Origin of the sequence: Variovorax sp. WS11 (genome assembly GCF_010499245.1) — a bacterium.
Classification (GTDB): Bacteria; Pseudomonadota; Gammaproteobacteria; order Burkholderiales; family Burkholderiaceae_C; genus Variovorax.
In genome coordinates this window covers 1,128,597-1,241,958 of record NZ_JAAGOW010000005.1, presented here as the reverse complement: position 1 = coordinate 1,241,958, position 113,362 = coordinate 1,128,597, and the positions used below count along the sequence as shown (strand labels likewise).

Below are 113,362 nucleotides of genomic sequence, written 5' to 3'. Positions count from 1 at the left end.
CGCCTTCTGGATGTACGCGCGCTTGATACCTCCTGGAGGAAATCGGCGCGCGGACGAAGACAAGACAGGCGCCTGCAGCGCATACTGAAAGACTGCTCCCGGCACGAAAAGAGTTCTGTCGTGTTCACAACTGAAATTCATTTGCCCGAGCGCGCCTTGTTGGCCGGGACCCGCGGCGCCTTGGGGGCAGGCGTGGGCCTGCTGCTTTCCGACGGGCTCAGCGCAGAGCGACGCAAGAATATCGGGTGGACGCTGGTGGCCGTTGGCGTGCTGACCACCATCCAGCTCGCGGCCACGCTGCTGTTCGGTCGTCGCCGAAGGAGCGACGCCTGACTTGCAGAGCCTTCTTCTGCCCGGGCCGCCTTGGCGTCCAGGTGGCGTGCATACTCACGCTGAAGTTGATGAACCCAAGCACGCTGAAGATGAGCGTCAGGCCCAGGGTTGGCAGGGCCACGACCGTCCCCATCACCAACCCATTGGCCAAGTGCTGAACGATATCGGAGAACATCGCGCCAGAGGAAGGTGGAAGGAGAGCAAGGGTCGAAAACAATCGCGTGGTCGCATCGCCCAGGCGGCGGGCGAAAAACGGCCGAAGCGCCAAAGCGGCCAGGTCAGGATCACGGCGAAAAAGTCCACAACTTCTGATTCTTCGATCGGGGCCGCGATCTCAGAGAGGTTCGTACAAGGTCTTGAGCCCCAGCCAAGCTGCCGCGATCACCGCATTCACCGACACGCTCAAGGCACTCGGCACATAGAACAGCGCCGATACCGCCGGCGCGCCAATCAGGATTTCGACAATCCCCCCCAACCCGTACAACAGCACGGCGCACCACAGCCAGCGTCGCATGTAAATGGGAAGCCAGTGAGCTTGAAATTGATTGTGACGCCAGGCCGCTGAGCGCTCGATGAGGCTGCCTTGTGTGACGTCCAGAAAGAGCCACTCGAAGAAGAAGTAGCGGTACAGGAGAGTGTGGAAGGTCAGCTCATGCACGATCCATTTCCTTCTGATGGCGGTGGTTCGTCCCAGTCGTTTCTGATGGCGTATCGGGAAGACTGATGCCTCTTGCGGGCCGGCGACTTTGCCAAGATGGACATCATCGACTGCGGCGCTGACGCTTAGACAATCTATGCAATGCTGGGTTCCATGGCAGCGCCTTCGCACAGAACCATCAACGCGCATGTGTGGCCGAGACTCTCAAGAGGCACCGACCCGGACATCGGCCGAGTCGATCGTGGCCGACTTCGCTGGCTGTACGGGCCGCGTTGGTGCGCTCGTGATAGCGCAGCACCGCTTCGACCTTGTCGGCGTCGTGGATGTCGGCGCCGCCATTCCCATGGAGGTGTAGCGTACTTTCCTTCCTTGATCGTGACCGCGCCTCGATAAAGCATAGGCTAAAACAATGGCGAACGTTCCCAGACAGACTCCGACGCCGGGGCCGCTGTCCCTAACGCCTCGCAGTCCGCAACCCGCGGACTGCCGCGCCAACCGCCTTGCGCGCGAGACGAGTCCCTACCTGCTGCAGCACGCGCACAACCCGGTGGACTGGTTTCCATGGGGCGAGGAGGCGTTCGCCAAGGCGCGCGCCGAGGACAAGCCCATCTTGCTGTCAGTGGGCTACGCCACCTGCCACTGGTGCCATGTGATGGAGCGCGAGAGCTTCGAGGATGTCGGGCTGGCGCGCCAGTTGGCCGATGCCTTCGTCGCGATCAAGGTCGACCGCGAGGAACTGCCCGACGTCGACCACGTCTACACGAGCGCGCTGCAGGCGCTCACGGGCCGCGGCGGCTGGCCGATGAACATGTTCCTCACGCCGCAACTTCGCGCCTTCTTCGGCGGCACGTACTTCCCGCCGCGATCGCGCCAAGGAATCGCCAGCTTCTCCGAGGTGCTCGCCGCCGTGCGCGAGGCGTGGGTCCACCGGCGGGGTGACATCGAGCGGGAGGCCCAAACGCTGCTCGATCTCGTGCGCCGCGGCACGACCCTCTCTGCCCGTACGTCGGCCGATGACGTGCACCGGCGACCCGTGGCCCAGATCGCCCTGCGCTTCGACGAAACGCACGGCGGCTTCGGCAGCGCGCCCAAGTTCCCGCAGACTCCGCTGCTGCAGTATCTGCTGGCGCTGGCGGCCAGCGGCGACGGGAGCGCGCGCACGATGCTCATTGCGACGCTGCAACACATGGCCGCCGGCGGAATGTATGACCACGTCAGTGGCGGCTTCGCTCGCTACTCCACCGATGAGCGTTGGCACGTACCGCATTTCGAAAAGATGCTGTACGACAACGCCCAGCTCGCGCGCGTGTACGCCGGCGCGTTCAGGCTGACCGGCGAAGAGCGGCTGCGCCATGTCGCCGAGGGCACATTGACGTACCTGTTGCGCGAGATGCACCCAGCGGCTGCGCCGGCAGCCTTCGCTTGCGCGCAGGACGCCGACGCCGAGGGCGTCGAGGGCAAATTCCACGTCTGGACGCTGGCCGAGTTCCGCGCCGTGCTCGGCGCCGATGCACAGGCCGCGGCGCGTCTGCATGGCGTGTCGGAGCAAGGCAATTGGGAGCACGGCACGAACGTGCTCGAGCGCCGCGATCCGGAAGGCGTACGCGCCGAACTCGATCTGGAACCCGAGGCCTTCGCGTTCTGGGAGCGCTCGGTGCGCGAGCGCCTCTACGCAGCGCGTGCCCGGCGCGCCTGGCCGATTACCGACGACAAGGTGCTGGCCGACTGGAACGGCATGGCGCTGCGCGCATTCGCTGAAGGAGGGCGGCTGCTCGGGCGAGACGACTTCGTGCAGGCTGCGCGAGAGCTCGCGCGCTTCCTGCTGGCCGCCATGGCCCGGGACGGGCGGGTCCACCACGCCTGGCGCGACGGCACGCTGCGAGACGAGGGGTACCTGGCCGACCACGCGCAGCTCGGGCTCGGCCTCCTGGAACTGCATGCAGCCACCGGCGAGCTGGAGTGGCTGAACGCCGCGCTCGACCTGTGCGGCGGCATGGTCGAGCGCTTCCATGATGCGGTCGAAGGCTTCTTCGACAGCGCGTCAATCCAGCTGCCGATGCGGGCGCGGAACCTCTTCGACGGCGCAGTTCCCTCGGGCACTGCGGCGGCGTGCGAGCTGTTGCTGCGACTGGCAGGCCCCTTTGAACGGAACGACTGGGCCGACATCGCCCGCGCTGCGCTCGAGGGTCACGGCGCATTGATGGAGGAAGCGCCGATGGCCGCATCGGCGTTGCTGCATGCACAGCTGCTGGCGGAGCAGGGGGCTGAACTTGCGATCCCAGCGGGACCAGGCAGCGAACGCCTGTGGGCGGCGGCGCAGTCGGCGTTCGCGCCACTGGTCACACTCTTCCGTGGCTTGCCAGGATCGATGCCGCCGCTCGAAGGACGGATTGCGGGCGAGGCCTACCTGTGTCGGAATGGAAGCTGTGAGCTACCGGCGCGATCGGTCGAAGCGCTGCGAGAGCAACTGGCAAAGGGGTTCTCTGGCCCGGCCGGCAAGTTCGCAGCATCGGACGGCACCGCTTGAGGGTTGCGGCCGAGCCATCGGCTCAAGAGAAGGCCCGGCGATCGTTCCAACACGCGGAAATTGGCAGACGATGCCCTTGCGCCGACGGTTGCGCGCGGCTTCGACCCGCCGATGCCGTGCTGGAATGGAGCGCGGTGCCACGGCTCACGCCGGCTTGGCGCCCGTGGCCACCAGCATCGGCGCACCGCCAGTTGAGCGTTTCAAGCAAGCCCTCCGTATACTGCTTGGGCTTCAAGCCCGATTCAACCCGATTCAATGGAGGTCGCTATGGCAGTAGTGATGAACATGGAGTGGGACGGCGTCACGCGTGAGCAGTACGAGGCCGTCAGGAAGATCGTGAACTTCGAAGGCAATGCGCCAGCGGGTGGCTTGTTTCATGTCGCATCGTTCAGCGACACAGGGATTCGGGTCACCGACTTGTGGCAGTCGGCGGAGGACTTTCAGACGTTCGTCGAGAAACGGCTGATGCCAGGCACCAAGGAAGCCGGCATCCAGGGCGAGCCGCGAGTGCAGATCTATCCGGTCCACAACCTTTTCACGCCAGGCTTTCGCCCCCTTTGACGCAACTCAAGCTGTGTGCGCCCGGCGCGAAACGACGGGCGCCTCGCCCCGCCACCGTTGAGACCAGTTGCACACGAACCGCCGACTAGTAGCTGGGAGTCGGCGAAGACGAACTGCCCCGCGCTTTTGGCGCGGCGGTGTTCCTTGATGCTGCGCCGCCTGGCCTTCTCGTCAAGCCAGTACGACAGCGACAGGATCTTGCCGGGTGATGGCCGAACAGACCGAAGCATGAAGTGGCGCCCCCTGGCGCCTTGGTTGGAGAACGCCAGCGACAGGCAAAATCCGGCCAACACCAGTCGTTCAGGACCTCGGCCCAAACTTGGTCAGAAACGAGCCTCGCCTCCAATCCAATGCTCATCGACGAACTCTTCAGTCTGCTCCCGCGCCCCGCCCAGCCAAGGGAGCAAGGCACCGCGGCCAAATGGGGGACCGTGACGTCCAAGCTTGGCGGGCCGCTGCCCACCGACTACATGCAGTTCGTTGACCACTATGGCTCGGGGACCATCAACGGATTCCTGACCGTCTTCAATCCTTTCAGCTCGAACCCACACGTGAACTTGCTGGACCAAGTATTCGTCCAGCTATCGGCGCTGCGCGAACTTCGGACCAATTTCCCAAACGAGTTCGAGCTCCCGCTCTTTTTCGAGCCCGGCGGCCTTCTGCCCTGGGCAGCTTCCGATGATGGAGACGTGTTCTGCTGGAGCACCGTTGGCGAGAGCGGCGCATGGGAGGTTGTCACTGTGCCGCGCAGCGATTCGCCCGAACGGTTCAAACTGAGCATGTCGCAGTTTCTCGCGCGAGGACTGACCGGCCAGGTCAAGTCGTCGGCCTTATCTCCGTATTTTGCTTCGGGAACGGGCTCATTTGAGCCGCACCCGGCGTGAGGCAAACTTCGGCAGACGGCCAGAAGCAGTCCTTCGACCTTGCCCCGACTTGTTTTGTCTCCAAATAGGCCGAATTCGTGAAATAGTGCCAACAATACGAACCTTCAGTCGACTTGTGATTGACATCAATCGGAATACCGTGAGGGCTTGGTTTCTCCCTGGGTAGGCATCAAGGACCAACCCCTTAAGGCGAATGGCACTTACTTTGGCCTGCACGCGTGACCGTGTCGCTGCACATGTCGACGGGCCTGCTCGCGCGGCGTCTTCAGCCATGGGTACGGTTTGGGCCGTCGCTTTCGCATTCGCGGCTCGATGCGCCCTGGGCGGTGGCCGACTTTGGATTGAGCGATCAATGCGAACAGCCGCTGGTTGTCCTTCGCGGCGCATAGTCCGCGCGTGGTCCACTCCGTCCATAGTTGCACCGTGTGTTTGAAGCTCAGGCCGCGCGGATCGACGCCGGCCTTGCAAGCGGCCTGCGCCATCAGCAGCCGGATCACGTTGTAGGCCAGCAGGTGCACCCACATCTGTTTCTCGTTCATCTGCGGCGTCTGGCAGCTCAGCACCTCCATGCCCGTGGTGGTCTTGAGGTTTCGCAGGTCCAGCTCGACGTTCCAGCGGCGTGCGTAGAGCGCCGACAGATCACTCTTGCTCACCTCTCGAGGCTCCAGCAGCGTGGTGACCAGCACCTGGTGGCCCACCTTGGCTTCGCGCAGCATGATGTCCTCGGGCACGCGCGCGTACTGCTCGTGTGTCATCCACTCGGGACGCGCCGGCCTGGGCCAGCACACGATGTGATCGCGCGTGCCCAACTGCTGGCCGCGGCGGAAGTCCGTGATCCGCGCTCCGTGCTGCTCGAACACGACGTCCACGCCCTTGTCCAGCAGCGCGGCGATCAGGAAGTAGTTGCAGTACAGCGCGTCGGCGAGCATCACATCGCCCGCGCCAAAGCCTTCGAGCAGGCGGCGCACCAGCGCGAGTTCTCCGCTGCCCTTGCCGCTGTACGGGCCAATCGCCGCGTCCAGGGCTGCTCCAGTGGCCAGGCAGATCACCGCCACCAGCCGCGCCAGCGGGAAGCCCACGCCCGGTGCCTGCGTGCTGGGCTGCGGATACACCGCCTGGTTCTCGGGCGTGTCGGGCATCGACAGGCCCGTGCCGTCCACCAACTTGACCGCGCGGCCTCGCCACTTCCAGGGCGCCAACGCCTTTGCGCTCAGCTCGCGCCCCGTTTGCTGTGTGAGCGCCGTGACCATCTCCAAGGGCAAGCGCTGGCGAGCCTTGCAATACGCGCCCGTGCGAACGCTGCACGCGCTCAACCCGTCGGCCGCGCGCTGCGCCGCCCAGCCATTGACCGCCTTCTGGCATGAGCCATCGGCCTCCAGCGTCTGGCGCATGAACATCGACAGCGTCACCGTCGGCGGATACAGCCGCTCGCGATGCTCGGGCAGCAGCGCTTCGGTCGTCTCGAGCAACTGCGGGCTCGTCAGGATGTTGAAGAACTCCACCGCCTCGGTCGTGCGTGCCCGCCGTTGAATGCCTCTGCGGCGTTGATGCAAATCGCTTCGGGCTTTACGATCCATGCTGGCTGGCCTTTGGTGAGATGGTTTGGATGCTTCGTAACCAACCATCCTATCGATCCAGGGTCAGCCACCCTCCCTTTGCAATCAAGCACTTACGCCTCGCCGAAGGCTCAGCGGCCCAAAGTAAGTGCCATTCCCCTTAAGGCCCGTTTCGTACGGGCCTTCTTTTGTTTAATCGACAAGCGCTTGGCTCAGGCGCTCCGCCATGACGGGGGCAGCCAGAGGGGGACATCGCGGCAAGCTTGAGCCGAGGAACAAAATTGGAGGTCACGTTGAGATTCATCTTCTTTTCGGCGCTTGTTTTGATATGCCAAGTCGCCACGGCGGAAACCGTTCAAGTCAAGTATCACGGCGGCGTCGCACTTGACGCCTTCGCATGTGCAGACGTTAAGGAGAGCGGTGATATTTCGCGGATTTGCTACGACAAAGCAGAGCGGTACATGGTCATTCAGCTCAAGACGACCTACTACCATTACTGCGAAATCGACGCCGCGACAGTGCAAGGTCTCCAAACGGCCAGTTCGAAGCGGCAGTACTTCGAAACCCGCATTCGCGGTAGCGGCGCGGACGGACCATTCGACTGCCGAACGCACCCTATCCCGAAGAAGTATCGGCAGTAGTCGCCGGCTACCGGAGAGCATTTATCTGACGCCGTGCCGACGCTGATCGAGCGCGCTGGTGTTGCGGCGGCAGATAAACGTCGATGGACTGAACCGCCGCTCGGCGATGGCGTGCGGGGCTGTTGGGGAATGTAAGGTTCAGACGCGGTGACGGTAGTACGTGCGGGGTGTGGAGGGGTGAGCGTGGGTGCTCAGGCGGCGACTGGTGACGGCCGTTGGGCGGTCGAGGCGCAAGCGATGGGTCGTTCGCAGCATAGCGATGGTTCGGTCACACACGTCGGGACGATCCGCACCGCCGTCGCGATGTCGGTGGACAAGTTCTTGGACGGTGATGCGCCGGCCGGGTATCACGGCGGACCCCGGCATGCAACGGCTTGCGGTGCAGCGCAGCCGCGCTGTGGTGGCAACACCTGCACGGTACGCCAGTGCCCCAAGCGGCAGTGCGGGCAGCACGAGACTTCGATGCCCGTGACGCGCTGCAGGAACGTGGCGGCGTCCTCTCGAGCCTGGGCATTGGCCGCGGGCATCGACAGCGCCAAGCGGGCCTGCGCGAGCCGCTCGGCCTTGACGGCCGGGCTCAGCAACCCGTAGTGGCGGATGCGCTTGAACCCCGGCGGCAGCACATGCTGCAGGAAGCGAGCGATGAAGGTCGGCCCGTCGATGAGGACCGTTCGCTTGCCGCCATGATCGTCGGCGCGTACGCGCAGTCGCACCCCGTTGGCATCGATGCCGACGATGCGCTCGTTGGAGACTGCCACGCGGTGCGTGTAGCGCGACAGGTAGTCCAACACCGTCTCGGGGCCAGTGAGCGGCGTCTTGGCATACACCACCCAGTCGTGACGCTTGAGCTCGGCCAGCCGTGCCTGGCGCATCGCCGGCGTGTTGGCCGGATCGCGGGGCAACTCGCCGGCCTGACTCGCGCGGCGCAGCGCGTCGACGAACTTGCCTCTGAACACGCGTGACAGCGCATGCACCGGGAACAGGAACGTCGGGCTACGCTTGGGTGCACACCACAGGCCATCGCCGTCCAACCCACCGCAGGCCATCAGCGCGTGCACATGGATGTGGCGGCGCAGGTCCTGCGTCCAGGTATGCAGCACCAGGGTGAAGGCAGCTGTTGCACCGAGCCAGCGCGGGTTCGCGGCGAACTCGCTGAGCGTGGCCGCTGCGCATTGCATCAGCGTGCGGTACACCCAGCGCGCGTGGAACTGCGCCAGGGCGTTGAGGGCGTGCGGCAGCGTGAAGACCAGGTGGCAGTACGGTACCGGCAGCAACTCGGCAAGCTGGGCCTGGCGCCAGGCGTCGCGGGCGTCGTTCTGGCACTGCGGACAGTGCCGGTTGCGACACGAGTGGAACAGCCGCTGCTCCTGGCCGCACTGGTCACAGCGCTGCAACTGACCACCCAGCACCGGTGTGCGGCAAGCGACGATGGCGCGCCAGGCACGCGCCTGCGGCGTGCTCAGCGTGTGCTGGCGCAGATAGGCCGGCCCGAAGGTGTGCAGCACCTCGGCCAGGGTGGCGCTCATCGCGCAGCGGCTTCAGTGCAGCGGCGGTCGCGGTGGCGTCGGCGGTGACGACGGCGCCTCTGGCTCGACCTTGGGCAGATGGGCTAGCAGCGCCAGCGCGCTGTCGCCTGCGCTGTGGCCGGGGCGGGCCATGCGAAGGTAGCGGCTGGTGGTGCTGAGCTTGGCGTGGCCGAGCAACTGGCTGATGCTGTTGAGGTCCACGCCGGCTTCCAGCAGATGTGTGGCAAAGCAGTGGCGCAGCGTGTGGATGCCGCCGACCTTGGCGATGCCCGCAGCGTTGCGCGCGGCGTAGAAGTAGCGCCCGGCGCTACGGGTGTCCAGGTGCTGGGAGGGGTTCAGCCGCGCAGGGAACAACCAGTCCTCGGCCTGTGCAGTGCGTCTGCATTGCCGCCAGTACAGCCGCAACTGCTCGAGCAACTCCGGGCTGAGCAGGCTGTAGCGGTCGTGCCCTCCCTTGCCCGCGATGACGTGAATGCACATGCGGTCGGGCGAGGAGTCGATGTCGCAGCCGCGCAGTTGACACAGCTCGCTCACGCGCAGCCCGCTGGCGTAGGCCGTCATCAGAAGCGTGCGCGCCTTCATGGACATCGGCGCAGCCAGCACCGCTGCCACTTCGGCGCGAGACAACACGTCGGGCAGCCGCTGCGGGGTGTGACCCATGGGGATGCGCTGGCGTCGCTCGTTCTGGCCGAGCACCTCGCACACCAGAAACCGCACGGCGCTGGAAGCCTGATTGACGCTGCTGCGCGCCAGATGCCGCTCGCGCACCAGGTGCAGCAGATAGGCCTGGACCTCCTGGTCGGTGATCAGCTCCGGGGTTCGGCGGTAGTGACGGGCCATCTGCGCGACAGCCCTCAGGTAGGACTCTTGCGTGCGTGGCCTGAAGCCACGCAGCACCATCGCATCGATCATGCGTTGACGTAGTGGTGTCATCGTCGTCTCCGAGTTCCGGGGAACATTCCCCGCAACCAAGGTACAACTCACCTCCGCGCAACGCGATCTGCCCTCGTCGCACACATCCACCGCGTCAGCGGTTTAGTCCAACGGCCAACAGCAGACGTTGAGGAGCGTCCCCCAATGAGATTCCAGAAGCTGCAAAATGCCCTCGATTCGGGGTTCCTGAAGCCCGCGCTCTGCAGGTTTTCCGAGCCTCCCGCTGAGGCTGAAATCCTCGCGCTCAGCGCGCAAAGACCCTGGCCTCTAAGCGCTGCCCATGTTGACCTTCTCTCCCGCTGGGGAGGGTCAAGTCTCAATACTGTTCGGATAGAGATATTTGATGCATAATGACTGCCGTCCCAACGACGGAGTCGAGCATGGCGCGAACCAAGGCGGTCCTGGGAAGTGGAGCAAGGCTGGCCGACTTTCTGAGTGCCAGCCTGCTGGCGCGGGTCGTGCCGGCCGAGGTGGTGAATGCGGTGCTCGATGCTCACGGCTGCAATTCGCAGCGCGTGCGCAGCTTTCCGGCAGTAGCAGGGGCGTACTACTGCATGGCTCTGAGCCTGTACCCTGAGGCCGCGTACGAGGAAGTGTTCGCCGCCGTGTCGCAGGGCCTGGCCTGGGCCGCCGGGGCTGCCGAGCCACCCCGGGTGACCAAGTCCTCGATCAGCGGCTTGCGCAGCAAGATCGGCGCGGCGCCGATGCGTGAACTGGTCGAGCGCTGCTGTGTGCCCATGGCTGACGCTCAGGCTCATTCCCACGCGTTCTATGCCGGCCTGAGGCTGGTCGCCATTGACGGCAGCACCTTCGAGTTGCCTGACGAGGCCGAGAACGCGGCGCATTTCGGCTACCCGGGCAGCCGAATCGGCCATGCCGGCTACCCGCAGGCGCGATGCGCGGTGCTGGTTGAGTGCGCGACGCACGCGATCCTGGGCGCCAACCTGGGGCCCTACCGCAGCGGCGAGTGGGAGCTGTTCCAGCCGCTGTTGCCCCGGCTGGGGCCGGGCATGCTGTGCCTGGCCGACCGGGGGTTCAACGGCTTCGAGCACTGGCAGCAGGCGCAAGCCACCGGCGCGCAGTTGCTCTGGCGCTGCGTGGGCAACCGCCAGTTGCCGGTGCATCGCATGCTCGACGATGGTTCGTACCTCAGTGCCATCCATCCCACCGGTGTGAGCCGCAGCGAGGCGACGAGCCAAGCCATCGTGGTGCGCGTCATCGAGTACGCCTTGCCGGGACTGGCCGATGCAGAACCGCGCTACCGACTGCTGACCACGTTGCTGGACCCGCAGGTCGCCCCGGCGTTGGAACTGGCAGCGGTGTACCACCAGCGCTGGGAGATCGAGGGCGTGTTCGACGAGCTCAAGACGCACCTGCGACAGAGCCGCCGCGTGCTGCGCAGCAAGACCGCGGAGCTCGTGCGCCAGGAGTTCTATGGCTGGGTGCTGGCGCACTACTCGGTGCGCTGGCTGCTGCATCAGGGCGCCACACGGCATCGAATGGCACACGCCGAGCTGTCCTTCACAGGGCATGTGCAGCTGCTTCGCCGCGCACAGCCCCGCTCCGGGGCCTTTCCCCCCAGCGCGCCCGAGGCGTCGACGACGGTGGTTCAATGAACTGCTCGAAGCCTGCGCCCGGATCCGCGCCACCCGCACGCTGAACAAGCGCTCGCCGCGGATGGTCAAGCGGCGCCACTCGCCTTACGCATCATTCGACCACCACGCGCCGACGCGCGGTATCCGTCCGGCCATCACACTTGACGCCTCCCTTCCTGCCTGAGCCGGCTCAGAGGCGCTCGGACAGCCAGTCGCGGATAGCCCGGTTGGCCGAGTTGATGTCGAAGCTCTTCGGGTCGAACGGACCGCCGCACCAGCGCAACATTGCGTCGTGCTGCTCGTGGGACGGATCGCCGATGGCCTGCAGGAACTCCTCATAGCCACCGAGCCCGCCGACGTCCTCTGGCGGACAGGCGTTCGCGCCGGCCAAGCACATCGGCCAGCTGTTGCGCCCTTCGTCAGGGAGCTCGACCGCCTGCACCGTCACGTCGTGGTGCCAACCATCACCGAGGTCGTATTCGTGCAGGAAGCCTTTGACCGTCGTGCCCACCACCTCGTCGAGGGTGAACTCATCGTCGGGCAGTACGGGTTTGTCGTCGATCCACTCGTCATCAGGGAGGCCGTACAGGTTGCCGTCGATGGCGAACAGGTGCATGTGGCTGTTGGTCCAGCCCATCGCCGCCTGGATGATGCGGTCCAGATCGGCCAGCGTCATGTGGCCGGGCACGCTGATCAGCCGCCAGACGGTCGGCTCGCTGCCCTCGAGCTTCACCAGCAGTCGGTAAGCGTGCTTGGGCTTGGATTTCCTGCGTGCAGCGGTTTTGCGTGTGGCCATCGCCGCAGCGTAGCAGGCGGGGTTGGCGCCGCCGGCGCGTTCAGCCCTCAGGCGGCGTCCAGCGATGCGGCAGCAACTCGTCGATCCGACTGGCCGAGTGCGTTGGCAGTCGCTCGAGGACGTCCTTGAGGTACGCGTAGGGGTCGTGCCCGTTGATGCGTGCCGAGTGAAGCAGGCTCATGACCGCCGCGGCCCGCTTGCCCGCGCGCAGGCTGCCGGCGAACAACCAGTTCGCTCTGCCAAGGGCAATCGGCCGGATCTGGTTCTCGACCCAGTTGTTGGAGATCGGCACGTCGCCGTCCTCGACGAAGCGAGTGAGCTCCTTCCAGCGCTTGAGGCTGTAATCGATGGCCTTGACGGTGGCCGAGCCGGGCGGCACCAACTGCCGCTGCGCGAGCATGGGGCCGGCTTCGGCACGATGTTGCCGAGGCGGCCGGCATCGGGCGAATCTCGGCACCGGGGACCGTGTGTTCCTCCAGGGCAGCGCTGCCCGATCGGCTGCGCGCTAACCCGAAGTTCCCCGATGCAGTTGACGAGATCCCTTTGTGACTCAAGCACTTGCGTGAGTTGGCGGGGAAGTTTTCTGTCTACGGCTTGATGTTTTGCACGAGCGCGAGGGCGCGCAGGTGCAGTGGCTGGGCGTTGGTGAGGAGCTCGAAGGTGGGTGCCTCGGGACCGGCCTGTGGGGTGCGGCAGGTATTGCGCACGACGGTGGCGAGCACGGCCATGAGGGTCGAGAAGCTGTGCGCCGGCGTGCCGTCATCCAGCGTGTGGCGGGCTGCCTTGGTCAGTGCCGTCTTGGAACGCGTGGCCGGTGCCACGGGGTCGCGCGCGGCCTTGGCCTGCTGGTCGGTGTCGGCGAACATCAGCTCGCGCCAGGCCTCGCGCATGTGCCACTCGACGTAGTAGGCCAGCATGCACAGGAAGATGTGCGCGCGCACCCGATCGGCGGTGCGGTGGTGGATCGGACGCACCTTCAGGTCGATCGTCTTGAGTGAGCGGAACGCGCGCTCGACGTTGGCCAGCGACTTGTAGTTGCGCACGCAGTCGGCCGAGTCCATCTGCGCCGCGCTCACCGACGTGCGGATGATGTAGATGCCATCCAGCGCCGCCTCGGCGGCAATGGCGTCGCGCTTGCGCGTGAAGGTGAAGGTGATGTCGCCGATGGCCAGCTCGAAGTGCTTGGCCATCTTGTACTGGTTGACCACCTTGCCCACGCGCAGCGCGATCTCGTCCTGGCCGGCGAGCTTGCCGCCATCCACCCGGGCCTTGATCTTCTGGAGGTTGGCCTCGGTGGCCGCGAGCAGTTCCTCACGCTTGTGCGTGCGCAGCTTGGCAAGCTCCGGATTGCGGCACGCCACCAGGCGCTCGCCGGGATAGTCCGGCGAGCTGAGCTCGAGCAGGTTGCGCTCGTCGAACAAGCCCAACTGCAGGTGGCCCTGCTCGACCAGCGCGCGAATCGAGACGCTCTTCAATGCACTGATCCATCCCACGCCTTCGGTCTCGCGCAGCTCCTGGATCGCCTTGCTGGAGATCATGCCGCGGTCGCCCACCATCACCAGTTGCTCGACGCCGAAGTCCTCGCGCAGCCGCTGGACCTCGGGCAGCAAAGTCAGGCTGTCGGCGACATTGCCCTCGTGCACCGACACGGCTAGCGGGCAGCCGCGCGCATCGGTGAGCAGGCCGTAGTTGACCTGCAGCATGCCCTTCTTACCGTCGCGGCTGTAGCCGAGCTTGGCCAGCGGGCAGCAGCTGCCCTCGAAGTAGCTGGAGGACAGGTCGTACAGCACCAGGGCGCCAGCGCTCAGATGGCGCGAGGCGAGCTTCTTCTGGATGCGATCCTGGCGCTCGAGCAGCCAGTCCATCGCCGCATACAGGTCGTCCTCGTCGGCCTGTGCGATGCCGAAGTCCTCGGCCAGTGTCGTGGTGTGCCACCAGCGGGTGGTGGCGAGCTTCGTGTGCGGGGCGACGATGCGCGCGACCACCATCGCCAGCACCAGGTCGCGTTCGCGGCACGGCTTGGAGGCCAGCAGCGAGGCCATCTCCAGGCTGGCCATCGCGGCGCTTGCCGCCTGCACATGGCCGTGGGGGCGCGAGCGCGTGATCTGGAACGCCGAGGCCACGGGCACGAAGGTCTCGCCCTGCAGCGAACGCCGGATGATCTCGATGAGTTCATCGGGCAGGTGCGACAGGTTGCCCAGAGTTTCGTTCTTGACTTTGCCGTCCTCGCGGTAGCTGCGCCGCAGCAGATGGGTGCGATAGACCTGGTCCTTGTAGGTGCGCGTCGTAGTGACGACATGAGCGGTACCGGTGCGGGATGCCATGGAAATCAATCTAGTCCATTAACGTGACATTTGCAATGGTATTTAGTGACTACATGTATTGCCCAAAAAAATCCTCCATGGAGGAGGATTCATCAGCGGCGACAAGTACTTGCCGTCGATGGAGTGACTACAGAGGCGGGGAACTTCGGGCTAACCCACGTCCCGAATCACCAGCCCGGACGGATCGGTCTTGGCACGATGCTTGGCCAGGGCCGCTTCGTTGGCAACGTCCTCCGCGCACAGCACATCGCCCGGCTTGATGCGGACGGCCCCGATGGAAAGGGAGCACAAGGAAAAGAAGCGAATCACGCCATGGCGGTCTTCGACCTCGATCCCGCCTCGTCGTGCATCGCGGCGGCCTGCCGCGAGAACTCGTCGACGATGTGCCTGCAGCGGCCCTCCCAATCCTCGCTCTGGAACAGAACGATGAAATCGTCGCCGCCGATGTGCCCCACGAAGTCGTGGACCGGATCGGCGTTCTGGCTGAGCAGTTCGGCGGCGATGCGGATCAGGCCGTCGCCGCGCCAGTAGCCGTAGTGGTCGTTGAAGGCCTTGAAATTGTTCAGGTCGGCGTAACAGGCGACGAACTCGGTGCCGCTCACCAGAAGGCGCTCGATGTGCACGTTGATGGGCATGTTGCCCGGCAGCAGCGTGAGGGGGTTCGCATGACGAGCCGCCTTCCACCACCGCGAGGGCATGCAGGTCATCGCGCCCATGGAACATCTCCGAGACGCGCTCGTTAGTCCTTCCTGCGTCGATCGTCACCGCCTTCTGAAAAGTCAATCCGCGCAACACGGCCGTGTGGGCCGGACCCGGGATCGGCATGACGGCGATGCGATTGCCGTTGAGGACCGTGTCGGCAGCGGGTGGGATCCTCGCGATGGCAGCCTTCGCCGGTGCCCCGAGCATGAAGCCCTGGCCGAAGCCGATGTCGAGGTCGCGCAGGACGCGCAAGTCGTCGGCGTTGGCGATGCCTTCGGCGATCAATTGCGTGCCGAACGCATCGCTCATGCTTCGAATGGCTCGGACGACCGGCTGGAGGACAGCAAGTCGACCTGACGCGTGACGATCTGCGCCTGCATCCGCGCGAGCAGCGCCTTGGCATCGGCCAAGCGCAGCCCCAAAGTTTCGATGCTCGGCTGCGCATCAACCTCCAGCGTCAGCAGCGGCAACGCCTCCGACTCGGCAGTGCCGCCGGAAATGGCAAAACTGACTTTGATCTGCATGGCCAAGCTCCAAGGCGCGTCGGACGTCATTTTCCAGCCAGCGAACTCGACCGCAGGTTGACCACTCGCGATGGGAACTCGCAAGTTAGCGTCTGCACACCCCACCATTTGAATCGCTCTCGCTGTTGGCCGCATGAGTGGGACAAGGAGACTATGCCCGGCGCTGCCCCCGCGTGCTGCTCATTGGCGTGCTGCCGAGAATGCGCGCGAGTTCCTTCCTGAGCCATTCGCTCGCATCGTCCAGCGGCCGTTCGAACTGCGCGTGGTAGTCGGTTGCCGGGCCCATGAAGTCGGCAAGGCGCGGCAGTTCGGAAATCGAACTCCAGACAAAGGCTGGAAGCTCCGGAGGACTCTGCTGGCCCAGGTCTGCGCCGAACTTCTTCATCAGCACAGCGGCGCGTTCCTCGAAGCCGCGCTGCTGGTCCGACAGACGCTTGTAGTTGTCTCTAAACTCGCAGGTCAGCCCCTCGACGAAGTCGTCCATGCGGCGCACCAACCGCGTGACCTCCGAACGTGTCTCTTCGTCGATGCCGTCTGCCCTGCGCTCCAGCGCCCGTACCACGTTGCGAAGCTGCACGCGCGCCGTGATCAAGGCTCGCAACTCGTCACCGTACGTCGCGACCGACTGATGGGCAGGAATCAGGATTCTTGCCCGCGCCACCTGGTCGAACACGCCCTCAGGTCTGTCAGAACGTTGGTCACGAACGAGGCCGCGTCTTCGCGCTTGCGCTTGAACGCCGCGACTTCGTCAAGCTGCACCTTCAGCAGCCCCCCGAAAAGACCGGCGAACACGAGCGTGATCGCAGCCGTGTAGAGCACCTTGCCAAGTTCACGGTCGCCGATCGACAGGCCGATCCCAACCGCAAGCGCTGCGGGAATGCACACCAGCAGGCACGCTGCGATCAGCGTGCGCCTCTTGCCCGATGCCTCGAAGCTCTTCGCATCCATGCGTCATCTTGTGCACCGATTCGTGCGGCCGGTCATCCCCCATGTGGGAGAGCATCCAGAAGTTGGGGGTGTGCGGTGCAGCAGAAGTCGACCTCTTGGGCGGAAATCGGTGCGCCTCTGGGTAGAAAGTTCGGCCGCTGAAGATTTGCTGCAGCGCACACCACCAGGAAATGGAATGCTCTCCTTGCCGGCGTCCTTGCGTCGCAGCGCGAGGAAGGCCTCTGCGGATCTCATCGCGGCTGCGGGCATGTTTCGACAAGCCCACCGGCAAGGCCGAGCCACCGACTTCAGTTCAACGGCTGCTTTGCGCCACGACCCAGGAACTCGAGCGGCTCCTCATCGAGTGCGCGCAGCGCCTCGTTCAGGGCCTGCTGGTCCGTCTCGAAATGCTCATCCCATACATGCGACGTGTTCTCCCCGTCCACGATCTCCAGGATCCACCGGCCATTGGAGTCGCCGTAGATGTCCACCCGGACAGTCACCCCGTTGCGCGTCACCGTCTGGCTGAGCGGCGACTCGATGAAGTCGGGTTCCTCGTTGTCGCGTCCAGACAAGTCGCGCTCCTCACTATCACGATCCCCTGCGGACATGATCTTTCTCGACATGACCGTGGCCATGGTCTCCAGGCGCTGGCCGCGGGCCCGCTTGCACGACTGCACCGCCTTGTTGATCTGCTCGTCAGCGGCTATGGTCATCTGCTGCATGTTGCGCAGCAGCCCCTTGAGCTCCTGATCCGGAGCCGGCTTCGATTCGTCGGCCAGGAGCCCGGCCGCGCCAGCGAACATCGCGTGCAGTTCGGCCAGGGCCACTACGGCTTCATGGGCCTTCTGGGGCAGCAGCATCTCGTCGTCGGTGCCGAACAGCCCGTCGACAAAGCCCTTGAGCTCCTGTGCGCGCGTGCGGGCGAGATCGTGCAGGGCTTGGCGGGTGGGCGAGACCTCGAAGCGCGGCAGCCGGAACGGGTTGCGCGTACTCTGGTGCTCCGACAGTCGGTTCCACAGGCCCTGCACGATCACCTGCATCACCTCCTCGACCTCTTCGGCCGACGCGAACTCGGGAAGTTCGCCGCCCCAGGCCTGGGCCAACGGCGCCATCGGTGAGACATCCAAGCGCGGGCTGGCGATGTGCCCCAACAGGAGCGTGCGTAACCCATGCAGAGGGGTCGGACAACGAAGACGAACCAGCAAAGCCTGCACGTCCTTGTCGCAGGCGCCTGGGCGGGTAGGTGATTTCGGAGAGTTCATGGATCAGGAGCCTTGACCTGTGAAAGAGAAGGATGGCGTTGAATTCAGCCTCGTACCCCAAGGCGTCAGGATAGTGCTGCCCCCCCGCCGATCAGGGCCAAAAAAACCGTTCCGCCACGATGGGCGAATCCAGGGACCACAGGGGCGGCAGGTCGAACGGCTCCGGAAGCCCAAGTTCACATCCCCAAAGCATACTTTGCTGCACGGCACACCCTCAGGAAATGGGATGCACCTCGAACTGAGCCACGCCAATCACGGCACCCGTTGGGCCGCGTGCTTCACTCTCAAAATCTCGACGGTGCGGGCCTTGGCCAGCACGCGATAAAAAATGACGTAGTTCGGATGCACGACCAGTTCGCGCAGCCATTCAGGCAAGCCCGGCCGCCCTTTGCGGCCAAGCTCTGGATGCTGTGCAAGCGGCTTGGTCTTGTCGCGCAGCTCCTTGCCGAAGCTCTTGGCCCGCGTCGGGTTGTCCATGCCAATGTAGCGCACGATGGCGCGCAAGTCCTCGCGTGCCATCGGCCGCCATTCAATGCGATACGGCTTGGCCGTCATGCGCGCTTTTTCTTCGGCAAGGCGGCAATTTCGGCGTCCATCTCGGCCATGACTTCATCGTGAGGGATGTTCGGCCGGGGGTCGTCAATGGATGCCTGAATCTCGCCGGCCAGCCACTGGTTGTAGGCGGCGGCTTCGTGTGCGCCTCGCATGGCCACGGCGCGGCTCTGCCGGCTGCGGGTCATGTCCTTCTGGTCGGGGTTCCAATCGGTGGCGTCGACCTGCGCCACGGCAATGCCAACGTCACGCAAGACGATCAACGCGGAAGTGGGATTGCCAAAGCGGCGCGGCTCGGTGGTGCGGGCCTTCACCAAACAGGCGTCTTGGCCGCTGCGGGTGGCGATTTCGACGAAGAAGCCGCCGCCCTGGCCTTTGAGGGTTACACCGGTCACGCCGCCGGCGCTGGCCGTAGCGCGTAGCTGCTCCAAGGTCATGCTTTGCATGGCGAACTCCTTTATCAATCAATGTTGTTTTCTCGCCCCCATTGTGCATGGTTGATAGAACACCTGCAATCCCTTGCAAGAAGTGGCGCCGAATCTGCACAGGTCAACCCGTCAATGGCCGCTTCGCGACGTCACCCCTGGGCATGAGCTGTACGCAAGGCGAGAGATATCTTCGAGATCCTGCTTTCGCTGTTTGACACGCCTGTCGTAGCTGGCCTGGTTCTTGGTGCACACCAGGCTGTAAGGGCGACCCCGTCGATCGGTCACGCAGTCCACATCGCACCCATCGCGTTGTATCGACATCGATACATGCGAGCGATCGGATTCAGCCGCTTTGTAGATCCAGCTCTTCTGGCCGGCATCGAGCAGGAACCGGTGCAGTTCACTGCAGCGCCGACAGCGGCATCCGAGCACGCCTGCGCGAGCCCAATCGCCGGGCGGTTCCAGGGCCTGTGCCACACGCCCGTGAAGATGCTCCAGGCAGGCCGTGCGCAAGCGCTCGACGGCGCCATGCGTGTTCAATTGCTTGGACTCGGTGAGACGGCGCATGGCGGGCAGGACAAGTTCATCCAAGCCAAAGGTTTCGGGCCACACCAGGATGTGATCCACGGCGCGCAGCGCCAGGTCCGGGTCGATTCGTGCCAACGCCGCGACGAGGTCTGCGACGACGCCAGCATCCACGCGTTCGAGCTGCCATGCAACTTCGGGGCGAACGTCTTGCTTTGGATTGCCGGGCAGCGCCTGGACCAGCGCAAGACCGGCGCCCGCCAGCAGTCCCCTCAGATGGGCCGCGCGCGCGCCGCGAGCCAGCAAATCGGCGCAAGCACCCAGCCTTTTCGTCACGTTGGCGCCGATGATGCGCTCGATCCATGCGTCAGCGCAGCGTGGCGGCAGCAGGCGCAAGGCTCGCAGCAACGCCTCGTTGTCGCTCCTGCCATAAATGCCGGCCGCAACGACGTCGGCCAGGAAAGCCTCGATGCGCGCCGTGTCCCTGAGTTGAGCGAGCAGGGCGAGGAAGTTGGCGCGCTCGCCTTGTTCGGCCTGCTGGAAATGGCCGATGACCCTCGGCCAAGTGCGCAGCATGTGACCTGACAGTTCGTGTGCCTCGCGCCACAGTGGCGAGTCGTGACCCTCGCCACTGTGGGCCCAGCGCCCGGTCAGCTCGCTCAAACAGGGCAGGGTAACCGAAAGGCCAGCCTGATTGAAAACCGCAAGCCGCCGCAACTGCGGCCACAGCACAAGAGCCGCCCGCCTGTAGGTCCGCTCGAAGGACGCGCCTTCGTTGCCAGTCGCCTCTTGGAAATACTGCTCGTCCGGCTCCATGTCGTCCAAAGCGTCGCTGGGACAAAGTTCAGCATCGCCGAACGGAAAGACACCGAGCGCGGCCCGAGTGCCATCAGGCCGTCCCCAGTTGGACAGCGTCTGACTTCGATCGCAGACCTCACCGATTTCAAATTCTTCCTCATCCTCCTCGTCTGCTCGCCCCCTCCAGCGTGAGCCAGAATAGCCCGTGTACTCAGCGCAGCCACTCTCGTGGATCGTCAGCAGCGCGACATGCAGGTCGCACCCGGCGCGCTGTACCGCCTCGGCGAGCACCCCGGCTACCGCGGCATCCGGGCCCTTGAGCGCCAGGAACGAAAGCTCGGCTGGCGTATACGCGTGCTCGAGCGGGTAAACGAGCTTTTCCGGTGACGCGTCGTTGGCCAATGGCTTGCTGGCTGCCCAGCGCTGCAGAAGTGCAGCGACCCGTGCCTGCTCGGTCTCATAGGACGGAGGCTTTGGAAGCCGGCTTCGCCCGCTTCGCAGCAGGTTGTACACGAGCGCCAGTCGGCAGCCGGACGTCACGGGCAGCACTTCATGCACGCAGTCGGCATAAAAGGCCGCGAAAGCCGCCTCAGATGGGTCCTGGCAGCGCAGATCCAGCAACACTTCGCGCCCCTTGTGGCGTATCACGAGTTCTCCACCCGTGTGCACGGAGGGCAGCGCGATGATGAGCGTGGCAAACATGCCAGGCGCCTTTTCGGTGTCGCGGTGGCCGACGAAAAAGCTGCCCTGGTCGTAGACCAGGAGCTTGTAGAGAGCAGGCACCACTGCGTCGGTCACGCCAAGTCCGGTCGCGGCGCGTTCCACGATGGCGCTCAGGGTTCGTGCCCAGTTCTTCCCCTCGATCAGCACGCGCTCGGCGTTGATTTGCCAAGTGCGCCTGACTTCGGTATCAATCAAGGTCTCTTGCCCGCGTCCATAGGGTGCGCGCTCGGCGACCCCGATCAGCTGACCGGCCTGAACCGAAAGCAGTGGCAAAGCGATGGCACCGACGCCGGCCACCTCCAGGCGGGGCAGCGGTATGGCGCACGCGCCCGTCGCATAGTAGTCACCCGGGGTGCGAACCGTGCGCAGCAGCTTGGCAAACTCGTTCGTGATGGAAGAAGCCATGGTCGCTATTTCACCTGCTGACGCGCAACGTGCCCAGCCTCGCGGGCGCTACTTCGCCTTATTGGCCGTGGTACGACGAGCGCGGCCAGTTTTGGGGATGTCCGCGAGCGCGGTGGAAAGCAGCGCGCGCGTGCTCTCGTGCGATTTCTTTTCTTCGCCGAGCAAATCTTGCAGGTGGTCCAGTCGCTGTTGCATCGCCGAGCCTTCCGTTCGAGCCTGCGCCACGAGAGCGGCCTGCGCGGCGAGTTGATCGCGAAGCTCGCGCTCGAGTTGGTGGGCGGTCTGCTGGGTGTCCCGAAGCATTCGCCGACCGGCCTCCAGTGTATTGGCTGCAGCCTGCTCGCTCTGCAGGCGCTGCTGCTGCTCCCGGGCAAGGCCGGCCTCAAATAGCTTGGCCGACTGCCGTGCACGGTCCACGTCGGCCAGCATGCGCCGCGCCTGACCCGCATGTCGCTCTTCAGCCTGGCGCAGGTCCTGGTCCTTCGCCGCCACGAGTTCCGCGTGCTCCCGGCGCATGCGTTCCTGGGTTTCGCCCGCCTGAGAGAGCAGGGCGGTCAGCCGCTTGATGTCGTCGTCCAGGCCGATGCGCACCCGGTGTGCCTCGAGGGCGTGCTCCTTGAGCTGCAGCTCCAAGGTCTCGCGAGCCTGCTGCGAGGAGGCCAGCGCCGCGTCCAGGCTCGCCCGCGCGTGCGCGAAGGCTTCCTCGCGCTGCGCCAGCACCGTCTGCGCCTCGGCCAGCGCATCCTCGCGCACTTGAAGGTCCGAGCGCACCGACTCCATTTCGACACGCTGAACTTCCTCGGCCTCGCGCCGCGCCGTCTCCCAGAGCAGCTTCGCCGCATTGCGCACGCCCACCGGCATCCCGTCCGGATCGTTGCCGGCTGGACGTGCCGAAGCTGAACCTGCCGTCGATCCCACCAGCCGTTCACCAAGCGTCGCGAACCAGCGCTCGAGCATGGGGCTCACGGTATTCGGCGAGCCGCGCCCGATCTTCAGCCGCACGCGCTCGATGGTCGGCCGCTTGCCCTCGGCCAGCAGCGCATCCGCGGCCGCGAACACGTCGTCTTCCTGGATGCCACGGGAGAATGTTTGTCGAATTTCAGCCATTTGACCCTCCTAGTCTTGCAAAAACGACCGCCCTGCCCCGTCCAATATTTACCACCGATAAGAGAACGTTATCGGGACTTATCAATGTATGATGTAGCAAATCATACGTTATACATATGAAACTATGAAGCAAGCAGCTCCTCAAGAATCAGCGTTGGTGCCCGCGCCGGAGCGAAGTCTCGTGCTCGATCCCGCGCGGCTCACCGCCATGGCCGAGGACGCCGCGCGCGCCCTGATGCGCGAAGGCGAATCGGCCAACACCCGGGCGTCGTACGGCTCGGCCATGCGGTACTGGGCGGCCTGGTTCGCCGCGCGCTACGGTGATGCGTTGCGCATGCCGGTTCCGGTGCCGGTCGTTATCCAGTTCATCGTCGACCACGCCGCGCGCAAAGCGGATGCGGATACCAAGACCGGCCTGTTGACGGGATTGGTGACCGAGCTGCCGCCGGACATCGACCAGGCGCTGGTGGCCAACGGCTACAAGACGCGGCTCGGCGCGCCCGCGCTCAACACGCTCGTGCACCGCATCGCGGTGCTGTCCAAGGCGCACCAGCTGGCCAAGGCGCCGAATCCTTGCGCCGACCCGCTGGTGCGCGAGCTGCTGGCCCAGACGCGCCGCGCCTACGCCAAGCGCGGCACCCGGCCGCGCAAGCAGCGCGCGCTCACCAAGGACCCGCTGCAAGCGGTGCTGGCCACCTGCGACGACACCCTGCGGGGAAAACGCGATCGCGCCCTCCTCCTGTTCGCATGGGCGACCGGCGGACGACGGCGCTCCGAGGTCGCCTCGGCCACGCTCGAGAACCTTCAACGTGTCGATGCCGGCTCCCACCTCTACACGCTCGCGCACTCCAAGACCAACCAGGCCGGCGCCCAGCGGCCCGAGGACGTGAAACCCCTGGTGGGCAGCGCAGCGCAGGCCATGCAGGCGTGGCTCGCCGCCAGCGGCATCCAGGAAGGCGCCCTCTTCCGCCGCATTCGCAAGGGCGGTCATCTGGGGGAGCCGCTCGCGCCTGCGGCCGTGCGCGACATCGTGAAGGAGCGATGTGCGTTGGCGGGGGTGGAAGGGAGTTTTAGCGCGCACTCGCTCAGGGCCGGGTTCGTCACGGAAGCCGGCCGACAGAACATGTCGCTGCCCGAGACGATGGCCATGACCGGGCATCACAGCGTGGCGACCGTGATGGGGTACTTCCGCGCCGAAAGCGCGCTGGGCAGCAAGGTCAGCCGAATGCTCGACGAGGAGTGACCGAACGCCCCGAGTCGCGGTCTATCACCGACCGATCGCCGGGTTCCTGAACGCAGCGACCCGGCAAGCGCCTCTCAAGGACTTCTTAGCACACGTCGTCGGGTGCAGTCATCCACCAGCACGGCCAAATGGGTCGCGATGATGCGATTAAGGCCACAGGTCGGGCAGCCTGAGTCGAGCGGCAGCGGCAAGGCTTGGGGTGCGGCATCCCAGCTGCAGCTTGGACTCGCGCCCTGTTCGACAAGCATTCGCGTGGTGGCCATCACGTCCAGGCGCTTCCTGGCGGTGACACCCAGCGCACGGGCCATGCTGGCACGCAGATCGCCTGTCCCGTCAAATGCCGTGGCGTACGCCCCAAGCGAGTCGACTGGTGCGCGATGAAGAAGCCGACGTCCTCGGTGACGCAGGCTACCAGGAGGTCGTCAAGTGCAAGGAAACCCAGGGCATCAAGGCGCGCTGGCATGTGGCCATCCGCCTAGGCAAGCGACGGGCGCTGGATACGGTCAGCACGATGAGCCATTGCTTGACCGAATCGAGCATGTCTGGGGCGCGCATGCGAGCCAAGGTGGAACACCCGTTTCGGGTCATCAAGCTCTACGCACAGAAGCTCACAGACACAGCACCAAATTGACCAAAATCAGCAAGTACCCGATCACCTGCTTCCAATTCCAAGGGGACGGTGCAGGCACCGGTGGTCACGACTTGGTCGCCAATCAAGGTGATCCCGAGCGAGGACAGTTCATTGACGAGCCAAGCTAGCGCCTCAAGCGGATTGCCAAGTACCGCGGAGCCGCTGCCGGCACGGACATAGCTGCGCTTGGCCCCATGAACCTGCCCTCGGATCTCATGCTTGGAAAGGTTAGCGCTGCGCCAATTTTCCGAAGCGGGATCGCCGAGGACGAACTCGTTCGCGCAAGCGTTGTCGGCGATGAGCTGCGCTTCTCCCGCCAAAGTAAAGTCGTCAAAGCGCGAGTCGGGAATCTCGATCGCGGGATGCAAACTTGCAACTGCCGCCGTCACTTCGGCCACCGAATAGGGCTGACGCTTCGGAGGGAGATCGCGGCCCATGCGGAACGCGAACTCGGGCTCGGCCACGGCCATCCGGTTGCGCGCAAGTGACAACTCGGCACCAGAGCTAAACACCTGCTCGCGCAGCAGCCGTCCGGCGATCGGACCCTCGATCTGGATGTGTCTTTGGCCCGCGGGGCTTGTCGCCGCAATCTTCCAACCGAAGAGCGGGAATGCACTTCGCGACTCCAAGGTCGACTGAACTCGATACCCTTCCGCACGCGAAATTGGGCGGCATTCTTGCGGCAAGGACTCGATCACGGCACCTTTCTGCCATGCGCCCCACAGGATCTCTCCGGCTCGGGCCAGTGTCTGCACACGATCCATTCAAAGCTCCAGCACAAACTTGCCGAGATGCTCACCGTCTCGCAGCGTGTCCAGAGTCGCCTCATCGAAGGCGAAGCGACTCGCAATAGGCAGAACGGTGGCGGCGTCGACAAGCACCGAACGATCGGTCCGATTCACCCCAACGGTTCGCGAGCGGGCGAGAATCTCGGTCGGTTTTGGATCGGGACGTCGTCTGTCCACGATCAGAAGACCGTCTTGGCCGCGGGTGATCTGCATGATGTCTTCTTGTGTTTGGTGGAGGCTGCGAGCGCGCGGTGCGCGAGTCCGGCTGATTCCGTTCGTCCCTACGAAGAAGTACAGTTATCGTGAAGTGTCCGGCTTAAGGTTCCCGCTCGCCGTCCCCTTACAAGGGGACGCGGGGCAGCAGTATCGGAATCAGACTTTCGGCCGCAGAGTTGGCTGCGCACGCCCTGCGCACGCCCGGTCGTCGCCAAATCAGACCACGCACGTACACGCTCGGGTGCTCTCCGTGCCTGACGCCTCGACATTGATCAGGCATCTCGCGTGATGCCCCGGCAGGGGGGACTCCCGAACTGCCAGGGCGGCCCAAGGATTGCCGCACATTCCAGGGGCCGCATAAAGGCAATCCTGTATCACGACCCGCGATCGAGCACTTTTCGCGCGCACTCGTCTCAACACCCCCGGACCCCAGAACAGTCGGGAGCAGATGGATCGCAAGCGTGGTTTCTTAAATGCCTGGCTCAACGCTCGCGTGCAGCGTGGATGCATTCACTACAGCCGAGGACGCGGAAGCTTCCTGCTGGTGGCGCCACTCGAGGTGCGCCTTCGCAGTCTTGTACAGCTTCGCGCAGCAATGTTCGACGTCTTGTCTAGGGGGTGCGCAAAAGCGCAGGCGCGAAGCCGGCCACCCTTGGAGCTATTGATAGGCGCGGCCTACGGCTCTTGGAGCGTGTGTCCCCTCGGCAGGGGACCGCACCCAGTCGAAGTTGCATCTAGACTCCGCTGCTCAATGAAAGCCATCGCCATCTTCCGAAACGGGGGACCCGAAGTGCTTGAGGCAATCGAGCTGGAGTTGCCTCTGCCCGCCCCTCACGAGGTCCGAGTTCGCCATACGGCCATCGGCCTGAACTTCTCCGACATCAATGTCCGCAACGGCGGCTTCTACCTCACCCAAAAACCGCATTTCCCGCTGATCCTCGGCAATGAGGCTGCAGGGGTGGTCGAGAGCGTCGGATCCGCCGTGGAGGGCTTCGTCCAGGGCGACCGCGTGGCGTATGCCGGCAGCGGCAGCCTTTTTTTCCTCAACACCGGTGCCTACGCCGAAGAGCGCAACATCGACGCGAACTGCCTGGTCAAGCTGCCGGACGACATCAGCGACGAACAGGCTGCCGCGCTGCTGCTCAAGGGCTTGACCGCGGCAGTCGTGGTGCACCGCTGCTATACACCGCAGCCGGGCGATACGATCCTTGTGCACGCCGCCGCGAGTGGCGTGGGCAGCCTGCTGGCGCAGTGGTGCACCCACCTGGGAGCCACTGTGATTGGAACCGTGGGTTCTCAGGCCAAGGCAGACTTTGCTCGCGCGCACGGCTGCCACCAGACGATCCTCTACCGCAGCGAGGACTTCGTTTCTGCGGTCAGGTGCCTCGCACCTGAGGGCGTCGCCGCCGTGTTCGATGGCGTGGGCAAGGACACCTTTGTCCCCTCGTTCGATGTTCTTCGCCCTTTCGGCGCGGCAGTCAACTACGGCAACGCTTCCGGAAATGTCCCGCCCTTCAACCTCATGCTGCTTGCTCAGAAAGGCTGCCTTGCACTGCACCGGCCAGGCTTCGGCTTCTACGGCAATACCCGACAGACGCGCCAGCCTGCCTGCGACGAACTGTTTGATCTGGTGCGCCAGGGTGCCATCCGTGTCGATATCAGCCGGAAGGTGCCATTGCATGAAGCTGCCTTAGCGCATGCAGAAGTCGAACAGGGCAGGAGTACCGGCTCGGTTCTGCTGATCCCCTCGTCCACCCAATGACAAGCGGACGTGGCCAGCTTCGAGTTCTCATGAAGATCGCCGTGGTCGGAGCAACAGGCCGGATTGGCGAGCACGTTGTGCTGGAGACATCAGCTCGTGGCCTTGATATTGTCGGCATCTCAAGACCGGGGGCGCACGAAGCGAACGGCGCCGTGCCGACACGTCCGCTGGCCATCTTCAGCAGCACCGCGATCAGGCGCTCCTTGCGCAGCAACATGTCCCGACCAGCGCAAATCGCGCACCCGCATAAGACTGCAGTTACAAGTGGGTTTGGCAAGAATCCAATCCGCAGCAGCCGGTGTCCACCGCGATGGTCGCTGCGTGTTCATCGGTGCAGTTTCGAGCCTTGAGATCCCAGAACGCGTCAACCACCTCGAGCGCAAGGACTTTCCAGCCGAACCCAAAGCACGAGAATTGCGCACGAGCAGGCAGTTTATGCATCGCGCTCGTCCGTGGCATTCCAACTAGTGTAGTGCGCCACTCAGATATGTACTTATCTTTTGCTTCTTGCCAGCGCGGCCTTGGCGCGCGTGACCTTGGCCAGGATGTCGTTGGCGCTGGCGGTCCAGATGAACGGCTTGGGGTTGGCGTTGTGGTGCTCGACGTAGAGATCGATCGCCAACTCCAGTTCAGGCACGCTGGTGAAGCTGTCGCGTCGGATGCGGTTCTCGGAGATGTCGCGGAAGAAGCGCTCGACCATGTTGAGCCACGACGCGCTGGTGGGCGTGAAGTGCATGACGAAGCGCGGGTGCTTGGCCAGCCAGGCCTGCACGTCGGGGTGCGTGTGCGTGCCGTAGTTGTCCACGATCAGATGCAGCTGCAGGTGCTTGGGTGTGCGCCGCTGGATCAGGCGCAGGAACTGCAGCCACTTCTCTGCGTGCCGGTGCTGCGGCTGGCACAGCGTAATGACCGTGCCGTCCAGGGTGTTCAAAGCGGCGAACAGCGTGGTCGTGCCGTGGCGCTTGTAATCATGGGTGACGGTGCCGGCGCGGCCTTTCTTCATCGACAAGCCCGGCTGGGTGCGGTTGAGCGCCTGGATCTGGCTTTTCTCGTCGCAGCTCAGAACCAGGGCGCGCTCGGGTGGGTTGAGATACAGCCCCACGACGTCCAGCAGCTTGTCCTCGAAGCGCGGGTCCCGCGAGAGCTTGAAGCTGCTTTGCCGATGCGGCTTCAGGCCGTTGCGCTTCCACACGCGGCGAATCGTCGTCGGCCCCACCCCGAGCTGCGCGGCCAGCGTGCGCGTGCTCCAGTGCGTGGCGGCAATGGGCTTGTCGTGAAGCGTCTTGTCCACGATGCTCGACTCCACCTCGGCGGTCACGCTGGGGGTGCGCCCGGGGCGCGGTGCATCGTGCATGAGGGCCTCCACCCCGCCTTCCAGGAAGCGCTGGCGCCACAAGGCGACCTGGCGCCGATCCAGATCAACCTCGACGGCGATGTCCTTGTTCTGCCAGCCCTGGGCGGCGAGCAATACGACCTTGGCCCTTTGCTGCACACGCGCCTCGACGCGGCCTCGCCGCGCCAAGGCCGCCAACTCTCGTTGGGCAACGGCATCCAGTTCGATCCTTGGGGCAATGCGCATGGCTGCGACCTCCATCAAGGTCGGAGTGTGCCGCATCGAATAAGTTCAACTATTTCGAGCGCACTGCACTAGACAGTCATATCGCCTCCAGAGAGCATCGGCCCATCAGCGCCGCTGGGCAAGGAAGGCCGCTACAGATGGGGTGTTGGCGAACTGCTGAGCGATGCAAAGGGCGCCAACGCCATCTGCTTGGCGAATTCTGCGCGGGCGGACATCGACGACGCCGAGCTTGGCGACTCCATCCGCGTTGCCTGCTGCGTGCCTGAGGTCAACGGCCACCCAATCTCGCGTCCATCTCTCTTATGAGGTCGCGTGCTTCCGAGCCCTCTGGAATCGGCCGCCCGCTGTCGCGCCATTCGACGGCAGATTTGAACCCTTCCTGTTGCGCGTAGCGCCGGAACCATAGCCCTTCGGGGTTGTGGCGCGTGATGCCGTCGAAGATCGTCGCGAACATCTGGGTCTGCTCCAGCCCCATCGACAGCATCACCTGATTCACCAGCATCTTGTGCATTGCCAGATGGCTCCTGGGCACCCCGGCAATCCGCTCGGCAAGAAGCATCACCGTCGACTCCAGTTGGTCGCCCGGCACCGCGTCTGTTGCCAGCCCCCATTCGGCGGCCGTCTTGCCATCGATGACATCGCCCGTGAACATCATTCGCTTCGCTCGCATCGGCCCGAGCCGGTACGTCCACATCGCGGTTGTGGGGCATCCCCAAACACGCGTTGGCATATAGCCGATCCGCGCGTCGTCGGCCATCACGAGCAGGTCACAACAGAGTGCAATATCGCTGCCGCCAGCCACAGCCGCGCCGTGCACTTTGGCGATGGTCGGCTTGGCGCTGCGCCAAAGCGCCATGAAGTCTTCGGTGTACCTCTTCATCTGCGCGTAGTCAACCATCGGGTCCCACGGATGGTCTTCCTGCTGGCACGGGTGGTCGATGTGGTGCTCCGCGAAGGCAGTGAGGTCGTAGCCTCCGCAGAAACCCTTGCCGGAACCCTCCACGACGATCACGTGAACCTCATTGTTCCGATTGGCCCACTCGACCGCTTCACGGATTTCTGACGGCATGTCGCTGTTGATCGCATTGAGCCGTTCAGGGCGATTGAGCACCAGACGCGCGACACGCGGTGCCCGCTCCTCCTGCTCGATGTTCAACGTCGAAAAGGTTGGCATGGGAATTCCTCCTCCAGATAACGGGCTGCCACGGCGGCAGTCAGGCACAGTCTACGCGCTACCGTCAGTGCTGACTGGTCGCATTGGCGACTGACAGTCAATGCTGACGGTCTCAGACTTCCCCGCATGAATGCTGTTTCACGCAAAGTGTCGGGCCGGCGCCGCAGCTCGGGTCTGGCAAACGAGATCGCGAGTCGCAGCGTACGTGAGCGGATCCTTGCAGCAGCGGTTCAGTTGCTAATCGAAAAAGGAGTCGCAAGGACGACGACGCTGCAGGTGCAGCACGCGGCGGATGTAAGCCGGGGGGCGCTCCTGCATCACTTCCCGACGCATGCGCAGCTACTCTCGGCGACTGTGGAGGAACTGGTTCGACGCAACGAGCAGTCGGTTCACGAGAGCCTGGCGAGGCTGCAAGGTACCGAGGGCGTGGTTGAAAGGGCGATCCGCGCCCTTTCTGTCGCCGCGGCGCAGCCTGCCTACATGGCCGAGCTCGAGTTGTGGGCGATCGCACGTGCGGATTCCCAGCTAAGGGCCTCATTGCTGCAGGCCGAACGCAGGGCCCGCAAGGAACAGGAGCGGGTGCTCGGTCTCCTGTTCGCACCGATGGAGAAGCACCCCTCATTGCCCGCGGTGATCTCCACGACAACCGAGTTCATTCGTGGACTGGCGCTATCCGGCGTCCTGAGCAGTCCGGTGCGACGCCAAAAGGCCGTGTCCCACTGGATCGGAATTGTCAAGTCAATCTTGGAGCAAGCGAAGTGAAGAATGTGGATCGCGCACTGGAGCGCTCATACTGGCAGGCTGACAAGCGCGACGAACTCGTCGAGCTCACGGCGGGCGACATCCTGCGCCAGGCCGCACTCCGCCATCCCGATCGCGTGGCACTGATTGAGGTCGTGCCTGCGAACACAGAATCGCTGACCGGCGCTTTGGGTACGAACCGGCGGTGGTCTTACGCACAGCTTCTCGACGAATCATTGCAGTGCGCGAAGTGGCTCCTCAACCAGTTCCAGGTCGGTGACCGAATCTGCGTCTTCGCGCCCAACGTGCCCGAGTGGGTCGTTCTCCAGTACGGAGCGGCACTTGCCGGTCTGGTTCTGGTGACTGCGAACCCGGCCCTGCGGGCGCCTGAGCTTGCGTATGTGCTCAGTCAGTCCAAAGTTGCGGGAATTCTGTACGTTCGGTCGTTCCGAGGTGCCGACATGCACGCGATTGTGCGGGAGGCTGCCACGGCCTCGGTCAAGGCATTTTGCATGGATTCATGGGACGGCGTCGTGCGCGGGTTTGATGGTGATGCGTCTCTGCCGGTGGTAAGTCCAGATGATCCGGCCCAGATACAGTACACATCGGGCACCACCGGCCATCCCAAGGGGGCACTGCTCCACCACAAGGGTCTGGTCAACAACGCGAGGTTCGTCGCCGCACGCGCCGGCATCGACGGCTCGATCGTGCTGAGCCCCATGCCGCTGTTCCACACGGCGGGCGCAGTCCTCAGCTCACTTGGATGCATGGCCACGGGTTCGACCTTTGTGCTCCCTCTCATGTTCGAGCCGACCTTGATGATGACGACCATCCAGGACGAGAAGTGCGCGTTCTTCTTTGGCGTCCCCACCATGCAGATCGCGATGCTCGAACACCCGATGCGCAAAGAGTTCGAACTTTCGAGCCTGAAGGTCGCAATCTCAGGAGGTGCTCCGGTGCCCCCCGAGCTGCTGCGACGCATTGAAGAGGGCTTCGGTTGCGACCTGCTAACCGTCTATGGCCAGACCGAAACGAGTCCGATCATCTCGCAGACCTCGCGCGGGGACACGTTCGATGACAAGGCCCGCACTGCGGGGCGACCACTTCCACAGGTCGATGTCCGGATTGCCGATCCGGCAACTGGCCAACCGGTCGCGGTCGATGAAGAGGGTGAGATCGAGGCGCGCGGCTACCAGACCATGCTCGGATACTTCGACATGCCAGAGGCGACTCGCCACGCGATTCGGGCAGAAGGGTGGCTGCGAACCGGAGATCTAGGCCGCATGGATCACCGTGGCTACTTGCGGTTGACTGGACGGCTCAAAGACATGATCATCCGCGGCGGAGAGAACATCTATCCCGTGGAGATCGAGGCGAGGCTGATGCAGCATCCGAGCGTTGCGAACGTCGCTGTGTTCGGCAGGGACGACCCCGAATGGGGCGAGGTCGTCTGCGCTGCGGTGCAGATGCGAGAGGGAAGCGCAACTGCCTCGATCGAGGCGCTGAAGGCGCACTGCCGTTCACACTTGTCACCGCACAAGATCCCGGTCGAATGGTTCGAATGTTCAAGCTTTCCGCTCACCGGGTCCGGGAAGATCCAGAAGTTCCGCCTCAAGGAAATGGCGCGATCCGGCGTCCTTTCGCCGCTCGACATCAGGTAACGCGCACGCGGCGTCCTTGGCCGTCGGAACGCCGGAATCCCTGTTGTCCCCCTGGAGGGGGGCGGAAGTACTGAGGAAGGATTGTTAAGCTGAAGCTGTTCGGCCATCTCTCCGCAAGCAAGGACCGCGATGACCATTACCCGGCGCCGATTTACTCAGAGCGTTCTCGCGGCTGCAGCCGCCCCGACGGCGGCGCGCGCGCAGTCCTACCCCGCAAAGCCCATCAATATCGTTGTCGGCTTGCCGGACCGGCCGTGCAGGAAGTGATGGGCGGCCAAGTTTCGGTCATGCCTCTCGACACCATCGTCGCACTCCCGCTCCTGCGTGCGGGCAAGATCAAGGCGATAGCCGCGCTTACTCCGACACGGCTCGACTCCCTGCCGGATGTTCCTACGGCGGCCGAAACCGGTTCGCGCGACGTGGAGGTCTATCCTTGGCTCGGCTTGGTCGCCCCGCGCGCCGCGCGCCGCGCGCCACGCCAGCGTCACTTGTTGCCCGCCTGGGCGCAGAGGTGCGAGAAGTTGTCACTTCCCCGAGGTCGCAAAGCGGTTCACGAATCTCGGCATGGAGCCGCACCCATTGGGCCCCGAACAATTCGGCGCATTCATCCGCGGCGAAATCGCACATTGGCACCCGCTGATCAAACGCCTCGACATCAAACTGGACTGAAGCTATGCGTCCCCTTTCAACCTCCGCAGCCGATTCTGCGACTGGCCCTGTAACGGCTGCGAGCGAAAGCTTTGATCCGTTCGATCCTGTCTATCAGGACAACCCGTACCCCTTGCTCGCCTCCCTGCGCGCCCAGGAGCCGGTGTTCTTTTCGCCAACGCTCGGCACATGGGTTGTCACCCGATACGAGAGCGTCAAGAAGGTACTCCGAGACCCGCAACGCTTCTCGGCGCTGATTGCATCGGACCCTCTAAAGCCTCTGTGCCCGCACGCGCGCGCCATCGTCGCCAACTCCGAGTTCGACGTGCCGCCGATGCTTGTCAACAACGATCCGCCCTCGCACACCCGATACCGCACCCTGTTCTCCAAGCCCCTGGAGCGCGCACGGTTTGATGCACTTGAGCCGTTCACGCGCGAGACTGTCGATGCGTACATCGACCGCCTCGTTGCCGGCCCGCGACCTGCGGACCTGGTCGCCGGCTTGACTTGGGACGTGCCGGCTGTCGTACTGTTCCGGCTACTAGGGGTTCCGGACGAGGACGTGGCGCTCGTCAAGTCTTACGCCGACAGCCGCGTTGTCCTCACGTGGGGGCTCCCCACGGACGAGGAGCAGGTCCGCCTCGCCGGCGGTGCCGTCGAGTTCTATCGTTACGCAGCGAGGCTGGTAGCCCGCAAGGCAGAGGAGCCCGGCGACGACTACCTGAGCGACCTCATCCGGATTCGCAACGGCGATGACAGCGTCCTGACCCTGCGCGAGCTCACCGCGCTGGCGTTCAATCTGCTCTTCGCCGGCCATGAGACGACTTCCAGCGCCGCGGCTAACCTGTTCAAGGCAGTACTCCCCAACCGCTCTCTCTGGAACGATATCGTCAACGGCGGGCAGCCGCCCGGCCCGGTCGTGGAGGAGGCACTGCGGTTCGATCCGCCGGTGCAGGCCTGGCGACGCCAGGCGAAGGAAGATGTTGAGGTTGACGGGGTACTCATACCGGCAGAGAGCCGATTGCTTGTCGTTCTTGCAGCAGCCAACCGCGACCCCGACCAGTTTGCCGCGCCCGATCTTTTCGATCCGGCGCGTCGAAACGTGATGCAGCACACCACCTTTGGCGCGGGCACGCACTTTTGCCTTGGCGCGCCACTTGCCCGACAAGAAGTGCGAGTCATGCTTGAGCAGGCTGCACGCCGCTTGCCTGGCCTGCAGCTCGTACCCGATCAGAAGTGGAACTACACGCCCAACACTTCGTTTCGCGCGCTGGGTCAACTGATGGTTACGTGGTGAGTGGATAAGCACCTCCAGCCGTGGCAGCGTGCAAGCCCGTACCTGCGTGAAAGCTCTCGGAGAAGACAGGCCACCACACCGGAGGCGACCATGAGGCGCACCGGCTCAGAACAGGAGTTGGACACCGAGATCGATCCCCCGCCAGCGACCGCCTTGTGCTGACGCCGTACTTGCAGCCGGACCACGCCGGAAGGTGCTTCCGTCAGCAGGCTAACTGTCAGTCTCTCCGATTGAGAGCCCATGCTCCCCTTGCCCTGGGCCAGCGCCGCCTTGCCGATGAGCATAGCAGTGCCCCTGGGAGGGCAAATTCTCTGCGTATCATAGATCTTAGATTCACGAGTCTCCTGCAACTCTCTGAGGCCTATCCGAATAAACTGCCTCCCACATGGAGAAAACCGCGGTGCTCGGCCGTCCAGGTACACGGGACGCCCGATCTCCGGCGTCCATAGCGCGTAGCTGCGCCCTTGACTGGCTGCAGCGATGCGCTTGAATGGGTCATCCCAGTCAGGCGGCGAAATGGAAAAGCGGTAATAGTCCGACGAGTACCGTCGTTGCGGCTGGCTTCGCTGCCCGGCAGTATCTGATCTGATGAAGTGCGCACCCGCTTGATGGTGTGCACCAACGGAGATGGTGCACACCATGAAGGATCAAACAAGAGAGTCGACGCGAACCCGGCGACAGCATGAACGGGAGTTCAAGGACGAGTTGGTCGCACAGAGTTTGGTCCCCGGCGCGTCGGTCGCGGGGATTGCGATGAAGGGCGGCATCAATGCCAACCTTCTATTCAAGTGGCGACGTGAGCACGTCAAGGCGATGGCGGCGTCCGCACCGACCGCCGCGACGTTGCTGCCGGTGTGCGTGGTTCCTGAGGCCGCGTCGCCATCCACTGCGCAGCCAACCTCACCCGTAGGGCCTGCCATCAACCCAAGCTCGCGTCCAGGCGTCATCGAAGTCGAGATCGCCGGCGCCCAGTTGCGGCTTCGTGGTGCCGTGGACGAGGCGATGCTGGGAAGTGTCTTGCGCGCGCTGCGCCAGAGCGCATGATCGGTCCTCGCGCTGGGACCCGGATATGGCTTGCCGCTGGCGTGACGGACATGCGCTGCGGCATCGACTCGCTGGCAGCGAAGGTTCAGATGGCACTGAAGGAGGATCCGTTCAGCGGCCACGTCTTCGCATTCCGTGGTCGTCGAGGCGATCTGGTGAAGTTGCTTTGGAGCGACGGCGACGGCATGAGCATGTTGACGAAGCGGCTTGAACGAGGCCGCTTCATATGGCCACAGGCCGATACCGGGAGCGTGTCGCTGAGCACTGCGCAGCTCTCGATGCTGCTCGAAGGGATTGATTGGCGGCGCCCCGAACGCACGTGGCAACCGCGCATGGCGGTGTAGCCGAGCGAGCGCAAATGGTTGACGGGGCAAGCCCCGTTGCGAGGGGGAAGCATCGCTGGAAAAGTCATGGTCATGACGTTCGCGGAACTCGTGGCCAGCAATGCTGCATTGAGCGGCGAGGTTCGGCGCTCGCACGAGGCCTTGAAGTTCGCGCAGTTGACCATCGACAAGATGAAGGTCGAACTGGCGTACCTGCGGCGCATGAAATACGGCCGCTCCAGCGAGAAGCTCGAGCATGCACAACTCGAACTCGTGGGCGGCCAGGGCCAGGCCACAGCGCCGGTGGTTGAGCCGCCCGCTGATGGCGATTCGGATGACGGATTGAAGTCCAACGTGACGTCGCTCGACAAGGAGCGCAAGAAGCGGGAGCCCAAGACCAGGCCGGGGCTGCGCGAGTTGCCGGCGCACCTGCCGCGACGCACCGTCGTTCACACACCGCAAGGCGGATGTGGCTGCAAGGCCTGTGGCGCGGGCCTTCGGGAGATTGGTCAAGACGTCTCGGAGGTTCTGGATTACGAGCCGGGCACCTTCCATGTGGTGCGTCACGTGCGCCCGAAGCTGGCCTGCGCAGGGTGCAAGACGGTCACCCAGGCGCTGGCGCCGACCCGGCCGGTGGACCGGTGCATGGCCGGCGCAGGGCTGCTCACGCACATCGCGGTGAGCAAGTTCGCCGATCATGTTCCGCTGTACCGGCTGTGCCAGATCTACGGCCGTGACGGTGTCGAGATGAGCCGCTCGACCATCACCGACATGATCGGCAATTGCGCCCTGTTGTTGACGCCGCTGGCCGAAGCCATCGGGCGCCATGTACTGAAGGCCGATAAGGTCCACGGCGACGACACGCCGATCCGCGCGCTCGGGGGCAAGGGCGAGAAGGCGCACACGGGTCGGCTGTGGGTCTACGTTCGCGATGACCGCCCCAGCGGCGACAAGGCGCCGCCAGCGGTGTGGTTCCAATACTCGGCCGATCGCAAGGGTGAGCACCCAGCGCGGCACCTGAAGAACTTTAGCGGCATCCTGCAAGCCGATGCGTACTCCGGGTACAACGCGATCTACAAAGACGGTTGGATCCTTGAGGCTGGGTGTTGGAGCCACGCGCGTCGAAAGCTGTGGGACATCCACGTCAAACAGAAACGCTTGCCCGGGACGCTGGCGCACGAGGGCTTGGTGCGGATCGGCGAGGTGTTCAAGGTCGAAGCAGAAGTGAATGGCCGATCGGCGCTACGGCGAAGGCGAACGCGCCAGGCCCGCACGGCGCCGGTGCTGAAGGAATTGAAGTCCTGGATGAACGAGACCTTGGCACAGGTGTCGGCGAAGTCGCCGATGGCACTGGCGATCGGCTATTCCTTGAGCAACTGGACAGCGCTGACGAACTTCGTGGGTGACGGGCGCATCGACGCGCACAACAATACGGCTGAGCGCGCCCTGCGCGGCGTGGCGATTGGAAGAAAAAACTACTTGCACGTCGGATCGGACGCGGGCGGCCACACGGCGGCGGTGATGTACACACTTCTGGGCACGTGCAGGCTGAACCAGATCAACCCGCAGCGCTATCTGCGCCATGTCCTGGAGCGCATCGCGGACCACCCGATCAACCGCATCGACGAGTTGCTGCCGTGGGCGGTCGCCGCGAAGTGGGAGGACGACGCCGGCGCAAAGGACACACTGCTGGCCGCCTGAGCGCAAGCCCAGCGGGCATGGGCAAAATGTGCTCATGTGCATCAAACTGATCGAAGATCTGCCGATGGCGAGCAGCGCCGAGCTGTACCAGCTCAGCTGGGTCATCGAACAACTGTTGGCCGACCCGCGGCGCATCGTCCAGGTGCGTGCGCAGTTGCATACCGGCCAACAGGTGCAATACCTCAGCTGGGGAGACGGGAAGTTGCGCTCGGCACGAGTCGTCGGGATACACGGAGACCACGTGGCCATACTCGATGCCGCCTTCAACAAGGCCTTCAAAGTGCACTACGGGGCGATCCTCACTGATCCGCCCGCGGCGCCCACCGAAAGTGGCCCAACGCCAGCGGACGTTGAGCTCAACAGGCCAAGTCCGCCACCGGAGATCGCCGGTCGAGCCGACTTCCGCGTGGGCAACCGCGTCACCTTCACCGACAAGAATCTCCAGCACCGCGTCGGCCTGATCGTGCGCATCAATCAACACACCGCCACCCTCGACTGCGACGGCCAAAAATGGCGCGTCGCGTTCGAGCTGCTCCGCCATCTCGTCGACGTCTGACCCGCGAAGCCGCCAGCAACGGTGCTCGTCGGACTATTACGAAAAGCGCCCCACGTGCCCCGGCATCAGCACCCGAGTGCGCAGATCCTCGGCGGCCTGGGCGGCCTTCTCCGGGTTCATGTCCACATTCGCCCAGCGCGGGTCGTACTGCCCGGCATCGAGCGCCACCCAATCGAACGGGCCATGCATCTGACCGATCTCGGCAAAGTGCGGTGCATAGCCCGAGTCACCACTGAAAAGAAATCCTGCGCTCGGGCGTTGCCAAGGCAAACCCCTCCCACAAAGACTTGTCGCGGGTGAACGTGCGCCCCGAGAAATGACGCGCCGGGGTGACAACGATCTGCAGCTGCGGGGTGTGCCGCACCGTCTCGTACCAGTTGGCCTCATGCACAAGCCGCATGTCGTAACCCCAGGCCTCGAAATCCGCCCCCGCGCCCAGCCCTCGCCACCACCTGCTTGACCAGGCGCAGCTGCGCCAGAATGCTCGAATAGTCCAGATGATCGTAGTGGTCATGGCTGATCAGCAGCACATCGATTGGCGGCATGTCGTCGGCCGAATAGAGGCTCGTTCCATCGAACGCCGTGTTCGTCCATGGCACCGGCGAGGCATTGTTGCTGAACACCGGGTCGATCAGGATGCGCTGCCTCCCCAGTTGCACGTAATAGGAGGAATGGCCTAGCCAGACCACCAGGTCCTGCACGGGGTCGAGCGCCTTGAGGTCGGTCTTGCCGGCGGGAACGGTGCCCGGAGGCCGAGACTGGCCATTCTCTGCAAAAACGGTTTCCATCCACATCGACCACTCGGACTGATCCGTTGTCCGCAGGGGTGTGTTGATCTGGTTGCGGAACACGCCCCCGGCATAGTTGGGCGAGCGCTCGATGCGCGCCAAGCGCTCGCCGCTGGGCAATTTCCCGAACAGCGAATGCTGCAAATAGGCGGCGACGCCGATGCCCCCCAGGACGGCAACGCCGGCACACACTTTGAAGAAGCGGGACCAGAATAATTTCATGTGCGGGATACCATGGATGCCATCACGTCAGCTTCGTGGCGGTGGCGCGCGCAAGTTCCGCCAGCAACAGATCCTGGAACCGGGTGTCGTTGACGGCGGGATGTGGCTGCTCTCGCCGCTCGTGATGCCAGTAATTACCGCTGGTCAGCGCTTCGGGGGCGTTGCCGGTGGCGAGCCACACCTGGGTCTGATGGCCCAGTTGCAGGTCGCCGGGCGCACTTGGGCCGCCCATCTTGGTCGGCACCCAGCCTGGATCGACGGAGTTGCTGAGAACGTCCGGCCACAGCCGTGCAACCGCCGCAGCCAGTGCGGTGACGAACAGCTTGCTGTCCGAGTAGCTGCCCGTGGATGTGCGGCCAGACCAGTCCGTTCCAGCTAGGCTGGCGCTTCCGCCCGCGTGCATGCTGCTGCTGAGGTAGATCAGTCGCTGCGGGCGCCCGACCAGGGCCGTGAGCAGGTATGGCGCAACGACATTGACGACCAGCAGTTGGGCGCCAGAGAGAACCCCTGCGTTGTGGATGACGGCATCCATCCGGCCGACCGCATTGACCTGGACGGCGAGATCGCGGATCTGCGCGAGGTCCGACAGGTCGCCGATCGTGGCAATGGCGCCATCGTCCACGAGTTCTTTCACGGCCGGCAGCCGGGCATTGGAGCGGACATGCACGACGACTTCGTGCCCCTGGGCGAGCAGCGTCTTGGCCGCGGAATGGCCCAGTCCATCGGCCGAGCCGGTGATGAACACGCGGGCCTTGCGGCCAGCGCCTCGTTGCGCATTGGTCATGGGGAACTCCTTTCGATAATTCGGCAGCGGTTGAACCACAACGGGCGTTGCGGCCAGGAGCGATCCGGCGACCAGTCCCGTCCCAATCCGACTCCTGTAGCGAGAAAGCTGCAGCGACCCATGGACATGGCCTCCGATGAGTCCACCAGGTTCTGCACGGCGCCCGAACCTTGCCGCTATCATGGCGATTCATCGGTCTGTGAGCGGGTAGCCTGTGAAGCCAAGAAGGTCAGAAGGGCCGCCAGCAGCAGGACGACCGCGCTGGCCGCGAAGGTGCTGCGGTAGCCGGTGGAGTCGAAGAGCAGGCCGCCTACGGTCGAGCCCAGCGCGATGGACAGCTGGATGACCGCCACCATGAGGCCGCCGCCAGCCTCGGCGTTATGCGGCATGGCTTCGGCGATCCAGGTCCACCAGCCAACCGGTGCGGAAGTGGCCATCAGCCCCCACAGGCCAAGCAGCGCCATGACGGCCGCGACCCAGGCACCAAAGGGAATCAGCGCCACGGCGATGCCGGCCATCAGCAACGGAATGACGATCAGCGTCCCGTACAGCCCGCGCTTGAGGACATTACCAATCAGCAGGGTGCCGACGAAGCCAGCCGCGCCAATAATGAGCAGAACCATCGACAGCGTGGACACGTCGGCATGGGTCACCGTCTCGAGGAAGGGCCGCACATAGGTGAACAAGGCGAACTGCCCGACGAAGAATGTCCCGCAAGCCGCCATTCCGATGGCGACGGACCGGTTCTTGAGAACCTTGAAGACATTGCCCGAGCCCGGCGAGCGCTCCTGGGCCTGCATGGCAGGCAGGCTGACCCACTGCCAGAACAGGGCAACTGCCGCCACCGGCACCAGGCAGAAGAAGGCAGCGCGCCACCCCATGTTTGAACCAAGATAACTGCCCAGCGGCGCGGCAATCACGGTCGCCAGCGCGTTGCCGCCGTTGAAGATCGCCAGGGCGCGCGACACCTGCGAGGCAGGCACCAGCCGCATGGCCGTCGCGGCGGACATGGACCAGAAGCCGCCGATGACCACGCCGATGAGCGCGCGGCCAATCATGTAGACCAGGAAGTTCGATGCCAGCGCAACCACAACGCCGGAGACGGCCATCACGGCAGTCAGCGCCAACAGCAACGTCTTGCGGCTCATGCTGTCGGCCAGCGCGGAGATCGATAGGCTCGTCAGCACGGCGAAAGCGCCGGAGATGGCGATGCCTTGCCCTGCCATCCCCTCGGAGACATGGAGATCGGCCGCGATCGCCGTCAGCAGGCTGACGGGCATGAACTCGGACGCGATCAGAGCGAAGACGCACAGCGACATCGCGAAGACGCCGCTCCAGTATGCGGGTTGGCTTCCTACATCGCCTTGGCTTTGTGTGTTGCCTATGCAGGCATCGGATGTGGCGGTGGTCATGGAATTCTTCGTTCTGCCCGTACGCTCATGGGACCTGCCGTGCTCGCCCCTCCGGGGGCGTGAGCAGCCCTTAGAGATCAGTGTTCCCAGCAAAGGAGTCGACGCAGGACTACGTCGATCCCAACGATCTCAATCTTTTCCGATCTGATCCATCTGCTTGGCATCCATGCGGCCGCCATGGACGGTGATCTTTGCCCTGGCTGCCTCGATCTCGCGCAGATCTTCCGACGTGAGGTTGACGTTGATCGAGCTGAGGTTCTCGCGCGAGTGGTCCAGGTTGGTGGTTCCGGGGATCGAGACGATCCAGGGTTTTTGCGCCGCCAGCCAGGCCAAGGCGATCTGCGCACGCGTGGCGCCCTTCTTCTCGCCGAAGCGTTGCAGAAAATCGAGGATGGGCTGGTTGGCCTTCATGACTTCGGCGCTGAAGCGAGGGAAGGTCTTGCGCAGGTCCGTCTTTCCATCGAACCTGGCCTGGGCATCCAGGGGCAGCTTGCCGGGCAGGAAGCCTTGGCCCAGCGGTCCCCACGGCACGAAGCCGATGCCCAGTTCCTCGCATGCCTGCAGTACACCGTCGTGCTCCACACTGCGTTCCATGATCGAGTATTCGGTCTGGATCGCGGACACCGGTTGCACGGCGTGAGCACGGCGAATGGTGCGCGCGCTCGGCTCGGACAGGCCGAGGTGCAGCACCTTGCCCTGCTGAATCAGATCCTTGATCGTGCCGGCCACGTCCTCGATCGGCACGGTCAGGTCGACGCGGTGCTGGTAATACAGGTCAATTCGGTCGGTCTTCAGGCGCTTGAGAGATTCCTCCACCACGCGGCGGATGCGCTCGGGGCGGCTGTCTAGGCCGTTGGTGCCGTCAATCTTGAAGCCGAACTTGGTGGCGATGGCCACGTGGTTGCGCACTGGCCCCAGCGCCTCGGCAACGAGTTCCTCGTTGACATAGGGGCCATAGACCTCTGCGGTGTCAAAGAACCTGATGCCGCGCTCATAGGCGTCGCGGATCACGCGGATACTCGTTGCTCGGTCCACACCCGGGCCGTAGTGACCGGGGCTGTTGCTCATGCAGCCGAAGCCGATTTCCGAAACTTCCAGGCCACCAAGTCTGCGCGTTCCCATGGTGTAGCTCCTTCCACTGTTGCCTTGCGCTGATTGCGCTGCGGCCGGTGTAGCCAGCGATGCAGCACTGATAGGCAGTGCTGCACCGGCAGCAGCCATGCTTGCTGTCTTAAGGAAGCTGCGCCGGTCAGAAGTCAAAGTGGGTTGTTCTGCAGCGTCGCGCTCAAGGGTGGGTTGCATGCTCATATTCGATGCTTTGGATGAGATAAACAGGTAGTTGGGTACAAGCAACGATCAGTTGCTGATGCGTTCAATCGTGACCTTCAGCGGACCTGGGCGCTGCAACGCCGGCAACCCCCCCTCGACCTTGCCTAGCTGAAGCAGTCCGCCCAAGTAGGTGCTGTCACCTTCCTCAACAAAGATGGCGAGATTCCCCCACGGGGTGTAGTAGGCGATGTCTCCGGCTTTCACAAGAGTTCCGCTGCTGGTGCCTGCGGCAGTCAGCTTTCGTGGCAGATAGGCAATGCGCTCTATCCGTGCGTAGTCGGTGAGCGTCAATGACAAGGGCAACTGCGCCACGAAATCTCGCGCAATGGCGGTGTCATCCAAAGTGGCAGCGACGGCTTGGCCGTCCACTTGCATGCGTATCTTCATAGATAGTTCCTGCGGAGACGCGGCTGTCGAAATACTGGGAACACCTGCTGCCAAGGCCAAACCAGCACTCAACGCCAGCACTTGTCGCGACGTCCAGTTCAGGATTGGCATGGACTCTTTCATGCCTCAATCTTCTCGCATCCTCTGGCACTTGAATACCTAATGAACGCTTAAAGCGTATATTAGGCACACTAATCAATAATCGGAGGCAAACTGCACCATGGCCAAGCGCAACCTCAACGATCTCCTGTACTTCGTGACGGTGGCGCGGCAAGGCAGCTTCACCCGCGCAGCCTCGCTGCTGGGCGTGACACAGTCCGCGCTCAGCCAGGCCATAAGCGGACTGGAGGCACGGCTGGAGATTCGGCTGCTGACGCGCACCACGCGCAGCGTGTCGCCCACGGCCGCCGGAGAGCGTCTGTTGAATGCCATCGGCCATCGCTTTGATGAAATCGACGCAGAGCTGGACGAGTTGACGGAGATGCGGGACAAGCCGGCCGGCACGGTAAGGATCACCTGCGGCGAACATGTCCTTCGGACCACGCTGCTCCCCAGGCTCACGCCCTTGTTGCTCGAATACCCCGACATCAAGGTCGAGTTCGACATCAACTACGGGTTCAGGGACATCGTGGCCGACCGCTTCGACGCGGGGGTGCGAATGGGTGACACCATCGACAAGGACATGATCGCGGCGCCGATCGGGCCGCAGTTGCGCATAGCGGCTGCGGCCTCGCCTGCGTACTTCAAGTCCCGTCCCGCCCCCAAAACTCCACGCGACCTGATCAAGCACAACTGCATCAACATGCGCATGCAGACCGCGGGTGGCCTCTACGTCTGGGACTTCGAGCGGCGCGGCCAGCGGTTGAACGTGCGAGTGGATGGGCAACTCATCTTCAACACGTCGCCCAGCATGGTGGATGCAGCACTGGCTGGGCTGGGCATCGCTTTCCTGCCTGAGGAAGAGTTCGCACCACACATCGAGGAAGGCCGACTGGTGCGCGTGCTGGACGACTGGTGCACTCCATTCCCCGGGTACTACCTGTACTACCCCAGCCGACGGCAACCTTCGCCGGCTTTCTCGCTGGTTGTCGATGCGCTTCGTTACACGGCCAGCCCGAGAATGGATCAGCTCGGCGGTCCCACCAAGAAGGCTGGACCACGGAAGAAGACCTCCGCGAAATAGGCCGGTTTCGGCTTCACCAAGGGCGGGAAGGGAGGCCGAGGCCTTCGCCACAGGAACGGCTGCATGCGGCCGCCACCACTCCTCCAGCGTGCTCTCGAGGGCATGTCGGCAATGCCACTGCAGGGCGACGGCCTCGCTTCAGTAGCCGGCGCCGACGAGCCAGCCCCGGTGGCGGGCTGCTTCCAGTTCGTCAACCAGCGCGCAGGCAAAGTCCGCATACGAGATCGTGCTGAGTCCCTGCGCATCGCACACCAGTGCGCCCACCGCCAGTCGGTAGCGGCCGGTTCGCTCTCCCTGCGCGATCTGCGCCGCCGGAGCGATGCAGGCCCAGTCGAGACCGGATGCCGCCAGCACCGCTACCGCGTCCTCGTGCGCCTTCACCTTCGGCAACAAGGCCGCCGGGAAGCCGGGCTGGTCCGCGAGACGCGTGCCGGGCCCCACCGCCAGACCACCCGCACCACCCACAGCGATCAGCCGCCCCACACCCGCCTCACGCGCCGCCTGCACCAGCGAAGCCGTGGCGGTCGCCTGCAGCTGTGGGGCATCGGCCGGCGCGCCATAGGCGCTGATCAGCACTTCCTGCCCGCGCAGCGCCTGCGCCAACGCGTCCGTATCGAACACGTCGACCTGCGCCCGCAGCAGGCAGTGCACTGCATGGCCCCGGGTTAGTGCTTCGCGCGCCAGATGGCGGCCAATGCGCCCTGTGCTGCCCACCAGCGCGATCTTCATTGCTCCGCTCAACCCGCGCTGCGACCCAGCCCCGCGCGGATCGTCATGCCCGGCGCCGGCTCGAGCAAGTTCACTTCGGCGCGCTGGAACAAGGCCGTGCCGTGCTTCCTGCGCTGCTCGGCGAAGGCCGCGCGCAGCGTCTCGCTGCGGTCCAGCGACTGGCGCCCCGCGTGCCACTTCGCAGCGTCCGGCCAGGCGTACAGCAGCACGATCTTCTGCATGCCGGCGCCGGCGGCCATCCCACGCGGCCAGCACGCGAGCGCCCGCCTCGCGCACCAGCGGCAGCCAGGTTTCCTGCAGGAACACGTTGGCATTGGCGTTCTGCCCGGGCGCGATCTGCTGCTGCACCAGCTCGTGCAGGTCGCCCACTGCCGTCGCCGAATCGGCATCGACGGTCCAGGCCGCGTTGGGCTTGAGGAAGAACAGGTCGTGCCGCTCCACCATCTCATGCCCGGCATTGGTCTCGGCGCGGATGCGCCACCATTCGGCGTCCGCATAGAAGCTGGCCCACACCGGCTCGCGGTGCGCGTAGTCGCGGTAGGCCATCAGTTAGACGAAGCGCGGCGCGTCGGGGCCGGCCGCCGAGCTCCGCTCGCTACGCAGTCGACGCCATGCTTGGCGAACAGCGCCGGAAAGTGCGTGTTGAAGCGGGTGTGCACGTCGGCCATGCGGCCCGGGGCGACGGAATAGAGGCGCAGCTCGTAGATCATGGGCTTCAGCTTAGCGACGCGACCGCGGCTGTCTGTCCCGTCGAAGGGGGGCATACCGCCGCGGGGGTCGATGGCCTCGTGCGCTTCCTGCAGCGTCGTCGCCACCACCACGCCCTTGCCCGCCGCCAGGCCGTCGGCCTTGATCACGATGGGCACGCCCTTGGCGTCCACGTAGGCATGGGCTGCCCCGGGGTGGGTGAAGGCCTCGTATTCGGCCGTGGGGCGCTGCCTATGCTGGCTGGATGAAAGCCATCGTCTCCACGGCGGAAGGCGCGAGGCTGGGTTCGTGGTGGGGCAGGAGGTATGCGCCTGGCTTGCCGGAGGCGGTTACGCAGAGTACTGTTCTGCGCCCGCGACGCACTGCCTGCCCGTTCCACAGGGCGTTTCCTTGATCGACGCCGCGGCGTTGCCGGAGGCGTTCTGCACCGTCTGGGGTGCCGTGTGGCAGGAGGGGGCTTGCGAATGGAGAAAGTCTTCTCATCCAGGGCGGCTCCAGCGGCGTTGGCGTTGCGGCGGACCGGACGTGGAGGTGCGCTTGCACCTTCCGGTCCTGCTCAGGCGGGCTGCACGCGCAGTGGCAGACGGTCGATCATGCGCAGCGTGTTGATGGGACGAAAGACGGGATCGCCGGCGAGCGCCAGTGTTCGGCAGCGGCGCGCCAGCGCGCCGATGAGGCATTCCGCTTCGAGCCGGGCGATCATCTGGCCGATGCACACGTGCGGACCGGCACCGAAGGCCAGGTGACCCGCCGACTTCCGCCGAAGGTCGAAGCGCTCCGGGTTCTCCCACTGGCGGGGGTCGCGGTTCGCTGCGCCGATGAAGGCGGCAATCTTGGTGTCGGGTGCGAGCTGGATGCCCCCGAGCTCGATCCCCTCGCAGGTTGTGCGGAACATGACCTGCACCGGCGCGTCGTAGCGGATGCCTTCGTCGAAGGCCTTCGCGGCCAGCTGCGGCTGCTCGCGAAGCATGTCCCACTGCGCCGGATTGCGCGCCAGCGCGTGCAGCGCGGCGCCGATGCCGCTGATGGTGGTATCCATGCCGCCACGCAGGAAGGTGCGCGTGAGGTTGGCTGCAACGCCCTTCGGCAGCGCGCCGTCGTCCTCAGCCTGGTAGATTAGGTCGCCGAAGCCGCCAGGCAGCATCGCCGAGCGCTGCATGCTGTCCTCGTACCACTTCATGTAGGGTTGCGCGCGCTCGGCCGACGCCTGCGTCAATGAATTGTTCGGACCAATCGCATTGAAGTTCATGTCGCCGATCGCTCGCGCGTTCTCGGTCGGAATCTCAATGCCCACCGCAGGCGGGAACACGGAAAGCACAAACGCCTCGGACGCGTCGCGCATGCCGTCGAACTCGCCGCGTTGCACCAGCTCATCGGCCATTGCCTCCGCGCGTACAGAGAACTTCTCGCGCCACTGGCGCACCACCAGCGGCGACAGGATCTTCTGCAGCGCGCCGCGCACCTGCGTGTGCTGCGGCGGATCACTCTCAAGTATTACGCTCGGCGGCCGCCAGTTGCCCGGTTTGCGGATGTCCGCCATCCCGGCGCCTGCGGCATTGGTGAAGCGCGTCCATTGCGACAGCACGGCCTGCGCTTCGACATGGCGCCCCGTGGCGTATATGCGGTGGCTTTGGAGCCATACGAGCGGCCCGGCCTCACGCAGCGACTGATGGAACGGATAGGGATCCAGCAGGACCTCCGGTGTGAAGGGGTCCACATGCAGTACCGGCGGCGCAGGCGGGGTGTTCGTCGTCGTCATCGCCTAAGTGTGCGGCTCACTCGCGCTTTTCTCCGTCCCCTCACGGGGGGACTGACCGGAGCGCCTTTCGGCGGAGCGGGACTCGACCATCCCGGAGGCACAACATGACCCGCGCAGCTTTCATCTGCCCAGATGGCGAGCACCGCGCCATGGACGTAGCCGTGGGGACCAATCTGCGCGCGCCGGCTGTTGCCACAGCATCGTCGGCGACTGCGGTGGCGCGATGAGCTGTGCAACCTGCCACGTATTCGTAGAGGCGGGATCCGCGGACCTGCTGCCCGACCACCAGCCGCCTCGGCTGAAGTCCATGTGCGGCACGACCCACTGACAGACACGACGCAGCGGCTGTGCACCGCGCTGTTCTATACGCGGCTGTACTCACGCCAATTACGCCCGGCAATGGCTACTACCGTCCCGCCGGCCGCCGATCCGGTGTCGCAGGATGCCTTCCGGCCGCTCGGCGGCGATCGACTCGTAGTGCGATGGCGCTGGCCGCATAGGAAATACTTGGCTCATTCACGACCGATTCATGTCGCGGTCAAGGAATCTAGGGCGTGAACCAGATCATTGGCCGCCAGCAGGTACACCCTACGAAACGATACATGCTTTCCAGTAACCAACGTCGATGCCCGGTCGGCTTGCGTCATCGGCGCTCAAGCCGCCTGCAAGGAAATCGGCGTGGATAAGCAGCAATTCGAACATCAGCTCGGGATCGTGCCGGGACTCGGCGATCGGCCAGTTGTGCAGCATGGCCAGCCCGTCCGCCGTGGACTTCAGCGCGTGCGTGACATGCAAGGACGCGTGGTCAGCCGGCGTTGCCGGGCGCACCTTCAGAACCAGGCCGATGCCACGTGCGACTAGCTTTCGCAGCGCATCCCAGTAGCCTTCGTCAATGCCTTGCGGCCGCTCGTGAAGGAACTTGGCCAAGGTCTTGAGTGCAGACTCTCCGCGTGGCTTGGACAGGTAAAGTGCGAACAGCGGCGCCGCGATCGCGAGAGCGACCTCGTACATCGTGAGCATCCCTTCCGATCGGGACTCCAACTCGCCGAACAACACGTCGTAGCGTGGCTCGAGGAAGTCACGCAACTCGGCCACGATCGCGTTCATCAGTCCAGCCTTGCCCCGGAAATGATAGGCAACCGCAGAGTTGTTCTTCTGGCCAGCCGCCGTGCCGATTCCACGCAGCGATACTCCCGAAACGCCACTCTCTCCGACCATCTGGACTGCTGCTTGCAAAAGGCGCTCGCGCGCGGCGTTCGCGCGCGAATCGGCCTCCACCCGGTCATCCTTATCAGTCATTACGTCTTGCTTGTGGACACTTGTCTTAGCATTGTGACACGTCGATCCGCCGGCGGCCGGTCAACCCTCCGGCAACACATGCATGCGCTGCTGGCCCACACCAAACAGCGCGCCGAGCGCCAGAATCTTGACGACTACCCCCGAGCATATTCCACAAGAACATGAAAGACAGGCGCATGCCCATGTCCGCCCGAACTTGAGGTCGGAGAACATCCACGTCAATACGCCCCGCGCCCACGTGATTCCGGTGAAAGACGATGGCGAAGCCCGTTGTCTTCATAGTCTCGTAGTACGCACTGAGCAACGACGTGGCCTTCCTTCAACAGCCCGTCGAGGCGGTTGCAAAGGAACGTCGTACTGGTCATACCTTGCGACATGTCAAGTCCCATGTCAGCGAGAACCGTCGGCGTCAGAGCCGATCCACTTCACCCGACATTGTTCGAACTCTCGTAGGCATTGGAGGAAAGCCATCGTCAGCCCCAATTTGATGACGAACTCATTCGTCCACGGCACAAGATCAAGTCGCGCTCGCGTCGCACCCGTCGGCGACGATACCCACCAAGCGATCGTCACCCACGAGCTCGAGCTGCAGTTTCGGATCAGCGACTAAAGAGCCCGCCCCGAAAACGCTCTGACAAGATTGGAATGCCCGCCTCCGGGCCGGAATGCTGATGCGCAGCAGGCCCGTGACCGAATTGCCCAACTGCGGGCCGACTCTATGCCCTGGAGGATCTGCTTGGCGGCCGGTCGGACCTGGACCGGCAGCGGCTCGCCGGCTTCGGTCAATCCGAAGGCGGGTGGTGGGCACCAGCAAGGCCTTGCAAATGTGCTCCTCGAAAACGCGTACGACCTGGCTGACGGCTGACGGCTGACGGCTGACGGCTGACGGCTGACGGCTGACGGACGGGCTGATGCCTAGGCGCCGGGCGTCGGCGCCAAAGCCGCGTTCCCCTGCATCCGCGAGGATCACGAACACACACGTCGGCCCAGCCAACTGTGTAGTCCATCTAAACAGTATGAACAGGCGGCACGGGATTCTCAAGCAGCGGCTTGTGAGCCACGATCACTCACTTGTTTACATCAAAGGAAAAAACATGAGTTCAGCACCCAAAGACGGCCGTGTCTATCGTATCGAAAAACTCGGCGGCCTCGACGGCCTCGCCCGTGGTCGGGCCGCCATCCCGACGCCGGGGCCGGGCGAAGTCCTGGTTCACGTTCGCGCATCGTCGCTTAACTATCGGGATGTCATCATCCTGGACGGCAACTACTTCATGCCCGTGCCGGCAGGGCGCATTCCACTCTCCGATGGCGCTGGCGAGGTCGTTGCCATCGGGCCAGAGGTGACGAGCCTGAGCGTCGGCGATCGGGTCACCAATTCCTTCCTTCCAGAATGGATCGACGGGCCCTACACCGGCAAGTCCACGCAGTACTCCGCCGACGTCGACGGGTGGCTGACGGACTATCTCGTGGTGGCGGCGCGGGCCCTCGTGCGCATTCCCGACAGCCTGTCGTTCGATGAAGCGGCCACCTTGCCCTGCGCAGGTGTCACGGCCTGGTCGGCGGTTAAGGGTGTGCGCCCGGGCGACACCGTGCTGACGCTAGGCACGGGCGGCGTTTCCCTGTTCGCCCTGCAGTTGGCGAAGGCGATGGGTGCGCGGGTGCTTGCCACGACTTCCAGTGATGCGAAGGCCGAGCAACTGAAGGCTCTGGGCGCTAACGAGACCATCAACTACAAGACTCAACCCGAATGGTCGCAACGCGTTCGTGAACTCACGGACGGCAACGGAGCAAACCGCATCGTTGAAGTCGGCGGACCGGGCACATTCCAGCAATCGGTGAAAGCCGTTGCGGTGGGCGGCCAAGTCTCCATGATTGGCGCGCTGTCCGGACTGGAAGGCACCGTGGACTTCATGTCCATGTTCCTGAGTCAGGCGCGCTATCAGCCCATCGCGGTGGGCAGCCGGCAAGATCTGGAAGACTTGGTCAGCTTTGTCGCGGCCCACAAGATCGCGCCGCTCATTGACAGCCGCTACGCATTCGAAGACGCCAACCGCGCATTCGAGCGCATGGTCACCCGAGATATCTTCGGGAAGATCGTAATCTCGCACTGAGCAATGTGAACGCCCCCAACTTGGAGTAACGCTATGACTGCCTATGTGATCTTCATCCGCGAGCAAACTCACGATCAGCGCGAGCTCGACATCTACTCTGAAAAGATGGGTGACATGCTTGCAGGTCTTCCGGTGACCGTGCTGTCGGCCTACGGTCGGATGGAGGTATTCGAAGGCGACGCACCGGAAGGCGTCGTGCTCGTATCCTTCCCCACGCTCGAGCAAGCCAAGGCCTGGTACCACGGCGATGCCTACCAGGCGGTGGTCGGCCACCGGCACAAGGGTGCGACCTATAGAGGATTCGTCGTCGAAGGCTTGGCATAAGAAGACGGGGTCGCCCTGGAGGGATCTTGAGCGGCGTGCATGGATGCCGGCCGCGGCAGGTACTATCGAATCCAAGCTAGCGTGACGCTCCGGCCGTCCTGCTCGGCCGGGCAGGCGGCCGCCTCAGCGAGGCTTGGCATCTGCGTCCGCGCCCTCGGGCTGGACCCGACCTGGTAGCGCTTCCAGCCCATCGAGCGACGACTTGCCACCGGCGAGCCTTGCGTTCGGCACCTGCATATCAGGCAAATGGACCACGACCGTTGCATTCGCGGCCGTGGTTGACGGACGCCTGTCGTCAGCTATGACTCGCAGCCAGCTCCACGAACTCCGTGATCTTTCGTGACGCAATTCCTTCGAACATGTCTCGGTCGACCCATGCCTCTTCCCCAACCAGTTTGGGCTCGGTTTCATGTCGCGGCCACGTGAGCAGCATCCGACATTCGGCGGCGTAGTACGCATCAGGATCATCCACTTCGATCCCCTTGTCGAGCAACGCGCGGCCCAGATATGCCTGGCGGTACACGCCCTCGGTAGAGACTGCCTTTCGGTCTGCCAGGACGCGTTCGACCCTCATCTCCAATCTCAAAGCGCCCTCGCCAATGAGCATCTTCTGATAGAACTGACGGAGAGGCTCTTGGGTATCTCCGTCGATGTGCGTGAATCCGGGCACATAGAAGCGGTACTTGGGGCGAGAGCAGATGGTGGTGAGCACCCTCTCGATGTCACCTGCCGCCTCGTACTTCATATGAGCGAGCACCAGTTCGAGGTTTTCTCTCACCACTGGATCCGTCTCGACGCTGAGCCGCTGCTCTACCGCGACCCAGGTTACGTTGGGATCGATCACTATGGGCTGTGTAACTGTTGTCATGGTTCACTCCTGGTGTTTCAGAAAAGAAAATGGCCGGGTTCGCGGCGAGATGCCGGACCAGGCTCGAGTCGACGTGACTTTCGCCCGTCTTCACACGCAATCTGCACGTTTCGACCGACCCGCTTGGGCAAGGACGACGCGGCAGTTCCAATGGGGAAGATGCCCATGTTCGCCTGAGATCTTGAGGTCGGAGAAGATCATCTCGATCGGAATGTCTTACGCGACGCTCTTTGTCAAATCTGACCCAAACCACCATCAACGCAAAGATCCGTGCCAGTGATGAATGAGCTTTCCTCGGAGACAAGGAAGAGAGCGGCAGCCGCCGCCTCATCCACTCGACCCGCACGGCCCATCGGCATTTGACTCAGAATCTGCACAGTGAGGTCTGGCAGCGCTTCCGGCGAAATCCCCATCTTGAACGCAAGTGGCGTCTCGATGACTGCAGGACTGAGGCAGTTCACTCGGATCTTCCGATCCTTGAGTTCAATAGCCCAGTTTCGCGCGAAGGCCCGCACCGCCGCTTTCGTTCCGGCGTAGACGTGGAAGTAGGCGGTGCCAGTGAAATGAGCTATCGATGAACACAAGAGTATCGATCCGCCGTCCCGGAGAATCGGCAGAGCCTTCTGTACTGTGAAGAACACACCCTTGGTATTGATGTCGAACTGTCGGTCGTAACTTTCCTCGCTCACCCCACCCAACGGTTCGAGCTTGATGACGCCAGCATTGGCGAACAGGACATCAATCTTTCCGAACCTACGTTCTACATCGGCATAGATGCGGTCGAGATCTTCCAGCCTGCCGACGTCGCCCGTATATCCGAATGCGCGCTCTCCAATTTCGGCGACAGCTGCTTCCACCGCACCGCTTCTGGGGCTGACGATGATCACGCGAGCTCCTTCGGCCACAAAGCGCTTCGCCGAGGCGAGCCCAATACCGCTACTGCCCCCCGTGATCAGTGCGACCTTTCCATCTAGCTTGCCCAAGATAGTCTCCTTCCGTCAAAACGTTTGCATTTCATCTCACCGCGAGGGACGAAGTTTCAATCGCTCTCTAGCTGTTGCCATTGGCGGCTAGAGGTGTCGTAATTTGTACTGATGACACTGCGTCATTCGGCTGTCAGGCGGCAATCACAGAACGTGCATCCTCGATAAGTGGAGCGAGGGTCGCGCGCACTTCCTCCAACGTCATCACCTCGGCTGGAGGACACTTCCGGAAGGTGGTTCCTCCCATGTAGACGTGCTCACCGATCATTCGAGCCTGAGCGTCGTACGGCCAGTGCATTCCGTACCTCGCCGTCGCAATATAGGTCGCACCCAGGTCGTCGACTTCCGCCCCTCGAGACGCAGCGATCCACGCAGGCATGAAGGTGTGGAATGTGGATTCGGAAGTGAATCCCCAGTCGTCAACCATCAAATGCTCATCTTCCAGCATCATGACGCAGGTGTTTGTGTCCACCAGCGACTTGTACAGCGCACGGACCTTTTCCATGCCTTTGTAGTGGATGGTTCCACCTTGGTAGAGCCAATAGTCAGGCTCCTCTACCGTCATGTCGGGAGCAAGAATTTCTTCGTAGAAACCACATACCTCCAGCAGCGCATGGCGGCGATAGTTCGAGATGATGGCTTTGTGGCGTGGATTCGTTAGTTTCGGCAGAAGGACGTCGGCCGCCTTGGTGAGCAGGCGAATGTCGTATTTCATTGCTATCTCTCCTCTTTCATGAACTTGCTAGACGCCGTGCCTCGCGGCGCCGGCCGGAAGCCTTGAGCACGTGACCCAAGGACTGGGATGAACATCGTCCGCAAACGGACAGACGTGCTACGAAACGAACGGCCACCGAAAGTGGTGCCACAGGCCAACCGAGTGAGCGTTTCGAACGCTGGCCTACTTCAAGTGAGGGGCATGAATCGAAGCCAGATGCGCTGAAGGATCCGTGTTGAACTCTTGCCAGCCTGCAGGTCGCTTCCAGCGCTTCCGTGCGTCTCTTTAAGTCGCCTGCCTTAAATGTACTAAGGCGACTGACTTAATGCAAGATTGAATCGAGCCAATCCTGACCGGGACAAACCCGTAGTCATAAGCGCTTCGCTGGCAACGACCGGTAGCGGCGCCTTGGTTACCCGAGAACCCATAGGTTGCGGTGAAGGGCGCGCTCTTCCTATCACAGGGGCATCGGCTCGACATTCAAGGTTGGGGTCATGCTGGCACTCTATGCCGAGCCCGATGCCGAGCCCGATGCCGAGCCCGATGCCGCTGGTCGATCCGGTGACGATGGCGGACTGGCCTTTCAGCATGATTGTTTCTCCTCGGCTGCCGCCCGCCTGGCGAGCAGCGCCCGCGCCACCCTGGATTGGGATGGGCGGCCGATTGCCGAACTGATCCACGCGCCACAGTCGACCAGGGCTTCGAGGTCAACTCCTGTCTCGGCCCCGATGCCATGCAACAGGTAGATAAGATCCTCGGTGGCCACGTTCCCGGTGGCGCCCTTGGCATACGGGCAGCCGCCCAGCCCGGCCACCGAGCTGTCGAACGCCCGCAACCCGAACCGGTACGAAGCGTGAACGTTGGCGACGGCCATGCCGTAGGTGTCGTGATAGTGGCCGGCTAGGTGCTCGACTGACACGCGGGCAGCCACCGCCTCCAGCATCCGCAGCACGGAGCCCGGCGTGCCGGCGCCGATGGTGTCGCCCAACGACACTTCGTAGCAGCCCAGTTCGCGCAGGCGCAGGGCCACGTCGGCCACCTTCGCGGGCGCGGTCGGGCCCTCGTACGGGCAGGCCACCACGCACGACACATAGCCTCGCACCTTCACGCTGGCCCGGCTCGCCGCCTCGAACACCGGCACGAAGCGGTCGATCGATTCGGCGATCGAGCAGTTGATGTTCTTCTGCGAGAAACTCTCCGACGCCGAGGCGAACACAGCGACCTCGGTAGCACCTTCCGCAAGCGCCGCCTCGAAGCCCTTCAAGTTCGGCGTCAGCACGGGATAGTTGACGCCGGGGTGGCGCCGCAGCCCTCGCATCACCTCCGCCTGGTCCGCCATCTGCGGTACCCATTTCGGCGACACGAACGACGTGACCTCGATGTCCCGCAGTCCGGCCACCGCCAAGCGCTCGATCAGCGCAAGCTTGGTCGCGGCCGGAACGACCTGCTTCTCATTCTGCAAGCCGTCGCGCGGACCTACTTCGACGATGCGCACGCGTTCCATCATTCGGATCCTTCGAAGTCCAGCAGCTCTGCGCCGTCGGAGACCTGGTCCCCGGGCGCAAAGCGGAACGCCTTGACCACGCCCTTGCGCGGGGCGTGGATCGTGTGCTCCATCTTCATCGCCTCGAGCACCAGCAGCGGCGCGCCCTTCGACCGTCGCGCCCGGCTGGACCGCGAGCGCGACAACCTTGCCCGGCATCGGCGCACGCAGCCCACCTCCCCTCCTCGCCCTCCCCGCCCGCATGCAGCGTGTCGACCAGGGACAGCGGCCGCGAGCGGCCCTCGAAGAACATGTGGCGCCGCTCGCCACTCGTGACGACCGCAGCGCGCAGCCGGCGTTCGCCCAGCTGCGCGTGCAGCTCGCTGTCCGCGCCGAGCGTGCCGCGCGCGAAGACCGACTTTGGGCTGATCTGGAGCCGGTACCCGTCGGGCAGCACCTCGACGCCGACTTCTCGCACTGACTCGCCGAGGCGGAAGACCAGCCGACGTTCGGCATGCCCGTTGAGGCGCCAGCCGTCGAGCGCCCGCCACGGCGAGTGCGGGTCGGCCGACCGAGCGGCCTTCTTTTGGGCCAGGCGTTGCTCGCGCAGCAGTTGGGCCAGTGCCGCTAGCAACCACACGTCGGCACGCACCTCCCCGGCCGGCGGGAACAGCAGGGCCTGCTCACGCTCGATCAGCCCGGTGTCGAGATCGGCATTGGCGAACGACGGCACCGTCACCAGGCGAGTCAGGAAGTCGACGTTGTTCGATACGCCCACCACGCGGTACTGCGCGAGCGCCTGCCGCATCCGCGCGAGCGCCTGCCGACGGTCGGCGCCCCAGACGATCAGCTTGGCGATCATCGGGTCGTAGTGCGGCGTGATCTCGTCGCCCTGTTCGACGCCGGTGTCCACGCGCACGTGGTCGCTCTCGGCCGGCGGTGCCAGATGCACCAGCCGGCCGGTGGACGGCAGGAAGCCGCGGTCGGGATCCTCGGCGTAGATGCGCGCCTCGATCGCATGCCCGTCGATCTCGAGCTGCTCCTGCGTCAGTGGCAACGGCTCGCCAGTGGCCACGCGAAGCTGCCATTCCACGAGATCAAGCCCGGTGATCATCTCCGTGACCGGGTGCTCGACCTGTAGCCGCGTGTTCATCTCCATGAAGTAGAAGCCACCGTCCTGCATGGCGATGAACTCGACCGTTCCTGCCCCGACGTAGCCCACCGCCTTGGCCGCGTCGACGGCGGCCTTGCCCATCGCGGCGCGGCGCTCCGGCGTCATGCCCGGCGCGGGCGCCTCCTCCAGCACCTTCTGGTGGCGCCGCTGCACCGAGCAGTCGCGCTCGAACAAGTAGACGCAGTTGCCGTGCGTATCGCCGAAGACCTGGAACTCGATATGGCGAGGCTTTACGATGTACTTCTCGACCAGCACATCGTCGTCACCGAACGCATTGCGCGCCTCACGCTTGCACGAGGTGAGCGCGGCTTCGAAGTCGGCCGCGGTGTCGACTCGTCGCATGCCCTTGCCCCCGCCGCCGGCACTCGCCTTGATGAGCACCGGATAGCCGATGGCTTGAGCCTGGGTGGCCAGAAACGCCGGATCCTGGTTATCTCCGTGGTAGCCGGGTGTCAGTGGGACCTTGGCCTTCTCCATCAATGCCTTCGACGCCGATTTCAGGCCCATCGCACGGATGGCCGAGGCCGGCGGACCGATGAAGACGATGCCGGCCCGCTCGCAGGCCTCGGCGAACTCATCGTTCTCCGACAGGAAACCATAGCCCGGATGGATGGCTTCCGCGCCGGTGTCTTTTGCGACCTGAAGGATGCGATCGGCCACCAGGTACGACTCGCTGGCGGCGGGTGGGCCGATCAGCACCGCTTCGTCGGCCAGTCGCACATGGCGCGCGTTGGCATCGGCCTCCGAGTACACCGCCACCGTGACGATGCCCATGCTGCGTGCCGTCTTGATCACGCGGCAGGCGATTTCGCCTCGATTGGCGATCAGGATCTTCTTGAACATGGTTGTCTCCTTCAACCCTTCGCGGGCACCCATTCGGCTGGGCGTTTCTCGAGGAACGCGCCCAGGCCGGCCCTGGCTTCCGGCGTGGCGCGCAATGTCGCGATGCGGCGCGCGGTGTCCTCGACCACAGCGTCGTCGACCGGCCAATGCGCCACCGCGCGAATGAGGTCGGTCGCCGCCGCCTGGGCCAGCGGACCGCCGGCGAACAGAGCGCCGAGCACTTCCTGCACCTTGGCGTCCAAAGCGTCGGGCTCCGCCACCTCGTGCGCCAGCCCGATCTCACAGGCGCGCTGCGCACCGATGCGCTCGGCCGTCTGGAAGTAGCGATAGGCCTGCCGCTCGCCGATGGCGCGTACGACGTACGGGCCGATGGCAGCAGGGATGAGCCCGAGGCGCACTTCCGAGGTCGCGAACTGCGCCTGGGTCGACGCGACACAGATGTCGCACGCCGAGGCCAGCCCCATGCCGCCGCCCAGCGCCGCTCCGTGCACACGCGCGATGGTCGGCGTTGCGCACATCGAGATCGTGCGGAACAGGGTGGCGAGTTTGCGCGCGTCCGACAGATTCACTGCCAGCGGCGCGTTCCCCTGGCGCTTCATCCAGTTGAGGTCCGCGCCGGCGGAGAAGCTCTTGCCCTCGCCGGCCAGCACGATGGCACGCACCGCTGGGTCGGCGTCAAGCTCAGTGAACGCTGTGGTCAGCTCGGCGATCAAGGTCTCGTCAAAGGCGTTGTGAAGCGCGGGCCGGTTCATCCACACCCAGGTCGCGGCGCCGCGGCACTCGATCTTCAGAGTCGCGAACTTCATCGCTGCCTCACATGCGGAAGATGCCGAACTTCGTCGGCAGAATGGGCGCATTCAGCGTCGCCGACAGCGACAGGCCGAGAACGCGGCGCGTCTGGGCGGGGTCGAGCACACCGTCGTCCCACAGCCGCGCCGTGGCGTAGTACGGATGGCCCTGTGTCTCGTACTGGGCCCGGATCGGTGCCTTGAAGGCCTCCTCTTCCTGCGCGCTCCACGCGCCGCCCTTGGCCTCGATGCCTTCGCGCTTGACCGTCGCGAGCACCCCGGCGGCCTGCTCGCCGCCCATCACACTGATGCGGGCGTTCGGCCACATCCAGAGGAAGCGGGGACTGTAGGCGCGACCGCACATGCCGTAGTTGCCCGCCCCGAAGCTGCCGCCGATCAGCATCGTGATTTTCGGCACCTGGGTTGTGGCCACCGCGGTCACCATCTTCGCGCCGTGCTTGGCGATGCCTTCGTTCTCGTACTTGCGCCCGACCATGAAGCCGGTGATGTTCTGCAGGAACACCAGCGGCACGCCCCGCTGGGAACACAGCTCGATGAAGTGCGCGCCCTTCTGCGCCGACTCGCCGAACAGGATGCCGTTGTTGGCGATGATGCCCACCGGCATGCCGTACAGCCGCGCGAAGCCGGTGACCAGCGTCGCGCCGTAGCGCGCCTTGAACTCGTCGAAGCACGAGCCGTCGACAACGCGCGCAATGATCTCGCGCACGTCGTAGGGCTTGCGCGTGTCCTGCGGGATCACGCCGTAGATCTCCTCGGGGTCGTACAGCGGCTCCTCGCTGGCTTCCAGCGTCACCGTGGCGGGCTTCGTGCGATTGAAGGTGGCGACGATGCCGCGCGCGATGAAGAGCGCGTGCGCGTCGTTCTCGGCCAGGTGGTCGGCCACGCCTGAGATGCGGGTGTGCACGTCGCCGCCGCCCAGGTCTTCGACACTGACCACCTCGCCGGTGGCCGCCTTCACCAGCGGCGGGCCGCCGAGGAAGATCGTGCCCTGGTTCTTGACGATGACCGTCTCGTCGCTCATCGCCGGCACGTAGGCGCCGCCGGCCGTGCACGAGCCCATGACGACCGCCACCTGGGGGATACCGAGCGCGCTCATCTGCGCCTGGTTGTAGAAGATGCGGCCGAAATGCTCGCGGTCCGGAAACACCTCGTCCTGCTTCGGCAGGAAAGCGCCGCCGGAATCGACCAGGTAGACGCACGGCAGGTGGTTCTGCTGCGCGATCTCCTGCGCGCGCAGGTGCTTCTTCACCGTCATCGGGTAGTAGGTGCCGCCCTTGACGGTGGCGTCGTTGGCGATCACGACGCAGTCGACACCCTGGATGCGACCGATGCCGGCGATCACGCCGGCACTGGGCGCGTCGCCGCCGTACATGTCGTGGGCCGCGAGCTGGCCGATCTCGAGGAACGGCGCGGCGGGGTCGAGCAGCTGCGCCACCCGATCGCGCGGCAGCAGCTTGCCGCGCGCCACGTGCCTGTCTCGCGCGACGGCGCCGCCGCCGAGTTCGACCGCGGAGGCCTTGGCGCGCAGGTCCTCGACCAGCGTGCGTATCGCGTCCGCATTGGCCCGGAACTCGGCTGCGCGCGGATTGACTTGGGTCTTCAGAACCGGCATGTCTCGCTCCTTGACTCTTGTGGTTCAGTTCAGCGCTTGCAGCGCCGCGCGGTAGCGTTCGTCCCACGGCTGCCCGCCGCTGACGCTCACGCCTACGCGGCGCAGCAGCCCGTCGGCCAGCCCGTAGACCAGGCCGTGCACCTCGACGCGATGGCCGCGGTACCAGGCGCGCCGCAGGATGGTGGTGCGGCACACGTTGGCCACTTGCTCGACGACGTTCAGCTCGACGAGCCGGCGCCCGCGCGCCTCGTCGTCGTTCACGGCCAGCCGCGCCTCATGCTTGTGCGCGATGTCTTCGATGTGGCGCAGCCAGTTGTCGGACAGGCCCACCGAGCGACGCTCGGCCACCGCCTGCACGCCGCCGCAACCGTAATGGCCGACAACCATGACGTGCTCGACCTTCAGCGCCTCGACCGCGTATTGCAGCACCGACAGGCAGTTCAGGTCCGAATGCACCACCAGGTTGGCGATGTTTCGGTGGACGAACACCTCCCCGGGATCGAGGCCAAGAATTTCGTTGGCCGGCACGCGGCTGTCCGCGCAGCCGATCCAGAGGTACTTCGGCGACTGCTGGCGCGCGAGCCGGGTGAAGAACTCGGGGTCCGCTTCAACGCGCTGGTTCACCCAGGCGCGGTTGTTCGAAAACAGGCCGTCGAGGCTGCACATCACGGTTTCACATCGGCTTGCGGAAGTGCTCGCGCATGTTCAGAATGCTGACGGATCTCGTTCGTGCCGGCACTGATCTCGCACAGCGTGGCCGCGCGCTATACCCGAGACTTGAATCGCCGTAGTCCTCGCTGACGGTCATGCCGCGCAGCCACAATTCGCTGAGGTCGAAGTTCAGGCCCGGAACATGGTGCATCAGTCTCTCCAATGGGTAGGCAAAGGGGCACCCGCACCTCGTTGCAGAGGGCCGAGGATTGCTTGCTGCGGCCGGTGCGGTCGGGTGCCCTGGCCGTGGTTCACTACGGAGGGAGTCAGGCGGGAGCCGCCGTATCGGCTTTCGCAGATGCCGTTTCGGACATCGCGTCGAGGTGATGGGTCGATGCAGAGAGCTTGTGGTTGATCATCATGACAGCGACAGCGCCGATCAGGCCCGCCACTGCGATGGCCATGAAGTTCTGTTCGAGCGGCAGTTGCAACGCAACCAGGCCGCCGATCAGGATCGGTCCGAGGATGGCGCCGAGGCGCCCAACGCCGCCGGCAAAGCCCACACCGGTGGATCGCACGGCGGCCGGGTAGAACTCGCCTGCGTAGGCGTAAGCAAGGACCTGCGTTCCCAGCGTGGACGCACCGACGACGAAGATGACCACATAGAGCAATTCGGTTGACTTCGTGAAGCCCATCAAGGTCAGCGAAACGGCGCCGAGCGCGTAGAAGACGACCAGAACGTACTTGATGTTGAACTTGTCGCCAAGCCATGCACCAAGCACCGAGCCGACGATGGCGCCAACGTTGTACAGCAGCGTGAAGGTAAGTGCGGAACCCAGGCTGTAGCCCGCCATCGCCATCAGCTTGGTTAGCCACGAACTCAGCGCGTACACCATGAACAACCCCGTCAGGAATGCGATCCAGATCATCACGGTGCTGAAGGCCCGGCCATCCTGAAACAATCGCTTGATTGGGGCCTCGGTGGCCTTGTCCTCCGCCGGCACCAGAAACTGCTCGTCGCCGCGCAGCGCTTGATCCGGCGCGAGCCTGCGGACGATCTGACGCAGCTCCTCGTCGCGCTTCTTCTTGATGAGAAACGGCATCGATTCCGGCATCGTCTTCAGGATGAAAGGGATCAGCAGCAATGGCAGGCCTGCGGCGAAGAACACCGACTGCCAGCCATATGCGCCAATCAGTTGCTTGCCCGTCAGCGCAACCAGGATACCCCCGAGGGAATAGCCCATGAACACCAGAACCACCAAGCGCGCACGGATCTTGAGCGGCGAGAACTCCGCCATCTGCGCGGTCACGACCGGAAGGACGCCGCCGATACCCAGACCGGCCAAGAAACGCATGACGCTGAAACTGATGGGATCACGGGTCAGGCCGGCGAGCGCAGTGAAAGCGCTGAACAGCGCGACACAGATCGAGACCGTCAGGATTCGACCAATCTTGTCCGCGAGCGTGCCGAAAACAATGGCGCCGAACATCATTCCGAACAGCGCGGAACTCGCCATGAAACCCGCGCTTCCGGCACTGACGCCCATGTCCTTCATGATTGACGGCAGCGCGGCACCGACCACCGCGAGGTCGTAACCATCGAAGATCAGGATCAGCAGCCCCCAGAACAGGACGCGGGTGTGAAAGCCATTGAACCTGGCCTCATCGGCCAGCCTGTGAACATCGATGCGCTTCATTTTTCTTCCTTGCTCAACTCTTGCTGTATCAGCCGTGTTTCTGGTGCGCGGTGCACTCGGATCACGCATGTTGACATCGCCGAGACTGCATAGGCAATATCTGCTTCTGTGACTCGGTGAACTCAGCCAAGCGTCTTGAGCAAACGCCTCAGCACCTTGCCACTGCTCGTCTTTGGAAGATCGGCTACGACCTGCCAAGCGCGCGGCACCTTGTATGCGGCGAGCCGCTCGCGGCAATGGTGCTCGATATCAGCGACGTCGGGCGTACGGCCCTGCTTCGGCACGATGTAGGCCTTGGCAAGTTCGCCCTTGATCGCATCGGGAATGGCAGTCACCGCAACCATGGCGACGTCGGCGTGCTCCGCGATCACCCGCTCCAGTTCGGCGGGATAGATGTTGAAGCCGCCGGTGATGATCATGTCCTTGAGGCGGTCGACAACGAAGATGAAACCTTCGTCGTCGATGCGCGCCAAGTCGCCGGTGCGCAGCCAGCCACCGTCCATCAGGGTTTCGGCGGTCGCCTCCGGGCGGCCGAGGTACTCGCGCATGGTCACGGGCCCGCGGATCTGCAGCTCACCGACTTCGCCCGGCGGCAGCGCCCGCAGGACACCTTCGAGGGAAAAAATGCGCGCCTCCAAATGCGGTAACGCAATACCGATGGAGCCGAGCTTGCGCGGACCGTAGAGGGTATGGGTCGTGCCCAGGCCGCCCAATTCGGTCATGCCCCACAGTTCGATCAGCGGGCACCCGAGCGCGTCCTCGGCGGCTCGCATCTGTGCTTCCGGCATCGTCTGCCCTCCCACCGTGCAGCGAGTGAGAGACGAAACGTCGTGCTCCCTCAGAGCGGGGTAGTCAAGCAGATACATGTACATCGTCGGCACACCTTCGAACAGCGTGCATTGATGACGCGCAATACCCTGAAGCACCCGCCCGGCATCGAAAGTCTTGTAGAGAACGAGTGTGCCGCCGTATGCGATCGCCGTTTGCATGACGATGTTGCCGTACACGTGTGAAAACGGAAGCGCGCTGGCGATCACATCGCGATCAGTGCGCGTGTGCATGGTCGCAGTCATGGCGACGTTCATCACAATCGAGCGGTGCGCGAGCACCGCTCCCTTTGGATGGCCTGTCGTTCCGGAGGTATAGCCGACTGTGCAGACATCATCGAGGTCGATCCCCTCCACTGGATATCGCCCTGTGAGGAGGCTTTCCTCCTCCGGATCTATCAGCAAGGTCTTGAAGTCGATTGCGCCGTCGGGCGTTGCACCGCCGAATGCGATGCAATGCTCAAGCTTCGTCTTGTTGCGCACGTCGGCCAGGCCAGCGATCTTGTCGGCGCTTCCGAAAACCGCTCGCGCTCCGCAATCATTCATCGCATACGCCGCCTCGTCCGGCGTGAGCATCAGGTTCAGAGGATTGGCGATCGCGCCGATTTTCATGATCGCGTAGTAGGCGACGATCCATTCGGGGCAATTCGCTGCGTACAACGAGATGCAATCCCCTCGCCTGCAGCCGAGCGCTTCGAGATGGTGCGCGATCAGAGAGGATTTCCGGTCGAGATCGTTGAAGCTGTAGGTCTCATCCTCAAAGACGAGCGCTGTCTTTGCGCCCCAGCGACGCGCTGAGGCACCAAGGATGTCGCCCACTGATCTAGGAAAAATGACGTTTGGCAAGCTTGTCTCCCGATGTGGAGAAGTATCACGAGCTGCGCAGTGCGCAACTGTCTGCCAACGAACAATTGATCTTGCGCTAGATTGGGAATTTCCCCAATCCCTGACGAGGCTCCGCCTCGGACCGACGAGTGATATTCGTGGTCGCGTTGCGGTTGCCCGCAGTGGTGTAGGGTGGCTCCGGTCGAGCCGGCCTGGGACATGCCCAGAGAAGTACGAGCTCGAAGCTCAATGGGGTCCGAAGATCCCGTGGACGACCGGAGCCGGACATGAAATTACCACACAGCGTGTGCGAAGTACTGCGCGACCATGTCGTGCTCGAGAGTGAGTGCATCGACCGGATGTACCTCAACGTGTATGTCCCGCAACTTCAACTCATCGGCGGCGTGGTGTGGTATTTGCGTGGCCACCGGGCCAGCGCTTTGCCTCGACCGCCGGGGTGGCACCCAAGACCGCGGCGTTCGTGGTCGACATCGAACGGTTCGTGGCCGACGTCGGGGTGGATCTGGTGAGCTTTTCCAAGCACCAGCGCAAGGACGACCTCACGCAGCGATACCTGCACGAGTTCGACGCCGACGAAGGCGTGCTGTACGTCGGACGCGCGCAGGAGAAGGCTCGCGTGGTGCGTACCGATCGCGCGTCGTTGCCCGCGCACCGGCATGACCTACCCGTGGGTGGCGGACGGCTCGGCGATGGTCAACCACTACTACTTCTACTGCATGGACCGCGACTTCGGCCCGTTCTTCCTGAAGTTCTGTTCCTACTTCCCCTACAACGCCAACCTGTGCATCAATGGCAACGAGTATGCCAAGTGCCAGTTGCGCAAGCGCGGCATCGCCTTCGAGGCGCTGGACAACGGCGTGCTGTCATGTGCCGACCCCAAGGCGCTGCAGCGCATCTGCGACGGGCTGGACGACAAGAAGATCGATCGGCTGCTGCGCAAATGGCCGGCGCGGCGGCCCCATCCGTTTGATCGGCGCGATCGGATGGCCGGCTACCGCTACGGCCTGTCGATCCTGCAAGCCGAGTTCGCGCTCACGCAGGTGCTCGATCGGCCGGTGGCAGGGCGCATCTTCTTCGAGCAGGTCATCCGCGAGAACCTGGACATCGGGCCTTACTTTCCGCAGGTCGGCAGACGCACTTGCGCGTAATTTCCTGTCTGCGAAGGACGGGTCTAGAACGTGCTGGCCGGGACGCCAAGGAGGGTGAGCACTTGGCGCTGCAACTGTGCGAGCTTGAGGTCGAAGACCTGGACGCAGTGTCCGTGCTGAAGCAGATGGTGGCGCTCGGCGAGGCTGAACAGCCGTAGCACCTGCTCGGTGGTGGGGTGCGCGCACTGGCGTTGCTCGGGATAGATGGGGAGTTCTTCGACGCCCTCGCGCGCCATGGCCTGGCGCAGCTCGCGCTCGATGAGGGCCTGAACCAAGAGCGCGATGGCGTATAGCGTGAACAGCGCTTCGATGCGCCCCTCGTTCTTGAGGAAGACCGGGGCGATTTCGTACGGTCTTCACCTGCTCGAGCGCTTCTCGATCATGGGCTGGCCCTGGTGGGCCTCAAGGACCTGAGCGGCGGTGAGCGTGCGGTCGTTGCTGCTCGGCCAATGTGTCTACTGGATGGAATTGCTCAGGCCGTCCCTAGGAACGATGCCATCATGGGCCGACGGCAACTCGCGTAACGACGTAGCATTGCCGCCATGAAAGGCACGACGACTCGACCCCTTCGCGAAATACTGGAAAAGACGCATTGGCTAAGGGAGCTACCGGCCATTATGAAGGAACGTGTGTACCAGGATGCGTACGAAGTGCTCTTTCGCCCCGGCGATGTAGTCGTCCGGAAGGGCGATCCGGCCAAGGATTGGCTTGGCGTTGGCGAAGGGCTCCTCAAGGTCAGCACCGTACATCGGACCGGCAAGGTGGTGATGTTCAGCACACTTCCAGAGGGAAGCTGGGGCGGTGAAGGTACGGTCTTCAAACGCGAACTGTTTCGCTACGACATGATTGCCATGCGACCGAGCAGGGTGATCCATCTACCAGCCGCAACCTTCCGTTGGCTTCTAGACACGAGCGTCGAGTTCAGTCACATCATCATTTCGCTACTGAACGAGCGGTTGGCCACTTTCATGGCAATGGTTGAGATTGATCGGCTAAGCGACCCCGTCGCGCGAGTAGCGTGCGCGATCGGCACCATGTTCAACCCCGTACTTCATCCCCACATCGGCCCGCTGCTGACGCTATCCCAAACTGAGTTGGGTGAGCTGATCGGAATGTCTCGACAGAGCATCGGCGCGGCTCTGAAGCGGCTCGAAAGCGAAGGTCTGATCAGCACTGAGTACGGCGGCATCGTCGTGAAGAGCCTCGCAGGCCTCTCCAACTACCAGGAAAGGGATTGATCGCAATGTTCCCGCCTCGCGATTTCAGCAGCTCATTTCGGGCGAACCCACCTGGATTAGGCAAATGGACCACAACCGTTGCATGCGCGGCCGTGGTTGACAGACGCCTGTCGTCAGCTTTGACAGTACACCGGCCGCCATCCGCGACTGGATATGCCTTGGGAATGAGTCATTCGTTCTGAGGACTCGCCGAACTACGCCCCTAGAGGCTGCGTGCGGATCCTAGCCCACACTCCGCCCGCGTTGCGTCCAGTGCAGCGACACGCAGGCGCCTTCGCCGCGACGGCTGTCTATGCGCAGCCGGACGCCAATTGCGTCGGCCTGCTCCCGCAGCCCCGCAAGTCCGTAGTGCCCCGCTGCGCCTGCACGGGCAAGAGCGATGCCGTCCTGGGCATCTTCGACGCCAAGTCTAAAGCGGCGAGCGATGGCCTAGCCGATGCCCGAGCCGGCGCCTAAGCGCCCTCCTCTGAATTGGGAGTTGCCGGAAAGGCGCTGGCGGCTGCAGCGGTGCGCGACATCGTGAAGGAGCGGTGCGCGATGGCAGGCATCGAGGGGGAGTTCTCGGCGCACTCGTTGCGGGCAGGATTCGTGACGGAAGCCGGCCGGCAGAACATGTCGCTGCCTGAGACGATGGCGATGACCGGGCATCAGAGCGTCGCGACCGTGATGGGGTATTTCAGGGCGGAGAGCGCATTGGGAAGCAAGGTCAGCCGGATGCTGGATGAAGAGTGAAGATGTCTACCGTATTCCGTAGCTGAGAAGCTCAGGCAACCCACGGCACTTGCGCCGAGCATCCCCTTCTGGACCAGGATGGCCATTCCATAGAGGGCTTTGACGTCCCAGTGACGCGATCACGCCTGCTCGACAGTCAACCTCCGTAGAACCGGGCCGTAGAAAAGTGAGACGAAGGCTGGAGCGATGACCAGGCGGTCGCGCCGCAACAGGCATGGTGCAGCGGCTTCGACACGATCCACCATTCGCAGTAGAACGTCTCGGCGGCGGCGGCGGCGGCGGCGATCGAATCGAAGCTCATTTCCAATGTGGCGTCGGCATCGCCGCCATCATCCACCGCGCGGCCGCTGGGCGTCTGTATTCCGAAGTCTGCCCGCAGACGACGACCCGGCGCCACAGGTTCATCAGCGGCCACACCGCGTCTCGCACGGCGCCGCCGACGTTGTCGAAATAGATGTCAACGCCGGACGGACACGCTTGCCGAAGGCCGGTCAACGAAGCCGGGGCGCGATAGTCGATTCCCGCATCGAAGCCGAACCACGCCACGACGCGGTGGAGAGCCGGGACAGCGCTCGCGCGCACCCGTTCGCGGGTCGCTTCGTCCATCTTGGCCATGTACCGATTCCCCGATCAAAAACCTGAGCGGGTAACGCGCCGCAACGCAATCGGTCGTTGTGAATTATGTAATTCTCAATAAGGGGCTCCAGAGAGCAAAGTGGGCTGCCCAGGCCTCGGGAAGCTCAACCATGTCGATTGCAGTGGAGTGGATCCGACACTTGGTTTGGAAAAGTCGCAGACGCCGGTCGTGAATACGCCCCCAAGCCTGGCGAACTGAGCATCGCTTATTCCCGCGTAATCTGCGCGTAGCAGCGGCTTGAGCTGACACTTGAGAATGTCGTCGCTTAACGGCGCACCGGCCACTATGCGCGGGTTCGTAAAGTACGGGTAGAGAACGCCGCACTGTCCGCCGTTGTTAATTTCTGCTGCTTCCGCGATCTTCGTACCAGTGGTCGTGTAGCAGGCATCAACCAAGTCCGTCGGTTTGTTGGCCGCGACTTTGGCGGACTGGTTAGCATAGCTCTTGGTGTCGCTCGAAAGACTTGACAACCATGCATCCATCGATTTTAGTGCTATCGGCGCAAGATTAGGTCCTCGCAGGATAACGTGATTGGCCGCACTCCCATTGGCCTTGAAAATGCGCTGCCGTGTTGAGAGGGATCGCGAAGCATTGTGGATGTCGGGATCCTGATACACGCGGTGGTCGATGATCGGAATTTGATTAAGATTCGCCGCCTGGTTTACTCTCCCGAACGCATACGCTGCGTTTAGCCCCAGGGCGGACGCAGTCGTACGGCTAGATTGAAAGTTGCCATCTGGATCGTATCCGCCTACCCGTTCGTTGAGATCTACAAACTGTTCGGCCGAAATCGCTCCGCTTTGAAATGCTTTAAGTCCATACTGCACACCTACGTTATCAATCGCTCGTGCCGCGAAGCCGGTAGCGGGCTCGATACCAAGCAAATTGACTAGTGAACTGTACACGTCGCATCGCGCACCGTTGCGGTTGGTGATGGGGTCATAAGTCAGTCCAGAGGGAAGCCCCATAAGGCAATTGGTCAGATCGAGGGCTCCGAGAAGCGTCGGCTCGCCCCGCTTTGCCAGCACCCAAGACGGTGAGAACGTCGCCTGCCAGCGGGATATCTGTTGGTCGCCACCAACGCATGTAGCGTAGTCCTTGAATCCCGACACGGCCGTCTTCTGCTCGTTGGTCCAGCCCAATGAGCTTCCAGCAAATGCGCGTGACATCAAAGAACAGTCGGTTGCGGACGGTACGACAGTTAGCAGGTCAGACCAAGAGCGATCAGGCGTGATGCCATCGAGCAGGCCTGGATAGTTGTTGGCAATGAGATGCTGCTGCATGGCGCCGCCGGAATTGCCCCATCCCATCGTATAAAGAGGAACGCCGAACGACTTGATAAACTTTTCCTTCACCATCGAGACAGACTCCGCCGAGAGAACGTCGTTTTCGTTGTTGCCAAATACGTTGGTAGACGAAGATATGACGGCAAAGCCTTGGGAGAGCATCAGGTCGTTCATCACACCACCCGTCGACAGCCCCTGCACGTATCCCGCAGTAGCGGAACCGCCGAATGTGTAAATAAGCTTTCTGTTCCAAGCTCTGTATCTCGCGGTGGGGCTGATCGCGGACTCCGTGGTTGGATCGTAGAGCAGAGCAAACTGGTAGATCGACCGATTGATCGTGCCCGTCTCAACGCGAACAATGTAATTGACCATCCGGCCGTCCGTCGTCACCGTTGTCTTGATGTCCGAAGGAACTGCCGTGGCCGACGGCATTGGCTTGAAGATTCCGCCCGCTGTAGGCATGTACATATATAGCACCTTGCTGGGTACGTTGCAATTTGAGTCTTGCGATTGGCCGAGTTTGGTGTTATCCGGGAGCACGAAGTCCGCAGTCTGGCAAATCCAGGGCGTCTGCTGAGGTCCAGAAATGATTGGCCCATTGCGACCGTGGCTCACAACATCCAGAGCGCTCGTGGCGCCATTGAATGCGACGGAAATGGTGCTCTTCCCGCTTTGCAGTCCGGTGACGACGGCTTGAAGCGATCCGTCGGCTCCCGTGGTAAACAGGTTGCTGATGTCTGTACCACCAAGCGTGATCTTCGGCGCCGCAGCCCCAGCGACGACCGGAACGTTAACGCGAACGAGTGCCGAATTCTCGCTGACCATGTCGGGCCGGCTCGAAAGCACACTGATCGACGATTGCGCGACGGGTTGGGCATTATTAGCCCCACCACCACCACCACCACCACCACCACCACCACCACCACAGGCCGCTCACCATTGTGGCAAGCGCCGCAATGCCGCATGCTTGCCGGACTTGAATTATGACCATGTATTGTCTCCAGAGTTCTCAAATAAGGCACGCATCGAGGCCTATGCCTGAATCAACGCCAGCGAATTTTGTTGCCTGCGTCATGGCTGCTGTGTCTGCATTCCGACATTGGCGGTAGTGACTAACCCTATGGAGGAATGGCACTACTTTGGTTTCTTCGCATTGCCGTAGCGTTCGACGCATCGACGAGCCTTTGTGCGTGGCACCTTCAACCATGGGTAGGGGCTTGGGCCGTCGCTTTCGCATACGAGGCTCGATGCGCGCGGGCCGAGGCCCACCTTGCATTGGGCAATCGGCGTGAACAACTGGGGGTCGTTGGTTGCCGCTGGCAGGCCTCGTGAGGCCCACTGCGCCCAGACCCGTCTTCGACACCAGTTCGGAGAGATCTCTCTTCTGAATCAAACAATTGGGAGTGCCGGCTCGGCGTAGTGTCACGCCCGCAGATTTGCTGCGACGGAGTTGGGTGGGTGAGGCTCAGATCGCTTGCAGCGTCGACGGTAGTGCAACACCACTGGCGTTGAACACGCGTTGAGGGTCCCCCTTGTCTCGGTGCGCAATCGGTAGCCCTTGCCCTGGACGGTCAGTTCGATCTCCTGCAGTCCTTGTAGGTTGTCCCGGATAAGCGCGCTGCACGACAGGGTCGTAGATGCAGGCCTTCACGATCGCGCACTTGGCGCTGTCGGTGATGAGGCGCCGCGGCACGGCGTTGAACCATTCGAAGGCGCGCCGGTGACAGCCCAGCCAGATCGCCACCGTCTGGTCCCAGACGAACTCGACGTACTGGTGGCGGCTGAAGCACAGGCCCTGCACGCCCTGATCGAACCAGCCGGCGATGCGTTCGCGATGCGATTCCAGCGTCGAGACGGTGGAGGCGGCCAGCTTGGGCGCGCCAAGAGCGGCGGCGATCTCGGCGTCCTCGGGGAAAGGAGTTTGCGCGTCGAGCCAGTCGGGCTGTTCGGCCAACGCGCGCAGATCCGCCAGCTTGTTCCGGCCCATGCAATGACTTCGCGCGATCTCTCGCTCGGAGGCGCCCCGACGCATTTGCGCGAGGACAATTCGGTACTGGAACATCTCGATTCTCCTTCGGCCAATCGCTGCCTCCGTGGGGGGCTTCAAGTCGCCCACTTCAGCGCGCAATCAACCCATACAGATCGAGGTGACCTTCAACTCCACTGTCTCCAATATGCCGAAAACGAAGTGGCTCCATTGCGCCGAAAACGACTTGGCTCCTATGTGCCGAAAGATGACACCGACACCGACACCGACACCGACACCGACAGCGGCGAAGGCGCCTTCGCATCGCCGCCCTTGGGGTTCACCTCCTGGTATCGGCCTCCGCTCGCGAGCACCAGTACACGAGATGATCGCGCGCGCCCAGCGACTGGCCGCGGCGAAAGTCGGTGAGCGCGAGCCTTTCTGCTCCATCAGCACCGCCACGCCCGCGGCCATCAGTGTGGCAATCAACAAGTAGTTGCAGTACAGCGTGTCGGCCATGCCCGTGGACAATACTAATAAGCTGACGGCGCGTCCAAAAGCGAAGAAGATCTGGACAGAGCTTTTAGAGCCGGCAGATCGAGAACCACGATGGCTCCGCGTCGGATTTCGATCATTCCCAACCGCTTGAGCACCTGGAGGGCAGCGTTGGTGCGCTGACGCGTAATGCCTGCGAGGTCACCCAATTCCTGTTGCGAGACCGTCAGAACAGCACTGGTTTTTGGATAAAGAACCGGGTTAAAGAGTCCCACCAGCGCGCGGGCAAGTCGAACCATCGGATCATCTATGCGAGTGGTCTCAACCATCGACATGAACTGGCCAAGGCGTTCGTTTAAGTGACTGATGACGAAATGATTGAACTCGAAGCTGGATTCGAGGAGCCAGCGGAAGGTGGCCCGCGGAACGTGAATTGTGCGAGTCCCGCCAATTGCAATGACGTCGTAGAGACGAGGCTCGTTCTTGATAACTGACCCTTCGCCCATCCAGGACCCAACGGGAACGGAGCTGTAAATCACAGGCCGGCTCGTAGAAACACCGCCGACAACCTTCAACAAACCCTCGGCAACACCGATCCACGAGCACACGGGTTCTCCTTGTCTTGCAACGATGTCGCCTTCTCTGTGAAGTATGTCGTATGCCTCGGCTATCACCCGCTCTTGAACCGCCGCTCCAAGAGATTGCATCCACGGGGATTCGAGCAAGAATTCTCGCGCATTGCACGTCCGATTTTTCATTGACTCATCCACAGCATTAGGATTTCCTGAATATCTGGCATCCAGTAGGCAGGTTGGCTGAGCAGCATCGAATCTGAGGGTTATCGAAGTAATGGATTGTCCAGAGCCGCACGCTTACCTGGGCGCATGGCCCACAGCCACGTCACTCCTTGACGCGCTTCCGCGCGCTTGTGCGCGCCTTGATAGCCCGCTTCAGCGAACACGGTAGTCTCATCGCCGTGCAGCAACGCATTGGCCTCGACCGCGTCATGGACGTTGCCCCGCGGTGCCTCGCACGGTGTGTACCAACCCCGACTGGGCATCCACGCCGATGTGGGCCTTCATTCCGAAGTTCCACTCGTTCCTGTTCTTCGACTGGTGCATCTCAGGGGCCCTTGCGCCGCTGGCGTTCTTGGTCGAACTCGGCGCCGCGAGCAGCGTCGCATCGACCACCGTGCCGGCGCGCAGCATCAAGCCTTTGCCACGCAGCAGGTCATTGACCACAGTCAGGATCTGAGCGGCCAGCTCGTTCTTTTCCAGCAAGTGGCGAAACCGCAGAGTCGCGCTCTCGTCAGGCAACCTCGTCTGCCAGTTGCCCAAGCCCACGAACTCCCGATACAGCGGCGTGTCGTGCGGCGCCTCTTCCATCGTCAGGTCGCTCAACGTGAACCACTGCTGCATGAAGTGAATGCGCAGCATCACCTCGAGCGGGAACGGCGGGAACCGAGCGCATTGCGAAACTGCTTGGAGTCGAAGACGTGGCTCATGTTGCCCTTTGCACACGGATGGAACGCACTGGCGGAACGGTGGCTAAGGCCTAGTAGGTTAACCATTAGACTAAGTACTATTACTTAATCCATGGATGAGTCGTATCGGGAGATTCCCGTAGCGCAGGAGAGTGGCGGTCTCACGCTGCTTGAGATTGCCGTATGGGATTTTTCGCGACAAGGACCATCAGCGTCGACGCGCTGAAGTCCCGGCGCGCGCGAGGACCGCAGATTGAAGTCGCTCGCGGTTGCTGTCACGGATTGACCGAGCGGTGACGTAAATGGACAGCAAGGCCTACACCCAGTGGGCGAACTCCCGCCTCATCGAGGAAAATCGCGCGATGGTCGATATCAATTTCAAGCTGCAATGACGACATCTGCAAGATGCCGAAACATTCGTGTTGCCTCTTTGCCGACCCGCAAATCGCTTCTTGCGCATCTGACATTGAATTTAAGTATAACGACTTAGTGTACTAAGGCGCATTACTTAATGCAAGTTTGAATCGGGCCAATCGTGACTAGGACAAACCCTAGTCGCAAGCCCTTCGCCGGCCCCGGTAATGGCGCCCTGATTTATCCGAGAGTTCGCAGGGCGGGGGGCGGGTGGCGCGCTCTTCCACCGCTGGGGCATCATCGGCCGTAGGTCACGCTGGCAGCCGCCAGGGAAGCCTGCGCGGTCAAAGTCTGGAGTTCGCCGCATCGGGGCGACCTTCAAGCTCGGCGCTGCATGTCGCGGCACTTGGCGGCGCATACGATTGGGCGAAGAGCTTGCGGAGTACCGCAGTTGAGCAAGAGGTTTGCGTTGATGCCGTGCTCCTGCGCGATGGCAGCGACCGACGCACCAGGTTCCAGGCTGCGTTCGACCAACTCCTGCTTCAGCTTTTCGCTGGGTAAGCGCGGCCTCAAGGCCCTCTTGACGCCAACTGGCTGACGAGGTCGACGCTGCTCAGACGTCGAGCACATGGAAGCAGTGCATGGAACGGCACCCGCCAGGTCCCGGCATCGCCGGTACCGAGGGTTGGCGTGCGCGGATTGATGCGCACAATCACGCCGGTGATGTTGCGACCATCGCGGTCGTTGAACGTCGCGGTGTCTTCGCGTTGGAACTCGCGCGCATGTGTTTTTTCGCCGGCAGGCTCCGGTGGCGGCTCATAGGCAGCCTCCTCGCGACGTTCGGCACCGTGATAGCCCTGCATCGCCAGGCACGGTCTTCCAGGTTCGCTTGGTGCCTTCTTCCAGTACCGTCGCCTGGGTATCCCGCATGGCGATGATCTTGCCGCGGCGCATCTGACCGTCGCGGAAGTCGACGAACTGCACAGACTGGCGCGGCATTTGCATCCTGTTCGATTTGACTCTACCATTCTGGTCCGACCATCATGGTCCGACCAGAATGAACCCAACCACTTTATTGATATGACTGAAGGCTGAAATGCGTGCAATCATGATCGATGAGTACGGCGGGCCTGAGGTTGTGCAGATTCGTCGAGACGTTTCTCTACCTTTTCCCAATCGCAACGAAGTCCAGGTGCGGGTGGCCTGCGCCGGCATCAACTTCATGGATGTGCACACCCGGCAGGGCAAGTACAGGAATTCACGCACGTATCCCATACGGCTTCCGTGCACCCTCGGCATGGAAGGTTCGGGGACGGTTACGGCACTTGGCGCGGGGGTATCCCACCTTACCATTGGCGACCGCGTCGCCTGGTGCATTGCCTGGGGGAGCTACGCGGAATACGCCTGTATCCCGGCAGAACGAGCCGCTCGCATTCCGGAGAACACCCCCTTCGAGATGGCGGCGGCTGCCATGTTCCACGGCTGCACCGCGCACTACCTCATTGAGGAGGTAGGAAGGATCGGACCGGACAGCACCTGCTTGATTCATGCTGGATCCGGCAGCATCGGCCAGCTTCTCATCCAGCTGGCAAAGGCGCGCGGCGCGACCGTATTGGCAACGGCAAGTACGCCCGAAAAGCGATCGGTTGCCAAGTCGCAGGGCGCTGACGTTGCCATGCCCTACGACAACGGCGGGTTCGCCGAAGCCGCGCGCGCACTCACCAAAGGTCGAGGCGTTGACGTCGTATTCGACTCAGTCGGCCTCGCCACATTGCGCCACAGCATGCGCGCAACGCGCACCCGGGGACTCGTCATCAACTACGGCAGCGTGTCCGGATCGGTGACGAACCTGGATCCGATGGAGCTCGGGGAATCAGGCTCCTTGTTTCTCACTCGGCCACGTCTGGCCGATCACATGCGGGACGCGCACGAAGTGCAGCGGCGTGCAGACGCGGTGTTCTCTGCGATAGGCAGCAACTCACTGCGAATTCAGATCGAGGGCGAGTACACGCTCGACGAAGTGGCACGCGTCCACGAGCGCATCGAACAGCGCGAGCAGATCGGCAAGTCGATCGTGCGTCTCTGAACCCTCTCAACTGCCCCTTAGTTTTTTGAAACCCACATCCATGTCAGTTCATCCTGGAACCTTGTTGGGAGGATCGGCAACTGGAGAAGAACCTCGGGGTGCCGCTTGCCGATAACCCACCCACCGGCGCGGGATTTGTGCACCCGTCGATTTGGTCCTATCATCTTGGTCCGACCATGTTGGTCCTACCAAGTTAACGCCCAACCACTTTACTGCCATGACGATTTCCTCCCCTTCAGTCCTCATCATCGGCGGCGGCCCTATCGGATTGACGCTGGCCGGCGACCTCGGTTGGCGTGGCATCTCCTCCACGTTGGTCGAGAGGGGCGACGGCAGCGTCGCCCAGCCGAAGATGGACATGATCGGCATCCGGTCGATGGAGTTCTGCCGCCGCTGGGGCATCGTCGACTGGGTCGAATCGGCGGGCTACAACCGTGACTATCCGCAGGACTGCGCGTGGGTCACCGACCTCAACGGCTACGAGTTCGGCCGCGAGCCATTTCCCGCCCCCAGGCAGGAAAAGCCGCCGGTGCACAGCCCGCAAAAGCGCGAGCGCTGCCCGCAGAACTTCTTCGACCCCGTGCTGCAGCGGTTCGCCCGCCGCTCCCCTTGCGTCTCTCTCGAGTTCAACACGGAACTGCTGGACTTCGAGGACAAAGGCGACGGCGTGGTGGCACGCGTGCGCGACGTGCGCTCCGGCGAGACGCGCACGCTCCGGGCCGACTACCTGGTCGGCTGCGACGGCGGCGCCAGCATGGTGCGGCAGCAACTGGGCATCGAGATGGTGGGCGACGCGGTGCTCACGTACACCACCAACATCATCTTCCGCTGCGAAAACCTGGAACAGCTGCACGACAAGAAGCCGGGCTATCGCTTCATCTTCATCGGGCCGGAAGGCACCTGGGCCACGCTGGTCGCGATCAACGGGCGGGACCAGTGGAGGTTCTCCCTGATCGGCGACGCGGACAAGCGCACGCTGACCGAGGCGGAAACGCGGGCTGCGATCATTCGCGCCGTGGGCAAGCCCTTCGAGTTCGAGATCCTCTCGACGCTGCCGTGGGTGAGGCGCCAGCTCGTGGCGCGCCAGTACCGCAAGGGCCGCGCCTTCATCGCCGGTGACGCCGCCCACCTGACCTCGCCCACCGGAGGCTTCGGCATGAACACCGGCCTGCTCGACGCGGTCAACCTTTCCTGGAAGGTGGCTGCCGTCATCGATGGCTGGGGTGGCGAGCACCTGTTGGACAGCTACGAGGTGGAGCAGCTGCCGGTTGCGGTTCGCAACGTAGGCGAAGCCACCGAGAACCTGCGGCGCATGCTGTCGCCGCGCATCCTGCAGCCGGATGCGCGGATGTTCGACGGCAGCGACCCCGCGGCAGAGGCGGCCCGGCGCGAGTACGGCCAGCGGTACACAGAGATGATGAGTCGTGAGTGGCATTCCATCGGCGTGCACCTCGGGTATGTCTATGAAGGATCGCCCGTCGTGGTGCCGGACGGAACGCCACCGCCGCCCTTGCAGACCTCCAGCTACACGCCGACGACGCGGCCGGGCTCGCGCGCGCCCCACGCCTGGATCGGCGAGACCAAGTCGACACTGGACCTGTTCGGCAAAGGCTTCGTGCTGCTGCGTTTCGGCGCAAAACCGCCGGCGGTCGATCTGCTTCAGGAAGAGGCCGCCAGGGTGCGGCTGCCGCTGCAAGTGGTCGACCTCGCAGGCGAGGCTGTCGAAAAGCTCTATGAACGCCGGCTTGTGCTGGTGCGCCCCGACGGCCAGGTGGCGTGGCGCGGTGACGCCCTTCCCGCAGACGTCGCAACGCTGGTCGACACGGTGCGCGGCGCGATCGCGGGCGAGCGGCCACCGGTCTCCTTCGATGCGGTGATCGCGGAGGCTTGAACGTCATGGCCGAACAACAAACCATGGTTGACGAGGCCGCCCGCCGAGCGCTGAAGGAAGATCTCGCGAAGTTCAACTGCCGCGTGCAGCAGCCGGACGATCCGCTGCTTTTCTCGCGCACGCCGCAGTCGGCGATGGAGACGGTGCACTGGAAATGGACCGACCTCGAGCCGCTGCTCGATCGACTCGGCAAGCAACTCGCGCTGGAGCCCGGAGGCAACCGGCGCACGCTGCGACTGCACAACCCGGGTCTTCCGTATGGCACGACGCACACCTTCTGGGCCTCGATCCAGATGATCCTGCCTGGCGAGATCGCCAGCAACCATCGCCACACCGCGAACGCCTTCCGCTTCATCATGAAGGGCAGCGGCGCCACGACCACGGTCAACGGCGAGTGCTACCCGATGCACGAGGGCGATCTGGTGCTCACCCCCAGCATGATGTGGCACGACCACGAGTATCACGGCGATACACCGATGATCTGGCTGGACGTGCTGGACATCTCGCTGATGCGGGCGATGCACGCGACGTTCTTCGAGCAATCACAGGAACTGCAGCAGAAGCCCGATCAAGTGCCGGATAGCTCGAGGCGGCGCTACGGTAGCGGGCTGATGAGCCCACCCGGCCCGCGGCCGAGCGGATCGGCGAACCCGCTGCTCGCATATCCGCGCGCCATCGCGGAGCAGGCGCTCGAGCAGGCGGCCGGAGTGCCGGCCGATCCGTTCGACGACGTGGTGCTGGAGTACCGCAACCCGACCAACGGCGGACCGGTCATGAGCACGATGGGCATGCGCTTGCAGAAGCTGCGGCCCGGCGTCCACACGCAGGCGCGCCGCCACACCGGCAGCAAGCTTTACTACGTGGTGCGCGGGCGGGGCACCACCATCGTGGAGGGACAGACCTACGACTGGAACGCCGGCGACTTCCTCGCCATCAAGCCCTGGGCGTGGCACGAGCACCTGAACCGCTCGACCGAAGACGCGCAGCTGTTCCAAGTGAACGACTTTCCCGCCATGTCAGCGCTCGGGTACTACTTCGAAGAAGCCCTCGCCGACAACGGCGGCCATCAAAAACTGCCTTGAGCCTCTCACCATGAAGATCGCATCTTTTGACGATTACCGCATCGGCGTCGTTGACGGCAACACCGTCCATGACATGACCTCGGCGCTGCCGGAGTTCCTGGCGCAACTGCCCCGGCAGCGCGTGAACTGGCTCGTGAGCCACTGGCCCGAGCTGCGCTCGAAGTTCGCCGACTACCGGAACTCGGGCAGGGAGCTGCCCCTCGCCTCCGTGAAACTGCTGCCAGCGAATCCCGGCCCCCAGCACGTCTTCGCGGCGCCCGCCAACTACTGGAAGCACATCGGTGAGCTCGGCGCCCGCTCGGTCACTACTGGCGGGCGCTCCGCGCGCGAACAGGGCTTCTTCCTCAAGGCGCCCGGCTCCTTGGTTGGCGCTGGCGGCACCCTGCTGCTGCCCAAGGGGTCTCAACGCCGCTTCGACCACGAGTCGGAGCTTGCGGTGATCATCTCCAGGAGAGCGCGCAACGTGGCACGGGCGCACGCGATGGAACACGTCTTTGGCTATTCGTGCCTGATAGACGCCACCATGCGCATCGAGAAGGGCGTCGCGGAGGAAGAGCGTTCGATGCGCAAGTCGTTCGAGACGTTCACCCCTCTAGGCCCGTGGATCGTGACTGCTGATGAAGTCGCGGAACCTGGATCGCTGAAGAACAAGCTGTGGGTGAACGGTGACCTGAAGCAGAACGCCAACACGAGCGAAATGATCGTAGGAATTGCAGAGCTGGTGGAGCTGATCTCGTCAGTGGTGACGCTGGAGGCCGGTGACGTGATCGCCACCGGAACGCCGGAAGGCGTCGGCCCTTTCGCTGCCGGCGACGAGGTGCGCATCGAGATCGAGCGGATTGGCAGCATGACACTGCCGGTGCGCGAGTGTGAGCTGCGCGCGCCGCGGCCGTATTAAGGTAGCCCATATGCGCCGCCGCTATCCAGCAGCGTTCATTCGGGGCGGCACCAGCAAGGCGCTGGTGTTCCATGCCCGCGACCTGCCCGCCGATCGCGCCGAATGGGACGAGATCTTCCTGAAGGCAATGGGAACGCCCGACCGCTACGGCCGCCAGCTCAATGGCATGGGTGGCGGCGTCTCCTCGTTGTCGAAGGTGTGCGTGGTCGGCCCGCCGACGGTCCCAGGTGCTCACGTGGACTACACCTTCGCCCAAGTGCAGATTCAGGACGCCGTCGTGGACTACAGCGGCAACTGCGGAAACATGTCTTCCGCGATCGGCCCATTCGCGTTGGATGAGGGCTTGGTGGATGCGCCGCGCAGCGGCGAAGCCTGCGTTCGCATTCACAACACCAACACACGCAAGATCATCGTGTCGCGATTTGAAGTGCGGGAGGGCCAAAGCATCGAAACCGGCAAGCTCGCCATCCCGGGCGTGGACGGTGCGGGTGCCCCGGTGCGGCTGGACTTCCTCTCGCCCGGCGGCGCATCCACGGGCAAGCTGCTGCCGTCCGGCAAGGCGGCGCAGGAGTTCGAGCTTCTCGGCGTAGGGCGTGTGAACGCGTCGCTGGTGGACGCCGCCAATGCCTGCGTCTTCGTGGCCGCGGCCGACCTCGGGTTGACCGGCGGCGAGTCTCCCGATGAACTGGGGTCGAATGCGCGGGCCATGGGCGCACTGGCTGAACTGCGCCTGCAGGGGTCGGTCGCGATGGGCATCGCGCCCGACATCGAGGCGGCGGCCGCGATCCGGATGATTCCGCTGATCGCCATCGTCAGTGCGCCCCAACGCACTACCACACTGAGCGGAGAGGCCATCGAAGCCGGCGAGACCGACCTCGTAGTGCGCATGCTCTCCAACGGGCAGCCGCACCGCGCCCTGCCGCTCACCGGCTCCCTCTGTACCGCAGTCGCGATGCAGATAGAGGGCAGCGTCGCGGCCCGGCTCGCGCGAGCGCGCCGGGATCCCTCCGCGCTGCGCATCGCGATGCCGTCCGGCATCCTCACCGTGGCAGCGGAAGTGGTCCGGGACCTCAACGGCTGGCACGCCGCCCACGGCTCTTTCTATCGCACCACCCGCCGCCTCTTCGACGGGCACGTCTACGCTTAAACAATCATCAGAAACCGCAAAACATGACCCTCCAGCGCCTCACCGCCGTTTGCCTCTTGGCTGCGACCGCCCTCACCGCCCACGCCCAAAGTTATCCGAGCAAGCCGATCACGATCATCGTTCCGTTCGCCCCGGGCGGCGGGGTCGACGTGCTGACCCGCGCCATCGGCTTGAAGCTCTCGGAACGCTGGAAGCAGCCCGTCGTGGTGGAGAACAAGACAGGGGCCGGCTCCGCCATCGGCACGGCGCAGGTCGCCAGGGCGGCACCGGATGGCTACACCCTGCTCGCCACCGTCAACCAGACGATGGTCGGCAACCGTTTCCTCTACAAGAAGTTGGCGTACGACCCCGACAAGAGCTTCGAGCCGATCAGCATGATGGTGAAGGCCGATCAGCTGATCGTCGCCAACGCGCAGCTGCCTGCCAACACGCTGAAGGAGGTGGTCGAGTTGGCGAAGAGGAAGCCAGGCACCATCAACTACGGCTCCTTCGGCAATGGCAGCCAGCCCCATCTGCTGTTTTCCGTCCTGAAAGATCGCGAGAACGTCGACATCGCGCACATCCCGTACAACGGTGTCACTCCCAACCTCGCTGCCCTCGCCGCAGGAGACGTGCAGCTCGGCTCGGCCAGCGCGGGCGTGATCCTGCCGCTGGTGCAGGCGGGCAAGATCAAGCCGATCGCGGTCGCCGGAGACGCGCCCATCTCGCAGTTCCCGAACGTCACGACGACCACGCAGCAGGGCTATCCCTACGCAAAGGTATCGATTTGGTACGGCCTGTTCGCACCCGCCGGCACCCCTCCCGAGATCGTCAATCAGATTCGCTCTGCAGTGCGAGAAGTGCTCTCCGATCCGCAGTTCGCCGAGCAGCAGGCCACCAGCAAGGGCTTGACGGTGATTGCGAGTGACGGCAAGCAACTGCGCGACGCGATCGCCAAAGAGGCTGAAGTCACGGCCGCAATGATCAAAGCTGCAGGCGTGGTCGCGGAGTGAGCACTATGACCAACGAAGCGCGACTCTTCGACAGTATTTCGGACGACATTCGGTCTCGAGTGGCGCGCGGTGAACTGAAGCCCGGACAGAAGCTAAGGTCCGAGCGCGACCTTGCGGAGCACTACGGGGTCTCCCGTTCAGGCGTGCGGGAGGCGCTTCGAGGTCTGGAGCGCGGCGGGGTGATTGAACTTCGAAAGGGTCCCAAGGGTGGTACTTTTATCCGGGGCGCCGATCCGGCTCTCGTGACCCAGTCGCTCAACGACGTCATCAGCTTGGGGGCCGTTTCGATAGCCAGCCTCACCGAAAGCCGGACGATTGTCATGACGGCGGTGACCCGCCTCGCCTGCGAGCGCGGGACCGATGCGGACTTTGACCGCCTCGACGCAAGCATCACGCTGACCGAACAACTTGCCAAGGCGGGCGACCTCGAGGGCCGACGCATCCAGCTGCTGTCCTTCTACCGCTTGCTAGGCGAAACCACGGGTAACGAAGTGCTCGTGATCCTGGTGTCCTCCCTGACTGATCTCGTGCTGAAGCTGATGTCGCAGTACGACGTGGGGCCGTGGCCCACCACGTCCCAGACGCACCGGAAGATCGTGGGCTGCCTGCGCCGTCGCTCGGGCGACGAAGCCGTGGCACTGATGGCGGGTCACTTGGACAAGCTGCATGCCTACTTTCGTAAGTCCGCCATGAAAACGACCCCGCGCGCGCCCTGATTGGATATTGCGATGAACTCTTCACTCGGCGCGCTCCTACGCGCCAAACTCAACGAGCGCCGTGGCTTGCTTGTGCCAGGCTGCGGGAACGCACTTGCTGCCCGTGTCATCGAGACTCTCCGCTTTGAGGCCGTTTACCTCAGTGGCGCCGGCTTGACGAACAGCTTTTACGGTATCCCGGATCTCGGCTTCATCCATCTTGGTGACGTCGTCCAGCACACTGCCGCGGTTCGCGATGCCGTGCAGCTACCTCTCATCGTCGACGCAGACACGGGTTTCGGAAACGCGCTCAATGTGCGACAAACGGTGCGTGCACTGGAGCGGGCCGGCGCCAACGCCATTCAGCTGGAAGACCAGGTCATGCCCAAGAAGTGCGGACATTTCGCCGGCAAGGGCGTGATAGACGCGGGCGAGATGGTGGGAAAGATCCGGGCAGCGGCAGATGCTCGCAGCTCAAGTGACTTCCTGCTGATCGCGAGAACGGACGCGCGCGCCGTGCATGGTCTGGAAGACGCGCTGGAACGCGCGCAACGTTATGCGGAAGCAGGTGCCGACGTCACCTTCGTGGAAGCGCCGACCAGCGCAGGCGAGCTTGAGCGCATTGCGCAGTTGCCGCTACCCCAGGTTGTGAACGTTGTGATCGGCGGTAAGACGCCGGCGCTGCCTACCACCGAGTTTGCCCGCATGGGCTTTGGTATGGTGCTCTATGCCAACGCCGCCCTGCAAGGCGCTGTGCGGGGCATGACGAACGCGCTCAGCCAATTGCAGCAGCAGGGCATCCTCGAGGAGGATCCGGCGCTCGTAGCCACTTTCGCAGAGCGTCAAGCGCTGGTGCACAAGCACGTATTCGACGAACTCAATCGACGTTACGGCGCATAAGGAATGGCGAACGCGCCGCACGTCCGACTAAACCAATACCTGCTTCCAGGCCTCGCCGCTTCGCACCGGCCACGACCGGCCCTGCCGCGACAGCGCACGACATGTAACCGTCCCAATACAGAGGAATCCGATGAAAGCACTGCTCCTACAAGGCCCGGGTCAGCCCCTTGTGTGCGTCGACCGCCCCGACCTCCCGCCATCTCCCGGAGAAGCGACGGTCTCGCTTCGATGTGCCGCATTGAACCACCGCGATGTGTGGATCCAGAAGGGCGACTACCATGTCCTGAAGTACCCGGTAGTGCCCGGTGCCGATGGTGCCGGGATCGTGACCGATGTTGGCGAGGGCGTGGACGCATCGCTCATCGGGCGTGAAGTCATCATCAACCCGGGACTCTCCTGGGGGGACAAGGAAGACAGAGCGGCACCGGACTTCTATCCCCTCGGATCGCCCCGTGACGGCACGTTCGCCGAGCGTATCAATGTTCCCGCGATGCAGCTCGCCCCAAAGCCAGCGCATCTCGATTGGGCGCATGCCGCGGCCCTGCCGCTGTCGGGCGTGACGGCTTTCCGGGCGCTCCGTTCACGGGCTGACCTCAAAGCGGGTGAGCGGGTGCTGATCACCGGTGTGGGCGGAGGCGTTGCGTTGTTTGCGATGCAGTTCGCGTTGGCACTCGGCGCGCAGGTGTACGCCACGAGTGGTTCGGACGAAAAAGCTGCCCGCGTGCGCGCGCTTGGCGTGTCCGGCACGGCGAACTACCGCGATCCAAACTGGCCGGCACACCTTCGCGAACAGGTGCCGCAAGGTTTCGACGTCATCATCGACAGTGCGGTTGGCCCCGGATTCCAGAATTTGGTCGAACTGGCGGCTCCAGGAGGACGCATCGCCTTCCTCGGCTTCACGGCCGGCGGTGACGTGCAGTTGGACGTCAGGCCCATCTACCGCAAGCAACTGAGCATCCTCGGCACAAAGATGGGTTCCCCGCGGGACTTCGCGGCCATGGTGGGCTTGGTGGAATCCAGCTTGATCCAGCCCATCGTCGACCGGACGTTGCCGATGTTGCGTGCGAACGAGGCCTACGCAATCGTCGACCGTGGCGATCAGTTCGGCAAGATCGTTCTGGTGAACGATTTAGGTAGCTGATGAACGACCCCTACGATTTCATCGTGGTCGGCGCCGGGTCCGCGGGCGCCGCGCTGGCCGCGCGGCCCGCGCTTGCCCTGGAAGATGAAGACGTGACCGCAGAACGAATTCGCTGCAAGCGCCGTCTGCACCATGGCGGCCAAGCCATCGAAGCCGTTCCTCATGTCGGTGTGGCCGGCCACGATCCACACGCGCGTGTTCGAGGGAAAGCCGATCACGCGATGGCACCCAGCAGGCGCAGCACGCAGCGTACGCCGGCTTCATCGACTGCACCTTGCAGTCGCACGCGGGTGGCACCAACGTCGATCTCGATTACGCCGCTTGAAGGGCGCGGCGCGATGGCCTTGTTGGTCTTGGCCGCGGGCTCCATCTGTACCGTCACCGGCAAGAGCGTCGGCGACGCTGCGGGCCTCAACTGCTGGAGCCTGCGCGCGCAGGCGAAGCCGGCGCCAGTTGAACAGGAGGTTCGCGTTGATGCCATGCTCCTGCGCGATGGCGGCGACCGACGCGCCAGGTTCCAGGCTGCGCTCGACCAATGCCTGCTTGAGCTCTTCGCTGTGCTTGCGCCGGGTGTCCTTGCCCGAAGTGACTCGCTTGTCCATGTGTGCACGTACCGGTTGCGGGCAGCAGGTCGTTCTCAACTTGATGGAGAGCCACCACCCGTCATGGCGAGTGGTTTCCGAAGAGCAAGGGCCATCGATCTTTCCGTCGGTCGACTCGACAACGTGCGGCGCTCACCTCTTAGTCCGAGATGGACGCATCATCTGGTGTTGAGAGGTTGACGGTTCGGCGAGGATCCAGCAGTAGGGGTGCGCACCGCAGCGGAGTAGTCCTTGGGTAGTCGGTATCATCTTGGTGCCGGCAGCCACATCCTCAGTGCCATGATCTACCCTGGCGAGGTCGATTTGACAAGGCTTGCACACCGGAAGCCTGTAGCGGCTGAGTAGTAGTGTCCCGTTCTGGCTAAGTAGAGATGTCGCAAAGGAGCACCTACTCGGTCCGCTCACCCGTTCGCAGAGCGACGCACTCGTCGGACGCATCACCGAACACTTCCTTCGTGAGGGTTTGGCGTTTGGGCGGTCGAAGTGCCTGGCGTCGCCAGGTTCATCGGAATGGTCGGCATTGGCATCCCGAGCTAGACGGCACCCTTTACGCCTTGCTTCGAGGTGGGCTGGCCGCCGCCACATGGCCGCTCTTGGCACGCGCACTAAGCACAGGTATCGTGTTCCCAGGCTTCAACCGCAATGCACAACGCGCACGTCGTGAAAAAATTGTGCGTCAATTAGGCTTGAACGACAGGACGCCCAGTTCCGTTGAGGTCTAGTAGTGCACTTTGTAGAATTGCGCCGCCATGCGGTCGCGGTACGCGGGCTCCTCCGGCGCGCGGTGGCGGCGTCAGGGGTTGATCGAAACCACGATCTTCCCGAAAGCGCCACGATCCAGATGGTCGAAGGCCGCGGGAACGTCCTTCCAGTCGTAGACTCGGTCGATCACCGGCTTCATCCGCGCTTCTTCGATGGCCGAGATCATGCGCTCGAAGGCGCGGCGATGGCCCACCGAGATGCCCTGTATCACGATGCGCCGGAGCATCAGGGGGCTCAGCGGCAGCGCGAGGTCGCCCGCCTCGAGGAAGCCGATCGTCGAGATGCGCGCGCCCATGGCCGCCGCCGCCACGGACTGCTGGTAGTTCCTGCCGCCGAGCGTTTCGAAGATGTGGTCGACGCCCCGCCCCTCGGTCATCTGCATGACCCGCGCCGCCCAGTCCGGGTGTTTGCTCGTGTCGATCACGTCGGTTGCGCCCAGAGCCCTTGCTCGCTCCAGCTTAGCGGCGATTCGCGAGGTGACGATGGCGCGCGCGCCGAACATTCGCGCGAACTGGAGGCCGAACAGTGAGACGCCGCCCGTCCCTTGGAGCAGCACGGATTGCCCCGGTTGCAGGTGGCCGTTGTCGACCAGGGCGAACCATGCGGTCAGCGCGGCAACCGGGAGCGTCGCGGCCTCTTCCATTGACAGCGTGTCAGGCACCTTCACGATGGCGGACTCGGGAACCATCACGTACTCGGCCAATGTGCCCTGCAGCGACCAGCCCAGCGCGCGACCAGTGAGGTGCATGTTGGCGGGCGCCATGCCATCCAGCCAATCGGTGTAGAAGTTGGCGCAGACACGCTCGCCGATCTTCAGCCGCTTCACGTCGGCTCCGAGTTCGACGATCTCCCCGCCCATGTCCGAGCAGGGCGTGAAGGGCCGTGGCGCGCGATCGCCAATGCGTTCGCCCTCAAGCGCCGGTTTGTCGCGGAAGTTGAGTGACGCAGCCCGGACGCGCACGAGCACGTCGTTCGGGCCCGCGCGCGGAACATCGCGTTCGGCGATGCGGAGGTTGTCCCTGCCCCATTCGGCCAGTTGCCAGACCTTCATCTTTTCTCCCACGGTGCTTGCCTTTCTTCATCGACGCGTGGCACGCGTCGGTCCAGCTTGACGCCATTCATCCTGACCAGGCATGCCGCATGCCGAAGTCGCTTCGCATGCTTGCCGACAGCTCTGCGGGCGTGCATGGCGCGGGATCCCGAGCTTGACGAGTGTTGGTGCGACGTTCGGCAGGCACACGACCTGCTCCAATTTCTCGGCCATGAGGTCGAGGATCTCCTTCGACACAGCGGCCGCGAAGTAAATGGCGCAAAACGCCACGGCTTAGAGCGCCCTTGCTCGCTCATCGCCTTCGCGACCTCGGGCGACAGCGTGTCGGATTCGGCGCCTCGCAGCACCACCGCCGGGATGGGGAGCCTGTCCCATTCATCCCAGTAGTTGTCAGGAAACTTGCGCTGGACCATCTCGTTCGCAACCAGCGGGTCGTCGTGCGTATTGAAGTTGCCGTTGGGGACACGGCCCACGGTCGAAGTGGCGGCTCGTGCGCGCGAATCCGTGCGACAGCACCGCGACCGGCGCATCGGGCCCCCCATTCGCTGTAGTGCATCTGGAAGTCGAAGCGCCTCCTCTCGGTTCGCATTGCAGTCTGCTCCATGAGTTCAATCGAGGCGGATACCTGTTTCCTTGATCATCTGGGCCCATTCACGCGTACTGGTGCGAACGATCGCATCGAACTGCTTCGGCGAGCCACCCGCCGGCTCCACGCCAATCGTCTGCCACCGGTCCTTCTCCGCCTGCACAGCGCGCGCGAACTCGCTGGAGAGTCGCTCCAAAACTTCCGGCGGCGTCCCCTTGGGCGCGAACAGCCCGTACCAGGATTCATCGTCCAGCCCGGTCACCCCCTGCTCGCCGAACGTCGGCACGTCGGGGAAGAGCGCCGACCTGGTCTTGCCCGTCATCGCCAGCGCCTTGATCGACGCGCGATGTTGGTCCGCCGTCGACACCGTCATGAAGCCCGCGTCGAGGCGTCCCGCGGCGAGGTCGGGAATCGCCGGCGCCTCGCCCTTGTACGGAACCATCGTCAGCGGGATGCCGGCGCGCCGCGCGAAGATTTCGCCGTAGAAGTGGGTCGGGTTGCCATGCCCGGACGTTGAATACGTGAGCGGCTTGGCCGCCCTCTTGCCAAGCTCGATGAACTCTGCCAGGTTGCGGATGCCCGGCCTGCAGGCGAAGACAACGTTCTTGCTGACTGCGATCTGGGTGACGGCTTGCAGGTCCTTGGCGTCGTACCGCACGCGGCCATCGCTGTAGAGCAGCGGGTTCATCACCAGCGATGGCCACGTGAGCAGCAGCGTGTGGCCGTCGGGCTGCGCGCGCGCGACGAACTCGGTGGCGACCATCGTCACCGCGCCCGGACGGCTGTCGACAATGACGGGCTGGCCCAGGGCATCGCTCACGCGTTTTCCCGCGGTGCGAGCCATGAGGTCGACCGCGCCGCCGGGCGGCGTGGGAATGACGATCGTGATTGGCTTCAAGGGGAAGGCCGCCTGGGCCCGCGCACTCGCGGCGGCGCTTGAGGCGACGGCCATGCCGACCGTATGCAACACGAATTGACGGCGAGTAGTCATGTTCATCTCCTTGGGAAAATCTGTCTGTAGAAGGGGGGTTGCCCCGGCCCGTCAGGGCCTCTTCATGGCGCAGCTCGTCGGCTGCATGGCCACGTAGGGCTCGATCGTCCGCTCGGTCCTCCAGCCGTAGCCGGTGCCCTCTGCGTCGTAGCGAACCTCCTTGCCATCCACCTTGGCCCAATTGGCAAGGAAGAGCGTCTGCTGGATCTGGTGGTCGGCCTTTCGCAATTCGACCTCCCCGTTGAGCGATTGCACCTTCATGCCTTCGAGAAAGCGAGCCACGGTGGCGGCCTGCGTGGATCTGGCCTTGCCGAAGGCCTCGTGCAGCAGCGCGATGACCGAGTACGTCCCCATCTGGATGAAGTCTTCGTTGTATCTGGACTTCATGGACTTGACGACCTCTTCGCCAGGGAAGCCCTTGATGTTGCTGTGGTAGTACGCGAGCAGCTTCACCCGGCCGGCTGCATCCTTGCCGAGCGCGGTCGGCACGCCCTGCGTCTGCGCGAACGCCGTGTAGAACGTGACGTTCAAACCCGCTTCATGGGCCGCCTTCACGAGAAGGTAAAGGTCGGGCCCGAAGTTGAAGGTCACCACCGTGTCCGCGCCGCTCGCCTTGATCTTGGCTGCATACGGAGAAAAGTCCTTCACCTGGCCGATGGGCACCAGTTCGTCGCCGGCGATCTCGGCCGCGGGCTTCCTCCGGCGCAGCTGATCCCTCACGTCGCGCGCGAATTGTTGCCCCGACGAATAGTTCTGGTTGATCAGGTACAGCCTCCTGGCGTTGCCATCGGCCGCGACGGCTGCACTGATGGCCTCGCTCTTCATCGTCACGTTGGCGTCGACGGTGTAGAGCCAGTAGCTGCACTTCTGGTTGGTGAGCGTAGGATCGGCCGCCCCGGTGAAAAGGATCACTTCACGGCCCGGGTTGCGCTCGTTGTGCTTGTTGATCGCGTCGATCAGCGCCGCGGCCACGCCGGAGCCCGAGGTGCTCTGGTAGACGTACCGGATGCCTTGGTCAATGGCGGTCTTCAGGAGCTGCAGCGAATCCTGCGAGCTGCCCTTGTTGTCGAAGGACACGATCTCCAGCGTGTGGGGTGAGCCAGGGTGCGTCGCCTTGTGATAGTCGGCACCGGCGCGCAGGCTGCGCACGCCGTTCTCGCCGATGGCACCGAAGGGGCCGGACAGCATGTCGATGACGGCGATGCGGACGGTCTCCGCGAAGCTGGAAGAAGCTGCAAGGGCTGCCCAAGTGACGACGGCTGCGCGAAGCATGGATGTGAGCGGGCTGGCCATCGGACGTCTCCAGGAGAGCTATGCTTGAAGAATCAGGAACGCGCAAACAACGCGGGAGAAACGGCAAGGACCTCGTCCGACGGAAACTGCGCAAGGCGCACCGGATCGAGCCCGTTCCAGTCACGCGATGCGTCCTTGATGCCCTTGAAGAAAGCCTGCGTCGAAGGCCGGCCTTCGCCGATCTCCACAATCAGGCCGCGCGGATCGCTCGGCCTGAAATAGCCAAAGCGGCCTGCGTTGCGCACTCGCCCTTCCGAGCAGCAGGTAAGGCCCGCGCTCTCCAGGCTCGCGCGCCCCGCCTCGTAGCCCGCGGCGCGGATGCAAACGTGGTGGAAGCCTGGCCCGTTCGCGCGGAGGTGGCTCAGGTAGAGCGATGGCGCGTCGTTGTGCTGGGCGACGAGTTCGACTTGGACCTCGCCGGAATAGGCGAGCGCGATCGTGAGGTCCGGTGTACTCGGCTTGCCTTCGAAGCTGTAGTGCTCCAGCGGCACGTGGTCGATCCGGAAGAACGGACCAATCCTGAGCACCGTGGTCCAGTGGCGCAGGGCTTCGTCCAGGTCGTCCACCACGTACGCAGTCTGGAAGATCGGGCCATGGGGAATGAAAGTCGGGTTGTCAGGCATGTCTCTAGACCTCCAGCCACTCTTTGCGGATATCGGGCGCGCCACGCAACTGCGACGCGTTGCCCTCGAACACGACCTGGCCGTGCCCCATCACATAGAGCCGAAGGGACACCTCCAGGGCGATGGTCAGCTTCTGTTCCACGAGCAGCACGGTGACTCCGCGCGCCTGCAGCGACTCCAGGAAACGCGCGATCTGTTCGACGATCTTGGGCGCCAGTCCTTCGGTGGGCTCGTCGATCATCACGAGTGCCGGGTTGCCCATCAGGGTACGGCACAGCGTCAGCATCTGCTGTTCTCCGCCGGACAGCACGCCGGCCTGCGTCGACTTGCGCTCGTGCAGCCGGGGAAATAGCGCATACATGTCATCGAACGACCAGTTCGATCCCTGGCCGGGCTTGGCGCCGAGCCGCAGGTTCTGTTCGACAGTGAGGGTCGGGTAGATGTCGCGGCTTTCGGGCACATAGCCGACACCCAGCCTGGCAACCTCGAAGGTTCGGCGCCCCAGGAGTTCCTCGTCCCGGAACCGCACCGAGCCCGCTGCCTGGACCAGCGCCATGACCGCCTTCAGCGTCGTGGATCGACCCGAGCCGTTGCGCCCGAGCAGGCTCACGATCTCGCCCTCGTTCACGGCGAAGTCGACGCCGTGCAGCACGTGGCTCTTGCCGTAGTACGCGTGCAGGCCTTGCACCGACAGCATCGCGCTCACGAAGCCACCTCTTCCGCCGCTGCCCCGAGATACGCTTCCTGCACCAACGGATTTGCCCGCACGCGATCGGGCGCGTCGCAGGCAATCACTTGCCCATGGACCACGACGGCCACGTGGTCTGCCAGGCCGAACACGACGCCCATGTCGTGCTCGACCATCAAAAGCGTCTTGCCGGCCGTGAGCCGGCGGATCAGCGACACCGCGGCATCCGACTCCGAGCGGCTCATCCCGGCCGTGGGTTCGTCCAGAAGAATGACGTCGGCATCACCGCTCACTGCGATGCCGATCTCGAGTGCCCGCTGCTCCGCATACGGCAGCAGTCCCGCAGGCGTATCGCGGCGCGCGGTGAGACCCGTCATCTCCATCAGGCGCTCGGCCCGCTCGTTCGCGTCGGACATGCCCCTGACCTGGCGCCAGAAGGAATAGCGGTAACCCAACGCCCAGAGCGCCGCGCAGCGGAGGTTCTCGAAAACGCTCAGGCGATGGAACAGGTTGCTGATCTGGAAGCTGCGTGACAGACCGCGGCGGCTGACCTCGAACGCCCGCAGGCCGCGGATGCTGCGGCCGTGCAGCAGGATGTCGCCGCTCGTGAACGGCTGGCGGCCGGACATGAGGTTGAAGAGCGTCGTCTTGCCAGCGCCGTTCGGTCCGATGACGGCCATGCGTTCGCCGGGCGCGACGGCAAGCGATGCGCCACGCACGATCTCGGTCTTGCCGAAGCGCTTCCAGACGTCGCGCAGCTCGATCGCCGATGTCGTCATGCCTCCCCCTCCTTGCCACGAGGGCCCGAAGTGGCAAGTGCCTGCTCCGAGAGCTTGGCGAGTCTCGGCCTCATCCACCGGAGCAACACGGCCGAGCCACACAGCAACAGCACCGCGACGAGCCATGCCATGGCCCTCTCCGCGCCCGAGGCCAGGGCGAGCCACTTCGCCATCGCGCCTTCCTGCGATCGGAAGACCTGCGCGTAGAGTATTTCGACGATCGCGCCGGCGCCGGCGACGAACATCGCGATGGCGGCCAGCGTCGCCCCCATCCAGCGCAGCGTTCGCTTCCTCGTCGGGGCTGGGCGCACCATGTACCAGCAGTCCCTGGCCAGTCCGGTCAGGCCTTCGGGCGCGTACATCACGAAAGCGATGAAGAACGCACCCAGGTAAAGCTGCCAGGCCCGCGTGACCTCGGACAGCTGGAGCACCAGCGCATTGCCGAAGACGGCACCGACGATCGGCCCGACGAAGCTGCCGGTCCCGCCCATGTAGGTGAAGAGCAGCGCGTCTCCCGAGCGCCAGGTGCTCACGCTCTCGCCGGTGACGATTTCCAGGTTGATGGCGGCCAGCCCGCCGCTCACGCCGGCGAAGAACGCGGAGACGATGAATACCAAGTAGCGTACGCGCCGCGGGTCGTAGCCGATGAACTCGGCGCGCTCAGGGTTGTCGCGCGCCGCATTGAGAATCCGGCCGAGCGGGGTCTGCACGAACAGTCGCGTCAGCCATGTGCACAAAACCAGCCACGCGGCGATCAGGTAGTAGACCTGGATCTGCGGGCCGAAGGTGAGCCCCAGCATCGCGGGCCCATAGGTCCGGTTGGTTGTGATGCCGCCTTCCCCGCCGAAGACTTGCGGCAGCATCTGCACGAGCGTGTAGACCAGTTCGCCGATGCCCAGCGTCATCATCGCGAGGCCCGTGCCCGAACGCTTGGTGGCCACGTAGCCGAGCACGATTCCGAAGACGGCGCCGGCCACGCCGCCGACCAGCGGGACCAGCGGCACCGGCAGCACCATGGCGCCCGCGGCCGCAATGTTCATGGCATACACCGAACAGAAAGCGCCCAGCCCCGAATACACGGCGTGGCCGAACGACAGCATGCCGCCCTCGCCCAGCAGCAGGTTGTAGGAAAGGCAGAAGACCGCGAGCGTGCCCGTGAGGCAAAGGAACGAAAGCCATGCGCTGCCGCTACCCGCATGCGGCAGCGCCAGCAGGCTGGCCGCCAACACCGCCCACCCAGCCCACCTCACGCGCGCCGTGGAAGGCTTGTCGCGCCGCTTGATCGAATGCGTGAGTTCCATGCTCAGGCTTCCCGTGTGCCCATGAGTCCCCGGGGCCTGAAGAACATCATCAGGACGAGCAACGCGTAGGGCAGGATGGGCGCGATACGCGCGACGGTCGTGTTCAGCAAGGTGTGCGAGAGGGACGCCGTGTCGGCAGACGACGGGGTAACAGCGAACAGGGAAGCGATCGAGACATCGGCCGAGACCGCGAAGGTCTGGGTGATGCCGATCAGCAGTGACGCGGCCAGGGCTCCAACCAGCGAGCCGAGCCCGCCCACGATGACGATCACGAAGATGATGCTGCCCACGGCCCCGGCCATGGCGGGCTCCGTCACGAAGGCATTGCCGCCAATGACGCCCGCGAGGCCGGCAAGCGCCGAGCCGCCGCCGAAGACGAGCGTGAACACGCGCGGTACGTCATGGCCGAGCGCCTCCACGGACTCCGGGTGCGTGAGGGCGGCTTGCACCACCAGGCCAAGGCGCGAATATCTCAGCGCGGCATACGTCGCGGCCAGCATGAACAGCGAGACGCCCATCATGAATGCGCGGTACGCGGGGATGGGGGTCGTGAAGATCGTGAAGGCGGGGCCCTGGAGGAAATCGGGAATCCGGTACGGAACGGCGGTGCGGCCCCAGACGATCTGGACGATCTCGACGACTGCGTAGGCCAGGCCGAACGTAAACATCAACTCGGCAACGTGTCCATGGCGATGGACGAAGCGCAGCCCATAGCGCTCCACGGCCGCGCCGATCAGGCCGACGACGATGGGCGCAGCGACGAGCGCGGGCACAAAGCCCACCCAGTTGCCGATCGAATAGCCGAAGTAGGCGCCCAGCATGTAGAAGCTGGCGTGGGCGAAATTGAGGATGCCCATCATGCTGAAGATGAGCGTCAGGCCCGACGACAACATGAACAGCAGCAGCCCGTAGCTGAGGCCGTTGAGCAGCGTGACGCAGAAGAATTCCATGGCGGCAGGCTTCTAGTGATCGGAGGACCTGGAGAAGGCGGAGGAAAGGACCGAATCAAGTAAGCTTACTTAAACACAGCCGGCTGCGTATTGGTACTAACCTTGATGGGTCGGACACTGCTGATTCGGGATGAAGGCGCGATGCACGGCGCCGAAGAACCGCGCCGTATTTACGGCGCGCATCGGGAAAAAACTCAGGGTGCGATCAGCTCGCGCGGCCGCCGGCCATCTCGTCGCGCCAGCGCTTCGTGTCGAATCCCGGCCTGCCCTTCTCCGTGCTGCCCAGGCCGCCCGACACATAGTCGGCATAAGAGAGCATGAGCTCAAAGAGGAGGTCGGGATCGGGCGGAACGCTCACCTCTTCCCACCGGTCCAGGATGGCTAGCCCCGTGACGGTGGCCATGAAACAGTGGCTGAGGTGGAACCGGAGCTGCCCCTCTTCCTTGTCGGGACGCAGCGCGACCAGCAGGGCCGAGAAACGCTTGAACTCCGCGGACAGAACGGTCTGGTAGAAGCCGCGGCCCCGGGTCGGGCTGTCGAAGGCCAGGCGCGCGAGGGCCTTGACGGCCGTGGGCCCGTCGGGGCCCGACACGTACAGTGCGAAGAACGGGGCCGTGATCGCCAGGCCCACTTCGTAGACCGTGCCGTGGCTTTCGCCCGCCTCCAGTTCATCGAGGAGCCGTTCGTAAGAGGCCTTGATGAAGCCGAGGATCTCCCCATGCACCGCCTCGATCAGGCCTTCCTTGCCGTCGAAGTGGTAGTTGATGGCCGACTTGTTCCGGTTCTGCGCTGCCATCGCGATTTCGGTCATAGGAACCGACGTGCCGCGCTCGGCGAAGAAGCGCATCGCGGCCTGGATCAGGCGGTCGCGCGGAGAGGCGTTCTCGGCGCTGGGAAGGTCAACGGTGGGGGACATCGAAGCTGGCATCGGATCGGGATGCGTCATTCTGCTCGATCCTCGCACCCCGTTCCTAGAGCATCAGCAGCTCCGGGTGAGACAGCAGGCGGCCGATCTTGTTCGTCAATTCGGAGGCGGGACCACCGTCGAGGACACGATGGTCAAACGTGACGCAGCACGGCAGCACAGTGCCCGCGACAACGCGTCCCTCGACGTCGAGCACGGGCTTCTCCACAAAGCAGCCGGGGCTGAACGCCACCGCCTGCGGCAGAGTCAGCAACGGTGTCCCGACCAGCCCGTAGGGCGAGCGATAGCGGTCAAGGCTCGATAGCGTGACCGTCGCACCGGCCAGATCGCCGGCCTTCAGAGACCCTTCGCGTGCGCGCTGCACCAGGTCGCGCACCTCCGTGTCGATCTCCTTGAGTCCTTTTCGCTGGGCGCCGCGGACCACCGGGACGACCAGGCCGGACTCGTGCTCGCTCGCGCCCGGCACCGCCACGGCCAGGCCCACGTTGACATCGTCCCAAAGGACGATCTCGCCGTCCTCGTACGACGCGTTCGCCGCCGGCACGTCGGTGCAGGCGAGCGCGAGCACACGGATGTAGAACGCGGTCAGCGCAATCCGCGTGGCGTTCGGGGGGTCGGAGTTCCTGAGCCTCGCATGGACGCGTTTGAGTTCGCCCGCATTGATCTCGAAGATGAGGTGCGCGTGAGGCGCGGTGGCCTTCGAGGCGCTCATGCGGCTCGCGATCGTGCGGCGCATGGCGGTGAGTGGGACGCGCGCCTTGACGGTGCGAATGTCCTCGTGCTGGGGAGGCTTGCTGGGTGTCACGGTCGCAGCAATCAGCTCGCGCTCTTGAGGTTCTGCGGGCGGTTCGGCGCGGGGCGCGCCGTGCCCGTTCAGTCGCTTCGAGATGGCCGCTTCGACATCCGCCTTCTCGATGCGGCCACCGGGGCCGGCCCCAGTTACGAGGCTCAGGTCGACGCCATGTTCGGCGGCGATCTTCCGCGCCAGCCCCGACGCGCGCACGCGCAGAAGGGCCGTTTGGCCACTGGCGGGCTCCGGCTCCGGCGCGGCATGGGCGGCCTCGGCCGGTGGCTTGCCACCGGTAGCCTGCGCTCGGGAAGGTTGCGTGTGCGCTAGTTCCTCGGCGCTATCCGCGATCTGCGCGATCACTGTTTCGGTCGGCACGGTCGCGCCCACCTCGGTGACCATACCGAGCACGCCGCTGAACGGCGCTTCCAGCTCGAGGACCACCTTCTCCGTCTCGATACTGACCAGTGGCTCGCCTGCCTTCACGGCACCGCCGGCCGCGACCAGCCATTCGACCACCGTCCCTTGCGACATGCCCATCGTGAGCTGGGGCAACATTACGTCTCGGATCATTGGCGGCTCCTAGCGGCACATCGCACGGACGGCGGCTTCGATCCGTTCGGGCGTGATGACGATATTGCCTTCGGCGTAGCCCCCCGGGATCGGCATCTGCGGCAGGCACAACCGCCGGACGGGCGCGTCCAGGAAGTCGTAGGCATGCTCCGTTACCTGCGCGGCCACGTCGGCCGCGAACCCGGCACGTTCGAAGTCTTCGTCGACGACGAGCAGCCGCGAGGTCTTCTGCACCGAGCCGAGCACCGTCTTCAGGTCAAAGGGCGCGAAGCTGCGCGGGTCCACGACCTCGACGCTGATCTCGCCCGCAAGGTGTTCGGCCGCCTGAAGCGCGTGGTGCGTCTGCATGCCCGCGGCCAGCACCGTCACATCGACCCCCTCGCGCTTCACGTCGGCGGCGCCGAGCGGCACGACGTAGTCCTCGTCGGGCACTGGTCCCTTGTTCATCATCAACCCCGTGTTCCACAGAAAATACACGGGGTTGTTGTCGCGGATGGCCGCCTTCATCAAGCCCTTGGCGTCGTAGGGGGTCGAGGGCATGCAGACCTTGACGCCCGGATGGTGAATAAGCATGCCAGTCGGCAGCACGGAATGGTCTTCGCCCAACCTGCGCCCCGTGCCGCACGTCGCGATGAAGACCATGGGCAGCGGCAGCTGGCTGCCATGGAGTAAGTAGTACTGCCCCGAAGCCAGGCAGATCTCGGAGGCCGCGTAGTACGAGAACCCGCCGAACATGAAGTCCGCGATCGGCCGCAGCCCCTCTTGCGCGGCGCCCATCGCCCAGAGCGCAAGCGTGGATTCGACGATGGGGGTATCCATCACGCGCGCGGCGCCGAACAGTTCGCACAGGCCCTTGCTATGCGGAAAGGTCGGCGCCTGGATGCTGGTGCCCGCCATCACCACGTTCGGGTCTCGAGTCATTTCCTCGACATAGGCCTCCCGGATCGCTTCGCTGAAAGTCAGTTCTCTCGTTGCATTGCTCATGATTTCTTTCTCAGTCCGCATAGACGGCACTTTGCATTTCCTCGACGCTTGGCGTGGCCCTGGGGCTTGAATCCGCGAATGCCTCCGCGCGCATGACTTCGTCTTCCGCTGCCGCATGGACATCCTCGATCTCGGACTCCGTCATCACGCCATCGGCAAGGAGCTGCGCCCTTGCGAGCACGAGGGGATCCCGGGTGTCGCGCCACTCCTTCATCAATTGGGGGCTCCGGGCACGGACGCCTTCGTTGTTCACGGACCCGACGCTGTGTGAGCCGGCCCGCAGCACCTTGCACTCGACCAGGATCGGGCCATTGCCCGCGCGCACATGGGCCAGGGCCGCGAGCGCGGCCTCGCCGCAGGCAAACAGGTCCTGCCCATCGACGATCCGCGAAGGGATGCCAAAGGTCGTGGCCAGGTCGGCGATGTTCGCCATCGGATGCAGGTCGTCGGAGCTCGAGTGCTGCACCATGCCGTTGTTCTCGCACCAGAACACGACGGGCAGCCGGTGCTGCGCCGCCAGCAGGAGGCCCTCATGCGAGCGACCGTTCGTGAATGCGCCGTCACCCGAGCAGCACATCACGATCTGGCCGGATTTCTTGTGGAGCGCCGCGTAACCCCAGCCTACGGAAAGGCCGAAGCCGGCGCCGAGGTTGCCCGTGAAGCCAAAGACGTGCTGCTGCGGAAACGACCAGTGGTACGTGGACCGGCCCTTGCAACAACCGGCTTCGCGGCCCATGTGCTCGGCGACGTAGGGCTGCACGTCGATCTCCTTGGACAGCAGGTGGCCGACACCATGGCCTCGGTAGTGCGGCCAGAGCACGTCCTGCTGCGTCAGGAATGAACCCGCGGCCACGCCGGGGGCCAGAGCGATACCCCCTTCGTGGTAGAAGCCGACGAGCTTGCCGGCCTGCAGCAGCCGCAGGAACAGGCGGTCGTACGCCATCGCGCGAGTGAGGTTGGCGTGCAGCTTCTTCATCTGTGCTGAAGACAGGCTGGACATCAGATGCGTTGCGATGTTGGTTGCTTCTGTGGTCATGGTGTCGATGCGTTGTCTTGAAGATTCGAATCTGGAGTTGTCAAGCCAGCCGCGCCAGGCCCCTGGCGGCTGTCCGCCCCAGGACCAGGTCGGTGATCGTCCGGGTTGCCATGGAAGCGGCCTGCCCCAACGTTTCCGACAGAGTTGGATGCGGGTGAATGGCCGAACATAGGTCGACGTCGAGCGCGCCCATTTCGATCGCGAGCACGGCCTCGGCGATGAGTTCCCCTGCGCCACTGCCAACGATCGCGGCCCCGACCAGCCGGCGCGTGTCCTGCTCAAACAGCAGCTTCGTCATTCCTTCGGGCGTGCCCATCGCTAATGCCTTGCCGCTCGCGCGCCAAGGGAAGACGACGGGATCCACGGCTCTTCCGCCGGCCTTCGCTTTGCGTTCCGTGATTCCAGTCCACGCCACCTCCGGCTCGCAATAGCAAACGCTAGGGATCGACGCCGGCTCGAAGGTCGACGCCTGGCCCGCGATGGCCTCCGCAGCCACCACGCCCTGGTGTGAAGCCTTGTGCGCCAGCATCGGCCCCTCGACGATGTCGCCGATGGCATACAAGTTGGCGGCCGTTGTCCGCATATGCTCGTCCACGTGCAGGTAGCCCGAGGCGTCGAGGCTCAACCCGGCTTTTTCGAGTTGGAGCGAGCGACAATCCGGGCGTCGTCCGATGGCCACGAGCACGCGGTCATATGCTTCGATCGCGGGCCCGTCCGCGCCGTCGAAGTGCACTTCCATCGCCGCCTCGGTAGCACGCATGGAGGCCACCTTGGTATCGAGGCGGACATCCTTCAGCGTCGGGGACAGCGCCGCGCGAAGTGCGCGCGCGACATCCGTGTCGACCTCCGGAAGGAACTGCGCCCCCGCTTCCACGAGCGTCACTTCGGAGCCGAACGCCGAATAGATTGTCGCCATCTCGAGGCCGATCACGCCGGCGCCGACGATGAGAAGGCGCTCCGGGATGACGGTCAGTTCCAATGCCGATGTGGAATCCATGACCCGCGGATCCTCGAAGGAGGCGCTGGGCAGGCGCGCCGGCGCGGAACCGGTGGCGATCACCACATCGGCGAAGCGGATGCGCCGTGCACCTTGCGCGGTGTCCACGATCGCGGAGAGATTCGATTCGAACCTCGCGCTGCCCTCCATCACCGCCACGCCGCGGGCCTTCGCGAGTTGCCCCAGTCCGCCCGTGAGCTGCGCAACTACTTCGGCCTTGTGCGCGCGCAGCGCTGCCAAATTCAATTGCCGGGGATCGACGTGCAAGCCCGGCACCGCGGCCGCCGACCGCAGCGTCTTCGCCGTATGCAGGAGCGTCTTGGAGGGGATGCACCCTTCGTTCAGGCAGACGCCTCCCAACTCCGCTCGCCGGTCGACCAGAGCCACCCGCTTTCCCAGGTCCGCGGCCCGGAAGGCGGCCGCGCAACCCCCGGGCCCGGCGCCGATTACGAGAACATCGACTACGAACTCTTGATGGTTCAAAGGTAGGGTCACTGGATGGTTCAACCTTGCTGTTTTCGATCTAAGTAAGCATACTTAGACAGTTGCAGACGCGCCCATCGGGGTTTCCCTGATAGGGAGTACGGGGCCTCTGCGAGCGCGGGCCTTACCGCCTGCAAGCCGGGTCCAGAAGCCATCCGATGCTCATCCAACCAGAGAGAAACCACACATGAATGCACCCATCGAATCCTTCCAGCTCCCCGCGTTCCTTCGTGGCGGGCCCAAGCTCCTGCTCATCGACGGCAAGCACGTTGCCGCCCAATCGGGGCGGACGTTCACCACCATCAATCCTTCGAACGGCCAGGTGCTCGCCGAGGTGGCGGAAGCGGCCGAGGCGGATGTCGACCTTGCCGTGGCTGCCGCGCGGCGCGCGTTCGAAGGCCCGTGGAGCAAGTTCAAGCCGTTGGACCGGCAGGCGGTGCTGCTGAAGCTGGCTGACCTGGTGGACGCGCACTACGACGAGCTGTCGCTCATCGACACGCTTGACATGGGCGGTCCGATCCGAGCGACCCGGGCCAAGCGACGCAGGGCAGTCGCCTTGCTGCGCTACTACGCCGGCCTTGCAACCTCCACGCATGGCCACACGATCGAGAACTCCGAGGCCGGCGAAATCTTTTCCTACACGCTCAAGGAGCCGGTGGGCGTGGTGGCTGCGATCAACTCTTGGAACGGTCCGCTGGGCTTGGCCATCTGGAAGATCGCGCCCGCCCTCGCGGCGGGGTGCACGGTCGTCCTCAAGCCGGCGGAGCAGGCCCCGCTCTCACCGCTCCGCCTCGGCGAGCTGTGCCTCGAGGCGGGCATCCCGCGCGGTGTCGTCAACGTGGTTCCTGGTGCGCCCGCGGCCGGCGCCGCGCTGGCCGCGCACCCGGGGGTGGACAAGGTCGCCTTCACCGGATCCACCGAGGTGGGCCAGCACATCGTGCGGGCTTCGGCGGGCAACCTGAAGCGCGTGTCCATCGAGCTCGGTGGCAAGTCACCCAACATCGTGTTCGCCGACGCAGACCTGGATGCCGCCGTGCCCGGTTCGGCGATGGCCGTGTTCGCGAACTCCGGCCAGATCTGCAGCGCTGGCACGCGCCTGTTCATCGAGCGAAAGATCCACGACGAATTCCTGGAGCGCCTAGTCGCGTTCGCGCGCGGCCTGAAGGTCGGCGATCCGCTCGATCCGCAGACACAGTTGGGTCCTTTGGTGACGCGCGCGCAGCTCGATCGTGTCCGCGGCTACCTGGAAGCCGGAAAGTCCCAGGGCGCCCGCCTGATGACCGGCGGTGGGGGCATATCAGATGCCGCGCTGGCCGAGGGCTACTTCGTCGCGCCGACGGTGTTCTCCGATGTCCGGCCGGACATGAAGATCGCGTCCGAGGAAATCTTCGGGCCGGTGATCTCCGCCATGCCGTTCGATACCGTCGATGAAGTCATCCGAATGGGAAACGACACCCCGTACGGCCTGGGCAGCGGCGTGTGGACGAAAGATGTCGACAAGGTGCACAAGGTATCGCGCGGCTTGAAGGCCGGCTCGGTCTGGGTCAACTGCTACCAGGCAATGGATGCCGCGGTTCCCTTCGGCGGATACAAGCTGAGCGGCTACGGGCGCGAGTCCGGAACCGAACACATGGAAGAGTTTCTGCAGACGAAGGCGGTGTGGATCAAGGCAGGTTGAGCGGGACACTCGGTCGGACCGCAAGGGCTCAGACGAGGGTGCGCGCCTCCACCAGAGTCGTCGATCTTCTCCGACGCGAGCCCCCAGCCCGCCAACGAGGCATGCGCATCGAACCAAAGGCTGCCCAAGACCATTACCAGCACCGCCGCATGGAGGAATGCCCCGTGCCACCGAAGGGCGATCACGCCGCCCTGCCCCCCGTTCACTCCAGCCACTCGACGACGCTCTCCACCTCTGGACGGGCGCGCGTGGTGGTGCGGGACTTGTTCGGCGGATGCGAAGGATCCTCGAAGCCGCAACGGATGCCGCACACCACCAGCCTGTCAGTGGTGCAGGCTGAGTTGCTCACGAACGGTGTCCGGCCACGACGAGAGCGCGGCCTGGGCAATCGTCGCCACGCCGAGACTGCGCGCAGCCAACATGAAGTTGCCGACCTAGCCGCCGCAGTCGATCGCGCCGTAGGCGCCGAACACCGCCTCCGTGGTGACGATCCCGGCATGCGGGTTGCCGCTGAGCCGCGGGCACTCAAGCGACATGGCGGTCTTCCTTGCGAGCGCGCGCGGCCTGCGCGATGTGGCGTCCCGTTAGCCAGCCGAACGTCATGTTCGGGCCAAGTGTGATGCCGGCGCCCGGATAGTTGCCGCCCATCACGCTGGCCCGGTCGTTGCCGACGGCGTACAGGCCCTGGACGGCACGGCCGGCGGCGTCGAGCACCTGGCCCTCCACGGTCGTGCGCAAGCCATCGAACGTACCGAGGTCACCCATGTAAAGGCGCAGCGCATAAAAGGGACCCTTTACGAGCGGAGCCACACACGGGTTGGGGTGCTGCTCCGGATCGGCGAGGTAGCGGTTGAATGCGGTGCGGCCTCGATCGAATTGCGGATCCTCGCCACGCATCGCAGCGGCGTTGTACTCGCGCACGGTCCGTTCGAGGCCCTCCGCGTCGATGCCAGCGTTCCGCGCGAGTTCCGCGATCGTGTTCCCTCGCTGCAGATAGCCACTGCGCACGTACGGGCCTACCGGAACGGGCGCCGGCTTGGCATACCCCAGGCCATAGCGCGAGAGCGCACGCTGGTCGCACACGAGCCACATCGCGGCTTCGGAGCGATCCTGTGCATCCTCGATCATGGCAGATCCGACATCGTGGTACGACCGCGATTCGTTGCAGAATCGTCGGCCGCTGCGGTTGACCCCGATAACGCCGGGCTTGTACCGGTCCAGCAGGTGGGGGAATACGCCGTAGCCGCCATTGCCGTTGGGTACCTTCGACACCGGCATCCAGGCCGCGGGTGCGGCAAGCCGGGCCTCGAACTTCGCGCCAGCCGACTCCGCGAGGCGAATGCCGTCGCCGGTATTCGCGGCCGGCACGGGCGACACGTGCTCGCCGCCGCGCCGCAAGTGCGGGTAGGCCATTGCCGTGCGTTCCGCGTCATGCGGGAATCCGCCGCAGGCCAGCACAACACCATGCCGCGCATGAATCTCCATTGGCGTGCCATCACGCTCGACCACGGCGCCGCTGACGACGCCTTGATTCGTCAGCAGTTGCTTGACTGGAGATGAGGTCCAGATCGGCACGCGCGCGTCGAACGCCGCCTTCGCGAGGCGTGCTGCCAGCGCATTGCCGCTGGTGACCTGCACCGCGCGTCGGTAGACGAGCAGGTCCTTCAGGTGCCCGACAAGGCGCTTCGTCACATAGGCAAAGGAGGTGAGGGAGCGCGTGACGTTAAAGAAATGCTTCAAGTCCGCGTTCGAGGAATTGAACATCATTCCCATGAACGTGATGGTAGCGAGCGGGGGGCGCAATCGGTCCATATCGGCCCCCAGCGCGCGGATGTCGAACGGCTTGGCGAGGATGGAGCGGCCGACTGCCGCGCCGCCTGGCGCCTCGCAGTGGTAGTCCGGATAGAGCGTCGGAACGAACTGCACGCAGGTTTCGCGCTCGAACCACTCGACCATGCGCGGCCCGTGTTCGAGGAAGGCATCTACGTGCACGGCATCGAAGTGCGCCCCCGTCTCATGCACGAGGTAGCGACGCGCGGCGGCGCGCGTGTCATGCTGCGCAGCCGGGCACAGTGGGTTGCCCGGAATCCACAGCACGCCTCCGCTGAAGGCGGTGGTGCCGCCGAACACGGGCGCCTTCTCCACCACCAGCACGTCGAGCCCTTCCTTGGCCGAGGCAATGGCCGCCGACAGGCCGCCCGCGCCGGCACCTGCGACGAGCACATCGCATTCGAGGCGGTTCATAGGTTTCAGCTCTCGCCGCGAATGCCGCGCTCGCGGATCAGTGTTTTCCAGACATCGACTTCGCTGGCCAACGACTTGGCGAACTGGGAAGGCGCGGCATGCGTCGCGCTGTAGCTCATGCGGGCGAACCTCGCTTCCATCTCCGGTACCTTCAGCGCATCCACGATCGCGTCGTGCACCTTGGCGACGATCGCATCCGGCGTCTTGGCCGGCGCCAGGATGCCCTGCCAGAAGTCGGCGCGGTAGCCGGGCACAGAGGCCCCGATGGGAATGCCACCGGGAATCAGCGCGGAGGGCTGCTCCGAGCCGATGCCAAGAAGGCGAATCTTGCCTGCCTGGAGGTGCGCGAGCAGTGCGTCCGATGCGCTGGTAAAGCCGATCGGCGACTCGCCGGCCAGCACCGCCGCGATCGTAGGTGCCTGGCCGCGGTAGGGGACGTGCACGAATTTCAGGTTAGTCACCTTGGCGAACTGTTCGGCGGCGAGGTGCCCGATGGAGCCGACCCCGGCCGAGGCATAGGCCACGCCCTGCGGCTCGGTCCGCGCCCAGTCGATGAACTTCCTTACGTCGGCGGCCGGCACCGAAGAATGTGCGACCAGCACGATCGGCGCCGTGGCGATCGTCGTGACGGGCGTGAAGTCCTTGATCGGGTCGTAGCCGGCTTCCTTCTGCAGCAATGGGACGATGATGCTGGGGCCATTGTTGCTTACCAGGAACGTGTAGCCGTCCGGCGCGGCGCGCGCCACTTCGCGGGCGCCAATGGCTCCGGCGGCGCCCGACCTGTTGTCGACGATGACTGGTTGGCCGAGCGACTTCGAGAGCGGGTCCTGCAGTGCCCGGATGAGCAAGTCCGTGCCGCCGCCTGCGGCGTAGGGAACGATGAACTTGATGGGGCGGCTGGGGTAGGCCTGTGCAAACGCCGGAATAGCGGCGCTGGCGGCCAAGCTTGCGCCGAGGCCGAGCACAGTGCGGCGGCGCAGTGCGGTGGCAAGAGGGTGAGGCATTGGGGTGTGCTCCTTCGGATCAATGCGGGGAAAGAGATGCGTCAGCGGGTGACGGCGATGCCCGCCGCCTCGCGGTCCCAGGCTTGGGCGATGTCGCGTTGGAGTTCTTCCTTCAGCCGGAACTTTTCCACCTTCCTACTAGCGGTCGTGGGAAGCGCGTCGCGAAACTGCAGGTAGCGCGGCACCATGAAGTACGCCATGTTCAGGCGACAGTGCTCCACAAGCTCCGCCGGTTGCACCGGGACCCCTTCGTGACGCACGATGACAGCGGCGACCTCTTCGTCGTTGGTCGCGGTCGTCACGGGAACCACCGCCGCGTGCGCCACTGCGGGGTGCCGCATCAGGATCTGCTCGACCTCGAAGGCTGAGATGTTTTCGCCGCGACGCCGGATACAGTCCTTCTTGCGGTCCACGAACCAGAAATAGCCGTCTGCATCGCGCATGCCTCGGTCGCCCGTGTGGAACCACTGGTTGCGATGAGCCGCCAGCGTGGCCTCGGGCATTCGGAAATAGCCGGTCGCGGCGCGCCACGGCTCCTCCGCGCGGAGCAGGATTTCGCCGGGTTGGCCGTCGGGCACCTCGAAGTCGTCGTCGTCTGCGATGCGCACCTGCATGCCGCTGCGCGGCCGCCCGATCGAGCCCAGCTTTTCCTTGGGGTCCCGGTCCGTGAACGAGGTCGCCATTCCGAAGTCGGACAGCCCGTAGTTGCTCATCACGCTCAAACCGAAGCGTTGCTCGAACTCGCGCGCGTGCTTCGGCACCGGCGCCATGCTGACCAGTCGGAGCTGGTGGTCGGCATCCGCAGGTGACGGGGCGGCGCTCCACAGGAAGCTGGTCATGGCACCCAGGAGGTTCGTGACGGTGGCGCGTGTCTGACGGATCTCGCCCCAGAAGCGCGATACGGAGAAGCGAGGGGAGAGGACCACCGAGCCGCCGCACACCAGCGCAGAGATCACGGCGGCGAGTAGCGCGTTGTTGTGGAACAGTGGCAGGCAGACATAGAAAACGTCGGACGCGCGATAACGCTGTGCCTGCGCGGCGCCCGTGCCATAGGTCAGTGCCGCCGCATGGCTGAGCATGCTGGCCTTCGAGGGACCGGTGGTACCCGAGGTGAACGCCAGCAGCAGCAGTTCGTGACAGTCGATACAGGGCAGCGGATCGGCCGTGCCGCCGGCGCCTGCGAGCGCGTCGAGCGCAAAGACCTGGAGCCCGGCGGGCAGCGGGATCGCTTCTTCGAGTTGGCCCACGACGAGCACGCGCTTGAGCAGGGGCAGCTGCGGCAGCACTTCCGCCAGTCGCGGCAACAGCGCCGCGTCCACGATCGCAGAGCTGCACTCCGCATGGCTGACGTAGTAGTGGAGGAGCTCGCCACGGGCCGCGGTGTTGATCGGTACGGACACGGCTCCCACCTTGCCGAGCGCGAAAAACAGCGCGAGGTGCTCGGCGGAGTTCTCCATCAGCACGCCGACATGGCCGGCGCGGGCGACTCCGATCGCATGCAGGCCTTGTGCCAACCGGGTGGTCCAGGCATCGAGAGATCCATAGGTGAAAGTCCGGCCAGTCGCCAGTTCGGTCAGGAAGACCTTGTCGGGCCGTGCCAGGGCCTGCTGGGCGAGCCCCCGCGGCAGAGTGAGCTGGCGCAGGGGCCAGGCGGAGGCGTCGAAGGTGTCTCCAGGAATCGGTTGCTTGTTCATGGCCTGGACTATATGTACAATGGTCAAACCATTCAATCCAAAGACCATTCAATCCGAAGGCTTTCCGATGACAGATCTCGCGGGCAAGATGCCGGCCATGGACACAGACAAAACAGCGGCGCTGTCCGAATGGACTATCGTGCCGATCTCCCCGCAGCGCGCCTTCGAGGGCATCGCGGCGCAGATCCGCGCACTGATCGTCGAAGGAAAGCTGAAGCCGGGCGACCGGCTTCCGGCCGAGCGCGACCTCTCCGCTCGCTTCAACGTGGGCCGAGGCACGCTACGCGAGGCGTTTCGTGCGCTCGAGCTTGCCGGCATGATCGAATTGCGCAAGGGCGCCGCCGGCGGCGCGTTCGTGCGCAGCGGCGGCTCGGAGGTGATCGCCAAGGGGTTGATCGACCTCTACTTCCTGGGCGCGATCGACCCGCGCCACCTTACCGAGGCGCGCATCGGCATCAGCGAGATCGTGGTCCGCTCCGCCTGCGACCGGATGACCGAGGATGACTTGCAGGCGCTGGAAGACAACGTCGCCCGGGCCGCGAAGGCAGACGCCGCCGGAGACTTCGACGAGCGCACGCGCGTGCACCAGGAGTTTCATATGCTGCTCGCACGCAGTACGCGCAACCCGATCTACATCGCCAACATGGAGGGCATCATGGAGATCGTGCGCCTGTTCGTGCGCACTATCGGGCCGAGCGAGAACGATTTCGTGCTGCCGTCGCGTCGCCGGCTGCTCAAGCAGCTGCGCGCGCGCGATGCCGGAGCCGCAATCGCGGAGATGACGAAGACCTTGCAACGGCTGCACAAGCAGTACATGGTTCTGTGGGAAGACCGCGCGCGAGGTGCGACATGACGCGCCGTGTCGCCATCGTGGGCGCCAGCGCCATACCGGTAGGGCGTCACCAGACGGCCGATGACGAGGCGCTGCAAGCCCTCGAGCATGAGATCCTGGTCAAGCTGGTCGCGGAGGCCGTGGCCGATGCGGGCGTGGAAAAGCGTGACATCGGCAGCGCCGTCTTCACGCTGCCGCGACCCTACACGCGCCAGAAATACTTGCACACCTTCGTGATCTCGCAGTTGCGGCTGGCCTGCCGCGGCTCCGTCCTGGAGGTCATGGGCAATGGAATGACCGCGGCGCTCGCCATCGACCAGGCCTGCAATGACATCATCCTCGGCCGCGCCGACGTTGCTCTCGCGCTCGGCATCAACATGGAGTCTGCGGTGAGCGCTGCCGAGCACGCCATGAGCAGCATGCGCACGACGGGCGACGTAGACTTCCAGACCTCGGCGGGATTCACGCCGATCTCCTGGTATGCGATGGACGCCATGCGCTACATGCACGAGCACGGCGCCACCCGGGAGCAATTGGCCAGCGTGGCCGTGAAGAACCGCTTCCATGCGTCGCTCAACCCGCTCGCGCAGTACCGCAAGCCAATCACGCTCGAAGAGGTCGTCGGCCAGCGGCCGATTGTGGAGCCGCTCGGGTTGTACGAGGTCCCGCCACGGGGCGACGGAGCGGCATGCCTGGTGCTTGCGTCTGAGGAGGTCGCACGATCCTTGAACCGGCCCTATGTCCTGTTCCGTGGGCGCGGGTTCTGTCACGACGGTTCCCACCAGATCGATGACTGTCCGAAAGACATGATCGGCTTCACCGCAGCGCGAGAAGCGTCGATGGCGGCTTACCGCGAAGCTGGCATCGGCGCGTCTGACCTGGACCTGGCGGAGGTGTATGCGCCCTGCACGATCGTCGAAGTGCTGGTGAGCGAGGCGCTGGGGCTCGTCCCGACGGGGCGCGGAGCGGCCGCCGCGACGGAAGGAGAGACCCGGCTGGGCGGACGCATCCCGATCTCCACATCCGGTGGCCTCACGTCGCGCGGTCATCCTTCGTACGTCACCTCGCTGTACAACTTCGTCGAGCTGGCCGATCAGTTGCGCGGGCGTGCCGGCAATCGGCAGGTGCCCGATGCACGCTTCGGAATTTCGACCGGTGAGCTCGGCAATTACAACGCATGCCTCGCGCACGTCCTGGAGGCAGTTCGATGAGCCTCGAGATCGTTCGAACGGCCGGCAGTCGGTCGTACCCGCCTCGGCTGTCGACCTTCAGCCAGACCTTCTGGGAAGCTCTGGCACAAGGAGACTGGATCACCACGCGATGCCGCGCGTGCGACAAGCAGACCTTTCCCCCGAAGTCGGTCTGTCCGCATTGCTGGAAGTGCGAGCAGGCGTGGGTGCCCTTCGCAAGCACGGGACGCTTGTATTCCTGGACCCGCGTACATGCGGCCCCCACCGCGTTCGCGCCGGAAGCCCCGTACGCACTTGGCATCGTGGACCTCGAAGATGGGCTGCGCATCGCCTGCCGCCTAGTAGCACCATCCTCGGGCGAAGTGGCAATAGGCGCAGCCATCCAGATGATCGTGCTCCAGCATGACGACGGGCCGCTTTTCGCGGGGAAGGTACTGGCATGAACGACATCACGCCGAATCGCGCGAGCGTGCTCGCCAGCTTGCTCGACGAGCGCTACAGTTGCCGGGGGTACCTGCCACAGTCCGTGCCGCGTGCCACCATCGATCGCATCCTCGCACTGGCGCAGCGAACGGCCTCCTGGTGCAACTCGCAGCCGTGGCAAGCCCATGTGCTGTCCGCCGCCGCCACCCGCCGGACTCGCGAAGAATTGCTGGCGCACGTGGCCACCCACGAGCCGCAGCCCGACCTCCAATTTCCGGAAGCGTACGTCGGTCTGTCGCTGGAACGCCGCCGCGAGTGCGGCTGGCAGTTGTACCAGGCCACCGGTGTCGTGCGCGGTGACAAGCCCGGTGCCGACCGCCAACGCCTGGAGAACTTCCGCTTCTTCGGCGCCCCACACGTGGCGATCATCACCAGCGACGCACCGCTGGGCACGTACGGCACCATCGACTGCGGAGCGTACGTGGCCAATTTCATGCTTGCCGCGCGCGCGTTAGGCGTCGCGTCCATCGCGCAAGCCGCGTTGGCGTCGCATTCGGCGTTCTGGCGCCAGCAGTTATCGCTCGTCAACGACCGAAAGGTGGTTTGCGGGATTTCCTTCGGGTATGAGGACTCGACGCATCCGGCGAATTCGTTCCGGACTTCCCGGGCGCCGGCCTCCCAGGTGGTGCACTGGGTGGATTGACCTGAAAGGCTGCGCTGCCGCATTGCAGGCTTTGCCGCGATCTCGCAGCACGCGCCACAACAGCTTGCCAGTCGGTGAGCGCGGGAGTTTGTCCATGTCCTTCACGCGCATCGGTTGCTTGAACCGGCCGACTGACGCGGCGCAGGCAGCAAGCAGGTCGGCCAGCAGCACCGCCGCATCCTACCCGCGAGCCGCTTCGCCCAATGCAAGCGGCACCTCACCAAAGCGCTCGTCAGGCATGCTCACCATGCGCAATCCCAAACGCCTGGCACCGTGCGGATCACCGCCTCCAGCTCCTGCAAGTAGGGGTTCACGCCGCCTCGGATGATCACGTCGTCCTGCGGCCGGTGAGGTACAGATTACTTTCCGCGTCGACGTAGCCGACGTCACCGAAGGTCTGCCGTCCCCGCGCCGTCCGCCGGGCGATCGCCTTGTCGCCAGCGTTTTGCTACACGAACAGCAGACCATCGGAAAAATAGATGCGGCCACCCCCCGGCGCCAGTTCCGCGTCGTCATGCCCAACGACCGGATACGGCCCTTGTGGACACGCCCCACCGAGCCCGGGCGCCGAAGCATGTTCCGTCCGGACTTACTTTCCGCAGGTCGGGAGACGCATTTGCGCGTAATTTCCTGACTGCGAAGGACGGGTCTAGAACGTGCCGGGCGGGACGCCAAGGAGGGCGAGCACTTGGCGCTGCAACTGTGTGAGCTTGAGGTCGAAGACCTGGACGGGGTGTCCGTGCTGAAGCAGATGGTGGCGCTCGGCGAGGCTGAACAGCCGTAGCACCTGCTCGGTGGTGGGGTGCGCGCACTGGCGTTGCTCGGGATAGATGGGGAGTTCTTCGATGCCCTCGCGCGCCATGGCCTGGCGCAGCTCGCGCTCGATGAGGGCTTGAACCAACAGCGCGATGGCGTATAGCGTGAACAGCGCTTCGATGCGCCCCTCGTTCTTGAGGAAGACCGGGGCGATTTCGTGCACGGTCTTGACCTGCTCGAAGCGCTTCTCGATCATGGGCTGGCCCTTGTGGGCCTCAAGGACCTGGGCGGCGGTGAGCGTGCGGTCGTTGGTCATCAACGGATAGCAGCCATCACTCCTGCGGTCGTAGGTGATGGCGTCCTCGTCAATGACCCACTGCACGTCAAAGCGCCGCTTGGTGATCTTGCGGTAGGCGGTGTCGGGGCCGGGGCGACCGCGGCGCGCTTGCTTGAATACATGCTCCTCGCGCACGACGCGGCGCACCTTGAGGTAGCGGCCCACGTGGTGCTGCTCCAGGAGGAGCTTGATCTGCAGGTCGATCTCCGGGGCGCCGCGCAGTCGGGTCTTGGAGGAGGCCAGGCGCCGGCGCAGATCCTCGAACTGCTCGATGGCCGCAGCGATGTTGCGCAGGCGCCGGGCGTGCTGGCGCAGCGTCAGCAGCGTGCTCCAGACCCAGACGATGGACCAGGCCTCCATGGAGGGCAGAGGGGCGCGGTGCACGTACCAGCAGTCGCGCGGCCCGTCGCCGTAACGCGGGTTGGGCCGGTCCCAGACCAGGGTCCATTCGGGCGTGTGGGTCTGGATCCATTCGCGGAACTGCGCATCCTCCAGCCGGTTGCGCGGCATGACGGTGACGAAGCGGCCGCCCGCGCGGTCGATGTGATCCATGTTCTCGCGGGAACAAAGTTTTGAGTCCGCGCAATACAAGAAGTCGCTGCTGCCGGCAATGGCGCGTAGCGTGTTCCAAGTCTCGATGTGGGTGACTGAGTCGCTGGTGTTGCCGTCGGTGCAGCGAAACGCCACGGGGACGTTGCCATCGGCGCTCATGGTGAGGATGAACAGCAGCTGCTTGAGATCGGGGCGGTGCGCTTTGGACCTCCCGTACGTGATCGCCGGGGCGGTTCGCCCCCGGATCTGGCGCCCGCCCGCGCCGCGATAGCTGCCACAGAAGCTGATCGTCGTGGAGTCGTTGTGGAACTCCTCGAAACGCACACCGAAGCGCTGCCCGACGGCCAGGACGAGTTCGGTGAGCAACGCGGTGCGGTCGGCATCGAACAGGTGGTCCAGGGCCCGTCCGAGGCGGTCGTCGCTCAGGTGCCCCATCTCCCGGGCGCTGATGCCGAACATGCCGTCGGCGAAGCCGTGCACCGTCTCCTGCTGACGGTAGATGGGCTCACGCTCGACGATGATGGAGCGCAGCAGCACGCCCAGCGCGCTGGCGTGACTGACGGCGCAACGCCGGTCCGAGGCCACGAAGCGCGACAGCGTCTCGGTCAGCCCGATGCGCTCGATGAAGTGGTTGATCAGGGGCAGCGGGCCCAGGCGCTCGGTGTGAAGAGTGAAGCCTGCCTCCTCCATGGTGGAAGTGGGGGCTTGCGAGCGCGGCATGCTGGCGATATTATTATCGCCAGCAACACACCCGTCAAGAGCCTATGCCGAGTTCAGTCGCCCAACGCATTGAGCAAACCCGCGAGAAGATCGGGCGCATCCGAGCCGCGCTCACCGAGATCGAATACCTGTGCTCCGGCACGCTGCACAAGCGCACGAAGGTGTGCGGCAGGCCGAGTTGCCGCTGCGCCCAGGACCCCTCGGCGCGGCACGGTCCGTACTACGAATGGGGCCACCTCAGGGACGGCAAGCTTGTGCACCGCGTGGTCACGCCCGAGCAGGCCAGTTTGCTGCAGCAGGCCATAGACAACCAACGCCACGCCAAGAAGCTCATGCGGGCGTGGGAGGAGCAGACCGAGCGCCTCATCGACCTGGAAGCACCGCGCCAACCCTGATCTTCCCGGGCGTCAGGAAATTACGCGCAAATGCGTCTGCCGACCTGCGGAAAGTAAGTCCGGAGGCGTGAACGACTGCGGTTTAGGTCCCCAAAAAATGCCCTTGCGGCTTGCAGAGTACATGGAGACTGACGGCCGCGCCAGACCACCATCAGCACCACCGCAAGGAGGGACGCCCCCGCCGCTGGACGTCCCGCCGCCCCGCCCCGGTTCAGTCCAGCCACTTGACGACGCTCTCCACAGGCGCGCGCGTGGTCCGGAACGAATTCGCCGAATGCGAAGGATCCTCGAAGCCGAAGGAAATGCCGCACACCACCAGCCTTTCGGCGGGGAGGCTGAGTTGCTCTCGAACGATGTCCGGCCACGACGAAAGCGCGGCTTGGGCAATCGTGGCCACGCCGAGACTGCGCGCGGCCAACATGAAGTTGCCGACCCACCCGCCGCAGTCGATCGCGCCGTAGACGCCGAGTGCCGCATCCGTGGTGACGACGGCGACGTGCGGCGCGCCGAATAGGCGGAAATTCTCCAGCGCCTGGCGCGCCGACGCGGTCCGATCACCGCGCGCGACGCCGACGCTCTCGTAGAGCGCGAATCCGCACTCGCGGCGGCGTTCCTGGTAGACGCCTTGGTACTGCGCAGGCCACGCGAAATCGGGCGACGGCTGGCGGTCACTCGACGCCAGCATCGCCTCCCGGAATTTCTCGGTGGCCTCGCCGCTCGTGATCGTCACTTGCCAGGGCTGCATATTGCACCAGGACGGCGTGCGCTGCGAAATGCGCAGGATGTGTTCGATGGTCTGGCGAGGCACGGGTTCGCGAAGGAAACCCCGGCAGCTGTGCCGGCCTTCCACGAGTTCTTCGAAGATAGCTGATTGCAATATCGCACCCATCAGCCGCGCCCCTTGAACGCTGGCTTGCGCCGCGCCGTGAAGGCAGCCACACCTTCCGCGAAATTGGGGCGGTCGATGAGCTCCATCTGCCGGCTGCGCTCGAGCGCGAGCTGGTCTTCGAAGGTATTGGATTCTGCGGCAGCGAAGAGTTGCCTCGCCTCGGTGATGGCGCCGGCCGGCAATGCGGCCAGCTGCGCCGCAAGTTGGAGGGCCTGCTCTTGCAGGTCCGCATCGTCGACGCACGCCCAGATCAATCCCCACTGCACCGCGGTCTCGGCCGACAGCTTGTTGCCGGTCAACGCGAGCCCCAAGGCGCGAGCGCGGCCGACGGCGCGCGGCAAGACCCAGCTCGCCCCCATGTCAGGGACCAAACCCAGTGCTGGCACGAAGGGAAGGTAGAAATATGCCGAGCGCGCTGCGATCACCATGTCGGCCGCCAGTGCGAAACCGACGCCGCCGCCGGCCGCCGCACCGTTCACCGCGCACACGACCGGGACGGGCAGAGATCGGATCGCCGCCATGATCGGGTTGCCCGACTTTTCCATCATCTCGCCGACGTAGCTGCCGATGGAGGCGCCTGGCTCGGCGGCTCGGCGGCCGAACTCGGCCAGGTCGGCGCCGACGCAAAAGCCCTTGCCCGTGGCTGTGATGACAAGCGCGCGGATGGCGGTGTCATCGCGCACCCGCTGCAAGGCCTCAAGGCAGCCGCGTTGCAGCTGGTGCGTGAGCGGGTTCATGCGCCCTCCGTCATTGAGGGTCAGCGTGGCAATGCCGTGCGCCACCTCGAACATCGTAGCCGGGTTGGCGGTCATGAAGGGCTTCCTTTCAATTGCGGAAAATAGGTGCGCACGATGACGCCTTCGAGCTTCAGGGCGTGGCAGCCGCCCAGCGGCGAGGTGCGCCGCTCGCTCCCTGGTGGGTCCGCGCCTTCGAAGCCGCCGCCGGCCCACAGCATCTGGAAGGCCGTGCTGGCCATGGGTGGCAAGAGCTCCGTCATGTGCGAACAGCCACGCTCGCTGCGGAACAGTCGCTTGACCTCGCGCGTGAACCCCGGCTCGATGCGTAAGCCCACGAGCTGCGCATAGGCGGGCGCAATCTCGCCGCACACGGGATAAGGGGAATGCTCGGTACTCGCCCGCACTTGCAAGATCGTGCGTTCCCGATCG

Annotated in this window: 104 protein-coding genes and 12 pseudogenes (1 of these 116 running past the window's edge); 39 read left to right on the top strand and 77 right to left on the bottom strand. The window is 64.2% G+C overall.

Features of this window, described 5'->3' with window-relative positions:
- The first annotated feature begins 120 nt into the window (after positions 1-120).
- Entirely contained in the window at positions 121-333 is a 213-nt protein-coding gene (locus GXN78_RS40465) for a hypothetical protein (RefSeq protein ID WP_106561125.1), read from the top strand.
- Positions 334-667: 334 nt separating this feature from the next.
- Here GXN78_RS40465 and GXN78_RS40460 read toward each other — a convergent pair whose 3' ends face one another.
- On the bottom strand, positions 668-991 hold the full coding sequence (locus tag GXN78_RS40460; RefSeq protein WP_106561124.1) for a hypothetical protein: 324 nt from the start codon (positions 989-991) through the stop codon (positions 668-670).
- 409 nt (positions 992-1,400) lie between these two features.
- Here GXN78_RS40460 and GXN78_RS40455 point away from each other — a divergent pair, with 409 nt between their 5' ends.
- The 3 genes from GXN78_RS40455 (at position 1,401) to GXN78_RS40445 (ending at position 4,963) form a co-directional block, all read left to right on the top strand.
- Positions 1,401-3,518, top strand: a complete 2,118-nt coding sequence (locus GXN78_RS40455) for a thioredoxin domain-containing protein (protein ID WP_106561123.1) — start codon at positions 1,401-1,403, stop codon at positions 3,516-3,518.
- 267 nt (positions 3,519-3,785) lie between these two features.
- The gene (locus GXN78_RS40450) at positions 3,786-4,079 is read left to right on the top strand and encodes a hypothetical protein (protein WP_106561122.1); all 294 of its coding nucleotides are present in this window, start codon (positions 3,786-3,788) and stop codon (positions 4,077-4,079) included.
- A gap of 350 nt (positions 4,080-4,429) precedes the next feature.
- Complete coding sequence (locus tag GXN78_RS40445; RefSeq protein ID WP_106561121.1) at positions 4,430-4,963, top strand: SMI1/KNR4 family protein; 534 nt, start codon at positions 4,430-4,432, stop codon at positions 4,961-4,963.
- A gap of 200 nt (positions 4,964-5,163) precedes the next feature.
- Here GXN78_RS40445 and GXN78_RS40440 read toward each other — a convergent pair whose 3' ends face one another.
- Positions 5,164-6,540, bottom strand: coding sequence for an IS4 family transposase (locus GXN78_RS40440; protein ID WP_106561512.1), 1,377 nt, complete (start codon positions 6,538-6,540; stop codon positions 5,164-5,166).
- 272 nt (positions 6,541-6,812) lie between these two features.
- Between GXN78_RS40440 and GXN78_RS40435 the strand changes: the two genes are divergently transcribed.
- A complete protein-coding gene (locus GXN78_RS40435) occupies positions 6,813-7,160 on the top strand; it encodes a KTSC domain-containing protein (RefSeq protein WP_106561542.1) in 348 nt (115 codons plus the stop codon).
- A 347-nt stretch (positions 7,161-7,507) separates the two neighbouring features.
- Here the strand turns inward: GXN78_RS40435 and GXN78_RS40430 are convergent, their stop codons facing one another.
- Positions 7,508-8,686, bottom strand: coding sequence for an IS91 family transposase (locus GXN78_RS40430; protein WP_106561490.1), 1,179 nt, complete (start codon positions 8,684-8,686; stop codon positions 7,508-7,510).
- Positions 8,687-8,698: 12 nt separating this feature from the next.
- Positions 8,699-9,619, bottom strand: coding sequence for a site-specific integrase (locus GXN78_RS40425; protein ID WP_106561491.1), 921 nt, complete (start codon positions 9,617-9,619; stop codon positions 8,699-8,701).
- Between the two features lie 380 nt (positions 9,620-9,999).
- Between GXN78_RS40425 and GXN78_RS40420 the strand changes: the two genes are divergently transcribed.
- Positions 10,000-11,235 (top strand): IS4 family transposase, encoded by a 1,236-nt coding sequence (locus tag GXN78_RS40420; RefSeq protein WP_164256397.1) that lies wholly within the window; start codon positions 10,000-10,002, stop codon positions 11,233-11,235.
- 169 nt (positions 11,236-11,404) lie between these two features.
- Here the strand turns inward: GXN78_RS40420 and GXN78_RS40415 are convergent, their stop codons facing one another.
- From GXN78_RS40415 to GXN78_RS40395, 5 genes and pseudogenes are all read right to left on the bottom strand, one after another.
- Positions 11,405-11,947: a plasmid pRiA4b ORF-3 family protein gene (locus GXN78_RS40415; RefSeq protein ID WP_239142849.1), complete on the bottom strand. Its 543-nt coding sequence runs from the start codon at positions 11,945-11,947 to the stop codon at positions 11,405-11,407.
- Positions 11,948-12,050: 103 nt separating this feature from the next.
- Positions 12,051-12,410 (bottom strand): annotated as a pseudogene (locus GXN78_RS40410) (transposase); the annotation flags it as partial.
- 187 nt (positions 12,411-12,597) lie between these two features.
- The gene (locus GXN78_RS40405; RefSeq protein WP_164256395.1) at positions 12,598-14,334 is read right to left on the bottom strand and encodes an IS1634 family transposase; all 1,737 of its coding nucleotides are present in this window, start codon (positions 14,332-14,334) and stop codon (positions 12,598-12,600) included.
- Positions 14,335-14,484: 150 nt separating this feature from the next.
- Positions 14,485-14,625 (bottom strand): hypothetical protein, encoded by a 141-nt coding sequence (locus GXN78_RS40400; protein WP_164256205.1) that lies wholly within the window; start codon positions 14,623-14,625, stop codon positions 14,485-14,487.
- Between the two features lie 14 nt (positions 14,626-14,639).
- On the bottom strand, positions 14,640-15,050 hold the full coding sequence (locus GXN78_RS40395; RefSeq protein ID WP_106558089.1) for a diguanylate cyclase: 411 nt from the start codon (positions 15,048-15,050) through the stop codon (positions 14,640-14,642).
- Here GXN78_RS40395 and GXN78_RS41850 point away from each other — a divergent pair.
- A complete protein-coding gene (locus GXN78_RS41850; RefSeq protein WP_239143102.1) occupies positions 15,031-15,393 on the top strand; it encodes a hypothetical protein in 363 nt (120 codons plus the stop codon). The genes GXN78_RS40395 and GXN78_RS41850 overlap by 20 nt on opposite strands.
- Here GXN78_RS41850 and GXN78_RS40385 read toward each other — a convergent pair.
- From GXN78_RS40385 to GXN78_RS40350, 8 genes are all read right to left on the bottom strand, one after another.
- On the bottom strand, positions 15,342-15,560 hold the full coding sequence (locus tag GXN78_RS40385; protein ID WP_106558088.1) for a hypothetical protein: 219 nt from the start codon (positions 15,558-15,560) through the stop codon (positions 15,342-15,344). The genes GXN78_RS41850 and GXN78_RS40385 overlap by 52 nt on opposite strands.
- 151 nt (positions 15,561-15,711) lie before the next feature.
- The gene (locus tag GXN78_RS40380) at positions 15,712-16,233 is read right to left on the bottom strand and encodes a hypothetical protein (protein ID WP_146163092.1); all 522 of its coding nucleotides are present in this window, start codon (positions 16,231-16,233) and stop codon (positions 15,712-15,714) included.
- Positions 16,200-16,508, bottom strand: a complete 309-nt coding sequence (locus tag GXN78_RS40375) for a hypothetical protein (protein WP_106558086.1) — start codon at positions 16,506-16,508, stop codon at positions 16,200-16,202. Before GXN78_RS40375 ends, GXN78_RS40380 begins: the two co-directional genes overlap by 34 nt.
- Positions 16,509-16,795: 287 nt before the next feature.
- The gene (locus GXN78_RS41845; protein ID WP_239143101.1) at positions 16,796-17,752 is read right to left on the bottom strand and encodes a hypothetical protein; all 957 of its coding nucleotides are present in this window, start codon (positions 17,750-17,752) and stop codon (positions 16,796-16,798) included.
- Between the two features lie 252 nt (positions 17,753-18,004).
- Positions 18,005-18,307, bottom strand: a complete 303-nt coding sequence (locus tag GXN78_RS40365) for a type II toxin-antitoxin system RelE/ParE family toxin (protein WP_106558085.1) — start codon at positions 18,305-18,307, stop codon at positions 18,005-18,007.
- Positions 18,304-18,750, bottom strand: a complete 447-nt coding sequence (locus tag GXN78_RS40360; protein WP_106558084.1) for a hypothetical protein — start codon at positions 18,748-18,750, stop codon at positions 18,304-18,306. The genes GXN78_RS40365 and GXN78_RS40360 overlap by 4 nt, the downstream gene beginning before the upstream one ends.
- Positions 18,751-18,861: 111 nt before the next feature.
- Entirely contained in the window at positions 18,862-21,183 is a 2,322-nt protein-coding gene (locus GXN78_RS40355; protein WP_106558083.1) for a 2OG-Fe(II) oxygenase, read from the bottom strand.
- Positions 21,184-21,231: 48 nt separating this feature from the next.
- On the bottom strand, positions 21,232-22,290 hold the full coding sequence (locus GXN78_RS40350) for a DNA-binding protein (protein ID WP_106558082.1): 1,059 nt from the start codon (positions 22,288-22,290) through the stop codon (positions 21,232-21,234).
- A gap of 208 nt (positions 22,291-22,498) precedes the next feature.
- Here GXN78_RS40350 and GXN78_RS40345 point away from each other — a divergent pair, with 208 nt between their 5' ends.
- Both GXN78_RS40345 and GXN78_RS40340 read left to right on the top strand, forming a co-directional pair.
- Positions 22,499-23,533: a site-specific integrase gene (locus GXN78_RS40345; RefSeq protein ID WP_239143164.1), complete on the top strand. Its 1,035-nt coding sequence runs from the start codon at positions 22,499-22,501 to the stop codon at positions 23,531-23,533.
- A gap of 355 nt (positions 23,534-23,888) precedes the next feature.
- Positions 23,889-24,125, top strand: a pseudogene (locus tag GXN78_RS40340) (IS5/IS1182 family transposase); the annotation flags it as partial.
- Between the two features lie 2 nt (positions 24,126-24,127).
- Here the strand turns inward: GXN78_RS40340 and GXN78_RS40335 are convergent.
- Both GXN78_RS40335 and GXN78_RS40330 read right to left on the bottom strand, forming a co-directional pair.
- Positions 24,128-24,928: a hydratase gene (locus GXN78_RS40335; RefSeq protein WP_106558080.1), complete on the bottom strand. Its 801-nt coding sequence runs from the start codon at positions 24,926-24,928 to the stop codon at positions 24,128-24,130.
- On the bottom strand, positions 24,929-25,165 hold the full coding sequence (locus GXN78_RS40330) for a hypothetical protein (protein ID WP_106558079.1): 237 nt from the start codon (positions 25,163-25,165) through the stop codon (positions 24,929-24,931).
- Positions 25,166-25,919: 754 nt separating this feature from the next.
- On the opposite strand from GXN78_RS40330, the gene GXN78_RS40325 reads away from it, so the two are divergent.
- Complete coding sequence (locus GXN78_RS40325; protein WP_106558078.1) at positions 25,920-26,930, top strand: quinone oxidoreductase; 1,011 nt, start codon at positions 25,920-25,922, stop codon at positions 26,928-26,930.
- 493 nt (positions 26,931-27,423) lie between these two features.
- Here the strand turns inward: GXN78_RS40325 and GXN78_RS40320 are convergent, their stop codons facing one another.
- A complete protein-coding gene (locus GXN78_RS40320; RefSeq protein WP_106558095.1) occupies positions 27,424-28,509 on the bottom strand; it encodes an IS630 family transposase in 1,086 nt (361 codons plus the stop codon).
- Between the two features lie 268 nt (positions 28,510-28,777).
- Positions 28,778-29,683 (bottom strand): crotonase/enoyl-CoA hydratase family protein, encoded by a 906-nt coding sequence (locus GXN78_RS40315; RefSeq protein WP_106558077.1) that lies wholly within the window; start codon positions 29,681-29,683, stop codon positions 28,778-28,780.
- Positions 29,684-29,809: 126 nt separating this feature from the next.
- On the opposite strand from GXN78_RS40315, the gene GXN78_RS40310 reads away from it, so the two are divergent.
- From GXN78_RS40310 to GXN78_RS40275, 7 genes are all read left to right on the top strand, one after another.
- The gene (locus GXN78_RS40310) at positions 29,810-30,445 is read left to right on the top strand and encodes a TetR/AcrR family transcriptional regulator (protein WP_106558076.1); all 636 of its coding nucleotides are present in this window, start codon (positions 29,810-29,812) and stop codon (positions 30,443-30,445) included.
- Entirely contained in the window at positions 30,442-32,085 is a 1,644-nt protein-coding gene (locus tag GXN78_RS40305) for an AMP-binding protein (RefSeq protein WP_219910087.1), read from the top strand. Before GXN78_RS40310 ends, GXN78_RS40305 begins: the two co-directional genes overlap by 4 nt.
- Positions 32,086-32,866: 781 nt before the next feature.
- The gene (locus GXN78_RS40295; protein WP_164256393.1) at positions 32,867-34,030 is read left to right on the top strand and encodes a cytochrome P450; all 1,164 of its coding nucleotides are present in this window, start codon (positions 32,867-32,869) and stop codon (positions 34,028-34,030) included.
- Positions 34,031-34,669: 639 nt separating this feature from the next.
- The gene (locus tag GXN78_RS40290; RefSeq protein ID WP_164256391.1) at positions 34,670-35,074 is read left to right on the top strand and encodes a transposase; all 405 of its coding nucleotides are present in this window, start codon (positions 34,670-34,672) and stop codon (positions 35,072-35,074) included.
- A complete protein-coding gene (gene tnpB, locus GXN78_RS40285; RefSeq protein WP_106558072.1) occupies positions 35,071-35,418 on the top strand; it encodes an IS66 family insertion sequence element accessory protein TnpB in 348 nt (115 codons plus the stop codon). Before GXN78_RS40290 ends, tnpB begins: the two co-directional genes overlap by 4 nt.
- 66 nt (positions 35,419-35,484) lie before the next feature.
- Positions 35,485-37,098 carry an IS66 family transposase gene (locus GXN78_RS40280; RefSeq protein ID WP_106558071.1) on the top strand — a complete coding sequence of 538 codons (1,614 nt, stop codon included), beginning with the start codon at positions 35,485-35,487 and terminating at the stop codon, positions 37,096-37,098.
- Between the two features lie 34 nt (positions 37,099-37,132).
- Entirely contained in the window at positions 37,133-37,654 is a 522-nt protein-coding gene (locus GXN78_RS40275; protein WP_106558070.1) for a hypothetical protein, read from the top strand.
- A gap of 36 nt (positions 37,655-37,690) precedes the next feature.
- Here the strand turns inward: GXN78_RS40275 and GXN78_RS42125 are convergent, their stop codons facing one another.
- The 7 genes from GXN78_RS42125 to GXN78_RS40250 form a co-directional block, all read right to left on the bottom strand.
- Positions 37,691-37,924 carry an MBL fold metallo-hydrolase gene (locus GXN78_RS42125; protein WP_219910086.1) on the bottom strand — a complete coding sequence of 78 codons (234 nt, stop codon included), beginning with the start codon at positions 37,922-37,924 and terminating at the stop codon, positions 37,691-37,693.
- Positions 37,881-38,045, bottom strand: a complete 165-nt coding sequence (locus GXN78_RS42120; RefSeq protein ID WP_275407626.1) for an MBL fold metallo-hydrolase — start codon at positions 38,043-38,045, stop codon at positions 37,881-37,883. Before GXN78_RS42120 ends, GXN78_RS42125 begins: the two co-directional genes overlap by 44 nt.
- Positions 38,038-38,664 (bottom strand): MBL fold metallo-hydrolase, encoded by a 627-nt coding sequence (locus tag GXN78_RS42115; protein ID WP_219910084.1) that lies wholly within the window; start codon positions 38,662-38,664, stop codon positions 38,038-38,040. The genes GXN78_RS42120 and GXN78_RS42115 overlap by 8 nt, the downstream gene beginning before the upstream one ends.
- 22 nt (positions 38,665-38,686) lie before the next feature.
- Entirely contained in the window at positions 38,687-39,448 is a 762-nt protein-coding gene (locus GXN78_RS40265) for an SDR family NAD(P)-dependent oxidoreductase (protein WP_106558069.1), read from the bottom strand.
- Positions 39,449-39,627: 179 nt separating this feature from the next.
- A complete protein-coding gene (locus GXN78_RS40260; RefSeq protein ID WP_239143163.1) occupies positions 39,628-40,767 on the bottom strand; it encodes an MFS transporter in 1,140 nt (379 codons plus the stop codon).
- 222 nt (positions 40,768-40,989) lie between these two features.
- The gene (locus GXN78_RS40255) at positions 40,990-41,982 is read right to left on the bottom strand and encodes an aldo/keto reductase (protein WP_164256416.1); all 993 of its coding nucleotides are present in this window, start codon (positions 41,980-41,982) and stop codon (positions 40,990-40,992) included.
- Between the two features lie 234 nt (positions 41,983-42,216).
- Positions 42,217-42,699 (bottom strand): cyclophilin-like fold protein, encoded by a 483-nt coding sequence (locus GXN78_RS40250; protein ID WP_239143100.1) that lies wholly within the window; start codon positions 42,697-42,699, stop codon positions 42,217-42,219.
- Positions 42,700-42,796: 97 nt separating this feature from the next.
- Between GXN78_RS40250 and GXN78_RS40245 the strand changes: the two genes are divergently transcribed.
- The gene (locus tag GXN78_RS40245) at positions 42,797-43,759 is read left to right on the top strand and encodes a LysR family transcriptional regulator (protein ID WP_106558065.1); all 963 of its coding nucleotides are present in this window, start codon (positions 42,797-42,799) and stop codon (positions 43,757-43,759) included.
- A 138-nt stretch (positions 43,760-43,897) separates the two neighbouring features.
- On the opposite strand, the gene GXN78_RS41840 is transcribed toward GXN78_RS40245, so the two are convergent.
- On the bottom strand, positions 43,898-45,034 hold the full coding sequence (locus GXN78_RS41840; protein ID WP_239143099.1) for an NAD(P)H-binding protein: 1,137 nt from the start codon (positions 45,032-45,034) through the stop codon (positions 43,898-43,900).
- 230 nt (positions 45,035-45,264) lie between these two features.
- Positions 45,265-45,420 (bottom strand): annotated as a pseudogene (locus GXN78_RS40235) (phosphoribosylamine--glycine ligase); the annotation flags it as partial.
- 55 nt (positions 45,421-45,475) lie between these two features.
- Between GXN78_RS40235 and GXN78_RS41835 the strand changes: the two are divergent.
- Positions 45,476-45,704: pseudogene (locus GXN78_RS41835) on the top strand (NAD(P)H-quinone oxidoreductase); the annotation flags it as partial.
- A gap of 48 nt (positions 45,705-45,752) precedes the next feature.
- Here GXN78_RS41835 and GXN78_RS40230 read toward each other — a convergent pair.
- Both GXN78_RS40230 and GXN78_RS40225 read right to left on the bottom strand, forming a co-directional pair.
- Positions 45,753-46,955, bottom strand: a complete 1,203-nt coding sequence (locus GXN78_RS40230) for a cytochrome P450 (RefSeq protein WP_106558062.1) — start codon at positions 46,953-46,955, stop codon at positions 45,753-45,755.
- A 588-nt stretch (positions 46,956-47,543) separates the two neighbouring features.
- Entirely contained in the window at positions 47,544-48,254 is a 711-nt protein-coding gene (locus tag GXN78_RS40225) for a TetR/AcrR family transcriptional regulator (RefSeq protein WP_106558061.1), read from the bottom strand.
- Positions 48,255-49,348: 1,094 nt separating this feature from the next.
- Between GXN78_RS40225 and GXN78_RS40220 the strand changes: the two genes are divergently transcribed.
- Both GXN78_RS40220 and GXN78_RS40215 read left to right on the top strand, forming a co-directional pair.
- Positions 49,349-50,365: an NAD(P)-dependent alcohol dehydrogenase gene (locus GXN78_RS40220; RefSeq protein WP_106558060.1), complete on the top strand. Its 1,017-nt coding sequence runs from the start codon at positions 49,349-49,351 to the stop codon at positions 50,363-50,365.
- A gap of 33 nt (positions 50,366-50,398) precedes the next feature.
- The gene (locus GXN78_RS40215; RefSeq protein WP_106558059.1) at positions 50,399-50,689 is read left to right on the top strand and encodes a DUF1330 domain-containing protein; all 291 of its coding nucleotides are present in this window, start codon (positions 50,399-50,401) and stop codon (positions 50,687-50,689) included.
- A 295-nt stretch (positions 50,690-50,984) separates the two neighbouring features.
- On the opposite strand, the gene GXN78_RS40210 is transcribed toward GXN78_RS40215, so the two are convergent.
- From GXN78_RS40210 to GXN78_RS40990, 11 genes and pseudogenes are all read right to left on the bottom strand, one after another.
- Entirely contained in the window at positions 50,985-51,557 is a 573-nt protein-coding gene (locus GXN78_RS40210) for a hypothetical protein (RefSeq protein ID WP_106558058.1), read from the bottom strand.
- Between the two features lie 233 nt (positions 51,558-51,790).
- Entirely contained in the window at positions 51,791-52,540 is a 750-nt protein-coding gene (locus GXN78_RS40205) for a glucose 1-dehydrogenase (protein WP_106558057.1), read from the bottom strand.
- A 133-nt stretch (positions 52,541-52,673) separates the two neighbouring features.
- Positions 52,674-53,255 carry a hypothetical protein gene (locus tag GXN78_RS40200; protein ID WP_106558056.1) on the bottom strand — a complete coding sequence of 194 codons (582 nt, stop codon included), beginning with the start codon at positions 53,253-53,255 and terminating at the stop codon, positions 52,674-52,676.
- A 583-nt stretch (positions 53,256-53,838) separates the two neighbouring features.
- Positions 53,839-54,762, bottom strand: a complete 924-nt coding sequence (locus GXN78_RS40195; RefSeq protein WP_106558055.1) for a hydroxymethylglutaryl-CoA lyase — start codon at positions 54,760-54,762, stop codon at positions 53,839-53,841.
- Positions 54,759-56,755 (bottom strand): annotated as a pseudogene (locus GXN78_RS40190) (acetyl/propionyl/methylcrotonyl-CoA carboxylase subunit alpha). The gene GXN78_RS40195 and the pseudogene GXN78_RS40190 overlap by 4 nt, the downstream one beginning before the upstream one ends.
- An 11-nt stretch (positions 56,756-56,766) precedes the next feature.
- Entirely contained in the window at positions 56,767-57,561 is a 795-nt protein-coding gene (locus GXN78_RS40185) for an enoyl-CoA hydratase/isomerase family protein (RefSeq protein ID WP_106558053.1), read from the bottom strand.
- A 7-nt stretch (positions 57,562-57,568) separates the two neighbouring features.
- Positions 57,569-59,176, bottom strand: coding sequence for a carboxyl transferase domain-containing protein (locus GXN78_RS40180; RefSeq protein ID WP_106558052.1), 1,608 nt, complete (start codon positions 59,174-59,176; stop codon positions 57,569-57,571).
- A gap of 24 nt (positions 59,177-59,200) precedes the next feature.
- Entirely contained in the window at positions 59,201-59,842 is a 642-nt protein-coding gene (gene can / locus GXN78_RS40175; RefSeq protein ID WP_106558051.1) for a carbonate dehydratase, read from the bottom strand.
- 311 nt (positions 59,843-60,153) lie between these two features.
- Positions 60,154-61,524, bottom strand: coding sequence for an aromatic acid/H+ symport family MFS transporter (locus GXN78_RS40170; RefSeq protein WP_106558049.1), 1,371 nt, complete (start codon positions 61,522-61,524; stop codon positions 60,154-60,156).
- Between the two features lie 122 nt (positions 61,525-61,646).
- Positions 61,647-63,197 (bottom strand): AMP-binding protein, encoded by a 1,551-nt coding sequence (locus GXN78_RS40165; RefSeq protein WP_239143098.1) that lies wholly within the window; start codon positions 63,195-63,197, stop codon positions 61,647-61,649.
- A gap of 367 nt (positions 63,198-63,564) precedes the next feature.
- Entirely contained in the window at positions 63,565-63,855 is a 291-nt protein-coding gene (locus GXN78_RS40990) for a hypothetical protein (protein WP_181360592.1), read from the bottom strand.
- Here GXN78_RS40990 and GXN78_RS40985 point away from each other — a divergent pair.
- Positions 63,854-64,345, top strand: coding sequence for a hypothetical protein (locus tag GXN78_RS40985; RefSeq protein WP_181360591.1), 492 nt, complete (start codon positions 63,854-63,856; stop codon positions 64,343-64,345). The two genes, GXN78_RS40990 and GXN78_RS40985, sit on opposite strands and share 2 nt — an antisense overlap.
- Before the next feature lie 23 nt (positions 64,346-64,368).
- Here GXN78_RS40985 and GXN78_RS40155 read toward each other — a convergent pair whose 3' ends face one another.
- The gene (locus tag GXN78_RS40155; protein ID WP_106558048.1) at positions 64,369-64,620 is read right to left on the bottom strand and encodes a hypothetical protein; all 252 of its coding nucleotides are present in this window, start codon (positions 64,618-64,620) and stop codon (positions 64,369-64,371) included.
- Between the two features lie 267 nt (positions 64,621-64,887).
- Here GXN78_RS40155 and GXN78_RS40150 point away from each other — a divergent pair, with 267 nt between their 5' ends.
- The gene (locus GXN78_RS40150; protein WP_106558047.1) at positions 64,888-65,583 is read left to right on the top strand and encodes a Crp/Fnr family transcriptional regulator; all 696 of its coding nucleotides are present in this window, start codon (positions 64,888-64,890) and stop codon (positions 65,581-65,583) included.
- A gap of 489 nt (positions 65,584-66,072) precedes the next feature.
- Positions 66,073-66,315: pseudogene (locus tag GXN78_RS40145) on the top strand (tyrosine-type recombinase/integrase); the annotation flags it as partial.
- Between the two features lie 136 nt (positions 66,316-66,451).
- Here the strand turns inward: GXN78_RS40145 and GXN78_RS40140 are convergent.
- From GXN78_RS40140 to GXN78_RS40100, 10 genes and pseudogenes are all read right to left on the bottom strand, one after another.
- Positions 66,452-66,616, bottom strand: coding sequence for a hypothetical protein (locus GXN78_RS40140; RefSeq protein ID WP_164256389.1), 165 nt, complete (start codon positions 66,614-66,616; stop codon positions 66,452-66,454).
- A 71-nt stretch (positions 66,617-66,687) separates the two neighbouring features.
- Positions 66,688-66,849, bottom strand: a pseudogene (locus GXN78_RS41830) (NADP-dependent oxidoreductase); the annotation flags it as partial.
- A gap of 156 nt (positions 66,850-67,005) precedes the next feature.
- A complete protein-coding gene (locus GXN78_RS40130) occupies positions 67,006-69,063 on the bottom strand; it encodes a DUF6351 family protein (protein WP_164256387.1) in 2,058 nt (685 codons plus the stop codon).
- A 309-nt stretch (positions 69,064-69,372) separates the two neighbouring features.
- Positions 69,373-69,591: pseudogene (locus GXN78_RS41825) on the bottom strand (IS4 family transposase); the annotation flags it as partial.
- Between the two features lie 112 nt (positions 69,592-69,703).
- Positions 69,704-70,225, bottom strand: coding sequence for a transposase (locus GXN78_RS40125; protein WP_204162293.1), 522 nt, complete (start codon positions 70,223-70,225; stop codon positions 69,704-69,706).
- A gap of 352 nt (positions 70,226-70,577) precedes the next feature.
- Positions 70,578-70,723 (bottom strand): annotated as a pseudogene (locus tag GXN78_RS40120) (IS4 family transposase); the annotation flags it as partial.
- A 14-nt stretch (positions 70,724-70,737) separates the two neighbouring features.
- Positions 70,738-71,457, bottom strand: coding sequence for a Crp/Fnr family transcriptional regulator (locus tag GXN78_RS40115; protein ID WP_106558044.1), 720 nt, complete (start codon positions 71,455-71,457; stop codon positions 70,738-70,740).
- A 98-nt stretch (positions 71,458-71,555) separates the two neighbouring features.
- Positions 71,556-72,156: pseudogene (locus GXN78_RS40110) on the bottom strand (IS5 family transposase); the annotation flags it as partial.
- 830 nt (positions 72,157-72,986) lie between these two features.
- Positions 72,987-73,070: pseudogene (locus tag GXN78_RS42350) on the bottom strand (transposase); the annotation flags it as partial.
- A gap of 35 nt (positions 73,071-73,105) precedes the next feature.
- Positions 73,106-73,399, bottom strand: coding sequence for a hypothetical protein (locus tag GXN78_RS40100; RefSeq protein WP_164256202.1), 294 nt, complete (start codon positions 73,397-73,399; stop codon positions 73,106-73,108).
- 233 nt (positions 73,400-73,632) lie between these two features.
- Between GXN78_RS40100 and GXN78_RS40095 the strand changes: the two genes are divergently transcribed.
- The 9 genes from GXN78_RS40095 (at position 73,633) to GXN78_RS40055 (ending at position 83,368) form a co-directional block, all read left to right on the top strand.
- Positions 73,633-74,622 carry a quinone oxidoreductase gene (locus GXN78_RS40095; protein WP_106558042.1) on the top strand — a complete coding sequence of 330 codons (990 nt, stop codon included), beginning with the start codon at positions 73,633-73,635 and terminating at the stop codon, positions 74,620-74,622.
- A 217-nt stretch (positions 74,623-74,839) separates the two neighbouring features.
- Positions 74,840-76,513 carry an FAD-dependent oxidoreductase gene (locus tag GXN78_RS40090; protein WP_106558041.1) on the top strand — a complete coding sequence of 558 codons (1,674 nt, stop codon included), beginning with the start codon at positions 74,840-74,842 and terminating at the stop codon, positions 76,511-76,513.
- 5 nt (positions 76,514-76,518) lie between these two features.
- On the top strand, positions 76,519-77,595 hold the full coding sequence (locus tag GXN78_RS40085; RefSeq protein ID WP_106558040.1) for a cupin domain-containing protein: 1,077 nt from the start codon (positions 76,519-76,521) through the stop codon (positions 77,593-77,595).
- 10 nt (positions 77,596-77,605) lie between these two features.
- Positions 77,606-78,493 carry a fumarylacetoacetate hydrolase family protein gene (locus tag GXN78_RS40080; RefSeq protein ID WP_106558039.1) on the top strand — a complete coding sequence of 296 codons (888 nt, stop codon included), beginning with the start codon at positions 77,606-77,608 and terminating at the stop codon, positions 78,491-78,493.
- A 10-nt stretch (positions 78,494-78,503) separates the two neighbouring features.
- Positions 78,504-79,640 (top strand): PrpF domain-containing protein, encoded by a 1,137-nt coding sequence (locus GXN78_RS40075; protein WP_106558038.1) that lies wholly within the window; start codon positions 78,504-78,506, stop codon positions 79,638-79,640.
- Between the two features lie 23 nt (positions 79,641-79,663).
- Positions 79,664-80,632, top strand: coding sequence for a tripartite tricarboxylate transporter substrate binding protein (locus GXN78_RS40070; RefSeq protein ID WP_106558037.1), 969 nt, complete (start codon positions 79,664-79,666; stop codon positions 80,630-80,632).
- A 5-nt stretch (positions 80,633-80,637) separates the two neighbouring features.
- On the top strand, positions 80,638-81,348 hold the full coding sequence (locus GXN78_RS40065; protein ID WP_106558036.1) for an FCD domain-containing protein: 711 nt from the start codon (positions 80,638-80,640) through the stop codon (positions 81,346-81,348).
- Positions 81,349-81,360: 12 nt separating this feature from the next.
- Entirely contained in the window at positions 81,361-82,227 is an 867-nt protein-coding gene (locus tag GXN78_RS40060) for an oxaloacetate decarboxylase (RefSeq protein ID WP_106558092.1), read from the top strand.
- Between the two features lie 238 nt (positions 82,228-82,465).
- On the top strand, positions 82,466-83,368 hold the full coding sequence (locus GXN78_RS40055) for a zinc-binding dehydrogenase (RefSeq protein ID WP_219910082.1): 903 nt from the start codon (positions 82,466-82,468) through the stop codon (positions 83,366-83,368).
- Here the strand turns inward: GXN78_RS40055 and GXN78_RS40050 are convergent.
- The 15 genes and pseudogenes from GXN78_RS40050 to lpdA all read right to left on the bottom strand — a co-directional run bounded on the left by GXN78_RS40050 (position 83,326) and on the right by lpdA (position 98,791).
- Positions 83,326-83,502: a hypothetical protein gene (locus tag GXN78_RS40050; protein ID WP_239143162.1), complete on the bottom strand. Its 177-nt coding sequence runs from the start codon at positions 83,500-83,502 to the stop codon at positions 83,326-83,328. The genes GXN78_RS40055 and GXN78_RS40050 overlap by 43 nt on opposite strands.
- A gap of 306 nt (positions 83,503-83,808) precedes the next feature.
- Positions 83,809-83,970 (bottom strand): annotated as a pseudogene (locus GXN78_RS41820) (transposase); the annotation flags it as partial.
- Positions 83,971-84,763: 793 nt separating this feature from the next.
- Positions 84,764-85,783, bottom strand: a complete 1,020-nt coding sequence (locus tag GXN78_RS40040; protein ID WP_239143097.1) for an NAD(P)-dependent alcohol dehydrogenase — start codon at positions 85,781-85,783, stop codon at positions 84,764-84,766.
- 608 nt (positions 85,784-86,391) lie between these two features.
- Complete coding sequence (locus GXN78_RS40035; protein WP_164256385.1) at positions 86,392-87,360, bottom strand: tripartite tricarboxylate transporter substrate-binding protein; 969 nt, start codon at positions 87,358-87,360, stop codon at positions 86,392-86,394.
- Positions 87,361-87,411: 51 nt separating this feature from the next.
- Positions 87,412-88,653 (bottom strand): ABC transporter substrate-binding protein, encoded by a 1,242-nt coding sequence (locus GXN78_RS40030; protein WP_106558030.1) that lies wholly within the window; start codon positions 88,651-88,653, stop codon positions 87,412-87,414.
- 32 nt (positions 88,654-88,685) lie between these two features.
- Positions 88,686-89,276, bottom strand: coding sequence for a VOC family protein (locus GXN78_RS40025; protein WP_106558029.1), 591 nt, complete (start codon positions 89,274-89,276; stop codon positions 88,686-88,688).
- 4 nt (positions 89,277-89,280) lie between these two features.
- Positions 89,281-89,973: an ABC transporter ATP-binding protein gene (locus GXN78_RS40020; protein ID WP_106558091.1), complete on the bottom strand. Its 693-nt coding sequence runs from the start codon at positions 89,971-89,973 to the stop codon at positions 89,281-89,283.
- 5 nt (positions 89,974-89,978) lie between these two features.
- Positions 89,979-90,743 (bottom strand): ABC transporter ATP-binding protein, encoded by a 765-nt coding sequence (locus tag GXN78_RS40015; protein ID WP_106558028.1) that lies wholly within the window; start codon positions 90,741-90,743, stop codon positions 89,979-89,981.
- On the bottom strand, positions 90,740-92,044 hold the full coding sequence (locus GXN78_RS40010; protein WP_106558027.1) for a branched-chain amino acid ABC transporter permease: 1,305 nt from the start codon (positions 92,042-92,044) through the stop codon (positions 90,740-90,742). The genes GXN78_RS40015 and GXN78_RS40010 overlap by 4 nt, the downstream gene beginning before the upstream one ends.
- A gap of 2 nt (positions 92,045-92,046) precedes the next feature.
- Positions 92,047-92,994, bottom strand: coding sequence for a branched-chain amino acid ABC transporter permease (locus tag GXN78_RS40005; RefSeq protein ID WP_106558026.1), 948 nt, complete (start codon positions 92,992-92,994; stop codon positions 92,047-92,049).
- A gap of 205 nt (positions 92,995-93,199) precedes the next feature.
- Positions 93,200-93,940 (bottom strand): TetR/AcrR family transcriptional regulator, encoded by a 741-nt coding sequence (locus GXN78_RS40000; RefSeq protein ID WP_106558025.1) that lies wholly within the window; start codon positions 93,938-93,940, stop codon positions 93,200-93,202.
- Positions 93,941-93,965: 25 nt separating this feature from the next.
- Positions 93,966-95,279 carry a dihydrolipoamide acetyltransferase family protein gene (locus GXN78_RS39995; protein ID WP_106558024.1) on the bottom strand — a complete coding sequence of 438 codons (1,314 nt, stop codon included), beginning with the start codon at positions 95,277-95,279 and terminating at the stop codon, positions 93,966-93,968.
- Between the two features lie 9 nt (positions 95,280-95,288).
- A complete protein-coding gene (locus GXN78_RS39990; RefSeq protein ID WP_106558023.1) occupies positions 95,289-96,263 on the bottom strand; it encodes a transketolase C-terminal domain-containing protein in 975 nt (324 codons plus the stop codon).
- A gap of 10 nt (positions 96,264-96,273) precedes the next feature.
- Positions 96,274-97,299: a thiamine pyrophosphate-dependent dehydrogenase E1 component subunit alpha gene (locus GXN78_RS39985; protein ID WP_106558022.1), complete on the bottom strand. Its 1,026-nt coding sequence runs from the start codon at positions 97,297-97,299 to the stop codon at positions 96,274-96,276.
- A 40-nt stretch (positions 97,300-97,339) separates the two neighbouring features.
- Entirely contained in the window at positions 97,340-98,791 is a 1,452-nt protein-coding gene (gene lpdA / locus GXN78_RS39980; RefSeq protein ID WP_106558021.1) for a dihydrolipoyl dehydrogenase, read from the bottom strand.
- 175 nt (positions 98,792-98,966) lie between these two features.
- Here lpdA and GXN78_RS39975 point away from each other — a divergent pair, with 175 nt between their 5' ends.
- Entirely contained in the window at positions 98,967-100,457 is a 1,491-nt protein-coding gene (locus GXN78_RS39975; protein WP_106558020.1) for an aldehyde dehydrogenase family protein, read from the top strand.
- 202 nt (positions 100,458-100,659) lie between these two features.
- Here GXN78_RS39975 and GXN78_RS39970 read toward each other — a convergent pair whose 3' ends face one another.
- The 4 genes from GXN78_RS39970 to GXN78_RS39955 all read right to left on the bottom strand — a co-directional run bounded on the left by GXN78_RS39970 (position 100,660) and on the right by GXN78_RS39955 (position 105,447).
- Positions 100,660-100,806, bottom strand: coding sequence for a hypothetical protein (locus GXN78_RS39970; protein WP_164256383.1), 147 nt, complete (start codon positions 100,804-100,806; stop codon positions 100,660-100,662).
- A gap of 176 nt (positions 100,807-100,982) precedes the next feature.
- Complete coding sequence (locus tag GXN78_RS39965; protein ID WP_106558019.1) at positions 100,983-102,701, bottom strand: FAD-dependent oxidoreductase; 1,719 nt, start codon at positions 102,699-102,701, stop codon at positions 100,983-100,985.
- A gap of 5 nt (positions 102,702-102,706) precedes the next feature.
- The gene (locus tag GXN78_RS39960) at positions 102,707-103,705 is read right to left on the bottom strand and encodes a tripartite tricarboxylate transporter substrate-binding protein (RefSeq protein WP_106558018.1); all 999 of its coding nucleotides are present in this window, start codon (positions 103,703-103,705) and stop codon (positions 102,707-102,709) included.
- 41 nt (positions 103,706-103,746) lie between these two features.
- Positions 103,747-105,447, bottom strand: a complete 1,701-nt coding sequence (locus GXN78_RS39955; RefSeq protein WP_106558017.1) for an AMP-binding protein — start codon at positions 105,445-105,447, stop codon at positions 103,747-103,749.
- Between GXN78_RS39955 and GXN78_RS39950 the strand changes: the two genes are divergently transcribed.
- Genes GXN78_RS39950 through GXN78_RS39935 form a run of 4 tightly spaced genes read left to right on the top strand, consistent with a single transcriptional unit; the run spans position 105,398 to position 108,547 of the window.
- The gene (locus GXN78_RS39950) at positions 105,398-106,252 is read left to right on the top strand and encodes a GntR family transcriptional regulator (RefSeq protein ID WP_239143161.1); all 855 of its coding nucleotides are present in this window, start codon (positions 105,398-105,400) and stop codon (positions 106,250-106,252) included. The two genes, GXN78_RS39955 and GXN78_RS39950, sit on opposite strands and share 50 nt — an antisense overlap.
- Complete coding sequence (locus GXN78_RS39945) at positions 106,249-107,442, top strand: thiolase family protein (RefSeq protein WP_106558016.1); 1,194 nt, start codon at positions 106,249-106,251, stop codon at positions 107,440-107,442. The genes GXN78_RS39950 and GXN78_RS39945 overlap by 4 nt, the downstream gene beginning before the upstream one ends.
- On the top strand, positions 107,439-107,864 hold the full coding sequence (locus GXN78_RS39940; RefSeq protein ID WP_106558015.1) for a Zn-ribbon domain-containing OB-fold protein: 426 nt from the start codon (positions 107,439-107,441) through the stop codon (positions 107,862-107,864). The genes GXN78_RS39945 and GXN78_RS39940 overlap by 4 nt, the downstream gene beginning before the upstream one ends.
- Entirely contained in the window at positions 107,861-108,547 is a 687-nt protein-coding gene (locus GXN78_RS39935; RefSeq protein WP_106558014.1) for a nitroreductase, read from the top strand. Before GXN78_RS39940 ends, GXN78_RS39935 begins: the two co-directional genes overlap by 4 nt.
- 649 nt (positions 108,548-109,196) lie before the next feature.
- Here the strand turns inward: GXN78_RS39935 and GXN78_RS39930 are convergent.
- Complete coding sequence (locus GXN78_RS39930; RefSeq protein ID WP_106561496.1) at positions 109,197-110,912, bottom strand: IS1634 family transposase; 1,716 nt, start codon at positions 110,910-110,912, stop codon at positions 109,197-109,199.
- A gap of 44 nt (positions 110,913-110,956) precedes the next feature.
- Here GXN78_RS39930 and GXN78_RS39925 point away from each other — a divergent pair, with 44 nt between their 5' ends.
- Positions 110,957-111,307, top strand: coding sequence for a DUF6788 family protein (locus GXN78_RS39925; protein WP_106561495.1), 351 nt, complete (start codon positions 110,957-110,959; stop codon positions 111,305-111,307).
- A gap of 211 nt (positions 111,308-111,518) precedes the next feature.
- Here the strand turns inward: GXN78_RS39925 and GXN78_RS39920 are convergent, their stop codons facing one another.
- The 3 genes in view from GXN78_RS39920 to GXN78_RS39910 are tightly spaced (each overlapping or abutting the next) and all read right to left on the bottom strand, a layout consistent with a single transcriptional unit that may run on beyond the window.
- The gene (locus GXN78_RS39920) at positions 111,519-112,196 is read right to left on the bottom strand and encodes a nitroreductase (RefSeq protein WP_106560436.1); all 678 of its coding nucleotides are present in this window, start codon (positions 112,194-112,196) and stop codon (positions 111,519-111,521) included.
- Positions 112,196-113,008: an enoyl-CoA hydratase-related protein gene (locus GXN78_RS39915; RefSeq protein WP_106560435.1), complete on the bottom strand. Its 813-nt coding sequence runs from the start codon at positions 113,006-113,008 to the stop codon at positions 112,196-112,198. Before GXN78_RS39915 ends, GXN78_RS39920 begins: the two co-directional genes overlap by 1 nt.
- Positions 113,005-113,362: the 3' portion of a DUF2889 domain-containing protein gene (locus GXN78_RS39910; RefSeq protein WP_106560434.1), read on the bottom strand. It continues 197 nt past the right edge of the window; only the last 358 of its 555 coding nucleotides appear in the window; the start codon falls outside the window, past its right edge; it ends in the stop codon at positions 113,005-113,007. The genes GXN78_RS39915 and GXN78_RS39910 overlap by 4 nt, the downstream gene beginning before the upstream one ends.

Bases quoted from the DNA above. Each gene is read 5' to 3' on its own strand.
- GXN78_RS40455 (WP_106561123.1), top strand. From the start codon at position 1,401: ATGGCGAACGTTCCCAGACAGACTCCGACGCCGGGGCCGCTGTCCCTA.
- GXN78_RS40450 (WP_106561122.1), top strand. From the start codon at position 3,786: ATGGCAGTAGTGATGAACATGGAGTGGGACGGCGTCACGCGTGAGCAG.
- GXN78_RS40445 (WP_106561121.1), top strand. From the start codon at position 4,430: ATGCTCATCGACGAACTCTTCAGTCTGCTCCCGCGCCCCGCCCAGCCA.
- GXN78_RS40440 (WP_106561512.1), bottom strand. From the start codon at position 6,540: ATGGATCGTAAAGCCCGAAGCGATTTGCATCAACGCCGCAGAGGCATT.
- GXN78_RS40430 (WP_106561490.1), bottom strand. From the start codon at position 8,686: ATGAGCGCCACCCTGGCCGAGGTGCTGCACACCTTCGGGCCGGCCTAT.
- GXN78_RS40425 (WP_106561491.1), bottom strand. From the start codon at position 9,619: ATGACACCACTACGTCAACGCATGATCGATGCGATGGTGCTGCGTGGC.
- GXN78_RS40420 (WP_164256397.1), top strand. From the start codon at position 10,000: ATGGCGCGAACCAAGGCGGTCCTGGGAAGTGGAGCAAGGCTGGCCGAC.
- GXN78_RS40405 (WP_164256395.1), bottom strand. From the start codon at position 14,334: ATGGCATCCCGCACCGGTACCGCTCATGTCGTCACTACGACGCGCACC.
- GXN78_RS41850 (WP_239143102.1), top strand. From the start codon at position 15,031: ATGCAGGTCATCGCGCCCATGGAACATCTCCGAGACGCGCTCGTTAGT.
- GXN78_RS40395 (WP_106558089.1), bottom strand. From the start codon at position 15,050: ATGGGCGCGATGACCTGCATGCCCTCGCGGTGGTGGAAGGCGGCTCGT.
- GXN78_RS40385 (WP_106558088.1), bottom strand. From the start codon at position 15,560: ATGCAGATCAAAGTCAGTTTTGCCATTTCCGGCGGCACTGCCGAGTCG.
- GXN78_RS40375 (WP_106558086.1), bottom strand. From the start codon at position 16,508: ATGGATGCGAAGAGCTTCGAGGCATCGGGCAAGAGGCGCACGCTGATC.
- GXN78_RS41845 (WP_239143101.1), bottom strand. From the start codon at position 17,752: ATGAACTCTCCGAAATCACCTACCCGCCCAGGCGCCTGCGACAAGGAC.
- GXN78_RS40365 (WP_106558085.1), bottom strand. From the start codon at position 18,307: ATGACGGCCAAGCCGTATCGCATTGAATGGCGGCCGATGGCACGCGAG.
- GXN78_RS40360 (WP_106558084.1), bottom strand. From the start codon at position 18,750: ATGCAAAGCATGACCTTGGAGCAGCTACGCGCTACGGCCAGCGCCGGC.
- GXN78_RS40355 (WP_106558083.1), bottom strand. From the start codon at position 21,183: ATGGCTTCTTCCATCACGAACGAGTTTGCCAAGCTGCTGCGCACGGTT.
- GXN78_RS40350 (WP_106558082.1), bottom strand. From the start codon at position 22,290: ATGGCTGAAATTCGACAAACATTCTCCCGTGGCATCCAGGAAGACGAC.
- GXN78_RS40345 (WP_239143164.1), top strand. From the start codon at position 22,499: ATGGCCGAGGACGCCGCGCGCGCCCTGATGCGCGAAGGCGAATCGGCC.
- GXN78_RS40335 (WP_106558080.1), bottom strand. From the start codon at position 24,928: ATGGATCGTGTGCAGACACTGGCCCGAGCCGGAGAGATCCTGTGGGGC.
- GXN78_RS40330 (WP_106558079.1), bottom strand. From the start codon at position 25,165: ATGCAGATCACCCGCGGCCAAGACGGTCTTCTGATCGTGGACAGACGA.
- GXN78_RS40325 (WP_106558078.1), top strand. From the start codon at position 25,920: ATGAAAGCCATCGCCATCTTCCGAAACGGGGGACCCGAAGTGCTTGAG.
- GXN78_RS40320 (WP_106558095.1), bottom strand. From the start codon at position 28,509: ATGCGCATTGCCCCAAGGATCGAACTGGATGCCGTTGCCCAACGAGAG.
- GXN78_RS40315 (WP_106558077.1), bottom strand. From the start codon at position 29,683: ATGCCAACCTTTTCGACGTTGAACATCGAGCAGGAGGAGCGGGCACCG.
- GXN78_RS40310 (WP_106558076.1), top strand. From the start codon at position 29,810: ATGAATGCTGTTTCACGCAAAGTGTCGGGCCGGCGCCGCAGCTCGGGT.
- GXN78_RS40290 (WP_164256391.1), top strand. From the start codon at position 34,670: ATGAAGGATCAAACAAGAGAGTCGACGCGAACCCGGCGACAGCATGAA.
- tnpB (WP_106558072.1), top strand. From the start codon at position 35,071: ATGATCGGTCCTCGCGCTGGGACCCGGATATGGCTTGCCGCTGGCGTG.
- GXN78_RS40280 (WP_106558071.1), top strand. From the start codon at position 35,485: ATGGTCATGACGTTCGCGGAACTCGTGGCCAGCAATGCTGCATTGAGC.
- GXN78_RS40275 (WP_106558070.1), top strand. From the start codon at position 37,133: ATGTGCATCAAACTGATCGAAGATCTGCCGATGGCGAGCAGCGCCGAG.
- GXN78_RS42115 (WP_219910084.1), bottom strand. From the start codon at position 38,664: ATGAAATTATTCTGGTCCCGCTTCTTCAAAGTGTGTGCCGGCGTTGCC.
- GXN78_RS40265 (WP_106558069.1), bottom strand. From the start codon at position 39,448: ATGACCAATGCGCAACGAGGCGCTGGCCGCAAGGCCCGCGTGTTCATC.
- GXN78_RS40260 (WP_239143163.1), bottom strand. From the start codon at position 40,767: ATGTCGCTGTGCGTCTTCGCTCTGATCGCGTCCGAGTTCATGCCCGTC.
- GXN78_RS40255 (WP_164256416.1), bottom strand. From the start codon at position 41,982: ATGGGAACGCGCAGACTTGGTGGCCTGGAAGTTTCGGAAATCGGCTTC.
- GXN78_RS40250 (WP_239143100.1), bottom strand. From the start codon at position 42,699: ATGAAAGAGTCCATGCCAATCCTGAACTGGACGTCGCGACAAGTGCTG.
- GXN78_RS40245 (WP_106558065.1), top strand. From the start codon at position 42,797: ATGGCCAAGCGCAACCTCAACGATCTCCTGTACTTCGTGACGGTGGCG.
- GXN78_RS41840 (WP_239143099.1), bottom strand. From the start codon at position 45,034: ATGGCCTACCGCGACTACGCGCACCGCGAGCCGGTGTGGGCCAGCTTC.
- GXN78_RS40230 (WP_106558062.1), bottom strand. From the start codon at position 46,955: ATGACGACGACGAACACCCCGCCTGCGCCGCCGGTACTGCATGTGGAC.
- GXN78_RS40225 (WP_106558061.1), bottom strand. From the start codon at position 48,254: ATGACTGATAAGGATGACCGGGTGGAGGCCGATTCGCGCGCGAACGCC.
- GXN78_RS40220 (WP_106558060.1), top strand. From the start codon at position 49,349: ATGAGTTCAGCACCCAAAGACGGCCGTGTCTATCGTATCGAAAAACTC.
- GXN78_RS40215 (WP_106558059.1), top strand. From the start codon at position 50,399: ATGACTGCCTATGTGATCTTCATCCGCGAGCAAACTCACGATCAGCGC.
- GXN78_RS40210 (WP_106558058.1), bottom strand. From the start codon at position 51,557: ATGACAACAGTTACACAGCCCATAGTGATCGATCCCAACGTAACCTGG.
- GXN78_RS40200 (WP_106558056.1), bottom strand. From the start codon at position 53,255: ATGAAATACGACATTCGCCTGCTCACCAAGGCGGCCGACGTCCTTCTG.
- GXN78_RS40195 (WP_106558055.1), bottom strand. From the start codon at position 54,762: ATGATGGAACGCGTGCGCATCGTCGAAGTAGGTCCGCGCGACGGCTTG.
- GXN78_RS40185 (WP_106558053.1), bottom strand. From the start codon at position 57,561: ATGAAGTTCGCGACTCTGAAGATCGAGTGCCGCGGCGCCGCGACCTGG.
- GXN78_RS40180 (WP_106558052.1), bottom strand. From the start codon at position 59,176: ATGCCGGTTCTGAAGACCCAAGTCAATCCGCGCGCAGCCGAGTTCCGG.
- can (WP_106558051.1), bottom strand. From the start codon at position 59,842: ATGTGCAGCCTCGACGGCCTGTTTTCGAACAACCGCGCCTGGGTGAAC.
- GXN78_RS40170 (WP_106558049.1), bottom strand. From the start codon at position 61,524: ATGAAGCGCATCGATGTTCACAGGCTGGCCGATGAGGCCAGGTTCAAT.
- GXN78_RS40985 (WP_181360591.1), top strand. From the start codon at position 63,854: ATGACCTACCCGTGGGTGGCGGACGGCTCGGCGATGGTCAACCACTAC.
- GXN78_RS40990 (WP_181360592.1), bottom strand. From the start codon at position 63,855: ATGCCGGTGCGCGGGCAACGACGCGCGATCGGTACGCACCACGCGAGC.
- GXN78_RS40150 (WP_106558047.1), top strand. From the start codon at position 64,888: ATGAAAGGCACGACGACTCGACCCCTTCGCGAAATACTGGAAAAGACG.
- GXN78_RS40140 (WP_164256389.1), bottom strand. From the start codon at position 66,616: ATGAGCTTCGATTCGATCGCCGCCGCCGCCGCCGCCGCCGAGACGTTC.
- GXN78_RS40130 (WP_164256387.1), bottom strand. From the start codon at position 69,063: ATGGTCAGCGAGAATTCGGCACTCGTTCGCGTTAACGTTCCGGTCGTC.
- GXN78_RS40125 (WP_204162293.1), bottom strand. From the start codon at position 70,225: ATGGGCCGGAACAAGCTGGCGGATCTGCGCGCGTTGGCCGAACAGCCC.
- GXN78_RS40115 (WP_106558044.1), bottom strand. From the start codon at position 71,457: ATGAAAAATCGGACGTGCAATGCGCGAGAATTCTTGCTCGAATCCCCG.
- GXN78_RS40100 (WP_164256202.1), bottom strand. From the start codon at position 73,399: ATGCAGGGCTATCACGGTGCCGAACGTCGCGAGGAGGCTGCCTATGAG.
- GXN78_RS40095 (WP_106558042.1), top strand. From the start codon at position 73,633: ATGCGTGCAATCATGATCGATGAGTACGGCGGGCCTGAGGTTGTGCAG.
- GXN78_RS40090 (WP_106558041.1), top strand. From the start codon at position 74,840: ATGACGATTTCCTCCCCTTCAGTCCTCATCATCGGCGGCGGCCCTATC.
- GXN78_RS40085 (WP_106558040.1), top strand. From the start codon at position 76,519: ATGGCCGAACAACAAACCATGGTTGACGAGGCCGCCCGCCGAGCGCTG.
- GXN78_RS40080 (WP_106558039.1), top strand. From the start codon at position 77,606: ATGAAGATCGCATCTTTTGACGATTACCGCATCGGCGTCGTTGACGGC.
- GXN78_RS40075 (WP_106558038.1), top strand. From the start codon at position 78,504: ATGCGCCGCCGCTATCCAGCAGCGTTCATTCGGGGCGGCACCAGCAAG.
- GXN78_RS40070 (WP_106558037.1), top strand. From the start codon at position 79,664: ATGACCCTCCAGCGCCTCACCGCCGTTTGCCTCTTGGCTGCGACCGCC.
- GXN78_RS40065 (WP_106558036.1), top strand. From the start codon at position 80,638: ATGACCAACGAAGCGCGACTCTTCGACAGTATTTCGGACGACATTCGG.
- GXN78_RS40060 (WP_106558092.1), top strand. From the start codon at position 81,361: ATGAACTCTTCACTCGGCGCGCTCCTACGCGCCAAACTCAACGAGCGC.
- GXN78_RS40050 (WP_239143162.1), bottom strand. From the start codon at position 83,502: ATGGTGCAGACGGCGCTTGCAGCGAATTCGTTCTGCGGTCACGTCTTC.
- GXN78_RS40040 (WP_239143097.1), bottom strand. From the start codon at position 85,783: ATGAAGGTCTGGCAACTGGCCGAATGGGGCAGGGACAACCTCCGCATC.
- GXN78_RS40035 (WP_164256385.1), bottom strand. From the start codon at position 87,360: ATGACTACTCGCCGTCAATTCGTGTTGCATACGGTCGGCATGGCCGTC.
- GXN78_RS40030 (WP_106558030.1), bottom strand. From the start codon at position 88,653: ATGGCCAGCCCGCTCACATCCATGCTTCGCGCAGCCGTCGTCACTTGG.
- GXN78_RS40025 (WP_106558029.1), bottom strand. From the start codon at position 89,276: ATGCCTGACAACCCGACTTTCATTCCCCATGGCCCGATCTTCCAGACT.
- GXN78_RS40020 (WP_106558091.1), bottom strand. From the start codon at position 89,973: ATGCTGTCGGTGCAAGGCCTGCACGCGTACTACGGCAAGAGCCACGTG.
- GXN78_RS40015 (WP_106558028.1), bottom strand. From the start codon at position 90,743: ATGACGACATCGGCGATCGAGCTGCGCGACGTCTGGAAGCGCTTCGGC.
- GXN78_RS40010 (WP_106558027.1), bottom strand. From the start codon at position 92,044: ATGGAACTCACGCATTCGATCAAGCGGCGCGACAAGCCTTCCACGGCG.
- GXN78_RS40005 (WP_106558026.1), bottom strand. From the start codon at position 92,994: ATGGAATTCTTCTGCGTCACGCTGCTCAACGGCCTCAGCTACGGGCTG.
- GXN78_RS40000 (WP_106558025.1), bottom strand. From the start codon at position 93,940: ATGACGCATCCCGATCCGATGCCAGCTTCGATGTCCCCCACCGTTGAC.
- GXN78_RS39995 (WP_106558024.1), bottom strand. From the start codon at position 95,279: ATGATCCGAGACGTAATGTTGCCCCAGCTCACGATGGGCATGTCGCAA.
- GXN78_RS39990 (WP_106558023.1), bottom strand. From the start codon at position 96,263: ATGAGCAATGCAACGAGAGAACTGACTTTCAGCGAAGCGATCCGGGAG.
- GXN78_RS39985 (WP_106558022.1), bottom strand. From the start codon at position 97,299: ATGACCACAGAAGCAACCAACATCGCAACGCATCTGATGTCCAGCCTG.
- GXN78_RS39975 (WP_106558020.1), top strand. From the start codon at position 98,967: ATGAATGCACCCATCGAATCCTTCCAGCTCCCCGCGTTCCTTCGTGGC.
- GXN78_RS39965 (WP_106558019.1), bottom strand. From the start codon at position 102,701: ATGAACCGCCTCGAATGCGATGTGCTCGTCGCAGGTGCCGGCGCGGGC.
- GXN78_RS39960 (WP_106558018.1), bottom strand. From the start codon at position 103,705: ATGCCTCACCCTCTTGCCACCGCACTGCGCCGCCGCACTGTGCTCGGC.
- GXN78_RS39950 (WP_239143161.1), top strand. From the start codon at position 105,398: ATGGCCTGGACTATATGTACAATGGTCAAACCATTCAATCCAAAGACC.
- GXN78_RS39955 (WP_106558017.1), bottom strand. From the start codon at position 105,447: ATGGTCTTTGGATTGAATGGTTTGACCATTGTACATATAGTCCAGGCC.
- GXN78_RS39945 (WP_106558016.1), top strand. From the start codon at position 106,249: ATGACGCGCCGTGTCGCCATCGTGGGCGCCAGCGCCATACCGGTAGGG.
- GXN78_RS39940 (WP_106558015.1), top strand. From the start codon at position 107,439: ATGAGCCTCGAGATCGTTCGAACGGCCGGCAGTCGGTCGTACCCGCCT.
- GXN78_RS39935 (WP_106558014.1), top strand. From the start codon at position 107,861: ATGAACGACATCACGCCGAATCGCGCGAGCGTGCTCGCCAGCTTGCTC.
- GXN78_RS39930 (WP_106561496.1), bottom strand. From the start codon at position 110,912: ATGCCGCGCTCGCAAGCCCCCACTTCCACCATGGAGGAGGCAGGCTTC.
- GXN78_RS39925 (WP_106561495.1), top strand. From the start codon at position 110,957: ATGCCGAGTTCAGTCGCCCAACGCATTGAGCAAACCCGCGAGAAGATC.
- GXN78_RS39920 (WP_106560436.1), bottom strand. From the start codon at position 112,196: ATGGGTGCGATATTGCAATCAGCTATCTTCGAAGAACTCGTGGAAGGC.
- GXN78_RS39915 (WP_106560435.1), bottom strand. From the start codon at position 113,008: ATGACCGCCAACCCGGCTACGATGTTCGAGGTGGCGCACGGCATTGCC.